General features: G+C 56.3%; 99 protein-coding genes, 3 tRNA genes, 2 rRNA genes and 1 pseudogene (2 of these 105 running past the window's edge). 52 read left to right on the top strand and 53 right to left on the bottom strand.

What is annotated here, in order from left to right; all coding sequences use genetic code 11:
- The 9 genes and pseudogenes from FOM92_RS13865 to FOM92_RS13905 all read left to right on the top strand — a co-directional run.
- Positions 1-2306 (top strand): 23S ribosomal RNA (locus FOM92_RS13865) (it extends 486 nt beyond the left edge of the window).
- 135 nt (positions 2307-2441) lie between these two features.
- Positions 2442-2556 (top strand): 5S ribosomal RNA (rrf, locus tag FOM92_RS13870).
- A gap of 135 nt (positions 2557-2691) precedes the next feature.
- Positions 2692-2768, top strand: a tRNA-Met gene (locus FOM92_RS13875).
- 244 nt (positions 2769-3012) lie between these two features.
- Entirely contained in the window at positions 3013-3606 is a 594-nt protein-coding gene (locus FOM92_RS13880; RefSeq protein WP_170226892.1) for a TetR/AcrR family transcriptional regulator, read from the top strand.
- Entirely contained in the window at positions 3603-5876 is a 2274-nt protein-coding gene (locus tag FOM92_RS13885; protein WP_143777415.1) for a molybdopterin-dependent oxidoreductase, read from the top strand. Before FOM92_RS13880 ends, FOM92_RS13885 begins: the two co-directional genes overlap by 4 nt.
- 11 nt (positions 5877-5887) lie before the next feature.
- Positions 5888-6676: a crotonase/enoyl-CoA hydratase family protein gene (locus FOM92_RS13890; protein WP_143777416.1), complete on the top strand. Its 789-nt coding sequence runs from the start codon at positions 5888-5890 to the stop codon at positions 6674-6676.
- Between the two features lie 24 nt (positions 6677-6700).
- On the top strand, positions 6701-7975 hold the full coding sequence (locus FOM92_RS13895) for a haloalkane dehalogenase (RefSeq protein WP_143777417.1): 1275 nt from the start codon (positions 6701-6703) through the stop codon (positions 7973-7975).
- A gap of 195 nt (positions 7976-8170) precedes the next feature.
- Positions 8171-8257 (top strand) — tRNA-Leu (locus FOM92_RS13900).
- 143 nt (positions 8258-8400) lie between these two features.
- A pseudogene (locus FOM92_RS13905) lies at positions 8401-8960 on the top strand (tyrosine-type recombinase/integrase); the annotation flags it as partial.
- Between the two features lie 200 nt (positions 8961-9160).
- Here FOM92_RS13905 and FOM92_RS13910 read toward each other — a convergent pair.
- On the bottom strand, positions 9161-10105 hold the full coding sequence (locus tag FOM92_RS13910) for a carbon-nitrogen hydrolase family protein (RefSeq protein WP_143777418.1): 945 nt from the start codon (positions 10103-10105) through the stop codon (positions 9161-9163).
- A gap of 58 nt (positions 10106-10163) precedes the next feature.
- Positions 10164-11084, bottom strand: a complete 921-nt coding sequence (locus tag FOM92_RS13915; protein WP_143777419.1) for a CPBP family intramembrane glutamic endopeptidase — start codon at positions 11082-11084, stop codon at positions 10164-10166.
- Between the two features lie 168 nt (positions 11085-11252).
- On the opposite strand from FOM92_RS13915, the gene FOM92_RS13920 reads away from it, so the two are divergent.
- From FOM92_RS13920 to FOM92_RS13930, 3 genes are read left to right on the top strand one after another with little or no spacing between them, the layout of a single operon-like run.
- Complete coding sequence (locus tag FOM92_RS13920; RefSeq protein WP_143777420.1) at positions 11253-11699, top strand: YiiD C-terminal domain-containing protein; 447 nt, start codon at positions 11253-11255, stop codon at positions 11697-11699.
- Positions 11677-12294 carry a TetR-like C-terminal domain-containing protein gene (locus FOM92_RS13925; protein ID WP_170226893.1) on the top strand — a complete coding sequence of 206 codons (618 nt, stop codon included), beginning with the start codon at positions 11677-11679 and terminating at the stop codon, positions 12292-12294. Before FOM92_RS13920 ends, FOM92_RS13925 begins: the two co-directional genes overlap by 23 nt.
- On the top strand, positions 12287-12676 hold the full coding sequence (locus tag FOM92_RS13930; protein WP_246087308.1) for a PaaI family thioesterase: 390 nt from the start codon (positions 12287-12289) through the stop codon (positions 12674-12676). The genes FOM92_RS13925 and FOM92_RS13930 overlap by 8 nt, the downstream gene beginning before the upstream one ends.
- 72 nt (positions 12677-12748) lie before the next feature.
- Here FOM92_RS13930 and FOM92_RS13935 read toward each other — a convergent pair whose 3' ends face one another.
- Positions 12749-13210 carry a YHS domain-containing (seleno)protein gene (locus tag FOM92_RS13935; protein WP_143777422.1) on the bottom strand — a complete coding sequence of 154 codons (462 nt, stop codon included), beginning with the start codon at positions 13208-13210 and terminating at the stop codon, positions 12749-12751.
- A 184-nt stretch (positions 13211-13394) separates the two neighbouring features.
- Between FOM92_RS13935 and FOM92_RS13940 the strand changes: the two genes are divergently transcribed.
- Genes FOM92_RS13940 through FOM92_RS13955 form a run of 4 tightly spaced genes read left to right on the top strand, consistent with a single transcriptional unit; the run spans position 13395 to position 16776 of the window.
- On the top strand, positions 13395-13871 hold the full coding sequence (locus FOM92_RS13940) for a hypothetical protein (protein ID WP_143777423.1): 477 nt from the start codon (positions 13395-13397) through the stop codon (positions 13869-13871).
- A 1-nt stretch (position 13872) separates the two neighbouring features.
- Positions 13873-14442 carry a DedA family protein gene (locus tag FOM92_RS13945; protein WP_143777424.1) on the top strand — a complete coding sequence of 190 codons (570 nt, stop codon included), beginning with the start codon at positions 13873-13875 and terminating at the stop codon, positions 14440-14442.
- 14 nt (positions 14443-14456) lie between these two features.
- On the top strand, positions 14457-15680 hold the full coding sequence (locus FOM92_RS13950; RefSeq protein WP_143777425.1) for a tetratricopeptide repeat protein: 1224 nt from the start codon (positions 14457-14459) through the stop codon (positions 15678-15680).
- The gene (locus FOM92_RS13955) at positions 15655-16776 is read left to right on the top strand and encodes an ATP-grasp domain-containing protein (protein ID WP_143777426.1); all 1122 of its coding nucleotides are present in this window, start codon (positions 15655-15657) and stop codon (positions 16774-16776) included. Before FOM92_RS13950 ends, FOM92_RS13955 begins: the two co-directional genes overlap by 26 nt.
- A gap of 131 nt (positions 16777-16907) precedes the next feature.
- On the opposite strand, the gene FOM92_RS13960 is transcribed toward FOM92_RS13955, so the two are convergent.
- From FOM92_RS13960 to FOM92_RS13975, 4 genes are read right to left on the bottom strand one after another with little or no spacing between them, the layout of a single operon-like run.
- Complete coding sequence (locus FOM92_RS13960) at positions 16908-17405, bottom strand: phasin family protein (protein ID WP_143777427.1); 498 nt, start codon at positions 17403-17405, stop codon at positions 16908-16910.
- Between the two features lie 44 nt (positions 17406-17449).
- Positions 17450-18589: a patatin-like phospholipase family protein gene (locus FOM92_RS13965; RefSeq protein WP_143777428.1), complete on the bottom strand. Its 1140-nt coding sequence runs from the start codon at positions 18587-18589 to the stop codon at positions 17450-17452.
- A gap of 18 nt (positions 18590-18607) precedes the next feature.
- A complete protein-coding gene (locus FOM92_RS13970; protein ID WP_143777429.1) occupies positions 18608-19918 on the bottom strand; it encodes an NAD(P)/FAD-dependent oxidoreductase in 1311 nt (436 codons plus the stop codon).
- Entirely contained in the window at positions 19915-20724 is an 810-nt protein-coding gene (locus FOM92_RS13975) for a 3-hydroxybutyrate dehydrogenase (RefSeq protein WP_143777430.1), read from the bottom strand. Before FOM92_RS13975 ends, FOM92_RS13970 begins: the two co-directional genes overlap by 4 nt.
- 205 nt (positions 20725-20929) lie before the next feature.
- Between FOM92_RS13975 and FOM92_RS13980 the strand changes: the two genes are divergently transcribed.
- Together FOM92_RS13980 and FOM92_RS13985 are read left to right on the top strand one after the other, a co-directional pair.
- Positions 20930-21394, top strand: a complete 465-nt coding sequence (locus tag FOM92_RS13980) for a cupin domain-containing protein (RefSeq protein WP_143777431.1) — start codon at positions 20930-20932, stop codon at positions 21392-21394.
- Positions 21395-21509: 115 nt separating this feature from the next.
- The gene (locus FOM92_RS13985) at positions 21510-22283 is read left to right on the top strand and encodes a GNAT family N-acetyltransferase (protein WP_143777432.1); all 774 of its coding nucleotides are present in this window, start codon (positions 21510-21512) and stop codon (positions 22281-22283) included.
- Here FOM92_RS13985 and FOM92_RS13990 read toward each other — a convergent pair.
- Genes FOM92_RS13990 through FOM92_RS14000 form a run of 3 tightly spaced genes read right to left on the bottom strand, consistent with a single transcriptional unit; the run spans position 22253 to position 24427 of the window.
- Positions 22253-22996 carry a lysophospholipid acyltransferase family protein gene (locus FOM92_RS13990; protein ID WP_143777433.1) on the bottom strand — a complete coding sequence of 248 codons (744 nt, stop codon included), beginning with the start codon at positions 22994-22996 and terminating at the stop codon, positions 22253-22255. The genes FOM92_RS13985 and FOM92_RS13990 overlap by 31 nt on opposite strands.
- 10 nt (positions 22997-23006) lie before the next feature.
- Positions 23007-23957 (bottom strand): YeeE/YedE thiosulfate transporter family protein, encoded by a 951-nt coding sequence (locus FOM92_RS13995; protein WP_143777434.1) that lies wholly within the window; start codon positions 23955-23957, stop codon positions 23007-23009.
- Positions 23954-24427, bottom strand: coding sequence for a DUF302 domain-containing protein (locus tag FOM92_RS14000; protein WP_143777435.1), 474 nt, complete (start codon positions 24425-24427; stop codon positions 23954-23956). Before FOM92_RS14000 ends, FOM92_RS13995 begins: the two co-directional genes overlap by 4 nt.
- 205 nt (positions 24428-24632) lie before the next feature.
- On the opposite strand from FOM92_RS14000, the gene FOM92_RS14005 reads away from it, so the two are divergent.
- The gene (locus FOM92_RS14005; protein ID WP_143777436.1) at positions 24633-25334 is read left to right on the top strand and encodes a peroxiredoxin-like family protein; all 702 of its coding nucleotides are present in this window, start codon (positions 24633-24635) and stop codon (positions 25332-25334) included.
- Here FOM92_RS14005 and FOM92_RS14010 read toward each other — a convergent pair.
- Positions 25320-26225 (bottom strand): LysR family transcriptional regulator, encoded by a 906-nt coding sequence (locus FOM92_RS14010; RefSeq protein WP_143777437.1) that lies wholly within the window; start codon positions 26223-26225, stop codon positions 25320-25322. The genes FOM92_RS14005 and FOM92_RS14010 overlap by 15 nt on opposite strands.
- Before the next feature lie 184 nt (positions 26226-26409).
- Here FOM92_RS14010 and FOM92_RS14015 point away from each other — a divergent pair, with 184 nt between their 5' ends.
- Positions 26410-27321, top strand: coding sequence for a LysR family transcriptional regulator (locus FOM92_RS14015; protein ID WP_143777438.1), 912 nt, complete (start codon positions 26410-26412; stop codon positions 27319-27321).
- A gap of 157 nt (positions 27322-27478) precedes the next feature.
- Here FOM92_RS14015 and FOM92_RS14020 read toward each other — a convergent pair whose 3' ends face one another.
- The gene (locus FOM92_RS14020) at positions 27479-27973 is read right to left on the bottom strand and encodes a hypothetical protein (protein WP_143777439.1); all 495 of its coding nucleotides are present in this window, start codon (positions 27971-27973) and stop codon (positions 27479-27481) included.
- Between the two features lie 149 nt (positions 27974-28122).
- The gene (locus tag FOM92_RS14025) at positions 28123-29046 is read right to left on the bottom strand and encodes a helix-turn-helix domain-containing protein (RefSeq protein ID WP_143777440.1); all 924 of its coding nucleotides are present in this window, start codon (positions 29044-29046) and stop codon (positions 28123-28125) included.
- Between the two features lie 15 nt (positions 29047-29061).
- On the opposite strand from FOM92_RS14025, the gene FOM92_RS14030 reads away from it, so the two are divergent.
- The 4 genes from FOM92_RS14030 to FOM92_RS14045 are packed head-to-tail and all read left to right on the top strand — an operon-like array spanning position 29062 to position 34068.
- Positions 29062-30462, top strand: coding sequence for an MFS transporter (locus tag FOM92_RS14030; RefSeq protein WP_143777441.1), 1401 nt, complete (start codon positions 29062-29064; stop codon positions 30460-30462).
- Positions 30459-31268, top strand: coding sequence for a phytanoyl-CoA dioxygenase family protein (locus tag FOM92_RS14035; RefSeq protein WP_143777442.1), 810 nt, complete (start codon positions 30459-30461; stop codon positions 31266-31268). Before FOM92_RS14030 ends, FOM92_RS14035 begins: the two co-directional genes overlap by 4 nt.
- Entirely contained in the window at positions 31265-33427 is a 2163-nt protein-coding gene (locus FOM92_RS14040; protein WP_170226895.1) for a GH92 family glycosyl hydrolase, read from the top strand. Before FOM92_RS14035 ends, FOM92_RS14040 begins: the two co-directional genes overlap by 4 nt.
- Before the next feature lie 2 nt (positions 33428-33429).
- Positions 33430-34068 (top strand): Pr6Pr family membrane protein, encoded by a 639-nt coding sequence (locus tag FOM92_RS14045; RefSeq protein WP_143777444.1) that lies wholly within the window; start codon positions 33430-33432, stop codon positions 34066-34068.
- Between the two features lie 21 nt (positions 34069-34089).
- Here the strand turns inward: FOM92_RS14045 and FOM92_RS14050 are convergent, their stop codons facing one another.
- Positions 34090-34467: a transcriptional repressor gene (locus FOM92_RS14050; protein WP_143777445.1), complete on the bottom strand. Its 378-nt coding sequence runs from the start codon at positions 34465-34467 to the stop codon at positions 34090-34092.
- Positions 34467-34847, bottom strand: a complete 381-nt coding sequence (locus FOM92_RS14055) for a MerC domain-containing protein (RefSeq protein WP_170226896.1) — start codon at positions 34845-34847, stop codon at positions 34467-34469. Before FOM92_RS14055 ends, FOM92_RS14050 begins: the two co-directional genes overlap by 1 nt.
- A gap of 89 nt (positions 34848-34936) precedes the next feature.
- On the opposite strand from FOM92_RS14055, the gene FOM92_RS14060 reads away from it, so the two are divergent.
- The 3 genes from FOM92_RS14060 (at position 34937) to FOM92_RS14070 (ending at position 38774) form a co-directional block, all read left to right on the top strand.
- A complete protein-coding gene (locus FOM92_RS14060; protein ID WP_143777447.1) occupies positions 34937-36163 on the top strand; it encodes a GTP-binding protein in 1227 nt (408 codons plus the stop codon).
- Positions 36163-36759 carry a DUF1826 domain-containing protein gene (locus FOM92_RS14065; RefSeq protein WP_170226897.1) on the top strand — a complete coding sequence of 199 codons (597 nt, stop codon included), beginning with the start codon at positions 36163-36165 and terminating at the stop codon, positions 36757-36759. The genes FOM92_RS14060 and FOM92_RS14065 overlap by 1 nt, the downstream gene beginning before the upstream one ends.
- 104 nt (positions 36760-36863) lie before the next feature.
- Positions 36864-38774 carry a porin family protein gene (locus tag FOM92_RS14070; RefSeq protein WP_170226898.1) on the top strand — a complete coding sequence of 637 codons (1911 nt, stop codon included), beginning with the start codon at positions 36864-36866 and terminating at the stop codon, positions 38772-38774.
- 16 nt (positions 38775-38790) lie between these two features.
- On the opposite strand, the gene FOM92_RS14075 is transcribed toward FOM92_RS14070, so the two are convergent.
- Complete coding sequence (locus FOM92_RS14075) at positions 38791-39477, bottom strand: PilZ domain-containing protein (protein WP_143777450.1); 687 nt, start codon at positions 39475-39477, stop codon at positions 38791-38793.
- A gap of 201 nt (positions 39478-39678) precedes the next feature.
- Between FOM92_RS14075 and FOM92_RS14080 the strand changes: the two genes are divergently transcribed.
- The 4 genes from FOM92_RS14080 (at position 39679) to FOM92_RS14100 (ending at position 52211) form a co-directional block, all read left to right on the top strand.
- The gene (locus tag FOM92_RS14080; protein WP_246087309.1) at positions 39679-42903 is read left to right on the top strand and encodes an amidohydrolase family protein; all 3225 of its coding nucleotides are present in this window, start codon (positions 39679-39681) and stop codon (positions 42901-42903) included.
- A gap of 691 nt (positions 42904-43594) precedes the next feature.
- Positions 43595-48088 carry a beta strand repeat-containing protein gene (locus FOM92_RS14085; RefSeq protein WP_170226899.1) on the top strand — a complete coding sequence of 1498 codons (4494 nt, stop codon included), beginning with the start codon at positions 43595-43597 and terminating at the stop codon, positions 48086-48088.
- A gap of 208 nt (positions 48089-48296) precedes the next feature.
- On the top strand, positions 48297-51275 hold the full coding sequence (locus FOM92_RS14095; RefSeq protein ID WP_170226900.1) for a YadA-like family protein: 2979 nt from the start codon (positions 48297-48299) through the stop codon (positions 51273-51275).
- Positions 51276-51569: 294 nt separating this feature from the next.
- Entirely contained in the window at positions 51570-52211 is a 642-nt protein-coding gene (locus FOM92_RS14100; protein WP_143777453.1) for a hypothetical protein, read from the top strand.
- 15 nt (positions 52212-52226) lie between these two features.
- Here FOM92_RS14100 and FOM92_RS14105 read toward each other — a convergent pair whose 3' ends face one another.
- On the bottom strand, positions 52227-53690 hold the full coding sequence (locus FOM92_RS14105; RefSeq protein WP_143777454.1) for a phospholipase D-like domain-containing protein: 1464 nt from the start codon (positions 53688-53690) through the stop codon (positions 52227-52229).
- Positions 53691-53782: 92 nt separating this feature from the next.
- On the opposite strand from FOM92_RS14105, the gene FOM92_RS14110 reads away from it, so the two are divergent.
- The 3 genes from FOM92_RS14110 to FOM92_RS14120 are packed head-to-tail and all read left to right on the top strand — an operon-like array spanning position 53783 to position 59302.
- Positions 53783-54562, top strand: coding sequence for an ImuA family protein (locus tag FOM92_RS14110; protein WP_143777455.1), 780 nt, complete (start codon positions 53783-53785; stop codon positions 54560-54562).
- Entirely contained in the window at positions 54462-56000 is a 1539-nt protein-coding gene (locus FOM92_RS14115) for a Y-family DNA polymerase (protein ID WP_143777456.1), read from the top strand. Before FOM92_RS14110 ends, FOM92_RS14115 begins: the two co-directional genes overlap by 101 nt.
- Positions 55997-59302, top strand: a complete 3306-nt coding sequence (locus FOM92_RS14120) for an error-prone DNA polymerase (protein ID WP_143777457.1) — start codon at positions 55997-55999, stop codon at positions 59300-59302. The genes FOM92_RS14115 and FOM92_RS14120 overlap by 4 nt, the downstream gene beginning before the upstream one ends.
- 47 nt (positions 59303-59349) lie before the next feature.
- Here FOM92_RS14120 and gloB read toward each other — a convergent pair whose 3' ends face one another.
- Together gloB and FOM92_RS14130 are read right to left on the bottom strand one after the other, a co-directional pair.
- Entirely contained in the window at positions 59350-60075 is a 726-nt protein-coding gene (gene gloB, locus FOM92_RS14125; protein WP_143777458.1) for a hydroxyacylglutathione hydrolase, read from the bottom strand.
- A complete protein-coding gene (locus tag FOM92_RS14130; protein WP_143777459.1) occupies positions 60075-60515 on the bottom strand; it encodes a VOC family protein in 441 nt (146 codons plus the stop codon). The genes gloB and FOM92_RS14130 overlap by 1 nt, the downstream gene beginning before the upstream one ends.
- 147 nt (positions 60516-60662) lie before the next feature.
- On the opposite strand from FOM92_RS14130, the gene FOM92_RS14135 reads away from it, so the two are divergent.
- Complete coding sequence (locus FOM92_RS14135) at positions 60663-61421, top strand: SIMPL domain-containing protein (protein WP_143777460.1); 759 nt, start codon at positions 60663-60665, stop codon at positions 61419-61421.
- On the opposite strand, the gene FOM92_RS14140 is transcribed toward FOM92_RS14135, so the two are convergent.
- From FOM92_RS14140 to ruvA, 13 genes are all read right to left on the bottom strand, one after another.
- Positions 61409-62191, bottom strand: a complete 783-nt coding sequence (locus tag FOM92_RS14140; RefSeq protein ID WP_143777461.1) for a tetratricopeptide repeat protein — start codon at positions 62189-62191, stop codon at positions 61409-61411. The two genes, FOM92_RS14135 and FOM92_RS14140, sit on opposite strands and share 13 nt — an antisense overlap.
- A 37-nt stretch (positions 62192-62228) precedes the next feature.
- Positions 62229-62978, bottom strand: coding sequence for an alpha/beta hydrolase (locus FOM92_RS14145; RefSeq protein ID WP_143777462.1), 750 nt, complete (start codon positions 62976-62978; stop codon positions 62229-62231).
- Entirely contained in the window at positions 62966-63220 is a 255-nt protein-coding gene (locus FOM92_RS14150) for a DUF6356 family protein (protein ID WP_143777463.1), read from the bottom strand. Before FOM92_RS14150 ends, FOM92_RS14145 begins: the two co-directional genes overlap by 13 nt.
- A gap of 38 nt (positions 63221-63258) precedes the next feature.
- Entirely contained in the window at positions 63259-64347 is a 1089-nt protein-coding gene (locus FOM92_RS14155) for a M48 family metallopeptidase (protein WP_143777464.1), read from the bottom strand.
- A gap of 3 nt (positions 64348-64350) precedes the next feature.
- Positions 64351-65439: a YjgN family protein gene (locus FOM92_RS14160; protein ID WP_143777465.1), complete on the bottom strand. Its 1089-nt coding sequence runs from the start codon at positions 65437-65439 to the stop codon at positions 64351-64353.
- A gap of 113 nt (positions 65440-65552) precedes the next feature.
- Positions 65553-66083: a peptidoglycan-associated lipoprotein Pal gene (pal, locus tag FOM92_RS14165; protein ID WP_143777466.1), complete on the bottom strand. Its 531-nt coding sequence runs from the start codon at positions 66081-66083 to the stop codon at positions 65553-65555.
- Between the two features lie 50 nt (positions 66084-66133).
- Complete coding sequence (tolB, locus tag FOM92_RS14170) at positions 66134-67510, bottom strand: Tol-Pal system beta propeller repeat protein TolB (protein ID WP_246087310.1); 1377 nt, start codon at positions 67508-67510, stop codon at positions 66134-66136.
- A gap of 18 nt (positions 67511-67528) precedes the next feature.
- The gene (locus FOM92_RS14175; protein ID WP_143777467.1) at positions 67529-68356 is read right to left on the bottom strand and encodes a hypothetical protein; all 828 of its coding nucleotides are present in this window, start codon (positions 68354-68356) and stop codon (positions 67529-67531) included.
- 11 nt (positions 68357-68367) lie between these two features.
- Positions 68368-68823, bottom strand: a complete 456-nt coding sequence (gene tolR / locus FOM92_RS14180) for a protein TolR (protein WP_143777468.1) — start codon at positions 68821-68823, stop codon at positions 68368-68370.
- Positions 68823-69518 carry a protein TolQ gene (gene tolQ / locus FOM92_RS14185; protein WP_143777469.1) on the bottom strand — a complete coding sequence of 232 codons (696 nt, stop codon included), beginning with the start codon at positions 69516-69518 and terminating at the stop codon, positions 68823-68825. Before tolQ ends, tolR begins: the two co-directional genes overlap by 1 nt.
- Positions 69519-69526: 8 nt before the next feature.
- Positions 69527-69979: a YbgC/FadM family acyl-CoA thioesterase gene (locus FOM92_RS14190; RefSeq protein ID WP_143777470.1), complete on the bottom strand. Its 453-nt coding sequence runs from the start codon at positions 69977-69979 to the stop codon at positions 69527-69529.
- A gap of 91 nt (positions 69980-70070) precedes the next feature.
- Entirely contained in the window at positions 70071-71096 is a 1026-nt protein-coding gene (ruvB, locus tag FOM92_RS14195; RefSeq protein ID WP_143777471.1) for a Holliday junction branch migration DNA helicase RuvB, read from the bottom strand.
- Complete coding sequence (gene ruvA, locus FOM92_RS14200; RefSeq protein WP_143777472.1) at positions 71093-71701, bottom strand: Holliday junction branch migration protein RuvA; 609 nt, start codon at positions 71699-71701, stop codon at positions 71093-71095. The genes ruvB and ruvA overlap by 4 nt, the downstream gene beginning before the upstream one ends.
- A gap of 135 nt (positions 71702-71836) precedes the next feature.
- On the opposite strand from ruvA, the gene FOM92_RS14205 reads away from it, so the two are divergent.
- On the top strand, positions 71837-72658 hold the full coding sequence (locus FOM92_RS14205; protein ID WP_143777473.1) for a hypothetical protein: 822 nt from the start codon (positions 71837-71839) through the stop codon (positions 72656-72658).
- 4 nt (positions 72659-72662) lie between these two features.
- Here FOM92_RS14205 and ruvC read toward each other — a convergent pair whose 3' ends face one another.
- From ruvC to FOM92_RS14230, 5 genes are all read right to left on the bottom strand, one after another.
- Positions 72663-73133: a crossover junction endodeoxyribonuclease RuvC gene (gene ruvC, locus FOM92_RS14210; protein WP_143777474.1), complete on the bottom strand. Its 471-nt coding sequence runs from the start codon at positions 73131-73133 to the stop codon at positions 72663-72665.
- Positions 73130-73873 (bottom strand): YebC/PmpR family DNA-binding transcriptional regulator, encoded by a 744-nt coding sequence (locus FOM92_RS14215; RefSeq protein ID WP_143777475.1) that lies wholly within the window; start codon positions 73871-73873, stop codon positions 73130-73132. Before FOM92_RS14215 ends, ruvC begins: the two co-directional genes overlap by 4 nt.
- Before the next feature lie 77 nt (positions 73874-73950).
- Complete coding sequence (locus FOM92_RS14220) at positions 73951-74271, bottom strand: heavy metal-binding domain-containing protein (protein WP_143777476.1); 321 nt, start codon at positions 74269-74271, stop codon at positions 73951-73953.
- 29 nt (positions 74272-74300) lie between these two features.
- The gene (locus FOM92_RS14225) at positions 74301-74543 is read right to left on the bottom strand and encodes a DUF2312 domain-containing protein (protein WP_143777477.1); all 243 of its coding nucleotides are present in this window, start codon (positions 74541-74543) and stop codon (positions 74301-74303) included.
- A 66-nt stretch (positions 74544-74609) separates the two neighbouring features.
- A complete protein-coding gene (locus tag FOM92_RS14230) occupies positions 74610-74903 on the bottom strand; it encodes a DUF1244 domain-containing protein (RefSeq protein WP_143777478.1) in 294 nt (97 codons plus the stop codon).
- A 96-nt stretch (positions 74904-74999) separates the two neighbouring features.
- Here FOM92_RS14230 and pyk point away from each other — a divergent pair, with 96 nt between their 5' ends.
- Positions 75000-76451, top strand: a complete 1452-nt coding sequence (gene pyk / locus FOM92_RS14235; protein WP_143777479.1) for a pyruvate kinase — start codon at positions 75000-75002, stop codon at positions 76449-76451.
- Between the two features lie 5 nt (positions 76452-76456).
- On the opposite strand, the gene queA is transcribed toward pyk, so the two are convergent.
- Together queA and FOM92_RS14245 are read right to left on the bottom strand one after the other, a co-directional pair.
- Positions 76457-77488 (bottom strand): tRNA preQ1(34) S-adenosylmethionine ribosyltransferase-isomerase QueA, encoded by a 1032-nt coding sequence (gene queA / locus FOM92_RS14240; protein ID WP_143777480.1) that lies wholly within the window; start codon positions 77486-77488, stop codon positions 76457-76459.
- 18 nt (positions 77489-77506) lie between these two features.
- Entirely contained in the window at positions 77507-78160 is a 654-nt protein-coding gene (locus tag FOM92_RS14245) for a peptidylprolyl isomerase (RefSeq protein WP_143777481.1), read from the bottom strand.
- Positions 78161-78485: 325 nt separating this feature from the next.
- Here FOM92_RS14245 and FOM92_RS14250 point away from each other — a divergent pair, with 325 nt between their 5' ends.
- The 3 genes from FOM92_RS14250 (at position 78486) to FOM92_RS14260 (ending at position 86925) form a co-directional block, all read left to right on the top strand.
- Positions 78486-81638, top strand: a complete 3153-nt coding sequence (locus FOM92_RS14250; RefSeq protein ID WP_211347411.1) for a TonB-dependent receptor domain-containing protein — start codon at positions 78486-78488, stop codon at positions 81636-81638.
- A 321-nt stretch (positions 81639-81959) separates the two neighbouring features.
- Positions 81960-85235, top strand: a complete 3276-nt coding sequence (locus FOM92_RS14255; protein WP_143777881.1) for a TonB-dependent receptor domain-containing protein — start codon at positions 81960-81962, stop codon at positions 85233-85235.
- A 37-nt stretch (positions 85236-85272) separates the two neighbouring features.
- Entirely contained in the window at positions 85273-86925 is a 1653-nt protein-coding gene (locus tag FOM92_RS14260) for a tetratricopeptide repeat-containing sulfotransferase family protein (protein ID WP_143777483.1), read from the top strand.
- Here FOM92_RS14260 and FOM92_RS14265 read toward each other — a convergent pair.
- Positions 86922-87938 carry a hypothetical protein gene (locus tag FOM92_RS14265; RefSeq protein WP_143777484.1) on the bottom strand — a complete coding sequence of 339 codons (1017 nt, stop codon included), beginning with the start codon at positions 87936-87938 and terminating at the stop codon, positions 86922-86924. The two genes, FOM92_RS14260 and FOM92_RS14265, sit on opposite strands and share 4 nt — an antisense overlap.
- Here FOM92_RS14265 and FOM92_RS14270 point away from each other — a divergent pair.
- From FOM92_RS14270 to FOM92_RS14280, 3 genes are all read left to right on the top strand, one after another.
- Positions 87937-89172: an aspartyl/asparaginyl beta-hydroxylase domain-containing protein gene (locus FOM92_RS14270; RefSeq protein WP_246087311.1), complete on the top strand. Its 1236-nt coding sequence runs from the start codon at positions 87937-87939 to the stop codon at positions 89170-89172. The genes FOM92_RS14265 and FOM92_RS14270 overlap by 2 nt on opposite strands.
- Before the next feature lie 95 nt (positions 89173-89267).
- Positions 89268-89549 carry a hypothetical protein gene (locus FOM92_RS14275; RefSeq protein WP_143777485.1) on the top strand — a complete coding sequence of 94 codons (282 nt, stop codon included), beginning with the start codon at positions 89268-89270 and terminating at the stop codon, positions 89547-89549.
- A gap of 2 nt (positions 89550-89551) precedes the next feature.
- A complete protein-coding gene (locus FOM92_RS14280) occupies positions 89552-89863 on the top strand; it encodes a hypothetical protein (RefSeq protein WP_143777486.1) in 312 nt (103 codons plus the stop codon).
- A gap of 20 nt (positions 89864-89883) precedes the next feature.
- On the opposite strand, the gene clpB is transcribed toward FOM92_RS14280, so the two are convergent.
- Together clpB and FOM92_RS14290 are read right to left on the bottom strand one after the other, a co-directional pair.
- Positions 89884-92460, bottom strand: a complete 2577-nt coding sequence (gene clpB / locus FOM92_RS14285; RefSeq protein ID WP_143777487.1) for an ATP-dependent chaperone ClpB — start codon at positions 92458-92460, stop codon at positions 89884-89886.
- Between the two features lie 103 nt (positions 92461-92563).
- Positions 92564-94132 (bottom strand): leucyl aminopeptidase, encoded by a 1569-nt coding sequence (locus FOM92_RS14290; RefSeq protein ID WP_143777488.1) that lies wholly within the window; start codon positions 94130-94132, stop codon positions 92564-92566.
- 93 nt (positions 94133-94225) lie between these two features.
- Here FOM92_RS14290 and FOM92_RS14295 point away from each other — a divergent pair, with 93 nt between their 5' ends.
- The 6 genes from FOM92_RS14295 to FOM92_RS14320 all read left to right on the top strand — a co-directional run bounded on the left by FOM92_RS14295 (position 94226) and on the right by FOM92_RS14320 (position 101308).
- Positions 94226-96337: a penicillin acylase family protein gene (locus FOM92_RS14295; protein WP_143777489.1), complete on the top strand. Its 2112-nt coding sequence runs from the start codon at positions 94226-94228 to the stop codon at positions 96335-96337.
- Between the two features lie 92 nt (positions 96338-96429).
- Positions 96430-99309, top strand: a complete 2880-nt coding sequence (locus tag FOM92_RS14300; RefSeq protein ID WP_143777490.1) for a M16 family metallopeptidase — start codon at positions 96430-96432, stop codon at positions 99307-99309.
- An 11-nt stretch (positions 99310-99320) separates the two neighbouring features.
- Positions 99321-99620: a hypothetical protein gene (locus FOM92_RS14305; RefSeq protein WP_143777491.1), complete on the top strand. Its 300-nt coding sequence runs from the start codon at positions 99321-99323 to the stop codon at positions 99618-99620.
- Between the two features lie 146 nt (positions 99621-99766).
- Positions 99767-100327, top strand: a complete 561-nt coding sequence (locus tag FOM92_RS14310; protein ID WP_143777492.1) for a TspO/MBR family protein — start codon at positions 99767-99769, stop codon at positions 100325-100327.
- 41 nt (positions 100328-100368) lie between these two features.
- Positions 100369-100686, top strand: coding sequence for an accessory factor UbiK family protein (locus FOM92_RS14315; RefSeq protein WP_143777493.1), 318 nt, complete (start codon positions 100369-100371; stop codon positions 100684-100686).
- Positions 100687-100795: 109 nt separating this feature from the next.
- On the top strand, positions 100796-101308 hold the full coding sequence (locus tag FOM92_RS14320; protein WP_143777494.1) for a type III secretion system chaperone family protein: 513 nt from the start codon (positions 100796-100798) through the stop codon (positions 101306-101308).
- Between the two features lie 15 nt (positions 101309-101323).
- Here FOM92_RS14320 and FOM92_RS14325 read toward each other — a convergent pair whose 3' ends face one another.
- Genes FOM92_RS14325 through argH form a run of 8 tightly spaced genes read right to left on the bottom strand, consistent with a single transcriptional unit; the run spans position 101324 to position 108419 of the window.
- Positions 101324-101743 carry a PaaI family thioesterase gene (locus tag FOM92_RS14325; protein ID WP_143777495.1) on the bottom strand — a complete coding sequence of 140 codons (420 nt, stop codon included), beginning with the start codon at positions 101741-101743 and terminating at the stop codon, positions 101324-101326.
- Positions 101740-102213 carry a PaaI family thioesterase gene (locus FOM92_RS14330; protein WP_143777496.1) on the bottom strand — a complete coding sequence of 158 codons (474 nt, stop codon included), beginning with the start codon at positions 102211-102213 and terminating at the stop codon, positions 101740-101742. The genes FOM92_RS14325 and FOM92_RS14330 overlap by 4 nt, the downstream gene beginning before the upstream one ends.
- On the bottom strand, positions 102213-103820 hold the full coding sequence (locus FOM92_RS14335; protein ID WP_143777497.1) for an amidase: 1608 nt from the start codon (positions 103818-103820) through the stop codon (positions 102213-102215). The genes FOM92_RS14330 and FOM92_RS14335 overlap by 1 nt, the downstream gene beginning before the upstream one ends.
- Complete coding sequence (proC, locus tag FOM92_RS14340; RefSeq protein WP_246087312.1) at positions 103817-104626, bottom strand: pyrroline-5-carboxylate reductase; 810 nt, start codon at positions 104624-104626, stop codon at positions 103817-103819. Before proC ends, FOM92_RS14335 begins: the two co-directional genes overlap by 4 nt.
- A 35-nt stretch (positions 104627-104661) precedes the next feature.
- The gene (locus tag FOM92_RS14345) at positions 104662-105441 is read right to left on the bottom strand and encodes a precorrin-2 dehydrogenase/sirohydrochlorin ferrochelatase family protein (protein ID WP_143777498.1); all 780 of its coding nucleotides are present in this window, start codon (positions 105439-105441) and stop codon (positions 104662-104664) included.
- 12 nt (positions 105442-105453) lie between these two features.
- On the bottom strand, positions 105454-106716 hold the full coding sequence (gene lysA / locus FOM92_RS14350) for a diaminopimelate decarboxylase (RefSeq protein ID WP_143777499.1): 1263 nt from the start codon (positions 106714-106716) through the stop codon (positions 105454-105456).
- A gap of 12 nt (positions 106717-106728) precedes the next feature.
- Positions 106729-107034, bottom strand: a complete 306-nt coding sequence (locus FOM92_RS14355) for a hypothetical protein (protein ID WP_211347413.1) — start codon at positions 107032-107034, stop codon at positions 106729-106731.
- Positions 107031-108419 (bottom strand): argininosuccinate lyase, encoded by a 1389-nt coding sequence (gene argH, locus FOM92_RS14360; RefSeq protein WP_246087313.1) that lies wholly within the window; start codon positions 108417-108419, stop codon positions 107031-107033. Before argH ends, FOM92_RS14355 begins: the two co-directional genes overlap by 4 nt.
- Between argH and FOM92_RS14365 the strand changes: the two genes are divergently transcribed.
- Positions 108418-109014 (top strand): TlpA family protein disulfide reductase, encoded by a 597-nt coding sequence (locus tag FOM92_RS14365; RefSeq protein WP_246087314.1) that lies wholly within the window; start codon positions 108418-108420, stop codon positions 109012-109014. The two genes, argH and FOM92_RS14365, sit on opposite strands and share 2 nt — an antisense overlap.
- 301 nt (positions 109015-109315) lie before the next feature.
- Here the strand turns inward: FOM92_RS14365 and FOM92_RS14370 are convergent.
- Both FOM92_RS14370 and FOM92_RS14375 read right to left on the bottom strand, forming a co-directional pair.
- Positions 109316-109391, bottom strand: a tRNA-Val gene (locus tag FOM92_RS14370).
- A 50-nt stretch (positions 109392-109441) separates the two neighbouring features.
- Positions 109442-110323 carry a helix-turn-helix domain-containing protein gene (locus tag FOM92_RS14375; RefSeq protein ID WP_143777500.1) on the bottom strand — a complete coding sequence of 294 codons (882 nt, stop codon included), beginning with the start codon at positions 110321-110323 and terminating at the stop codon, positions 109442-109444.
- 256 nt (positions 110324-110579) lie between these two features.
- Between FOM92_RS14375 and FOM92_RS14380 the strand changes: the two genes are divergently transcribed.
- The gene (locus FOM92_RS14380) at positions 110580-112712 is read left to right on the top strand and encodes a M3 family metallopeptidase (RefSeq protein WP_246087315.1); all 2133 of its coding nucleotides are present in this window, start codon (positions 110580-110582) and stop codon (positions 112710-112712) included.
- Positions 112713-113046: 334 nt separating this feature from the next.
- Here the strand turns inward: FOM92_RS14380 and FOM92_RS14385 are convergent, their stop codons facing one another.
- A complete protein-coding gene (locus FOM92_RS14385; RefSeq protein WP_143777501.1) occupies positions 113047-114294 on the bottom strand; it encodes a YceI family protein in 1248 nt (415 codons plus the stop codon).
- Positions 114295-114473: 179 nt separating this feature from the next.
- On the opposite strand from FOM92_RS14385, the gene FOM92_RS14390 reads away from it, so the two are divergent.
- Positions 114474-115343 carry the start of a hypothetical protein gene (locus tag FOM92_RS14390; protein WP_143777502.1) on the top strand. Its footprint extends 1119 nt past the window's final position, so 870 of the gene's 1989 nt are visible here — the first part of the coding sequence; its start codon is at positions 114474-114476; its stop codon lies beyond the right edge, outside the window.

Genomic DNA, 115343 nt, shown 5'->3' on the forward strand with positions numbered 1-115343 from the left:
TAGTACCGTGAGGGAAAGGTGAAAAGCACCCCGATGAGGGGAGTGAAACAGTACCTGAAACCGAATGCTTACAATCAGTTGGAGCCTCTTTATGGGGTGACAGCGTACCTCTTGTATAATGGGTCTGTGACTTAATGTATCATGCAAGCTTAAGCCGTTAGGTGTAGGCGTAGCGAAAGCGAGTCTGAATAGGGCGACTGAGTATGATGCATTAGACCCGAAACCCGGCGATCTATGCATGACCAGGTTGAAGGTGCGGTAACACGCACTGGAGGACCGAACCGTTCAATGTTGAAAAATTGTCGGATGAGTTGTGTTTAGGGGTGAAAGGCCAATCAAGCCGGGAAATAGCTGGTTCTCCGCGAAAACTATTGAGGTAGTGCCTCGGATGTTTTCCGATGGGGGTAGAGCACTGGATGGATGCGGGGGTCGCGAGATCTACCAATTCTAACCAAACTCCGAATACCATCGAGTTAGTCCGGGAGACAGACGGCGGGTGCTAAGGTCCGTCGTCAAAAGGGAAACAGCCCTAACCTACAGCTAAGGTCCCCAAATCATATCTAAGTGGTGAAGCATGTGGGATTTCCAAAACAACCAGGAGGTTGGCTTAGAAGCAGCCATCCTTTAAAGAAAGCGTAACAGCTCACTGGTCTAAATAAGAGATCCTGCGGCGAAAATGTAACGGGGCTAAAGATATGTACCGAAGCTTAGGGTGTGCGCTTTTGCGTACGCGGTAGCGGAGCGTTCCGTAGGCCGATGAAGCGATCTGGTAATGGGTCGTGGAGGTATCGGAAGTGCGAATGCAGACATGAGTAGCGATAGGAGGGTGAGACACCCTCCCGCCGAAAGACCAAGGGTTCCTGCTTAAAGCTAATCTGAGCAGGGTAAGCCGGCCCCTAAGACGAGCCCGAAGGGGGTAGTCGATGGGAACCACGTTAATATTCGTGGGCCTGGTGGTGTGTGACGGATCTCGTGAGTTGTCAGTTCTTATTGGATTGAACTGGCTTCGAAGAGGTTCCAGGAAATAGCCCCACCGTATAGACCGTACCCGAAACCGACACAGGTGGTCAGGTAGAGTATACCAAGGCGTTTGAGAGAAGTATCCTGAAGGAACTCGGCAAATTGCCTCCGTACCTTCGGAAGAAGGAGGCCCTCACATTGCGCAAGCAGTATGAGGGGGCACAGGCCAGGGGGTAGCGACTGTTTAGCAAAAACACAGGACTCTGCTAAGTCGGCTTCAAGACGACGTATAGGGTCTGACGCCTGCCCGGTGCTGGAAGGTTAAGAGGAGGAGTGCAAGCTCCGAATTGAAGCCCCAGTAAACGGCGGCCGTAACTATAACGGTCCTAAGGTAGCGAAATTCCTTGTCGGGTAAGTTCCGACCTGCACGAATGGCGTAACGACTTCCCCACTGTCTCCAGGATATGCTCAGCGAAATTGAATTCTCCGTGAAGATGCGGAGTACCCGCGGTTAGACGGAAAGACCCCGTGCACCTTTACTGCAGCTTCAGAGTGGCATTAGGAAAGAACTGTGTAGAATAGGTGGGAGGCTTTGAAACTTGGGCGCCAGTTCGAGTGGAGCCAAAATGTGAAATACCACCCTGTTGTTTTCTGATGTCTAACCCAGGACCGTTATCCGGTTCGGGGACCCTCTGTGGCGGGTAGTTTGACTGGGGCGGTCGCCTCCTAAAGAGTAACGGAGGCGCGCGATGGTAGGCTCAGGACGGTTGGAAACCGTCTGTTAGAGTGCAATGGCATAAGCCTGCCTGACTGCGAGACTGACGAGTCGAGCAGAGACGAAAGTCGGTCATAGTGATCCGGTGGTCCCTCGTGGAAGGGCCATCGCTCAACGGATAAAAGGTACGCCGGGGATAACAGGCTGATGATTCCCAAGAGCTCATATCGACGGAATCGTTTGGCACCTCGATGTCGGCTCATCACATCCTGGGGCTGGAGCAGGTCCCAAGGGTTTGGCTGTTCGCCAATTAAAGTGGTACGTGAGCTGGGTTCAGAACGTCGCGAGACAGTTTGGTCCCTATCTGCCGTGGGCGTCGAAATTTGAGAGGAGTTGACCCTAGTACGAGAGGACCGGGTTGAACATACCTCTGGTGTACCTGTCGTGGCGCCAGCCGCGCAGCAGGGTAGCTATGTATGGACGGGATAACCGCTGAAAGCATCTAAGCGGGAAGCCTCCCTCGAGATTAGATTTCATCGAGTCGTAGTAGACCACTACGTTGATAGGTTGGGTGTGGAAGCGCAGTAATGCGTGAAGCTAACCAATCCTAATTACTCTTTTCGCGCTTGAAGTCCCACCATCAATGACAGTGCTGATTGCTTCAGCATGATGATGGCGGATGATTAAGTCACACCAGATATCTTATTCCCTGCACGGGCATCGATTTTAACCCAATATCACTTGTTTGTGAGCGCCTGCTTCATTGCTTGGTGGCCATAGCGTTTGTGACCCACCCGATCCCATCCCGAACTCGGCCGTGAAACCAAACTGCGCCGATGGTACTACCGCTTAAGCGTTGGAAGAGTAGGGCGTCGCCAGGCATTGCAGCCGGCGCTCGCGAAAAAGTGCATTGGATAAACCCATTCATAATTCAAAAGGCGGATCGCTGTCGACATTCGATGGTGTCCGCCTTTTTTTGTTTTGATCGCATGCTGCGGCATCGATCATGTTGGTGGCGCGGGATGGAGCAGCCCGGTAGCTCGTCAGGCTCATAACCTGAAGGTCGTAGGTTCAAATCCTACTCCCGCAACCAACTTTTCCTAATAAAACAAAGTTTTACGAGCCTCGCTGTTACCAGCGGGGCTTTTGTCGTTTTGGGCTATTGAGACGCAATGTCCTGGGTTGTGGATGCCATAACCACCTTCTCACAGCCAATTCATATGCCGGATTTTGGACGAAACGCATGGTCCTGATCAAAAGCCCCCACGATCCGCGGCCTCCCATTTCATTTGACATGATAAATATCATATGAAATCTTTGTTGTACAGGAGGCGGGTGTGAATCGATCAGAACAAAAGGCAGCAACACGGACGAAAATTCTCGATCTGGCCGCGGCGCGGCTGCGGACCGAAGGGCTTGCGGGCAATGCGGTGCACCGTCTCATGCGCGATGCCGGGCTGACCCATGGGGGCTTCTATGTCCATTTTCCAAGCAAGGAAGCTCTGGATGTCGCTGCGCTCGAATGGGCGATGGAAAATGTCGGTAATACGGCGAAGCACCTTCCCGGCAGTCTGTCGCGGGCTGAACGGCGCAAGTTGTTGGCGGCGCGCTATCTGGCGCGATCCCATCGTGATCATCCCGAAACGGGCTGCCCGCTTTCGGCGCTGGTAAGCGAAGTGCCACATGGCGGCACGGCCTTTCAAAACGCCTATGCAGCCTGTGTTGCGCAGTCCTTGCTCGATCGGCAGGCGGATTATGGCGGTACTCCGCCGGGGGAAGACATTGCCCTGCTTGCACTTGCGATTGGCGGGCTGGCACTTGCCCGTGCGTTACCGGATCCGACTACGTCAGATGCCGTTCTGCAGGCATGCCGCGACGCGAGTGCCATATTGGCGGATGCGTTTGAAGAACAGCGAGGAGAGGAACAATGAGTGCCGAATGGAAACCGACCGCATGCATGATCTGCTCGATGAATTGCGGGATCGAAGTCCAGACCGAAGGAACGCGGATTACCCGTGTCCGTCCTGACCAGAACCACCCGGTGACTAAAGGCTATGTTTGCGAAAAGGCGCAGCGGATGGACGCCTACCAGCAAGGCCGAGACCGGCTGTCGTCACCGATGCGCCGACGGGCCGATGGCACCTATGAGACTGTCGACTGGGCCACCGCAATCCGCGAAGTGGCCGCACGGCTGGCGGCAGTACGCAACGAATATGGCGGGGAAAGCATATTTTACTATGGCGGCGGCGGGCAGGGAAATCACTTACCCGGTGTCTATGCCCAGGCGACACTTTCGGCATTGGGCGTGCGCTATCGGTCGAATGCCCTTGCGCAGGAAAAAACGGGCGAAGCCTGGGTCCAGGCCCGGATGTTCGGCTGCGGTATGCATCATGATTTTGAACATGCCGAAGTGGCGCTGCTGATCGGCAAAAACCCCTGGCAATCGAACGGCTTTCCGCGCGCCCGGCTCGTGCTTCGTGAAATTGCCGCGGACCCGGACCGTTCGATGATCGTCATTGACCCGCGCAAAAGCGAAACCGCCGCCATGGCCGATTATCATCTGGCGATCCGTCCGGGGACCGACGCATGGTGTCTTGGCGCGCTCGCGGCGATTCTGGTTCAGGAGCAATTATACAATAGCGCCTGGATGGCCGAGCATGTTGCCAATGCCGAGCCCGTGCTCGATGTCCTGCAACGCATACCGGTACGGGAATTCGCGCAGGTTTGTGATGTGGGCGAGGACCTTCTCCGGGCTGCGGCGCGTCGGATGGCCCGCGCCCGGACCATGGCCTCGATGGAAGATCTCGGCATGCAGATGGGCGTGCATTCGACCCTTGGCTCATATCTCCACCGTTTGCTGATCGGTCTGACCGGAAGCTTTGGCCGTTCCGGAACCAGCTACGCCTTTGTTCCCTTCCGTCCGCTGGGAAGCGGCGGAGGTGCCGGTGCGGGTGCGCGGGCCAAGTCGCATGGCGACCGCAACTGGCGACGCTCGCCGGTCACGGGATTTCCGGTGATTATGGGGCTGATCCCCTGCAACGCCATTACAGAAGAAATTCTGACGGACCATCCCCACCGTTTCCGCGCGATGATTGTCGAAAGTTCGAACCCTGTACATTCCCTCGCGGATTCAAACCGTATGCGCGAAGCGATGCGGGCGCTGGACTTCAGCGTCGTGATCGATGTCGCGATGACCGAGACGGCCAGCGAAGCGGACTATGTGCTGCCTGCCTGCAGCCAGTTTGAAAAAGCAGAGGCTAGCTTTTTCAACTTCGAACCAAAGGACAATGCATTCCAGTTACGCCATCCCCTTTTCCCGCCGCGCGACGGCACATGGGAAGAAGGCGAAATACATAGCCGGTTGTGTGAAGCCTTGGGGGCCATCGACGCGGCAGACGTTACGGCTTTAAAATCTGCCGCCGGTAATCTGGATGCATTTGCCATGGCCTTTGCCCAGGCGACATCCGCAAAGCCTGAGTTGATGTCGGTTGAGCCTGTCCTCTTGTACCGGGCGCTGGGCGATGTCCTGCCTGCGGGCATGGGAAATGCAGCCGCGCTTTGGGGCATCGCGCAGTTGTTTGTCCGCAATTTTCCGGAGGAGGCTGCGGCAGCCGGCTATAGCGGACCGTTGGCCGGCAACCGCCTGTTCGAGGCAATACTCGCCTCGCCCTCGGGGATTGTCTTTTCACATATGGAGGCAGGCGGTTGGCATTTGTTGCGGCAGCCCGGCAACCGCATCAATCTCCACATACCTGATCTGCTGGAGCAGCTGCTTTCGCTCGATCCGGCGGGGCCGCCTGTGGACCCGGAATTTCCGCTGATCCTTTCGGCCGGCGAACGGCGTACCGAAACCAGCAATACCAGCATTCGTGACGCGACCTGGCTCCGCAAGGGATCGTTGGAAAGCACATTGCGGATCAGTCCGGTCGATGCCGAGCGTCTGGGCATTGCCGACGGCGATATGGTTGACATTGTTACCTCGCGTGACCGGGCGCGGACTGTCGTCGAGCTGCATGAAGGATGCCGCCCCGGACATGTATCGCTTCCCAACGGCCAGGGACTTGATGTGCGGCAGGCAGACGGTTCGATCAAACGTCTGGGCGTCGCGCTTAACAATCTGACGGATTACCGCTGGCGCGATCCCATCGTTGGAACGCCCTGGCACAAATATGTACCCGCCCGCCTGGAACGCGTAGCCTGAAGGAGATTGTCATGGATTCAACAGCCACCGCCGGACGTGTCCACTCTGAACGGGTTGACCGGATTCTTCGGATCACCATCGACAATCCGGCGAAAAAGAACAGCTTTTCGCCTGAAATGATGCAGCAGCTGTCCGCGGCATTGACCCTTCTGGATGAAGATCCTGATCTCTGGGCCGGGGTGCTCTGCGCAAATGGAGATGACTTTACCGCAGGCCTCGACATGCCCAAATTTTTTGGACCGGGTGCGAACGCGCGTCCCGTACCGGAGGGGGCGGTCGATCCCTTCGGCCTGTCACGACAATGCCGTAAACCTATCGTCACGGCGGTCCAGGGAATTTGCTTTACGGTAGGGATCGAGATGGCGCTGGCGGGGGATATTGTCGTCGCTGCCCAGAATACACGATTCTGCCAGATGGAGGCCAAGCGGGGCATCGCACCTTTGGGAGGGGCGCATTTCCGCTATCTGACCCGCGCAGGTTGGGGCAATGCGATGTACCATCTTCTCACCTGTGATGAATTTGACGCGGACGAAGCCTATCGCATCGGCCTGATCCAGGAAGTTGTGCCGATCGGCAGCCAAATAGAGCGCGCAATGGAACTTGCCCGGACAATTGTGGCCAATGCTCCCCTCGGTATCCAGATGACAAAAGAAGCCGGCCGAACATTTATCGAAACAGGGGAGTCGGCCGCAATCGCGTGTATCCCCGCCATCCGTGCCAGGGTTCTGGGGACAGAGGATGCCGCCGAAGGCATCCGATCCTTTATAGAGCGCCGACCTGCACAGTTTCAGGGCAGATAGTTGGAACGGAAAGAGGATATAACCGTGCAGCCAACCGATATTGTGCGATCCTTTCTAAAGGCGATGGAGATACTGGATTATCCAGCAGCGACGGCGCTGGTGGCGCCCGATTGCGTCTATACCAACCCGCCGCCGATCGGCACCGTGACCGGACCTGAGGGTATCCGCGCAGTGCTGGAACCCTTTTTCGCGCCCACGATCCGGAACGAGTTTCTGATCCTGCGCGCAGCCCAGGCGGGACCTGTGGTCTTTTGCGAGCGGATCGATCGGCACCAGCTCGCCGACAAATGGGTGGAGCTTCCTGTGACCGGTGTGTTCGAAGTCCGCAACGGCCTCATCACCTATTGGCGGGATTATTTCGATGCTGCGACGATCCTGTCGCAATGGCCGCAAAGGTTACCCATCATGGAAGCACTGCGCACAGACGATGGCCGCTTTGTGGGATTGCCCGGCTATTCCTTTACACCCCATTATATCGACACCCTCGCCGGTTACGAAGGCCTGCGGGTGCATTATCTTGACGAAGGTCCAAAGGACGCCGCCGTTTCTTTCCTGTGTCTTCATGGCCAGCCGGCATGGTCCTATCTGTACCGCAAGATGATACCGGTCTTTGCAGGGGCCGGTCATCGGGTCATAGCGCCTGACTTGCTGGGATTCGGGCGATCGGACAAGCCGGTCGATGAATCGATTTATTCCTTCGCCTTTCACCGCGGCATGCTCTGCGCCCTGATCGAGGCGCTGGATCTTCGGAATATTGTACTGGTTTGTCAGGATTGGGGCGGCATTCTGGGGCTGACAATTCCGCCCGATATGCCGGATCGTTTCACGCGGCTGCTGGTGATGAACACGGCCATTCCGGTGGGCGAACCGGTAAGTGAAGGTTTTGTCCGTTGGCGCGACTTCAATCGCAGCCGTCCGGATATGGATATCGCGGCGCTCTTCCAACGCAGCCAGCCCGACCTTTCGGCAGAAGAGGCCGCAGCCTATGCCGCACCATTTCCTGATGCGCGGTACAAGGCGGGTGTGCGGCGCTTCCCCGAACTGGTGATGACCGATCCCGACATGGACGGGATCGCCGAGACCAAGCGCGCACGCACCTGGTGGGGAAGCGAATGGAACGGGCCAACATTCATGGCCGTCGGCATGACCGACCCTGTCCTGGGGCCGGACGTTATGGCATCGCTGCGCCAGCAGATAAAAGGATGTCCACCACCGCTTGAGGTTCCCGATGCCGGTCATTTCGTGCAGGAGAAAGGGGACAGAATAGCCCTCGCAGCCCTCGCAGCCTTTGGCCTGTGAACCTTATTGACCCCATTCCCCAGGCTTTCCGCATAGGCGGCGGTTTGTAAATACAGCCGGAAAGGATGGGACGGACGGGTCCTTTTCTGCAGCTTATGGCGTGCACGACAGAATTTGACCGGAAATAGTTCACCAAAACAACGCGGCGGCATTGACAAGGCGCGCGCAATACGGCATCGGCGCGGCCTACCCCGTGCCCAGATGGCGGAATTGGTAGACGCACCAGCTTCAGGTGCTGGCGCTCGCAAGGGCGTGGAGGTTCGAGTCCTCTTCTGGGCACCAGACGCCCTTTCGCGGTTGTTCGCGAAAGTTTGCAAAACCCGCAGAAAACTGCTAAAAATTGGGCCTAGGCCACCGCCTTTGTTCGCCCTTATTCGTCGCCATTCGCGACGTTTTCGGGCCAAGTTGGGGGCCATTTGGAAGCTGTCGGTCAGCTATTATGGGCTATCGACCGTTTCGAGGGTTACCCGCTGACTAAGCTTGCTCCGCAATTGACGCCTCATGTCTTTGTGAGGCCCGGCGAATTGAGGCATTCTGAATGGAATGAGTTCAACTTAGATGTTGGGATATGGACCATACCGGCCGGAAAATGAAAATGCGCCAGCCCCACCTTGTTCCGCTATCGAGGCAGTCGCTAGAGATACTCGATCGAGCCCGCCCGCTAACCTGCAATCAAAAATATGTATTTTCATCATTGCACACTGGCTTGCGGCCTATGTCTGAAAACACCATCAATGCTGCGTTGCGGCGTATGGGCTATTCAGGATCTGAAATGACAGCCCATGGCTTTCGAGCGATGGCAAGTACGCTACTCAACGAGTCAGGCCGGTGGAGCGTTGATGCCATTGAGCGGGCATTGGCGCATGATAACTCAAGTTCAGTGCGCGGTACATATCATCGAGGCACACACTGGGCTGAACGGGTTGAAATGGCCCAGTGGTGGTCGGACTATTTGGATGAGCTAAAAGCTGGCTCAGCCAACTGAATGCTTAGCTATCCGACCACTTAGCAGTCGGTTACAATATGCTCGAGCTTGAGGAAATCGCCAAACTTGCCCACGTCCGGGATTTAAGTGTGGCGAAGCCCAATGACCAAGAAATAGATCCGGGCTTACTTGGCAATCTGCGTACGGTTGAGCAACATTAGTCTCTTAGTGATATATGTTGTCGGCGGTCTTCCTTGCGTTCACTCATCAAAAATCACACCCACACTTTTCTGGGTATTGACGCGAAGCTCGAAAATATCCGGGCGACTATAGTGCCCATCGGTATCAAGAGCAGCAAGGCCTGCACCGATTTCGGCCAGATCAATGTCCGCAAAAATGGTTTCCTCAACCGATCCCGCCTGCGCCAAAATACGCCCATCGGGGGCAATGATAAGGCTGTAGCCATGAATGCGCTGGCCATCGGGGATTGTCCGTAGCAAAGCTTCTCCGTCCGCGTTGCCCCCAACGCTCTGCAAGCCATTAATCAGATCGTCGCGCCACTGCACGAGCCCCGTTGCCAGAACAAAACATCGTCCTTCAAAGGCATAATGACGGGAGGCTATGGCGTGACTTTCGCGAACGGTCGGCCAACAGGCTACATGGACTGCCTCATTTTGTGCGTGCATTGCCGCACGTGCCATCGGCATCCAATGTTCCCAGCAAATCAAGCTGCCCAAATTGCCCCACTCCGACCTATGCACGGCGAGTGTTGAGCCATCGCCTCGCCCCCAAATCAATCGCTCACCGTGTGTAGGCACCAGTTTGTAATGGTTAAGAGGTGGCGCATTGGGCCTGATCAGTAACTGGTTGTTGTAGAGGCTGGAACGACGTCGCTCGTGCAGACCTATAGAAATCAGCGCACCACTTTTATCAGCAAGTGCTTGCAAATTGGCAAGCCTTGAGTCGCCTTCGACGATGGCATGTTCGAGCAATATCCGGTGTAGGGCCGTTGTACCCGGATGGTCCCAAAGTGCCGCCCCCGGTGCTTCGTCAAGCCATATCGGATAGCCACCCACAAATGTTTCGCCAAAAGCGACAATTTCGGCACCTGCCGCTATGGCCTCCCTCGCAAGGTCGAAAGCCTTGGCAACGCCATCGCCGACTGCAAATGGAATGGGGGCCGCCTGGACAATTGCTACTTTCATATATTTCGCCGCCTCAAAATATGAGTTTGGAAATTTGCACCCCATGTCCGGGCAAAGTTTAGCGCCACAATATTATCATCTCAGCGGTGTTCGGCAGAGCATCAACAGCGCCATGTAGAAGAGCGATCAGAAGCAGGCTGCGAGTTCTTTCCCACAAAACTCCAAAGAAAATCGACAGAGGAGAAAGTGTCGCAATGGTGAATGCTGCTACCTGTACCGGATCCGTCGACCAGCCATCCGTATCCGCACTACCGCGCAAATAGAGACCGGGCCAATGGGATAGCGCGAACAGCACCGACACGAGTAACACAGCAGCGAGTGGCGAGTCCAACCAAGCGGAAAGCCTTGACTGCAGACAAGCTCGAAACAGAAATTCTTCGCACAGCCCGGCTTCAACGGACATCCATATCCAAGATGCAAGGATCCAGAGAAATGCGGTCGGCCAAATAACACCGGTGGCCGCAATTGCATTCAGGGAAGGGCTGACGACAGCCAGCAATCCAAAAAGAATTGCGGCAAGGACAACGAAAGTTGTCCAATAACTTCGTTCACGTCCGATGCCTCTTAACAGGGGTTTAAGTTGACCCTGAAACCCCACAATGATCAGGGCAGGCAAACCAACATGGATGACAAGCTTGTAGCATATGATAAGCAATTCTCGGACGACACCCTCCGGCGCGAATGCGCGTACCACTCCCAATCCTACACCCACTAGAATCACAGCATAAACAGCCAGATATACCAACAATGTCAGAGATTCATTTTTGGGACGCACTACTTCGATAGCCTGTAGTTTCAGGCCACGGGTGAGCGCCCAAGCCAGCGCAGACAATCCAATGCCAAATAAGATCAGCGCAACAACCGGAAAGACCCAATCGGCACCGGCAAAAGCGAGGTAACCTACACTTGCGCACCAGAGTGCGAGATAGGCGGTAATCACGCGACGAGCGCTGGGCCCTGTTACATCTGCCAAGATCATTCTGTTTCTCGACCAATGGATAACACATGTACTTTAGCCCAAGGGTTATAGATTGTATGCCTGAATGTTATTGGCGTTTCAGATCAAGTCGATCTCTCTTCCAAGAAATCCATCACATTTGACAAGAATGCCCGGTCAATTTATACAGTGGATAAATAGGAGGCTTTAATGTTCGATTTTGTCGTCGCCCATCTTCAAACCAGTGTGCCATTTGCAAGCTATGTGGGAGTGGAAATTGTAACGCTTGACGACCAGGGTGCAGTTGCACGTCTTCCCGAAAAAGCGGAATGCCTGAATCATATCGGTTCGGTACATGCCGGTGCGTTGTTCACGCTCGCCGAAGCCGCGTCAGGCGCCGCTATGGCAGGGGCACTGGCACCGGTTCTCATGGAAATCCGCCCAACCGTTGCAGATTCGACAATTACCTATCTTCAGGTTGCACGCGGCGCTCTTGAGGCGAAGGCCAGAATGGGGATTACGGCGAGCGAAATACGACAGGAAATCTCGCAAAACGGCCGCGCACGTTTTCCGGTTCAGGTTTCGATCTTCGACACAGAAAAGCGCGAGGTCGCGAACATGGATGTCCATTGGCATGTCAAAAAAACAACAGCGTGAAAGCTTTCATCACGGCAATGTAGCACGAGAGGCTGTCACCGAAGGTTTGGCCTTGGTCGAAAAGACAGCGGACGGACATTATTCGTTGCGCGAGCTGGCTGCGAAGCTTGGCGTTGCTCACCGTGCCATTACAGCGCAATTTGGCGATAAGGCTGGTCTTGATGCCGATATTGCGGCGTGCGGTTTTCAAAAGCTGTGCAAACAGTTGGAGGTGGTCGAAAACCGGGATGCCTTTCTTGTTTCTTTTGTATCGTTCGCATTGGATAATCCCGGCCTTTACCGCTTGATGATGCAGCAGGGATATTCTGCCTTTGAGAAAAGCCCGATGTTGCGCACAGCCGCAGACCGCGTGATCGCAATATCCGTGCGTATTCTGGCCGAAAATGAGCCCAGCGCCACGATCCAACGCAGAGCGGTAATGCGGTTGTGGATGTTGTCCCACGGCGCAATAGCGCTGCAACAGGCGGGCGTTCTCATGCCGCGCAGCAATGACGACTTTATCCGTGAATTTCTCGCAATTGTTAATCTTGAAAGTGCTCCGCCAGGCACAGCGCAGGAAATTTGGAAAGAAATTGGAGAAACAGACCATGACTAAAAACATCGCGGACGTGATGCCATTTTCGAAATTGATGGGCGTTAAAGTCACAAGCGCAGGTAAAGACAAAATCGAGGCAGAGATCGAAGTGCGTGCCGATCTATGCACTACAGGCGGGATAATGCATGGTGGCGCGATCATGGCATTTGCCGATGCTGTTGGCGCAATAGGAGCATCTCTAAATTTGCCGGATGGAGCCAAAGGCACCACAACCATCGAAAGCAAAAGCAATTTTCTGGGTGCCGCTCCCGAAGGAGAAGTGGTTGAATCGGTGACGGTACCGATCAAGGTCGGCAAGCGTCTATCGGTCTGGCAGACCGTAATTAAGCGCAAAAACGGACAGCAGGTTGCAATGGTGACTCAGACGCAGCTTGTTTTGTAGCCGGGAAGGGTGGCGCACGCGTTGCGGTCGCCAAGGGTCAAGCGTTGACCACTTGGCGGCACATGCAACACTTTATTTGGCGAGAATTTTGGGCCAGTTAATGTTCGCGGATCGAATATGGCCCGGTATATCTTTTCCCCAGCGCTCTCCAACTTCGCGGTTGTAATTCAGGTAAAGCTTGCCGTTCACAATTTTCCACACGGTCGGATCGCCGGATGCCGTGTAACCCTGACTGATAGCCCAGGCGCAATAGCCGCCATATTGCGGCGCATAAGCGGCAGGGTTGGCTTTGAACTTGGCAAGATTGGCAGCGCTCGCAAATCGAAATTCGGCACCCTTGTACATTGTCTTGTACGACGAACTTCCTTTGACGGGACGACCGCTCAGGAAATAGGCCACAGGGTCATAACCTGACACTGCGATGTTGTTAAAGGTACCAGTATATACGGGTTCGGTCTTCGCAAAACTTTGCGTCGGCACCATGAGCAATGCACATCCGAACAGGGCCGCAGCGAAGGCATGATATTTGGCCATATGATATCCCTTTTGATGATATGAAATTCGACGCTTGTTCGGTGCCCCGCAGACGTCGGTTACAAACAGTCCCCAGCGGCGGCCGAAAATCCACAACATGCATGAAAACGATAACCAAAGGTGATTTCACCCCGATGCCGGAATTTGGCAATTTCGCTCCATTAAAGCGACTGAGGGGAAAGCCATGCTACGCCGATATCTACCAATAATCTTTACGCTCTACATTGCGTTCGTTTTCATCCAGTCGTTGTTCTTCAAATTCACCAACTCGCCGGAAACACAGTATATTTTCGGGACGCTGGATGTCTGGGGCAGCTCTCTGGGATGGCCCGGGCTTTTCGCACCGACGGGTATCTTTTCGCAATATGTCGTCGGAACTTCGGAACTCATCGCTTCGGTAATCTTGCTGGCCGCGCTTTCGGACCGCTTTGGAAAATTCCGGCCTCTTGGTGCGGCAATGGCGATGGGTGTGATCTCGGGAGCTATTTTCTTCCATCTTTTTACTCCTCTCGGCGTTTCGGTATTGAATGCCGACGGAACACATGATGGCGGTGAGTTGTTCGCGCTGGCTTGCGGCGTCTGGCTCGCATCGGCAGGCTTGCTGTGGATGAGCCGCGAAGCGATCGGCGAAATTATTCGTCTGGTTCGCCGGGAACGCTGAGATGCTCGCCGATCTCCTCCTGTCATTCAGCCAGCAACCACTGATACTGGGATTGTTTCTCTTCGCGGCCACATTTGTAGCCGAAGATGTAGCCACTGTGGCAGCAGGCATATTGGTATCTCAAAGCGGGGCTGATCCCGTTGCCGCATTGTCCGGTGTCATCCTTGGCACGGCCGTGGGCGACCTCGCGCTATATGCCTTTGGCCGTTGGGGTGGAAACACGAAACCGGGTCGCAATTTGCGTGCACGCGCCGATGTCAAGCGCGCGGAAAGCTGGCTGTCGGGACGCGTTCTGACATTGGTTTTTGCGGCGCGATTCCTCCCCGGTTCGCGCTTGCCGGTATATACCGCAAGTGGACTTATAGCGGCGCCTTTTATCCCGGTCGCTGCAATCATTGCGGTAACAACACCGTTCTGGACCGGAACACTGTTCGCCGTAGCACACTATGCCGGCGAGGCCGGTGCACAGCAGCTCGTCGCCATTGCGTTGCCGGTAACAGCGGCACTGTTGGTCGTCGGCGCAGCGATCAAGTGGATCAAAACAAAAATTTTTAGACCGGAATTCTCATAGGAGAGGAGAAGGCAATGAACGAGGAATATACCTATTTGCCCATAACGACATGTTCGCCGACCGCTGCCCTTGCTATCCACGCATTTGCCGAGGAACTACTCAGTCATGGTGCGGGTGCGCGGGTCATATTCGACGCGGTTGCCGCCGATCCTGAATGCGCCCTGGCGCAGGCATATGCTGCCGCGATCTACCTTACGCAAATGACCCGTGAAGGCCAGGTTCAGGCGGCGCCGCATATTGTTACGGCTCTATCCAATATCGCCTTCTGCAGCAGGAGGGAGATCGACACCATCAATGCTATTGCAGCCTGGGGACAGGGCGACGAACGTACGGCAATTACCAAATTGCGCAATGTCGTCGAGGGATCGCCGCATGATGTTGTCGCCGCAAAGCTGTGCCAGATACTCGAACTCAATGACGCTGATTATGTTGGCATGTTACGAACGTCCGGCATGGCGGCAGCGGTGGAAGGCCGTTGCGGCTACGCACTTGGCTTGCATGCATTTGCGTTGGAGCAGTCCGGACACAGCGAAGTGGCGCTTCGCTTCGCACGTCGGGCATTGGAATTAAATGCGGATCGGGACCCGTGGGCCCAACATGCGTTGGCGCACGCGCTATTATCCATGGACCAGATGATAGAGGCAAGGGCATTTCTGCACAGCGTATCCCATGGCTGGGATCGCTGTTCGTCGTTCATGCTGACCCACAATTGGTGGCATCTCGCGCTGATAGAATTGGAACTCGGCAATAAAACAGCGGCGTTGCAGATATTTGATGAAAAAGTCTGGGGCGTCCGCAAGGGACATGCACAGGACCAGATAAATGCCATCTCTCTCCTGTTTCGGCTGGAGATGCAGGGCTTCCATTCCGCGCAGCGCTGGGCCGATATTGCCGATCATGTTGAAGGCCGGGAGACAGAAGGAATAAACCGGTTCCTTGATTTGCACTATCTGATCGCTTTGACGCAAAGCAAGCGGACCGACGCTGCCGACAGGCTGGTGGCGCATCTTCAGAGCAATCGGGTCGCGGGTGCACTTGCCCGGGGGATCCTTGCCTACGCATATGGCGAATATCGTGAAGCTGCCGCTGCTTTTGCGCCAGCATTCCATCATCTCGACGAATTGGGCGGTAGCAATATCCAGCGGGAGCTTTTCGAGCAGATTTTCGCCGACAGTGTACGTAAATCGACCTGTAACATCACTCGGGCAGTCCATGAACAGCATCGTGTCGCAGCCTGATTTTAACGATCCTGTCCAGGCTATGCCACCTTTTGGTGACGGCCCCCCATTGTCGCATTTTGAATTCTGGCCAGCATGGAAATTCTATGCTCCCGTTTGGTGCTGGATTGGCTGTCAGATGATCCGATACCGGAGTCTGAGAGCACCTCTTGCAGCTAATCCAGGATTTCCTGCAGGCGGTTTGGTTGGCGAACGGAAAAGCGAGTTATTTGCAAAGTTGCGCGGTCCTGAGCGCAAATTGTTGCCTGACTATATCGTTATACGTCGCCTTGATCGCGACATGGACACACAATGGCCTGCGATCATGACAATGATCGAGACAGCGGGCCTTGATTATCCCCTGGTCGCGAAGCCCGATATAGGTTGCCGTGGTGCAGGTGTTAGGCCTGTCCGTTCGGCCGAAGAGTTGCGCCGTTATATTGAGGCCTTTCCAAAAGGCGAAAAGCTGATCGTCCAGCATATGGTTGACGAAGCGGGGGAGGCCGGGGTGTTCTACGTTCGCGAACCCGGCGCAAAAATGGGTGAAATCCTCTCGCTCACGCTCAAATATTTCCCGGAAGTGACTGGTGACGGACATTCGACATTGCGCCAACTGATAATGGCCGATCCCCGCGCCGGGGCAATCCAACATCTATATACAAGTCGCTTTGGCGATGAACTCGACAGGGTCATCCCGATGGGCGAAACGAAACGACTTATTTTCTCGGGTAGCCATTCCAAAGGTGCGATTTTCCGCAATGGAAACATCTACATCACCGAGGCCATGCGTGCGCGGTTCGATGCCATTGCAGATGCGATTGACGGGTTCCACTTTGGTCGTTTCGATGTTCGCTTTGCAGACTTTAAAGCCTTCCAGCGCGGTGAGGATTTTGCGATTATCGAATTTAATGGCGCCGGTGCGGAAATGACCCATATCTGGGATAGCCGGATGTCGCTATTCGACGCATGGGCTACTTTGTTCCGTCAATATTCTCTACTTTTCAAACTGGGCGCGGCCAATCGGCGACGCGGGGTCCGACCTGAAAGCTGGCGTAACTTCTTTCGGCTCTGGCAGCGCGAGAAATCATTGGTCAAGCGCTATCCCCACACGGGATGATCGTTGCTGCATACAGGCCAGCCTTCAAAACTGTTCTGAAATCCTGAATCCAGAATGTGACATTTCGAAACAAGGCCACCGGGGCATTTGCGTTCGATATAGCAAAGCCCCGGTGACATTTGTGTTTGCGATCACTCTTTCAAAAGATCCTTGATCTGCGCAGCCGTAATGGCCTGCTTTTGAAGTGGTTCAAATATCGCGGCCATTGTTTCGAACATGGTTTGCGAAAGCTTTGAATATTCCGCGATGGAGTTTGAAAACTCGGTTCGCGCAAATTCACTTTGCAGCTGGATCAGTTCCGGTGCCGTGCGGGCGAGTGCCATAGTCCGGCCGGCCGTTGTGGTCCGTTCAAATGCTTGCTTTGAATAGTCGGCCACTTCCTGGGCGATTGTCTGCATGCCGCCGGCGGCGGCACGGGATGACTCCAGCAATGCATCGACATTGCCGCGGGTCATTTCGGTAACAACACCAATTGTCTTGATATTTTGTTCCAGTGCTTCGCGCGACCTAGTTGCGATTTGTTCGAAGCTGGCCTTCGCCATCTTGATTGCTTGCTCGGTCTGTGCGGTCATCAGTGCTGCAGGACTCGAGGCTGCAGAACCATTTTTCTCTTTGGTCACATTACTCATCGAAACATCCTTTCCTCAGTTCGATCTTTGCAATTCATTTCGGTTCAATAGGCCGAGGCGACATCCATCATTTCGCCTGCCATCGCCTCGTGAAGTATGAAGCCTTCAAGCGGATCGGATTTGGCCCGCCATGGTGCCTTTGCGAGCATGTCGTTCGTGTGGGCATAGCCAGCCTCCCAGCGTTCCCGAATGCCGCCTGGGCTAAAATCGACATCTTTGGTGTGGTCTTCATTGTCGAGCTGGGGAGCCAATAGGCGGACAACGTGCATAGTTGTCGAACAGCCATAGCTTCGCATTGTAGCCAGTTCTTCCTTGGAAACGGCGTCTGGCGGTACCAGTTGAGCCAGTTGCTGGATGATGTGACGCAGCTTGTGCAGCTGCCGTTGCCTTTTGATATGTGTGTTCCCGCGGCTCGAATATTGGATATCCTTTTGGCGGTTCGTCACGTCCCAGATCGATTGTGGTTCCGCGCCGTGCGGATTCCACAGGTGGACCGCAAAAACGATGGCGTTGCTTCTCGGGTTGTCGTCGAAAACGGCTTCAACAGGCGTATTGGACACAATGCCGCCATCCCAATAAAGTTCGCCATCAATTCGGACCGCAGGAAAAGCAGGAGGTAAGGCCCCAGATGCCATGACATGTCGCAAATCGAGAGGCATGTCTCTGGAATCAAAATAGTGCATTTCGCTGGTCTGGACATTGGCCGCGCCGACCGTCAGCCGGGTTGCGCCGCTGTTGATAAGGTCAAAATCAACAAGTTCGGACAGATTCTCACGCAACGGATCTACAGAATAATAGCCTGCATGTTCTGCCCCTAAAGGTATGCGTTGACCCATGAAGGCCAATGGGTTCGGTTTGAAAAATCCGGGGATTCCAGACAAAACCGCACTCATCGTACGCCATGGAGCAAACATCCCGGCCAGGGGCCCGTCAAAAAACTGTCCATGCTCGACACGGCGCCAAAACTCCTGCAACTTTTCCATTCGCAGGTCCGGTTGATTGCCGGCAATTATGGCGGCATTAATCGCACCAATTGACGTGCCGATTACCCAGTCAGGCTCGATTCCGGCTTCCCGAAGTGCCTGATAGACGCCTACCTGATAGGCGCCCAATGCACCTCCACCTTGAAATACCAGGACAGTCTGGCCGAATGCCGAGAGTTCCTTTTTTAGATTCTGGGTCATGAAATATTCCTTCGATCTTCAGATATTGAGCTGACGCAGTGCGGGGCCCGGTGTGAGAGTGGACGGCAGATCGGGTGCGACGTCACCGGTGATCAGGCGCGCGCCACGGGCGAAAGTGAGGTAATTCCAAAGCCAATTCGCGCCGACGACGAAGCGGTTACGAAATCCCGATAAAAACCAGATATGTGCCACGCACCAAAGCAGCCAGGCAGGGTGGCCCGACATTTTGAACCGGCCAAAATCCGCTACCGCGCGGTTCCGTCCTATGGTCGCCAAGCTGCCATAATTTCGATAACGAAACGCCTTGGGATTCCGTCCGGCTAAGGCAAGATTGATGGATTGGGCGACATGGGCACCCTGCTGCTTTGCAACGGGAGCGACGCCCGGAAGAGTGCCTCCGCTGCCGTTCGCGCAGGCGGCGGTATCGCCAATTACAAATATATTTGTGAACCCGGCGGGATTAAGTCCTGGCCCTACCGGTACGCGTCCTGCGCGATCGGGTGCAATCCCCAGCCACTCTGCAGCCCGCGATGCTTTAACGCCCGCGGCCCAGACAGCTGTATCGGTGGGGATATATTCATCACCTACTGTAACGCCATGCTCGTCGACGGAGTTGACCGGTTTCCCCAGACGCACTTCAACACCCAACTGTTCGATAGCGGCTTTTGCCTTGATGGACAGTTCTTCGGGGAAAGTAGCCAGCAATCTCTGCCCGCCTTCGATCAGGATGACTTTGGAACAATAAGGGGTGATGCTCCGGAAGTCCCTTGAAACCGACTGACGTGCCAGCTCGGCAATGGCGCCTGCCATTTCAACGCCCGTGGGGCCGCCGCCTATAACGACAAATGTAAGCAATGCATGACGTTTGTCCTTATCGGTTTCAATTTCCGCCTTTTCCAAAGCCAGCAATATCTTGCGGCGTACGGCTGTGGCGTCTTCAACGGTTTTTATACCAGGGGCGTATGGCGCCCATTCGTCGCGTCCAAAATAGCTGTGCCGTGCCCCCGTCGCCAACACCAGCCAATCGTAAGAAACAGGTTCGTGATCGCCCAGAATGACATGCTGTTGCACGGTATCAACGCCATAGACCCGATCCAGTATCACCTTTGTATTGGCATTGTGCCTGACAATTGCGCGTATCGGAGCCGCAATGTCGGCGGGAGACAATCCAGCCGTGGCAACCTGATACAGCAGGGGTTGGAAGAGATGGTGGTTGCGCTTGTCGATTAAAGTTATATCGACCGGTGAATTGCGCAAGCCATGCGCCGCTGCCAAGCCTCCAAAGCCAGCGCCGACGATAACGACGTGCGGACGCTTGCCTGATGTCATTGGCCCGTCCACCCGCCGTCGACCGGCAACGCAACACCTGTGATCGAGCGAGCCGCATCGCTGCACAGGAAGACCGAGGCGGCTCCCAGCTCCTCAACTGTTACAAACCGTTTAGTTGGCTGTGCCGCAAGAAGTACGTTGTTTATGACGTCATCCCGGCTGATGCCGCGGGCTTTTGCTGTGTCTTCGATCTGCCCCTCGACCAATGGGGTCCAAACGTAGCCGGGGCAGATTGCGTTACAAGTGATGCCGAACTGGGCACCTTCAAGCCCGACCGTTTTGGTAAGACCAAGCACGCCATGTTTTGCAGCGACATAGGCGCTCTTATAGGGCGAGGCGATAAGCCCATGTACGGATGCAAGATTGATGATGCGTCCCCAGCCTGCTGCCTTCATCGGCCCAAAGGCGGCTCTAATGGTATGAAAGCTGGCGGACAGGTTGAGCGCCTGGATAGCGTTCCATTTGTCGACGGGAAAATCCTCGATCGGGCTGACATGTTGTATGCCGGCATTGTTTACCAGAATATCGATCCGGCCAAATTGATTGAGCGTGTCGGTGACAAGCGACGCCGCATCTGCACCGTCGAGAAGATTGGCGCCATTATACACGACCTTCACACCTGTGGTGTCGGCAAGTTCGTTACGGGTTGTCTCGATCTGGCCGAGATCACCTAAACCGTTCAGAACAATATCCGCGCCAGCCTCGGCGAGCGCGCGGGCAATTCCCAGACCGATACCGCTCGTCGAACCCGTGATGATTGCCACTCTTCCAGAAAGAGGTGATGCAGCTGCAGTCGCCAGGTTCATAACATTCTCCTTTGTTTGATGGTCGAGAATGTGGGGCAATGTTTGATCGAACAAAAATGCCATTTGGGCATCGAAACTATGCCGACAATCGAATGGTTGCTGCCCCTGCGACAGATTATTCAGAACTCACGCCGCCGATACCCGTTCGCAGGATTATCTGACGCCGGTTCGGGGGCGACCTGTTTCATCGCAAAAGGAATTATATATGAAAACGACATTGGCACTTTTGACGGCGCTCGCCGTTGCAGGTACAGCCGCGCCGGCTTTTGCAGGCACATGCCCCGCCGGACAAGAAGGATCGAATCCGCTTGCGGGTGCGGCAACGATGCCTGCCAAAGTAACGGACGAAGTATTGAGCACGGTGGATCTTGGTCCGGAAATCAACGTCAACGGCCGCAGTCTGCGTCTGCGTAAGCTTGTTCTGCAGCCGGGCGGAGTGGTTCCGATGCACAGCCACGCCGATCGCCCGGCTTTGATCATGACGGCTAGCGGCACGGTCACCGAATATAGCTCAAAGTGCCTGGTGCCGATTGTGCACCATGCGGGCGACGTTTCGACCGAAACCAACAATGTCACGCATTGGTGGAAAAACACCGGCAAGACTGTCGCAATTCTGTACTCTTCAGACGTCCACAATGACGGAAAAGACACGCGTAACGCAATGCAATGACCCGATTGCAAACCTCCCACCCCCTAAATGCAATCGGTGGTTACCCTGAGCGCCCCGGCTCAGGGTAACCTTAATCCCATCCGGTCTGATACCATCAAGCAAGGCAGGTCCCGTTATGCACAAGATCGTGAATAGTCTTGCCGTACCAAGAAATCTGTCGGTACGGCTCGCCAATTGCCCTGCCGACATTGCGGCAGCCCAGCGGTTACGGTGGGAGGTGTTTTACCGGGAACGTGGAGCAATATCTTCGGGAAATGTCCAAATGGATTGTGACCCATATGATCCTGTCTGTGATCATTTGCTGGTCGAAGACAATGCGCTGGGCACCCCCAAAGTAGTCGGGACATATCGGCTACTGCGTCAAAGCATCGCCGCCATGCGTGAGGGCTTCTATAGCGCGGGGGAATATGACCTTTCGCCGCTTTCACATAGCCCGGGCGAGCAGCTTGAACTTGGACGGTCATGCGTAGCATCGGAATATCGCGATGCCGGAACAATACAGCTCTTGTGGCGTGGTATTGCGACATATCTTCGCCAACATCAAATCTCGACCATGTTTGGATGTGCGAGCTTTCACGGCATCGATCCCGACGCCCATGCCGATACACTTTCCTATTTGTGGCATAATCATCTGGCTCCACAATCCTTGCGCGCCCGCGCGCTAGAGGAAAGATATGTCGACATGGCACGCTTGCCTTTGGGCGGTTACGATCCACGCCAGGCGATGCGCAAATTGCCGCCTCTGCTGAAAGCCTATCTGCGTGTAGGCGCGCAGGTCGGCGACGGTGCTGTAATCGACCACCAGTTTAACACGGTTGACGTGTTCATTGTCATGCCTGTGACCGAAATATCGGAACGCTATACCAGTCGTTTTGGCGCGGCTGCGTGAGCAGCCCGCATTTGGTCTCGCACGAGGCTCGCCAACTCTTTTCTATCGATTTTGGCTGCAACAGGGGGCAGAAACTCGACCTGTGCTAAGGTGGATGACTTTGCCAACCGAATTGCCCCGGACAGCAAATCATCATCGTCAATCCATGCAACCTCACGCTGGCGATGCGGTGACAGGGCCGTCCCTTCTGCTGACAGGTAACGGATAACCACCGCTTGGACTACGGATGCAGAATCCGCCGCGGCAAACAGGGTCGTGCGAAAGGGCAAAATGCCGGTTCCATCCGAAGTGGTTCCCTCTGGACAGAGTATAACTGATCGTCCTGAAGCTAATCTTTTCCGAATTTCGGAAACTTGTGCTTGGCTTTTGAATTGTTCAGTCCGGGAAACAAAGACTGGATTGAAACGGCGTGCCAACGCGCCGATCACGGGCCAGTCCTTCATGTCGGATTTGGCAACAAAATCGGCGTCCAAAAGGGCCAGCATCACAGGTATGTCCGCCCAACTGACATGGTTCATCACAAAAAGCGTTCCAGGCTTCGTTGATGGCGTCCCCCGATTGACTGTATGAATTCCGAAGCCTTTCGACAGACCTGCGAAAAAGGCTTGTTCGTGCCGCCGTCGGCGCTGAGGAGGCGCGAATAGCCATATCGGTATGCGGAGCATCAGAAATGAGAGCGTCGTAAATGCTCTTGTCCGACCGAAGGGACGCATCTTCCGCCCCTCAATCAAATTTCTGTTGAAGCTTAAAGGCCACCCAGATCACAAAGCACATGATCATTATCGAAGCCCAAGCATATGGCCACAGCAGGGGCATTCCCACGAGAATGAGCCCGTCATTGCTTCCAGGTACAAGAAGGCTGCCCCAACCCATCAGCATTCCACCTGCAATACAGCGCGCGATCGTGCGGGAACTTTGTCTGTGCCATGCCAGATGGCCGCCAGCCCAGCCTCCTGCTATTGCACCTGCTAGAAGGGACGCGAACAAAGCACCTTGCCAGATCAGACTGTCGAACATGCCCCGCGAAATGTGGAGCAGAAGATCCATATAGCTCCAGGCGCCCACCGAAATGAGCATGATGACAAATGTGATGCCAATCAGGATTGTCGCTTCATGTGGAGCCCAAAGCTGTGTCCAATTCCCGCCCTCTGCTTGCCGCGACCTAATAATCCGGAATATGCGCCAAAGCGCGTAGAGGCCGAATGCCGGCGCCAGCCAATATGGCAACGTCGACCCCGCCGGAAGCGTGTCGGTTATGACAGGCATTTCACCCTTAAATAAAAGGGGGGTCGTAATGATACCGATATAGAAACCCAAAGGGGTCAAGGCATATGCCCATTGACCTGTACCGAGCCGCGCAATCGCACCAAAAACGCACGCCTGATTTACAAAAGCACCAAGGCCAAGCAACGTAGCCCCGATGACCGTCCAGTGACTGAAAGCAAATCCGCCGGGAATTTCTGGAAGAAAGCCAAGCACCTGTGCTGTCAACAACCCGCCTGCGACCCAGAGCGAAGTTTCTGCCAGCGCCATTGTCTTGGTTGCGGTTCCATTATGAACAATTTCACCGACCGCGGCAACGGTACAGGTTGCGCCGCGCTGAATGGCAAAACCCATTAGCGCGGCGCAAAAAGCCGCCAGCAAAAAGGTAAAACTGGCAACCGCAACCATCATTTTGTTGTACTGGATGCAATCGAGGCTGCAACTTCGCTAGCCATTTTGAATTGGGCATCACGGTTTTTGATGCTGTAGCGTTGTGCGATGAAACCAAAGTCGGTCCAGGCAACGCTGACGCTACCGTCAGCTTCTTGCACGACAAGCATCCGAACCGGCCAATCTAGACCCGAATAGGGATTAGAGGACAAGAACTGGACGCCTAGAGGCGGATTTCCAAACAGGATCAATTTGGACGAACGGATCGTGATATTCGCACCGGCACCCAATTGCGACTGGTCGATTTCGGTGAAGAATTTGATGCCTTTGCTTGCAATATCGGCCTTCAATCGCTCGACGGTTTCGTCCACACTATAAACACTTTTAACGGTCAAAACACCTTGCGCGGCGGTTGCAGGCGCCGCAGGTTCAGCTTGAATGGCCGGCGCAATAAGGGTTGCAGCGCAAAGCGCGATAAGCAATTTTTTCATGTTCATGTCCTTCGATTGAATAGAATATGCAGCGAGCGGTTGCTCATGGCACTCTTTTGCCACCGCATTGTGCCCACATGAAATTGCAATCGGGCATGACAGTTATAACCGGAGAGCATTTCTACCACCGATTGGCCTTGTATATTTCGCTTTTTTGTTGCGGCGTTTAGGCATAAAAAGCCGTGGGCATTCGAGGAAAACAGCCATGAACCAACCAATTGTGACGGCATTAGAGCAGGCTGTCCAACATGTCCGGGATCGCGATGTCCCACTGGCCGAACGGCTAAACTATATCGCGTCACAGGTCCGGACATTGAGCCCGGAATTTGCCAACGCAGTCGACACTTTCGTGGACCGACTGGAACGCAGCGGTGCAGGCGACCAAGCGCCTGCCGTAGGCGATGTCATGCCATCCTTTATTCTGCCCGATGACCAAGGGCGTCTGGTCAGTTTGGAACAGTTGCTGGAGGTGGCGCCCGTCGTTGTCGCTTTTCACCGCGGGCATTGGTGCCCCTATTGCCGACTGAACGCTGCCGGACTTGCGCAGATTGAAAATGATATCAAGCCGGTCCAGATCGTTGCGATTTCGGCTGAAACCCAAAGCTACACCCGTGAATTGAAAGCCGAGTCACGTGCGAATTTTCCATTCTTAACGGACGTCAGTAACGGATATGCCTTGTCTCTCAATCTGGCAATTTGGGTCGACGATGCAATGTCTGAATTGATCGCCAGTGTCGGTTGGGATATTCCGAAATATCAAGGCAGCGATGGCTGGATTTTGCCTATCCCATCCGTTTTCGTTGTGGGACAGGATGGCCTGATAAAGGCGCGCCATGTCGATCCGGACTATCGGCGGCGGTTGGAATTGAATGACTTACGTATCGCGGCGCGCTCAGTCCTCGCGTAGTCCGACGTCCCTGTTCCAATCTTTACACCGCAGCAAGTTCAGAAATGCGGCTGCTTCGCGCGGGCGTGGTCGGCCTGCCACTGTGTAAACCGCGACAGTACGCTGCAGATCCAGAGAGGGTAAGTTTAAAGGAAGGCCTGATGTAGTGCGCAGCGCATGTTTCGGCGCAACAGCTATTCCAAAACCAGCGGAGACAAGTGCCTCCAAATCCTGACTTGAATCGACTTCATGTGCGCTATTCAAATTGACGCCCGCATTATTGAGGCGTTCGCGTTCGTAATCGGTAAGATCCAGTCCACTGAACAAAAGAAACTGTTCCTCGCGGATAAGTTCGACATCCAGTTCGACATCGTTACGCATTGCCAAAGCATGGCCATTGCCAACCATCAGCCCAAAGGATTCGGAAAACATTGGCCATGCCTCAAGCCTGTCCCAGGTTTCTCCCAGAGGTCCGCCCATGGCAATATCGACCTCTCCGGACTTGAGCATCCCAGCGATTTCAGACGCGTTTCCACGCTTGAGCTTAATCTGAATACCCGGAAAGGCAGGATACATTTCCTGCAGCGGCCCCATAATCAAAGCTGAATCAAGCGAGCGCGCCACAGCTATGGACAATGACGAGACCTCTCCTCTGCTGACCGCTTTTGCGAGCGTTTTTGCTGCGATAGCAGCATCATGGCACTGCCGGAGCATAGGCAGCATTTTGTTGCCAAGATCGGTCAGGTGGGTGTGCCGCCCTTCGCGCCTGATTAGATCGCCTCCAAGCTCAAATTCCAACAATTTGATAGCGCGCGTTAATGCGGGTTGCGTCACGCAGCATTCTTCTGCGGCCCTCGTGAAATTGAGGGTCTTTGCAACCGAAATGAAATAGCGGACCTGTTGCATTTCCATGATTAGGTCTCCACAATCGTTTACCACGATAATGTAAAATGTAGCGCAGTCAATCCGGCCAACATGACTTTCATTAAGTCGCGAAATGAATAAATAGGTTGCAGAATTGCAGGATTGGTGCTCCAAAATGCGGCAATGTTACCTGACAATCGGGCAATCCACTCCGGCGTAGAGGTGGCTTGGCGTGAATGAGATTTCTATCTGGATGCGTAGTTTTGTCGCTGTGGCAAATGCCGGAAGCTTCTCAGCCGCAGCAAATCAGATTGGCGTGACGCAGTCTACCATTTCAAAACAGATCGTCGGACTGGAACGACATTTGGGAACGCAGCTGTTTCGCAGAACGACGCGTTCCCTTGCCCTCACCGCAGACGGAATGCTCTTCCTAGAGGGCGCATTGCGTGCGCTTGCCGCAATTGACGAAGCGGAATCTCTTGTTGGGTTGGTTACAAATATTCAGGGCACGGTCCGAATGACGTGCCCTTTAAGCTTGGCCGAAAGCCGTATCATCAAAATGATCGGGCGATTTTTAGAACGTCATCCGAAAATGGAGATCGATCTGCAATTGTCTGACCACGCGCTCAATTTGGTTTCGGATAATTTGGATCTGGCCATCAGGGTCGGACAACTGGGCGACAGTCGACTGACCGCACGGAAAATCGGGATGGCCCGGCGCGTGATTGTGGCTTCACCCGATTATCTCGACAAAATGGGTCGCCCTACAAAGCCAGCGGATTTGCGTCGGCATAACTGCATTTCCTATACGCTTTTGAGCACCGGCAGCCGATGGCAATTTGTGGGTGGCGAAGCCGCCGTTGTTTCTGGCAATTTCCGGGCTGACAGCCCCCACGGTTTACGCGCAGCCACATTGGCCGGAATTGGCATCGCCGCTAATGCCCATTGGCTTTTCGAACAAGAACTAGCCTCGGGTGCACTTGAAATTGTACTGCCAAATTTCGAGCTATTGCCCATGCCAATACATGCGGTGCTGCCATCCGGTCGCTTCGTCAACGCGAGAACGAGGGCTTTACTCGATCATCTTGTCGATGAATTTGTTCGAGATCCCTTGCTTTCGACGAGGACAAGTGTTCCCACTTAGTGACGTCAGGTGTTGAGCGAAATGTATTTTCAAACATTCAGGGCGCTCAACGGAAGATCGCTGTCAAACGTAATATCGAAGGATTTTCTGAAAATTGTTCTTTCAAGGAAGTACGATTTCACTGAACGAACGGCCGATTTCGCTAAACTCCCTCTCTTTATAACTCGTCGCGTGCGCCACTGAGTTCGAGTTCTTTGTCGTCGGCAAGGGACGCGATGATCATCATTACTGCGTGTAATTGGGTCGAAGTCAGCGTGTCGGGAAGTTTGGCGACCAGATACAGATTGGCGCCTTCTATTTCCCATGAACCGAGTTTGTTGATCCGGCTGTTGCGCATCAGGTCGAGCGCCTTGCTGCCGTCTATCTTGTCGCGCGCAACGATGCCGGCTGGCGAAAAGATTTTGCGGATGACCACGCCATTTGCCGTTTCTGTCGCGCCGGAGACGAAGATCATCTGGGTGCGCTTTTCGCGCGCGAAATCGATGGTGACCTTGTAATCGCCATCCTTGTCGATTTCATATTTCATACCGATTTGTTCGAGCCGCTTTTCGACCGTGGCATCCTTTGCATGAACGGCGGCAGATGTGGTGAAAAGCGCAGCGGCAGTGATCAGCAATGCCGACAGCCTGTATGATGCATATGTCCGGTTCATCTGACCCCCTCGCTTTCGTCCCTGTGGAATGCGCGCTGCGGAATGTGCGCCATTGCACCGCGTCTGTCCATATGGCCTGATAATTCCAGTGGCCGGCGCTACGTTCGCCTTCGGGCGTTTATCCCGATGGCTCTGACCCTCATACAAATCTACTTTTGTGTGCGATGCTTTGTGGGGGTGACGCCAAAGGCGGACCGGAAGCAATAAGTGAAATAGGCAGGCGAGCAGAATCCCAGAGCATAGCAGACCTGCGACACCGACATGTTGCTGGTCGCAAGGATCCGTGCCGCCTGCAGCACTTTCATCCTTGTCTGGTAAGCGCTGAACCCCGTGCCGAACAGGCTTTTGAAGCGCCGGGAAAAATAGGGTGCCGACATGCCGCAGAGCGAAGCGGCATCGGCCAGCCGCAGGCTTTTGCTCTGTTCGCGGTTCAACTGGTCCAGCAGCGGACGGAAGCGGGACAGGGCGGATCCTGTATCCTGGGCCGTTGGCCATGTTCTTGCAGTGGCCTGGCGAATGGCGAGTATGAGCGTTTCAAGTTGCAGGGCCACTGCCCGTTGGTCCGGCTCTGTGGCGAGGGACTGGCCAAGCCAGTCCATCAGCATTTCAATCCGGTCGAACTGTTTGGGATCAAGAAGCGTAGCCATCGGGGCCGGCGGTATGGACGCCGATTCAGAGTCAAGCGCATAGGGATCGAACTGGACGAGCGTCCATGCCCGTTCCCCTTCGTCAAAGGCGAAATCATGGACGGCCATGGGTGGCACGAAAACAAGCGATCCGGGCGAAAAAGACACCGGTTCATTTTCACTGATGAACGCGCCCGTGCCCGCCTTGACCAGCACAAGTTCGGCAGGGCCGTGGAAATGCGAAAACCGGCGGGGCACAGCCGTGGCGGCATCCTGGGCGACATGCTCCACACGCGCAACTATTCCAGGCAAGAGCGGAACGGCTTCGGATATGGGCAGCAGCATGACAAGATTTTTATAGATTATCGCCGATTTGCTGACAATATCGGCCCATGCATTATTATTTTTGACAGTTAGACTGACCCGGTGCCGCCCGCAAAGCGGCATGGGGAGGGATCAGCCATGTCACCATATCGTGCCAGCGCGGGCTACAGGCTGTTGCTGTCGACGCCTTCTGCCGGGCTTGGCATTGCATTGACGACACAGATCACCGCCCTGTCTTGGTTGCTGGAAAGCCGGTATGATCTTGCCATAGACGATATCGCGCTTGTGTGGGCCGCAGGTCCTTTGGCGGGGATATTGGGGCAAGTAGCGGCCGGGCATACGAGCGACCGGAGCTGGATCTGGGGTGGAAGGCGCCGCGCCTATCTTTTGATGAGCGGCGTATTCTCATCGCTTGCCTTGCTGGCTTTGCCGGAGCTTGGCACGGTTGCCGCCGCATTGGGCGGCCTGTCCATCGTTCTGGTTGCTACCTGTGTTGCCTTGCTGCTGGACGTTGCCATCAATGTCGGTCTCAATCCGGCGCGCGCCTTGATTGCCGATATCGTTCCGGCCGGCCCGGAACGTTCGCTGACATTTGCCTATATGCAAACGCTATCGGGAGCGACCGGCGTGGCGATTACAATTGTTGGTGCCTGGCTCGGCAATATGTGGATGATAATGATTGCCGCCTTTCTGGCGCTGCCATTGACATCAATACCCGCTTTTCTGGTCCGCGAACCGAGCGAAATTGCAGCGCCCGCCCTTGCCGAGAAACTCAATCCGAAACTGCTGTTGGCCATGCTGCTTCCGATCGCGCCTGCTGCGTTGTTCGCGGTGATTTGCTCGGCGGCCAAGATCGCGGGAATTACAATTGCAGTCATACCACTTGCCCTCGCCACGGCGGTTGCAACGGCTGTTCTTGCCATCCCCATTTTCCGGACCAAGCGGACGGATCAGGTGGCACTGGCCCGGCGGATCCTGTTCGCACAGGGGCTGAGCTGGATCGGCATTTTCGCGATGTTTGTTTTCCTCGCCCCGGTTGTCGCCGAGCGGTTGCCCCATCTGGATCAGGAAAAGGTCGGGCGCGATATCGCGATATCGCTCGGTCTGTTCAATCTGGTCGCGGCGATTGCACCTCTTGCGATATTGATGCCACTCGTTGCGCGGTTCAGGCGGGCATATGTTCACGCCGCAGGGATGTTGCTGATGGGTTTGGCCTTTGGCGCCATCGGGCTTCTGGTGCAGACGGAGCTGCAGCTATGGCTGTGCATGGCCGTTGCCGGCATTGGCTGGGGGTCGCTGGTCAGTCTGCCCTATGTCATTTTTTGCGATCGCATCGATGCGCGGCAATTGGGGCTGCTGTTGGGCATTTTCAACCTTGCCGTCGTCATCCCCCAACTGGTGGTCAGCCTTGGCCTCGGTGCCATCGCACCGTCACTTCCCGCACGCGGTGACCTGTTTGTGATTGCCGCAATTGCCCTGTTTGCCGCCGCGCTGGCCTGGGCAATGGTTCCACCCCTTGCAAAATCGGATCACCAATGATGTCGCAGATCGATACCCCTTTGCACCTCGATGATGCCGTTATTTCGGATTACCGTGAAAATGGTTTTGTCCGCTTGCCTTCCGTGTTGCCGCCGGAGGATCTTGCGCATTTCGGTTCGGAAATTACGCGGTTAACCCTCGCGCTCAATACCCAGAACAAACCGATGGAAGAACGCGACACCTATGACCGCGCCTTTCTTCAGATCATGAATTTGTGGCGGCAATCCGATGTGGTGAAACAATTTGTATTTGGAAAGCGCCTTGCCGGTATTGCCGCTGCGCTGATGAGGGTTGAACGGGTCCGGCTCTATCATGACCAGTCCCTGTACAAGGAACCATCCGGCGGATTTACTCCGGCCCATGCGGACCAATATTATTGGCCCATGGCGTCGGACCGGACGATCACGGTCTGGATACCCTTACAGCCCGTTCCACTCGAAATGGGGCCGCTGGCCTTTTACAGGGGCAGCCACAAGGCCGAGTTCGGGCGTGATCTGCCGATTTCCGACGAGAGCGAAATTCAGATCACCGCGGCGATGGAGGCGCAGGGCTTTGCCATTGACGAGCAGCCCTATGCATTGGGCGATGTCAGTTTTCATGCCGGCTGGACATTCCACCGGGCCAGCCCCAACACAACCGACAGGCCCCGATCGGTCATGACCATGATCTATATGGACGCCGACATGAAACTGGCCGAGCCGGTTAACCACATGCAGGCCGCCGACCGCGACCAATGGTGCCCCGGCGCACAGATTGGCGCGGTGATCGACACGCCGCTCAACCCCGTGATTGCGACAACGGCATGATGTGGCTGCGTCTGTGGGCCGCGATGGTCATCGCCCTGGCACTGCCGCTGCATGCGGGCCCTGCGCCTCGCCCGGCGGAACCTGTCGACCATGTCGATCCCTTCATCGGAACCGATGGCACCGGACATACATTTCCCGGGCCCAGCCGTCCGTTCGCGATGGTTCAGCCGGGGCCCGACAATGCAGATTCCGGCTGGGCCTTTACGTCCGGCTACCAATATCGCGCGCCCCAGATTATCGGATTTTCCCAAAACAGGGCCAGCGGTACCGGAATTCCCGAACTGGGGGATGTCCTCCTCCAGCCTAGCCAGACCCGCCGCGACGACTTTGCCAGCCGCTATGCGAAAGACAGCGAGAGGGCGACGCCCGGATATTATGCGGTCACACTGGCCGATAATGGCGTGCGGGTGGAACTGACATCCAGCCTGAGGACAACCTTTCACCGCTACAGCTTTGACAAAGTCGGACGCGTTTGGGTGCTCGCCGACCTGCAACATGGCCTGACCTTCATGACGGACCGGCAACCGGTTCTGTCGAACGATGTGCGGATGACAAAATACGGATTTGAAGGGGTTCAGCAGCGCACAAACTGGACCCGGCGCACCGTCGCCTTTTCGGTGGCATTCGATCACCCGGTGGCCGAGGTCATTGCCATGCCGCCCCGTGCAACGGACGCCGCGCCGCGTTTTCTACTCGCTTTCGACCTGAAGGGCGGCCGCGTCCTGCAGGCCAAGATCGGATTGTCGACGGCCGACATTGCGGGCGCCCGTCTAAACCGCAAGGAAATAGGGGGTTGGAATTTTGCGCAGGTCGCAGCGGATTCAAAGGCGGAATGGAACCGGTTGCTGGGGCGTGTCCGCATAGAAGGGCCGCAGCAGCAGCAACGGATATTTACCACCGCGCTCTATCATGCCTTTCTGCATCCCTCTGTCATCTCCGACCGCGACGGACGCTGGCGCGGGCCGGACGGGAAAATTCGCAAGGCGGCAAAGGGGCTGCGTTATTCGACATTTTCGCTGTGGGACAGTTTTCGTGCGGCGCAGCCTCTGTACACCCTGCTGGTGCCGGAACGGGTCGATGATTTTGCCAACAGCCTGCTCGACTATGCCGACGCAACCGGGCGGCTTCCGATCTGGCCGATTTGGGGCGGGGAAACCGGAACGATGATTGGTGAGCCCGCGCTGCCGGTGCTGGCGGATATCTGGGCCAAGGGTTTTCGCGGTTTCGACGGGAAACGGGCGCTTGCGACCATGGTGGCGACCGCCAGCGAGGATGCCGCGCTGTCCCAATGGAGCATTTACGACCGTTATGGATATTACCCGTATGACAAGGTTGAAGGCGAAGCCGTCTCGAGCACGCTGGAGGCCGGAATTGGAGTTGACGCCGTGGCGCGGATGGCCCAACTTCTGGGCGATAATGCGACTGCACAACGGTTCAGAATGCGCGCGCAAGGATGGCGCAAACTGATTGATCCCGAAACCCGGCTGGCGCGCGGACGGGATAGTGAAGGGAACTGGCGCACTCCCTTTGATCCTCTGAAACCAACCTCTCCGCTCAACAATCCCGGCGACTATACCGAGGCGAATGCCTGGCAGTATAGCTGGACACCGGCGCTGTTCGATCCGCAGGGCCTTGGCGAGGCAATGGGTGGCGCGGCGCATTTCCGGCAGATGCTCGACCGCTTCTTCTTCGAGCTCAAACCCAGCTCCGGTGCCGAATATCTGGGGCAGGAGGCGATGATCGGGCAATATGCCCATGGCAATGAGCCCAGCCATCACATTGCCTGGCTCTATGCCTTTACCGACAGTCCGGAAACCGGACATAGACTGGTCCACCGCATTGCCCACGACTTTTACAAGGATAGTCCGGACGGCATAATCGGTAACGAGGATGCGGGGCAGATGAGCGCCTGGTACATATTCGCCACGCTCGGATTCTACCCTGTGCAGCCGGCCAGCGCCCAATATGTGGCGGGCATACCATTGGCCGGGCGCGCACATATCAGGGTGCCGGGGCGTCCGGCACTCGATATCATCCGCGAAGGTAGCGGTGACCGGCTGGGTAGCGTGGTGCTGGATGGTGCGCCGCTGACGCCCACCGCCATTGCGCACCGCCGTCTTGTGCGCGGCGGAAAACTGACATTTACGACGAAGAGGTAACAATGGCAGCCAGGGAATTATGGGGACGGATAAGCGCGGCAATCATCGCTTTTGCGGTATTATGGGCACTTTGGCCCCCGCTCGGCGGCGCTTTGGAAAGGGGCGCAAGCCTTCCGTTCGCTATCTGGAGCCTGCTGCGCATGTTCACCATTACCACCAATTTGCTGGTCGGTGTGGTGTTCGCCCGGATCGCCTTGCGCGGCACGCACAGCGTGTCGCCGATTGTCATCGGCGGCACCATGCTCGCCATTGTTCTGGTTGGTGTGGTGTTCAATCTATTGCTTGGCAATCTGCCACACCAAAGCATCTGGTATGCAATTGGCGACAATATCCATCATGTGGCCGCCCCTTTGGCGGTGCCCTTATGGTGGCTTCTTTTCTCCCGCCATGGTGCACTCACATGGTCAGCACCCTTTATATGGGCGCTCTATCCCCTCGCTTACAGCGCCTATACCGTCATCCGCGCCCAGTTCATGCCGCAGGGTACAGGCATATATAGCCGCTATCCCTATTTCTTCATGGACGCCGACCTGCTTGGCTGGCCCATGGCACTTGCCAATATGGCAGGCATCGCCATCGGCTTTATCCTGTTTGGCATGTTGGCAGTGGCGGTGGACAGGTGGCTCGCAAAGCGGATGTGAGGCGCATCGCGATGTTGTCGTTCACCCATCATGCCCTGCGCAATTTTGGCATAGCCCCACAAGTTCGACATATCTCTGCGCAGGGTGGAACCGGAATGCCCGTGCCTTTTTGTCCAGGTACTGATGGATAGCATCGGCTTCAACAGGCTGCATTGCCTTGCAGTTTCGGCAGGTACACCACAGCAATGAACAGGGTGTCCGGGCGATGAAGGCATAGCTTCGTTCGGTCACGATGGACTGGATCTCGCCGCGCCTGATCATCGGTTCCAGCACCCGGTAAATACTGTTTGCATGGCACTTCCGGCCCTGCATCCGGGACACTTGCCGCGCGATGTCATAGGCGCCCAAGGGCGTGTCGCTCGTCGCCAAAATCCGTATCACGACATCCCGCAACGGCATCAGTTTGGAACCTTTCGCGCTGCGAGGCGGGCGTTCCAGACATGTGCGCCTGCAAGGCAGATCGCTCCCGCTACGGTAATGACGAGTTCAATGCGGCTATTCGCAATGAACAGGGCACCAAAGCCAAGCAGGCCCAAACCTGTGGCGGCCCCAAGCATGGGCAGTCGCCGTCGGTGATGCTTATGCCCGGATCGTAACGCGAGGATGCTTATGGGAATTGCAGCCGAAAGCATCCAGATATGGAAGGCCTCGGGCAAAACAAGGCCCAGACTTGCGGCGGGCAACAGCAGCAGCAACATGGGCGTCGCAAGGCAGTGCACAAGGCACAGTGACGACAGGCCGATCGCGGCACGATCCAATATCCGGCCGAAACCCGACACGCATTTTACCCCTTGATTGAACGACGGGCACAAGGCTAGTGCCCTTACGTGAGATGATACATCATAACATGATTCGCAAGGGCTGTTCTATGCAAACCGTCGAAAAACTTCCTGTCACCGTCCTTTCCGGATTTCTGGGTGCGGGCAAAACCACTTTGCTGAACCGGATTCTGGCCAATCGCGAGGGGCGCAAGGTGGCGGTGATCGTCAACGACATGTCCGAAGTAAATATCGATGCCGAACTGGTGCGCGGAGGGGAAGCGGCCTTGTCCCGGTCCGAGGAAACCCTGGTCGAAATGACCAATGGCTGCATCTGCTGCACATTGCGGGACGATCTGCTGAAAGAAGTGCGTGGCCTCGCGAGCGAAGGCCGGTTTGATTATCTGGTCATCGAAAGCACCGGAATTTCCGAACCCCTTCCCGTCGCGTCGACCTTTTCCTTCCGTGACGAAGAAGGCGCGTGCCTTGGCGATGTTGCAAGGCTGGATACGATGGTGACCGTTGTCGATGCTATCAATTTGCTGAACGACTATTCGAGCCAGGATTTTCTCGCCGACCGAGGAGAGTCGTTAGGCGAGGACGACAATCGCAGCCTTGTAAATCTGTTGGTTGAACAGATTGAGTTCGCCGATGTTATCATCATCAACAAGGCCAGCGCGGTCACCCCCGACCAGTTGAAAACGGTGAAGCAACTGGTGGCCTCCCTCAATGCCGGCGCGAAAATCGTGACGGCCGATTATGGCGACGTCGACCTGAAGCATATTCTCGACACCGGCCTGTTCGACGAGGAAAAGGCACAGGAGCATCCTTTGTGGTACAAGGAGCTGTATGGCTTTGCCGACCATGTTCCTGAAACCCAGGAATATGGTATCGAAAGCTTTGTCTACCGGGCACGAAAGCCCTTCGATCCTGCGAAGTTTCACGAATTTCTGACGACCGACGGTCTTGACAATGTGGTCCGGGCCAAAGGGCTTTTCTGGCTTGCAACCCGACCCTGGTGGGTTGGCGATCTGGCGGTTGCAGGCAGCCAGACGGTCACGGCACGGCTGGGGCGATGGTGGGCTGCGGTGCCCAAGAACCAATGGCCGCACGACGGCAGTTTTGAAGAACATGTCGCGCCGAACTGGGATACCGTCTGGGGCGACCGGCGCCAGTCGCTGGTGTTTATCGGCATCGGAATGGACGAGGCAAAAATTCGCGCGCGACTTGATGCCTGTCTTGTAACCGAAGACCGTTTTGCCCCCGAAAGATGGAGCAAACTCCCCGATCCGTTTCCGAATTGGGGACCCAACACCCACGCCCTGGAGGCCGCATAATGACCGTTGCCATCCAGACACGCGCCGTCGTCGCCGGCAATGCAGATGTGCTCCATGCCCTATGCGACGAGTCGGTTTCCATCGCCGTCTGGAACCGTGATTCCCCGGTAAATGATATGGCGCTTGATGGACTGCGCAACCTTCGTTTCACCGCTTCGATCGCCAGTCTTGCCGGACAACTGGATCGCGAACTTGCCTCCGCCGGATATCATGCGGGGGCCTGCCATGACCTTCTGGCCACCGATATTGTGGCGCTGGCCCGCCGGTTTGGCAGGGTGATGCATCTGGATGAAATCGAGATCCGGCTGGAACATGTCACCACCGATGCCTGCAAGAAATTCCATGGCGACTATGTCACGGCGCGATTGATCTGCACCTATATCGGCCCCGGCACACAATGGCTGGATGGCCCCGATGCCGAAGAGTGCGGTTGCGGCGAGCCGCATGATATCCAGCAGATGCGCCCCGGTGATGTGGCCATGTTCAAGGGGCGGATCTGGTCGGAAAACCACCCTGCCATCCACCGTTCGCCTCCCATTGAAGCCCTTGGGCTGGAACGGCTCGTCCTCGTCATCAACCCCCCAATGCCGCGCTAGGGTGCGGAGGAAGGGTGGGCCCTTCAACGGGATCGCAAGGTTCGAATATCGGTATGAGACCCGTTTTTCGAACGCTTATGGGAATATGGTCGGGAGGCAACAGCATGAACAAAGTGACTTTTCTACCGCTGCTGCTGCTGGCGTCTCCGGTCTTTGCCCAGCGCGCTGATGAAAATGCGGTCACGCAGGCCGAGGACGCTTTTGGGACGAGCATCGGCAATGAAGATGTCGGCATTTACAACAGCTTCGACGTGCGCGGATTTTCACCGACACGTGCGGGGAACATCCGCATCGAAGGGCTTTATTATGATCAGGTGTGGGCGCTTACCTCCCGTCTGCGCCGGTCGACCACCATCCGGATCGGCATTTCCGCACAGGGCTTCCCCTTCCCTGCGCCGACCGGGGTGGTCGATTATGCCTTGCGCAAGCCGGGCAACGAATATGGTCTTTCGGTTGTTGCCGGCGGCGACAGTTATGGTGCGATAACCCTGGAAGCCGATGCGGTTGTGCCGCTTCAAACCGACAAGCTGAGCCTTGGCGCCGGTATCGGTCTTTACAAGAACGAATTTTTCAATGGCACAAACAGTCTCCAGCATGTCGAAGGTGTGTCGTTACGCTGGACGCCCAATCCGGATATCGAAATCATACCATTCTGGTCGCGGTCCGATATTTACGACGACGAAATCGGCCCGGTCCTCGTGCCGGCGGGATCCTATCTGCCACCTCGGGTCAAGCGCCGCCAATATCTGGGGCCGCAATGGGCGGAATATGAAGGTGTAGCGAGCACTTATGGCGGAATTGGCCGGTTTGATCTGTCGCCGGACTGGCAGCTGCGGGGCGGGGTCTTCCAGTCCTATTTCTCCAATCGCACCGATCATTTCGCCTTCATCACCGATCTGACCCCTGACGGGCAGGGTAATTATCTGGTCTTCGCAGACCCGCCAAACCGTTTGGCATCGACCAGCGGCGAATTGCGCTTGTCCCGAAAATTTTCCGAAGGCGCGCGTTTTCATCAAATCCATCTTTCGCTTCGCGCGCGGGACCGCGAAAGCCGATATGATGGCACCGATGTGATCGATCTTGGGCCAACCCGGATCAATATGATCGTAAATGCCCCTGAACCTATCCGCAATTTCGGTCCCCAGACCCGCGATACGGTCAGGCAGCAGACGTTGGGGATTGCGTATGAGGGGCGCTGGAAAAATGTGGGCGAGCTCAGCATTGGTATCCAGAAGACGCGCTATCGCAAACGCACCGACCAACCCGGGCTGACCCCTGCGGTAGCACGTGACAACCCCTGGCTATTCAACATTGCCGCTGCCGCCTATGTAACAGACAGCCTGGCAATCTATGGCGGGTACACGCGCGGGTTGGAAGAAAGTGGCGTGGCACCACCGAATGCCAGCAATCGCAACGACGCCTTGCCGGCAATTATAACCAGTCAGCGCGATATCGGTCTGCGCTGGTCCCTATCACCGAAGGTCAAGCTGATCGCGGGACTGTTCGATGTGCGCAAACCCTATTTCAATCTGGATGCCGCCAACCGGTTCGACCTGCTGGGTGATACCAAGAACCAGGGCATTGAAATGTCGCTGTCGGGTGCGCTCACCCCAAAGCTGGACATCGTGGCCGGCGCGGTCCTTTCCCGGCCCCGCGTGACGGGTGAAGGCGTGGCGCTGGGCCGGCTGGGCAAATTGCCTGTCGGACAAACCGCGCGGCGCGTCGATCTCAACCTTGATTGGCGGCCGCCCCTGTTTGACGGTCTGTCGGTCGATGTGAATGTCAGCCATTCGGGCCGGATCATCGCGACCCGTGACAATCTTGTCTCTATCCCGTCGCGGACATTGATCGACCTTGGCGGCCGCTATGCGTTCAAAATCGGTGACGCACTGGCCAGCCTGCGGGTGTCGGCGAGCAACGTGCTCAACAGCTATGGTTTCGACCTGCAGGGCGCAGGTGCCTATGACCTGATTGACGGCAGGCGGGTTGGCGTGAGGCTGGCGGTGGATTTCTGACCACCTGGACCCCCGCTCAATGCGCCGGGTAATGTACCCCCGATAGCGGCGCGATGCGGGCGGGTTCGGGCGTTTCGAATTCGGCCGGAAGGGCATAATCGAGCAGCCATTCCTGCAATTCGGTATATTTGAGCGGGTGGCGGAATTTGATGCCGGCGCGGTTGCCGTCTGCCCAGGCGACGGTCGCGTGGTGGGAGGATATGCCGTCGGCGATCAGCTTGACCACATGGCCGCTGCGCAATTTGGTGCGGGGCGGCAGGTCGCAAAGCCCCGCGCCCGACAGGCCGATATCGAACATCGAGCAGGAAAAGCAGCCGCCATCGGTCACCAGCACAACATTGGCTGCACATTGGTAACGCGGCGGTCGGGGCTTGCGACGGTCGATCCGGCTTTCCGAACGCATCAGAAAGCGCGCAACGTCGATCGCGGCATCGAACTGGATACCGGCATTGCCGTCCTTGGCCCACATCACCCGTCCGGTCATTTTCAGATCGGACCGCAGCTCCAGCGCCAATGGCGCCCCCTGTTTGAGGTCCATGTTCGTTTCAACCCGGGCCCCCATGGTCGAAATATTGCGGATCCGGCAAATCGTCTGGGTATCGGCGCAGGATAGTTTGGCGATCAGCATGACGGCGATATGCCGTGCACTCGCGCGGCGTTCCACGACCTGGATGTCGGGTTCGGCTGCTTCGGCGTCTAGCATATATTGGCTCCATCATCGTGCGCTCACCCCCAAATGGGGCAGCGGCATCTATGGTTAACGGCACGGTCCCTGTTTTCTTTAATCATGTTGCCCAACGTCGTTCGCCGAAGCCCGCATCCCGATTATCGAAGCGGCAATGCAGCCTTGCCGACGGGCGCTAGGCATGACAGCATAGGGAAAATAGTGTCAGGGGATCCAATCATGAACCATATGTTGAAAACGGCCTTGCTGCTGGGCGCCGCCTCTGTTTCAGGCCTCGCTTTTGCGCAGACTCCGCCTGCCGAGGAAAAGCCCGTGAAATGGGATGTCGCCGCCCCTCCCGGCCTGACGGTGCGACAGGTGCAGATTGACACCAATGAAGGGTCCTGGATGAACCTCGACGTCAGCCCGGACGGCAAGACGCTCGCCTTCGATCTGCTCGGCGATATCTACACCCTGCCGGTCAGCGGTGGTACGCCCACCCGCATTGCCGAGGGCCTGCCTTTTGAAACCCAGCCCCGTTTTTCGCCCGATGGCCGCCGTATCGCCTTTACCTCGGACCGGGGCGGCGGCGACAATATCTGGATCATGAACACAGACGGCAGCGACAAGCGCCAATTGACCAAGGAAGATTTCCGCCTGCTCAACCAGCCAAGCTGGAGCCCGGACGGCCGCTTCATCGTCGCCAAAAAGCATTTTACCACCGGCCGCTCGCTCGGCACGGGCGAGGTCTGGCTTTACCATGTGTCGGGCGGTGCCGGGGTGCAGTTGGTCAAAAAACCCAATGAGCAGCACCAGAAGGAACTGGGCGAGCCCATCTATGCGCCCGATGGCAAGAGCATCTATTTCACCCGCAACATCACGCCGGGGCCGATTTTCCAATATGCGCAGGATTCGAACGGACGGATTTTCGATATTGAACGATATGAGCTGGAAACCGGCAAGACCGAAACCGCGGTCGAGGGGCTGGGCGGATCGGTGCGTCCGACGCCGTCGCCCGATGGCACGAAAATCGCCTTTGTCCGCCGCGAACGCACCAAATCGAAACTCTATGTGAAGGATTTCACAACGGGGGAAGAGCGCAAGATTTACGATGCGCTCGATCAGGATGTGCAAGAAACCTGGGCCGTGACCGGCGTCTATCCCAATATGGACTGGTCCCCCGACAGCAAGAGCATCTATTTCTGGGCCGGTGGCAAGATCCGCAAGGTGGATTGGCCGAGTGGCACAGCGAGTGAAATACCCTTCCGCATTGCCGACACCCGCGATGTCATTGATCCGCCGCGCCCGCCGATCGAGGTCGCCCCGGCAAGTTTCAACACCAGCATGCCGCGTGGTGTCATGACGTCGCCCGATGGCCGCACCATTATGTTCGAAACCATGGGCAAGCTTTGGGTAAAGCCCGCAGCGGGCGGCGCGCCCAAGCGCCTGACGACCGCTACCGATGAAATGGAAAGTTATCCCAGCTGGTCGCGCGACGGCAAAAGCATCGCCTATGTCGCCTGGACCGACAAGGGGCTGGGTGAAATCCGCACCATCGCCGCATCGGGCGGTGCGTCGCGCAAAGTCACGGCGCAACAGGGCCATTATGCCCGCCCGCGTTTCTCCCCCGATGGCAAGACCATTGTTTTTGAAAAGCAGCAAGGCGGCGGTCTGACCTCGCCCGCCCGTTCCGATCAGCGCGGCATCTACCGCATCGCGACCGCCGGCGGTGCGGCGGTGCGTGTGCAGGATGGCGGCACCGCCCCGCATTATGGCAGCAGCAACGATCGCATTTTCTACACCGAATCCGGCGCCAACAAGCGCCTGCTGGTCAGCGTCAATCTGGAGGGTGAGGCCAAGCGCACCCATGCGAGCGGCGAGCTGACCACATTGTATGAAGTGTCGCCCGACGGCACCAATTTCGCCTTCCGCCAGAATTACGAGGCTTTTGTCATGCCGCTGATGCCCGGCACGCAAGAGGTCGGCGCCAGCCCCTCGGGCGGGCCATTGCCCGTCACGCGGGTCAGCAATGGCGGCGCGGACTATATGCACTGGAGCAATGGCGGCGCGACGCTGAACTGGGCGATGGGTCCGGTGGTCTATGCGGCACAGACCAGTGCCTTTTTCCCGTCGGCCCCGCTTGCCAAGGATGCGAAGCCTGCAAAGTTCGAACCGCCCAAAACCGGCATTTCGCTGTCCATGCCCGTCAAGGCCGACCGCCCCACCGGTCTGGTCGCCTTTACCGGCGCACGCATTGTGACGATGGCCGACAAGAGCGGGGGCATCATCGACAATGGCGTCGTGCTGGTCGAAAATGACCGCATCAAGGCCGTCGGCAGGGCAGGCGACATCGCCATTCCGGCCGGTGCCAAAACCGTTGATGTCGCGGGCAAGACAATCATTCCCGGGCTGGTCGATGCCCACGCGCATGGTCCCCATGGCACCGACGAAATGACGCCGCAGCAAAATTGGGTGAACATGCTCAACCTCGCCTTTGGTGTGACGACGCGGCACGACCCGTCGAGCAGCGCGGCGACCGTCTTTCCCGCGCTGGAAATGCAGCGGGCGGGGCTGATCATCGGGCCGCGGTCTTTCTCCACCGGCGAAATCGTCTACGGGGCGAAGGCCGCCGATGTCTATGCCGAGATCAACAGTCTCGACGATGCGCTGGCCCATGTCCGCCGCTTGAAGGCGCAAGGGGCGCATAGCGTCAAAAACTACAACCAGCCCCGCCGTGAACAGCGGCAGCAGGTCGTGGCCGCCGCGTTGCAGGAAAATATGCGCTCGGTGGCCGAGGGCGGCTCGCTCTTCGGAATGGACATGAACCTTGTCGCCGACGGCAATACGACGCTTGAACATAATGTACCGCTGGACGTGTTTTACGACGATGTGGTGCAATTCTATTCGAAGACGAAGGTCGGTTATACCCCGACGCTGGTCGTGACCTATGGCGGTCCGGCGGGTGACCCTTATTGGCGGTCGCACACCGACGTGTTCCGCCATCCGTTGATGGCCAGGCATTATCCGCCGGCAGAGCTTGCCGCCAACAATGCACGGCGTGAACTCGCGCCCGAAGAGGATTATGTCGACGACAACAATGCACGCGAGGCGCACAAGCTGGCCAAGGCCGGCGTGCCCGTTTCGATCGGCGCCCACGGGCAGGAGGCCGGCATCGCCGCGCATTGGGAGATTTGGTCGTTTGTGCGCGGCGGCATGTCCCCGGTCGAGGCACTGGCCGCAGGCACGATCGAGGCGGCGCGTTCGCTTGGCTATGACCGGGATGTAGGATCGCTCGAGACGGGCAAGCTTGCCGACCTTGTTATCCTTGACGGCGACCCCACCGCCGACATCCGCAACAGTGAAAAGGTCGCCAAGGTCATGATCGGCGGCCGACTCTACGACGCTGCGACCCTGAACGAGGAAGTCACCGGCACCCGCAAACGCCTGCCCTATTATTGGGAATGAGCAGGCAGGGGACCCAGTGAAGTTGAACGGGGACGGTCCCTTCGGGGACAGTCCCCAACCGGGCGCAATTCCGACTGCGACGCCGGAATATTGGGTGCGCGCGAAGACGCGAAGGCGCGAAGCGGGAGGGGAGAAAAAGGCAAGAAGCGATGCAACTTTGAAAAGCATCGTCACCTTTATAAAGTACCGTCACCCTGAACTTGTTTCAGGGTCTTAGTTTTCAACGTAGCCGTAATAAGGCCCTGGCACGTAGTCACCGGAGGTGGAACAAGCTCAGGGTGACGCTGTGGTCGGCTTCAGGGTGACCTTTGGCTTTGAAAAGCAGGCCCCCTCTCCCATTGGGAGAGGATACGAAGCCTAGGCCGAAGGCCTAGGCGCAGTTGGCGAGGGGTTCGGACGTGAGGATTACGCACTCGAATCACCCTATGTCACGACGCCCCCAATAGGCACAAATCCCCTGATTGCGGGCCAAAGCCGCCCGCAACACCGGCAGCCGGCCCAGCCGAAATCCCCTGAAATCCAACATTAAAAGTCAGCACACTGCACCTACATTTTCGCATAGTGAAACAATGTTTACAAACATAGTAACACTATTTATGCTCAGGCGGAATCTGGAATGGGCAACCAATCACCGCACCCCTCGTGCGCGCCCTTTCGTGCAGATCGAACGCGACACGATGGAGAATTGAAAATGTTGATGAAGAAAAAAGCCCTTCTGGCCACCGCACTGACCAGTGCAAGTCTGGCTGCCCTTGCTGTGCCGACATCGGCGTGGGCGCAGGCCACGCCGAACACAACGGCCGATTGTGCGGAGGCAATTGAAAGCACGGGTACCAATACGGCCGCTACGCAAGTTGACGCCAATGGCGACCCAATCCTTGATCCGGTAACAGGCGATCCGCTGCTGGTTGCGACGGACGGTGTCATTCCGAGTTCAACTCAATGTGGCGTCAACTCTCAGGCATCGGGTAATGGCGCGACTGCGGTTGGAAGTTTTGCGATTGCCGAAAAGGAACTGTCGACCGCTATTGGTTTTAACTCATTTGCTGGTGAAGCAAATGCGGTTGCTGTTGGGTCTGATACTTTTGTTGAGGCAACGGGTGGGACGGCCATAGGTGCTGGGGCCACGGTAAATGCGGGTGCTGACGATGCGGTAGCGATTGGTAGTGGTTCGGTCGCGATTGACCCCCTTACCGTATCATTCGGTCGCGAAGAAGATTTGACCGATCCTCTCAATCCGATACCTCAGGTTACGCGGCGATTGACCAATGTTGCGGCGGGTCAGACCGCTACCGATGCGGTGAACGTCGGTCAGTTGATACAAGGATTGAATGCGGTTTCTGCAGGAGTCAATCCGCTGATCGACATTGATACTACCACCCTGCCCAACGCTGCGTCAGCGAGTTTGGGTTCGGACGCAATCGCCTTTGGATCGGGTTCAACGGCGTCTGGATCGAAATCAATTGCGTTTGGCTTTGATACCGATGCGATAGGTAGCAATAGCGTTGTAATCGGGACTGAAGGTTTCACTGGCACAAGCGCAGCGAACTCGGTCGCTCTCGGCAGAGGATCGGTTGCGCTCGATGCAAATGTTGTTTCTGTCGGTTCAGGTAATGCCGCCGATGCTGCTACATTTCAGTTCCGCAAAATCGTCAACGTCGCCAACGGCACCGCCGCAAATGACGCGGTGAACAAGGGGCAGTTGGATGAAAGCTTTACCACTGCGAATACCAATCTTCTTGGCGTTATCGACAGTAAACTGACCGCTACAAACGCAACACTTACCGGCGTGATTGACGGCCGATTTAGCACCACAAACACCGCATTTTCCGATGCTGTAGAAGCTGTCGTGGGGACTTTAGGCGTCGGCGGGGCGGGGAATGCCTTTGTAGATGTAAATCCAAACGCTGGTGCTGCGGATGCGGACGCCTCGGTTGCGGGCAGCGTCGCAATTGGCGGCGCTGCGAAGGCAACGGCGGCCAACACGGTGGCCTTGGGTGAAGGGTCGGTAGCTGATGTTGCTGATACCGTTTCGGTCGGTAACGCGACGTTGAAGCGCAAGATCGTCAATGTTGCGAACGGATCTGCTGACTCTGACGCTGCAAACATCGGTCAATTAAATGCCGCGACCGCCGTCAACAAATTTGTCGGTGTAAATGCGACCAATTTCACCGCCAGCAGCCTTGTGGGCACCGACGCTGTGGCCTTGGGTGCCGGAACCAACGCGGCTGGATTGCGCTCGGTTGCTATTGGTAGCGGGTCAGTTACGGCAGCGGGTGACACGGATGTGGTATCCTTCGGACGTGCTGCCGATGCGACTGCCGGGATCACGGCCATTACCCGCCGCCTGACCAATGTCGCGGCGGGTACCGCGGCGACGGACGCGGTGAACAAGGGGCAGTTGGATGGCAGCTTTGTTGCGTCCAACACTGCGCTTACTGGTGTGATTGACGGCCGGTTGAATTCCTCGAATACGACGCTTGTGGGCGTCATTGATGGTCGCCTGACCTCGGCAAATACGGCACTTGTTGATTTGATCAGAAGCACCGCAGGTGGTGCTGGTGGGGTTGCTGGATTGGCTGTCGACATTAATGGCTTTACCGCACCCGTGGCTGGCCGTGACAGTGCTGTCGCGATCGGTGGCGACGCGAAGGCAACAGGTAGTTCAGGTATCGCTATTGGTCTTTTTTCTGAAGCTAGCGCGATTGCGACGTTAGCTGTGGGCGCGGATTCTGGTGCGTCTGGCCTCCAATCCATTGCATTCGGAACGTCGTCTCGTTCGACCGGCTCTGAATCAATTGCAATCGGAAGAGAAGCGCGTGCGTCAAATGCAAATTCGATTGCGCTAGGCGCGCATTCAGTCGCTCAAGAGGATAATGTTGTTTCAGTGGGGTCAGGTAAAGCTGCTGATGCCGCTACCTTCCAAACCCGTAAAATCGTCAATGTCAAAGCGGGTACAGCCGCCACCGACGCCACCAATTTGGGTCAGGTGAACGCCCTGATTGCCGATGCTACCAAAAACCTTTCCGCTGGCGGAAGCCTCTTTGTGGCCGTTAATACTCAGGGTGCCGCAGCAAGTGCGACTGGAGCTACGAGTGTCGCCATAGGGGGCGGTGCACGCGCCACTGCGGAACGCAGTGTAGCTATAGGTGAAAATGCGGTCGGCAATGGTAGTGGGGCAACGGCATTGGGCCAAGAATCTAACGCCAACGCAGATCGCACTATTGCAATCGGTGCGGGCTCCGGTGCATTTAACTCCAGTTCAATCGCTATTGGAACGGCGGCCAGGGCACTTAATGGCGGTCTGGTGTTGGGAGATGCTGCTAACGCTGGTTTTACCGGGTCAATTGCCATTGGCACGGAATCGGCAACGACTGAGGCAGACACGGTGTCGTTCGGTAACGCGTCCAAAAAACGTCGCGTCACGAACATTGCCGACGCAAAGGACGCCAATGATGCCGTCACCTTGGGTCAGGTGAACACCCTGATCGCAAATGCCGGTGTTGGCGGCGGTGCGGGCGGCGGCGTAGTCGTTCCCGGCAGCGTCTTTGTGGCGGTTAAGGAAGTCCCGGGTGCGGCTCCAGCCAACGCAGCGGTTGCCGGTACGGTTGCTCTTGGCGGTGCGTCCAATGCCAACTCGGCAGGTGCGGTGGCGATTGGTGAAGGATCCAAGGCGTTGGCAGCCAATTCTTCGGCCTTGGGTGCGGGTGCAACCGTGCAACTGGCCGCCGATAACAGCGTCGCGCTTGGTGCCGGGTCCATTGCAACCGAAGCCAATACAGTGTCCATCGGTAATGGTGTAAACAATGATCCGCTAAAAACGCGCAGGCTTGTCAATCTTAGCGACGGCGTTGCGGGAACTGATGCGGTAAACGTTAACCAGCTGAACGCCGTTAAAAACCTTCTTACTGCGGGCGGTGTCGGCAATGGCTTCCTAGCGATCGATTCAGCGGCAAATGCCAACGCCGCAAACGCGGCCGGCGCCGGTTCATTGGCGCTTGGCGGTAATTCGCAAGCCCTTGCTGCAAATGCGGTGGCGGTGGGTAATGGCGCAATTGCAAAGGACGGTGCAGCCGTTTCTATCGGTCTTGGCAACACGGCATCAGGAAACGGCGCGGTCGCTATCGGTGACCCCAACACGGCAACTGGACAGGGTGCGGTTGCACTGGGCTTCACCAATACCGCAACTGGCCTTGCGGCTGTTGCTTTGGGTTCGGAGAGCCAAGCCGTTGGTGATAGCGCCTTTGCGCAAGGTAACAAGGCGAAGGCTCTGGGCTTTTCGGCCCTGGCATTGGGTGATAGTGCAATCGCAGAGCTCCAAAACCCAACGCAAAACTCACCGGAAACCTTCGCGGCGGCCAATATCGCAATTGGCCGTGGTGCCAAGGCTACGGCGCAGACCACTATCGCTATCGGTAATGGTGCGGTTGCGGATGCGGAGGACGCAACCGTGCTCGGCGACAAATCCCGCGCGGCATTCCACGCCACCGCAATCGGCGGCGAAGTTGTGGCAAGTGCAGCAGGTGCGCAAGCCTTTGGCTGGCAGACCAACGCCACAGGCGTCCGCTCGACTGCTGTCGGCTTCCGCGCCAATGCGTTGGCGGATGGCGCCATGGCTGTGGGTGCGAATGCTAGGGTTGCGGACGGCCATACCAACAGCACGGCCATCGGTATCGGCGCAACCACATCGCGGGCTGATCAGCTTGTCCTTGGACGCGCTGCCGGTGTTGCCAATGGCGTACCGTTCCGCGGAACATCGGTAACGATTGCCGACATCGCGGCCAGCACCGCAGCACAATCAGGTCCCACCGATGTCATGACTGTTGATGCATTCGGCACCATCGGACGTGATCCGTCGATCCGGAATACATTGTCGAACTTGGGCGGCCAGATTTCCAATCTGCAAAAAGGTCAGGAAGAGTTGTTCGATCTGGTCAGCTTCAATCGCAAGGAAGCGCGGCGCGGTATCGCGGCGGCATCGGCGATGACCGCGGCACCCATGCCATCGGAACCGGGCCGCACATCATTCGTTGCCGGCACCGCATTCTACCGGGGTGAGGGTGCGTTCAGCATGTCGTTCAACCACCGTCTGGACCTCGACATTCCGGTCGCATTTGGTGGCGGCTTCGCCCATTCCGGTGGCAAAGACACCGTGGTTCGCGCCCATGTCGCGACGGAGTTCTAAGGAAAGCTCGTAAACGCGCCGGGGCAGCTTAAATCGCTGCCCCGGTATTCAAGTATCTTGAAAACAACAAATTTTATAAATAGCAATGCAATGTTTACAAACATAGCAATACTATTTATAACTAGGCCGATTCTGGAATGGGCAACAATCACCGCACCCCGGTGCGCGCCTGCATTGCAAATTGAATATGACATATGGAGAATTTATAATGTTGATGAAGAAAAAAGCCCTTTTGGCTACCGCGCTCGTTAGCGCGGGTTTTAGCGCGTGGATCATGCCTGAAACGGCATGGGCATCACCTGTAAAAAACACCACCCCTGAATGCCAGGTCGGCGCGGACACCGTTGCAGGAACGCTGACTGACTCCACTGTTTGTGGTGTCGACGCGGAAGCCGGAGCCATACGCGCAACGGCTGTAGGTGACGATGCTTCGGCTCTGGGACTGAGTTCAACGGCGGTTGGACAAAATTCTAGTGCAGAGGCCGATACATCAGTTGCCATTGGCGCCAATTCCAATGCTCGAGGTATAAGTAGCACGGTGATTGGTAACAATGCTGCCGCAAACTTTGATTTTAGCATGGCCATCGGGAGGAGCGCAAACGCGGATGAAATCAGCGCTATCGCAATCGGTTTTCAGGCCGGTGCAAATAAGTCCAATGCTCTTGCGGTGGGTACGAAAGCCAAAGCACAGGGAGATTTCTCTGTGACGTTGGGTGCAGAAGCAGAGGTTGGAGGTGGCAATAGCCATTCGGTTGCGCTCGGCTTTGGTTCGTTGGTTCCCGGTGGAGCTGGTTTGGATAATGTCGTATCGATAGGGTCGGGCAATAGCTCGGACAGCTTTGCCACGCGCCGCATCATCAATGTTACGGCCGGTGTCGGCGACAATGACGCGGTAAATGTCGGCCAGTTGAAGGGTAGCTTTGCTGCTACCAACACAGATCTCGTAGGTGTCATTGATGGTCGGATTAACCTTTTGGGCGTTGGTGGATCGGGCAACGCTTTTGTCGATGTGAATCCGGTTGTTGTTGGCGGCGTTCCGTCTGCGGCAGCAGATGCTTCTGTCGAGGGCAGCGTCGCGATCGGCGGTGCCGCAACAGCTTCGGCGGCCAATGCGGTTGCCTTGGGTGAAGGTTCTGTAGCTGATGCAGTTGATACCGTTTCGGTTGGTAACGCCACTTTGAAGCGCAAGATTGTCAATCTCGCAGATGGTACAGCGAATTCAGATGCGGCGACTGTAGGCCAGTTGAACGGTAGTTTTGCCAATACCAACACGGCGCTGGTTAACGTCATTAATGGTCAGTTTACTGCTTCGAATGCAACCCTGGTAGGCGTCATTGATGGTCGTCTGACGTCCGCGAATACGGCACTTGTGGATCTGATCCGGACCACTGCCGGCGGTGCAGGCGGCGTTGCTGTTCCCGGCAGTGTTTTTGTTGCGGTCAAGGAAGTTGCCGGTGCGGCGGCTGCAAACGCTGCGGCTGCAGGTTCACTCGCCCTCGGCGGCAACTCCAAGGCCTTGGACGCGGGGACTGTGGCGGTCGGTGAAGGCGCCAACGCGGCCTTGGCCGGCGCTACCGCAATAGGCTCGCAAGCTTCAGCCGAGTTAACAAACAGCACCGCCATTGGTGCTGGAGCAAAGGTAACTGCGACGGCCGAAAATAGTGTCGCCCTTGGCGCTGGTTCAATTGCTACCGAAGCGAACATGGTTTCCATCGGCTCGGGCAAGGCAGGGGATGCCTTTGCAACGCGTCGGCTTACCAATGTCACAGCAGGGGTCGCAGACACCGATGCTGTCAATGCTGGCCAGTTGAATGCCGTTAAAAATGACCTCAAATTGGCAACAGATGACATTGGCATTCTGAAAAACGATGTTTTGGCACTCAAAAATGTTGCCAGCACTGGCGCTTCTGTTGGCGGATTCCTCGCGGTAAAACCCGCCACCGGCGCTGCTGCCGCGGTTGCGGATAAAGATGGCGCCATCGCGCTAGGCGGTAATGCGGTTGCTGCTACCGAAAATGCGGTTGCAATCGGAACGGGTGCAACGGCAAAGGATGGTGCGGCTGTTTCGATTGGCCTTGGTAACACGGCATCGGGCAATGGTGCGGTTGCTATCGGTGATCCCAACACGGCGACTGGTCAGGGTGCCGTTGCACTGGGCTTCACCAATACCGCAACCGGCCTTGCGGCTGTTGCTTTGGGTTCCCAAAGCGAAGCGACGGGATCGAGCGCATTTGCGCAAGGTAGCAGAACCAGTGCACTAGGCTTTTCGGCTATCGCTTTGGGCGACGGCGCACGCGCCGCTTTGGACAAGCCAACAACACCGCCTAACACGCCGCCAGAAGACTTTGCTTCTTCGAATATTGCCATCGGTCGGGCAGCGCAGGCAATCGCTCAGACGACGATTGCCATTGGTAATGGTGCCATTGCGGATGCGGAAGATGCAACGGTTGTAGGCGATAAGTCGTTTGCAGCGTTTCATGCAACTGCCATTGGTGGTGAAGTTCGTGCAGAAGGCCGTGGTTCGCAAGCCTTCGGCTGGCAGACTAACGCCCGAGGCACTGCATCTACAGCACTTGGATTCCGTGCCAATGCTAATGCTGACGGGTCGATGGCTGTCGGTGCAAACACCCTTGTGGATATTGCGCACGTTAACAGCACAGCAATCGGTACAGGCGCGAAGACTTCGCGCGCAGACCAGTTGGTTTTGGGCCGTGCCGCTGGAGTTTCAGGAAATGGTACGCCGTTCAAAGGCACCTCGGTCACCATCGCCGATATCGCCGCCAGCACGGCTGCACAATCGGGTCCGACCGATGTCATGACTGTCGACGCATCCGGCACTATCGGACGCGATCCGTCGATCCGTGCTTCGATTGCTTCGTTGAACACTTTGACGGCGAAGCATACCGCCGACATCGCAACGCTGTTCGATCTGAATGATGAAAACCGTCGTCAGATTGGCAAGGCGAATGAAGGTGTGGCAATGGGCCTGGCAATGGAAACGCCGGCACTTCCCGCAGATGCCAAGTTCGGCCTTTCGGGCGGTGTAGGTTATTATAACAACGCATCGGCCGCCTCGATGGCAGCGACCGCTCGCGTATCTGAAAAGGCGACGATCTCGGCCGGCCTCGGCGTTGGCTTCGAAACTGGCGAAGTCGGTGCACGCGGCGGCTTCCAAGTCGTTTGGTAATCTGAATATTCGGCCCGGGGAATGGTTCCGGGCCGAATATAGGCAATAGCAGCTCGCGCAATGTCCCACTTCGGAAAAGGGCTTATTTACTAAGTCGGAGCGGGAATGCCGGGAGCTTTGAAGCCGGAGCCGGGGATCGAGGCTCCGGCTTCTTCATGCTTAGATCGCAAAAGAGTTGCCAAATCTACAGTAACATTGTATCACTATTTAAGAGCGTGCCGAGCGGATGATTCTTTCTACTTGCTTCTGGCCGTTACGAATTCGGGTTGTGTAACCCTGCGGAGCGAAACTGAAGTGACCCAATTTACAAGCGACGAATGCCGGAAACATCGCCGGAGAACGGCCTTTGCATCGGTTGCCTATCGGGTAGCTTTGCTGACCCTGATCTACACAGTTTCATTATTTAGCTTCGCATCGCTTGGTCTGGCGCAGACATCTGCCCCGCAAGCGTACCCGCAGACGGTGGCGCCGCAAAATCCACTTTCGACAGTTCCCGTTCCTGGGGAGCTGGAGTTGGCAAAGTTGATATGGGGTACAATCGCAGCGGTGGATAATGCGAACCAATCGGGCAATTATTCGGTGTTGCGGGACCTTTCGGCAACCGGCTTTCAAATCAACAATAATCCGGCGCGTTTGGCAGAGATATTTTCGACCCTACGCGCCAGCAATATCGATCTGTCCAACGCTCTGCTGGTGGCTCCATCCTATACCGCCCCTCCGCAAATGGTGCAGCCCGACGTTCTCTATCTCAGGGGCTATTTCGGCATTCGTCCCACATCGGTCGAATTCGAACTATATTATCAGTGGATGGCCGGCAAATGGCGTCTCTACGGCGTGTCGATCGTTCCTTTGCAAGTTGCTGGCGTCGCCCCGCCACAACAGGCCCGCCCCGCACCTGCGCCTGTTACTGCGCCGGAAAAGAAACGAAACCGCTGATCTTTGCACAGCAAACTAGCCCGGGGATCGTAACCTTTTGACGCGGGAAAACAGACCGGGGCTGGAAAAAGGTTCGAACATTTGGTCGGCACTTTCGGGGTCCAGCGCCGCATTTTCAGCGATCACTTTTTCCGCATCGGTAAGCTCCGGGATATTGAGCCGCACAAGACGCCGACCATTGCCTTTGGCCGTATCGATAATGTGCCGCATGGTCTTGCCCTGTTCGAGAAGCTGAAGCACCTTTTCTTCTGACAAACCACAATGCTCTGCCAACAAAGATGCGCGCATCGACCGGATTGTCGGGCCGGCGCTTGCATTGCCGGGGCGGGTGGTGTCGATGAAAATATCGCATTCGCTATCCAGGCCCAACGAACGGTTATTCATATTGGCAGACCCAATCCGTAATATCTCGTCATCGACAATCATCAGCTTTGCATGAACATAGATAGGCTCACCCTGCTTGGTGTGCGGAACATAGATACAAAACCGGTCTTTCGGGTCGTGCTTCCCTATGGCGCGCAACAATTGCGCGCGAGCGCCGTCCATGGCTTTTTGCTCCAGCCACCCGTCAGCGGTTTCCGGGTTGACGAGGACAATTTCGGGCGGGTCCGGCTCCACCATGCGCTTGGCAATTGCGTCTGCAATCTTTGGCGAGGCAAAATACTGGTTTTCCGCATAGATGAACTTCTTCGCTCGGGCGATCTGTTCAAGAAACAGTTGCTGGATCTCCCGGATTTCGGTGGCCCCTTTATATTCTGCGCGGGTGCGGGCAATTCCTACTTCAACAAATTGATATTCTGCCTCAAGAAATTCGGGCCATGGCGAGGCAGCATTAGCGGGGCAAGGCTCCATGGGGTCGCCACCTGCGACTTCCCATCGCGCCCGGCTGAGGACGGCGAGTGCAGCAGCCGCATCGCCCTCAACCAGCATCGTTGTATCATGCCAAGGACCATAAAGCTTCCCGTTCGGACGCTTGCGCCGTGGGTCGCTGTCAATATGCTCAGGCGTGTCCCAGCGGTCTGCGGTCATGTCGATGCCGCCGCATGCGGCCATCTTGTCATCAATGACGACGATTTTTTGGTGATGGCTGCAACCAACAGGATGGGCACTGTCGAGTTTAAACTGGATTTGCTTGTGCATCGCCCATTTGGCGACATCCACCATGGCCGATCCGCGCGTGACCAGTTTCAGTGCTCCAAAATTCCATTTGAGCAGCTTGATTTCCAGTCCCGGAGTCCGATCGGCCAGCCACAATATGAAATCACCAAGCCGTTTGGGCGGGTCGCCTTTTTTTCGACGGCTACGGCTCAAATCGATTCGAGTATCGAAGTCCCAGCCAATCAGCATGATGCGGTGCTTGGCATTCATCATGGCGGCTTGGATTATTTCATAATAGGGTGCTGCGTCGACAACAGCATGCGCCCGCGTCGCTTTCGCATGGCACCAGATGCTCGGACTTTCGGACATGTCGGGGGTCATGTGGTCTCCTGTCCCTTTCTATATCAGCGGCATTTGATTTGACGACAAAAAGCTGACTCCACATTCACGAAAAAGGTGATATGGAACAAAACATGAACATAATGACGATTCATCCTTCACCCTCATCCGGCAGGACGGGGCTGCAGTACCAATCGGAGAAGACGCAAAGACTTCTGCCGATTGGTGCGCCTTTGGTGGACCAGCGGCTGCAAGGGGGAATCGCACAGGATGGTTTGCATGAATTTTTCGCGGCCGATCATAGCGATGCAACTGCCGCTGCGGCCTTTGCCATGCTTATGGCGTTACGCCTGCCTGAGACAGCAACGCATATTCTGTGGGTTTCGGGAGATAAGGAAAGGCAGGCTTCGGGACGGCTTTATGCAGCAGGTCTTGCGCAAATGGGCGCAGATCCCGCCCGTCTGTTAATGGTTCAGGCGCCGGACGTACGCGACGCCTTGCGCGCTGCTGCTGATGGAATCCGTTCAAAGGCAGCAGGCGCCGTCATATTGGAGGCGCAAGGTCATGCCCGGTTGATCGACCTGACATCAACACGGCGCTTGGTCCTGGCCGCACGTGAGGCCGGAGTCCTGGCGCTGCTGGTGCGAGGCGATGCGGTTCCCATGCCCAGCGCGGCTATCACCCGCTGGCAAGTCCGGTCTGCACCATCGCTACCCCTACCCGGCAACGTGCCCGGCTTTGCAACATTCGACATCAATTTGCTGCGCCACCGCGGTGGCATTGCGCCTTTTGCGGCAAGAGTGACCTGGGATCATGGAGACAAAATCTTTCACGACGCGCCGTTATCTGGCGGTCTTTCTGCCAGTTCTGCCGGCGGAACGACTGATCCGGAGTTGCGGAGACAAAGCGCCTGACGTTCCTTTTGCGCTGATTGAAAAGCAGCGCGGGGCCATGCGGCTTGTCGCCTGTGATACGGCTGCACTTGGCCTGGGCATGACGCCCGGTATGGCGCTTGCCGATGCGCGGGCACGTGTCCCCGATTTAGCGGTATTTGACCATGATCCGCAGGCGGATAGACAGTTGCTTGAATGGCTTGCAGATGGATGTGAGCGGTATACCCCCAGTTGTGCATTGGATCCGCCGCAAGGTCTGATTTTGGATATTAGCGGTTGCGCACATATATTCGGCGGCACCGAGGCGGCGCTTGCACGGGATTTGAAAATGCGGATGCGGCACCATGGCCTAACCGCGCGTGTCGCTTTGGGTGCGACACCGGATAGTGCGCGGGCCAAGGCCAGATTTGGTGTGCGAACCATAAACGCATTGCCAGTACGGGCGCTGGATTGCGACGCAAAGGTGCATAACGCTTTAGAGCGGGCGGGACTGAAAACTATCGGAGACCTCGCAGGGCGTCCGCGCGCCGCCTTTGCGGCGCGCTTCGGTAAAGATTGTGGACGCAGACTGGCGCGCTTGTTGGAGGAGGAGGATCCCCGCATTACGCCGCGCCGGGCCGTCCCGGTCATCCGAGTGACGCTCAATTTTGCAGAACCAGTGGCGCGCACGCAGGATGTAATGGCGGCGATCACCCATCTGGCACAGCAAGGCGCCATCCTGTTGCAGGAACGTGGGGAAGGTGGCCGGCGGTTCGAAATATCCCTGTTCCGAAGTGACGGTCATGTTGCGCGGCTTGCTGTGGATACCGGCACCCCGACGCGTGATGCAGCTTTGCTCGACCGGTTGTTTGGAGAGCGGATTGACACATTGTCCGATCCGCTCGACCCGGGATTTGGGTATGACATGATCCACATGACCGTCCCGCGCAGCGAATCTTTGGTTCCTGTGCAGGCAGGTCTTGAATCCAAGGTGGATATAAAGGCGGAAAAAGCTGCGCTCACCGACCGGTTGAGCGTGCGTCTTGGGCCGGAGCGTATCCGTCATTTTCACACGGGCAACAGTCACATTCCCGAACGCGCAGCTTTTGAACGGCCTGCGCAGGCCGGACTGCCATCGACGTCATGGGCCACACCCCAGATGCAGGAACCGCAAATGAGGCCTTTTCGTCTTTTTGACCCGCCGCAGCCTGTTGAGGTGACGGCGCTTCTGCCTGACGGACCGCCACGCCAGTTTCGTTGGCGGCGGCATGTTCATCTCGTCCATTCTGTAGAGGGGCCTGAACGTATCGTCGCTGAATGGTGGCGACGTCCGGCGGGGCATGAACCAGGAAAAGGTGGACCGACCCGCGACTATTACCGGGTGGAGGATAGTGAAGGCCGCCGTTTCTGGCTGTTCCGGCACGGGCTATATGGAGAAACAGGCGATCCGCGCTGGTATCTGCACGGGCTGTTCGCATGAACTATGCAGAGTTGGTCGCGGCGACCCATTATTCCTTTTTGCGCGGCGCTTCTTCTCCGGCGGATATGGTGTTGCAGGCAGCTGCACTTGGTATGAATGCGCTAGGTATAGCCGACCGCAACAGTGTGGCAGGTGTCGTGCGCGCATGGAGTGCGGCAAAAGCTGCGCGCGCCCAATCGCTATTGCCTCAGGGGTTCCGGCTTGTAACTGGTGCCAGGCTGGTTTTTGCCGACGGGACGCCGGATATTGTTGCCTATCCACGCACGCGCCTGGGATGGGGGCGGCTTACCCGGCTTTTGACGACCGGGAACATGCGGTCGAAAAAGGGGGGCTGCATCCTGTATTTCGATGATCTGGCTGCCCATGCGCAGGATATACTTTTCATTCTGCTGCCTGTCTCCACGGCGCAGCAAAGCACACCGCAGGACAGGCCCGTTCATTACGACCATCATGATGGTAGCGAAGGGTTACGCCTGGTCGAGCCAACACCGCAGGGGATCGAAAATGTTTTATCGCGCTTGAAAAAATGCGCGCCCGACCGGGTCTGGCTGGGCGTGTCCATGCATCTGCGGGGAAGCGACAGGCGGCAGTTTGAACAATCGCGCCTTTTGTCCGAGCGCTTGGGGGTGCCTTTGCTCGCCACTAATGATGTGCTTTATGCAGAAAACCGAAACCGGCCGTTGCATGATATTCTGACCGCAATATCCATCGGGATCCCTGTGGCACAGGCAGGTGTCCAATTGCACAGCAATGCGGAGCGGTATCTCAAATCGCCCGACCAAATGGCCGATCTATTCGCACATTGTCCAGAAGCCATTGCCGAAACGTCCCGCCTGTTGCGGCAAATCTCATTTGATCTGGCGGAGTTGGGTTACGAATATCCGCATGAGCCTGTGCCGGAAGGCTGGGATGCTCAAGGCTGGCTGGAGCATCTGGTCATGACAGAGGCGCAGCGTCGCCATCCCGATGGATTGCCGCCCAAATTGGTGAAGATGCTGAAGGAGGAATTCCAGCTTGTTCGGCAGAAGAATTATGCGCCTTATTTTCTAACGGTCCACGACATCGTTCAATTTGCCCGCACGCAAGACCCCCCAATTCTGTGCCAGGGCAGGGGCTCTGCAGCCAATTCGGTGATCTGTTATTTGTTGGGGATCACTTCGGTCGATCCTGTTGCCAACAATCTGCTCTTCTCGCGCTTTTTGTCGGAAGAACGGGACGAGCCGCCCGACATAGATGTGGATTTCGAACATGAGCGCCGCGAAGAGGTCATGCAATATATCTATCAGCGCTACAAACGTCACCGCGCAGCCATTGCTGCCACCGTGATCCATTATCGACCGCGCAGTGCGGTACGCGAGGTTGGCAAGGCACTGGGATTGACTGAAGATGTGACGGCGCGTCTGGCGGGTACAATATGGGGTAGTTTCGGGCGGGAACTGCCCGAAGAGCGGCTGGTGGAGGCGGGATTTGATCCGGCCAATCCGCAAATTGCCCAACTGCATGCGCTGGTCGGCCAGCTACTCGATTTTCCCCGGCATCTTTCGCAACATGTCGGCGGTTTTGTCCTCACCGAAAATCGTCTGGATGAAACTGTTCCCATACATAATGGCGCCATGGAGGATCGTACTTTCATCGAATGGGACAAGGACGACATCGCTGCACTCAACCTTTTAAAGGTCGATATATTGGCGCTTGGGATGCTGACCTGTATCCGCAAAAGTCTCGACCTCATTCGGGAAAATGGATTGGGTGACTATCGCCTAGACAATATCCCTGCCGAGGATCCGGCGGTTTACCAAATGCTGCAAAAGGGAGACAGTATCGGCACCTTTCAGGTGGAAAGTCGCGCGCAGATCAACATGCTGCCCCGGTTGAAGCCTAAGGAGTTTTATGACCTGGTTATTCAGGTTGCAATTGTCCGCCCCGGACCAATTGAGGGGGATATGGTTCACCCCTATCTGCGCCGCCGCAACAAGGAAGAGCCTGTGGATTTCCCGGCACCTGCCCCGCCACATGACCCCCGGGAACTGTACGACATTCTTCATCGCACCTGTGGCGTGCCGCTGTTTCAGGAACAGGCCATGAAACTGGCCATGGTTGCTGCGGCTTTCACCCCCGACGAAGCCAATGGATTGCGCCGTGCAATGGCGACCTTCCGCAATGTCGGCACAATGCCGGATTATCGCGACAAGATGATAGAGGGCATGGTGCGTCGTGGATATGAGCGCGATTTTGCCGAACGTTGCTACAAGCAGATCGAAGGGTTTGGCAGTTATGGCTTTCCGGAAAGCCACGCGCAGGCCTTTGCCCATCTGGTCTATATTTCGTCCTGGCTGAAATGCCATCACCCCGCCATTTTCACAGCCGCTCTGCTCAATTCGCAGCCCATGGGTTTCTACGCACCCGCACAATTAGTGCAGGACGCGCGGGCGCATGGGGTGGAGGTTCGGCCGATCGACGTTAACTTCAGCCAATGGGACAACAGCATCGAAGGCGGTAGCTTGCGGCTAGGACTGAGGCAGATCGACAGTTTTCGACAGGATTGGGCAAGAGCGATTGTTGCGGCACGGCCCTTTGCCTCTATGGAGGAGCTCGCGCATAAGGCAGCCTTGCCGTCGCATGGTTTGCATTTGTTGGCCGATGCCGATGCGCTGCGTTCCTTAGGGCTCGACCGGCGTGCCGCCGGATGGGAGGCGCGGCGGACACCGTCGGACCAGCTACCCCTTTTTGCCGCAGCGGATGCGCGGGAACTGGCGCAAGAGAAGGACGCACGCTTGCCCGAAATGCCGATGTGCGAGCATGTCGCTGCGGATTATCAGATGACGAGGTTGTCGCTAAAAGGTCATCCAATGCAGTTCCTGCGCTCGGTATTCGCGCGCGAGGGAATATTAAGCTGTGCCGACACTGACAAGGCGCGGCACGGTTCTCGGGTGAAGACTGCCGGGGTCGTGTTGACACGGCAGCGGCCCGGAAAGGGCAATGCCATTTTCATTACAATCGAAGACGAGACGGGCATTATCAACGCCCTGCTATGGGCACGTTTGTTCGAGCGGCAGAGGCGCGCTGTCATGGGCGCACGCCTCATGGTGATTGAAGGGGAAGTGCAACGGAGCAAGGAGGGCGTTGTACATCTGATGGCGACAACGATCACGGACCGGACGCATGAACTGGATCGCCTTTCCGAAGAACATGACCCCACTGTCCCGCTCAGCCGCTCGGATGAATTTACCCGGCCAGTTGCGCCCCGCCACGGGCACCCACGCGATGTCCGCATCCTGCCGAGATCACGGGATTTTCATTAGGCCGTTGACTTTTTTTCCATTCAGCGTTGCAAAACATGGCCTCTGAATTACGCGGCGTCCTTCGCCGCGCGCCGCGCAGCGAGTTCGGCGACTGACCTTGCGCGCATGAAAGGATTGGTTGCCTTTTCGAGTGCGATGGTCGTCGGCACAGTTGGTTCTCCCCGATCGCGCAAGACGACAACTTCTTCCATACGCTGTGCCAAAGCCGTGTTGTCCGGCTCCACGGTGAGAGCGAACCGGCCATTGCTCAAAGTATATTCATGAGCGCAATAGATATCGGTTTCGTCGCCGAGCGCTTCCAATGCACGCATATTGTTAAACATCTGCTCCGCTGTACCTTCAAACAAGCGTCCGCAACCCATCGCAAAAAGAGTGTCGCCAACAAATGCGGCCTTCTCATCGGCAAAATGAAAGGCGATATGGCCTGCCGTATGCGCAGGTACATGAATAACATGCGCCGTCACCTCGCCCAGGCGCACAGCATCGCCGCCCTTTACCTGCACATCCAATGTCGGAATACGTTCCGCTTCGGCAGCGGGTCCTGTGATTGTACAACCGGTGACCTCTTTGATCTCGGCATTGCCGCCGGTGTGGTCGGGGTGCCAGTGGGTGTTCCAGATCTGCGAAATCTTCCAGCCGAGCTCTTCCGCTTTTTCCAGAACCGGTGGCGCAACGGCAGGGTCGACAACCATGGTTTCGCCGCTCATCGGTTCGTGCACTAGCCAGACATAGTTATCGGACAATACCGGAACGCGAACAATCTCCAATGCCATCACCAGCTCCCGACATTTGGCATGCTTGCCCATGGCTCTGCAGGTTCCAAATGGCCTTCCTGCAAAAGTTCAATCGAAATGCCATCCGGTGTGCGAACAAAGGCCATATGGCCATCGCGCGGCGGACGGTTGATGGTGACGCCTGCATCCATCAATCGCTGACAGGTCGCGTAGATATCATCGACCCGATAGGCCAAATGACCAAAGTTCCGTCCGCCGTTATAATCTTCTGCGGGGCTACCATCGGCAGGTGGCCAGTTATAGGTCAACTCGACCTCCGCAATACCGTCCTGGCCGGGGGCGGCGAGGAAGATGAGCGTGAAGCGTCCTGCTTCGCTGTCAAAGCGTCGTACTTCCTCCAGTCCGATCAATTTAAAAAAGGCGACAGTCGCTTCAGGGTCGGTAACACGGATCATTGTGTGAAGATATTTCGTCGCCATGATAACTCCATTCATCTCTATTAAGGCACGGTTCATCGCCATTGCGATAGCAGACAGTGCAGCGGGTCGACGCAACAGATGGACCTTGACAGTATCCGGCGCAAGGGGCGCACAGGACCGCAGGGCAGAATTTTCTAGGATCAGATCATGGATAGTGAAAATGACGATGTAAAAGGATCGGGCTGGCTCGGCAGGCTGACCGCCAATCAGGGTAAGGCATGGCTAGCGGGCACGGCGCTTTTGGCAACGGGTCTGGTCGCCGGTGGCTATCTGATGGGCGATGGACTGGTGCGGATGAAGCAGTCCGACCGTGCGGTAACTGTCCGCGGGCTTGCTGAGCGTGATGTCACCGCTGACCTTGCCACATGGACAATCGCTTATTCGGCAAAGGCGGGCGATTTGCAATCAGCGCAGGCAAAAGTCGACGGCGACACAAAGGCAATCCGCAGCTTCTTCAACAGCCTCGGCTTTGATGCCGATGCCCTGCAGCCAACGGGCGCAAATGTCTCTCAATATAATGAAAATGGCATTCCTACCTACACGGTAAAGCAGCGACTGTCTTTGCGTACAACCGACATCAAAAAGGCCGAAGCTGCGGTAAAGCGGCAATTTGATCTGGTCAAAAGTGGTGTCGAGCTAGAGGAGGGTTCCGGCATGGCCTACACCTTCACAAAGCTGAATGACATCAAACCGGAAATGATTGCCCAGGCTACAAAAGATGCGCGCAAGTCAGCCGAGCAGTTCGCAAAGGACAGTGGAACCGGCGTCGGCAGCATCAAATCGGCCACCCAAGGATATTTCGAGGTTACCGCCCGCGATGGCGACAGCGCCGGTGGCTGGGGTGTTTCCGATTCCCCTTATAAAAAGGTCCGGGTTGTCACGACCGTCGAATATTATCTCGACTGACCATCCTTTGGCGGTGCTGTGGATGACCCCAGCGCCGCTAATTGGGCCCTTGCACTGTCGGCTTGGCGGCTTTTGGGTGCGATTGCAATTACCTGCTCCCACTGCTTCCGGGCACTGGTTTCGTCACCTGCCGCAATCGCGATATTACCCACTTCCAGCGCAACGGCCGGGTCGCGCGGGCTAAGGGGGGCCGCTGTCTGGATAAACGCCAAAGCGTCGGGCAACTTATTTTCCCGCCGCGCCAACGTTGCGGAAAGGAGCCAAGCGATACCGTTTTCAGGTGCCAGACCCCGAGCAGCGGTTAGAGCCGCTTCGGCTTCTCGATTCCGGTTTAATCCGACTAGCGTCCGTGCCCGGTCAATTTCAATATCTGCCCTCTCAGACGGAGACAACGGCGCGGTCGCCCGAGCTTTGTCTAATGCATTCAGTGCGACATCTAGTTCGCCAATCGCAATTGCAGCATTTCCTGCCTGCGCCCAGAAACGTGCGGCACGACCGTCCTTTTTTGCTTCTGCGCCTAGCGCCGCTTCGGACAGAAGCGGTATAGCAAGATCGAACTTAAAATCAGTTGCAAGCGCATATCCATGACAGGCGCGCGCCAAGTAACCGCCGTCCTTCCGTGTCCATTCACTCGCCTGTGCCACACCGGACGGAGCATCGATCTCCGCCTGTTTGATGCACTCGCTAAATTGCACTTCATCAATCGTCGGAAGAGACCCGTCGGATGCGGGAACGGCGGATTGAAAAAGGAAAAGAGGTAGCAGTATCATTGATATTCCAAGATGCCAGCACGGGCAAATTTATGCGTCAGAGTTTTGCAACCACATCGATCAGCAGGGCGATATCCTGATCGCGCGAAAGACGGTGGTCGCCATCCTTTACCAAAAGCGTCTGCACATCGGCTGAACAAAGACCCGCCGCGAGCTTAAGCGAAATTTCCCACGGAACATCGGGATCCTGCTGTCCATGGATAAGCCGCACAGGGCAGTGGATCGCGATGTTATCTGTCAGTCGGAGATTATCTTGTCCGGACCTCCAAAAATCGTGAGTAATGACCATAGGCTCATAACCATAATCACTCGGACGTTCGATACGTCCGCTCTCGATCACAGCAGCCTTATCGGCGGCGTCAAAATCCCAATCGGTAAAATCGGGTGCGGCCGCAATACCTACAAGTGCACGGACTTGGTCACCAAGTGCTTCCGCTACCAAAAGCATTAGCCATCCGCCCATGGACGACCCGATGAGAATGATAGGCCCTGTGACGACTGCAGCGATGACCGCGCAAACATCGTCCCGCCAGACACCAAGGGTTCCCGATTCAAATTCCCCGCCACTCTCACCGCAACCGGAATAGTCCAATCGCAATATGGCGCGACCCTGAGCTTGTGCCCATGTGGCAAGCGCCTGTGCTTTGCCGCCCTGCATATCGGACATGTAGCCGGGTAAAAATACGATTGTCGGCCCCTCGCCATTTAGATGGCGATAGGCAAGGCGGGTGCCGTCCGGACGGTCTAGGAACTGGGCAGGCGGTTCGACCAGTGTCAAATCACCCAATCAACGGTCAAAGTCTGCGCAACGTCCTGCCCCTTCGCCCGGCGCTGTTCGACCATGATCGTGTTGAGACGTTTGACCGTATCGCTCCCGGACGTGATGCACATGCCCGGAATAACGGCGTGAACAAGAGCCTTCATACCACCCCAGATCATCGCGAAACCGAAGCGACTTGCAACGCCGAAATGCTCCAGATAATTTTCATCTACGCTTTTTGGGTGATCAATGAACAGGCGGCGAAACATGGTCGGGACGGTCTCCTTTCACATGCCATAGCGCAGCGTCATTCAAAATCAAAGCCGAAGCCGGATTTCGCTTTGCGGTCTTGCGTGCACATGGTCTTAAGTTCGGTCCACTCGGTGGCGGTCAAGGCAGGCTTATAATTCTTGCCTTTGACTATGCTCTTTTCAAAGGCTTTCTTACGTTCGCGCGACAAAGGATGGCTCGACATATAACCGGCGATTCCCTGTCCATTGTCTCCACTCCTTGCGCTGCCGTCCAATTCCGACAATCGTTCAAAAAAGGAGGCTGTGCCAACAGGTGAGATATCTGCCTTGCCGAGCGCTTTCATTGAATGTGCGTCGGCTTCAGCTTCGGATTCTCGACTGTAACTCATCGCCAGCATATTGTTTACAAGCGCGCCGCTGTTTCCGTCCACGCCGCCAAGCACAACCGCAAGGCCCATCTGCCGCAACAGCGCCTGCATCACATGCTTTTCGCGCACATGCCCGATTTCGTGGGCCAAGACTCCGGCAACTTCATCGGGCGACCGGGCTTGTTTCACCAGACCGTCGAACAAAATCACCTTGCCACCGGGCAAGGCCACGGCATTGATCATGTCGATCTTGGCAACCTCGACCTGTAAATCTTGCGGGTTGGAATCGAGCGAACTGACCAGCTTTTTCAGGGCAGCGTCCCCTGCGGGCGTACTGCAGAAGCGTCCACCAAAATCACCTACAAGCGCATCGCCCAGTTTCTTGTCCACGCTGGATGGAATGAGCGGCGCCAGCCATTGGGGACTGAGCAGGACGACCGCAATTGCGGCAGCACTGGCCAGCGTGAAGGCAATGGTCGCCTTGCCAAGGCCCAGCCGGTCAACCCACCCGCCATATTTGCGGTGCGCAGGTAGCAGTTCGGACAATTCGGTTGGAACTGGGCCCGACAACATAAGCCGCCAGCCGTCAACATCGGCAAGGCCGTAAACATCGACATTCTCTTTGCGGGTTACATATTCGACATCGGAGAAGGAAAAAGGACCATGTCGCCTTTCGTTTTCGAGCAGGAAGAATTGCCGCCCTATGGTCTGGATTTCCACCTTCCGGCGCACGGCGCTTCGCCCGTCATAATGCCAGACATTGAAAAACGTATCCATCGGTCAGATCGCACCGACATCAAAAGCATCGAGCAAACCTTCGCCATGTTTCGAAACAACTGTTTCGGACTGGGTGAGCTCATCGATGTTGATCTCGCCATAGGCTTCCATGTGGTCGACAAAGAATTTCCAATTGCGATAGGGCATGAAGATATAGCCGATGCCCAGCGTGCAGATGATGATCGCCATGTTGGCGAGAAAGAAAAGGATCCAATCCGGCGCACGGGCGCGAAAGTCGAATTCCAGTTGATGGAGACGCAGGCCACCCACAGCGAGACGGAAATATTTGCTGTAAAATGCAAGGGCCGCCAGTGGCAGGATGATGTAGAGGCTTAAAATGGCGAGGACGATAATAATGCCTCCCACGGCCATACCGGCGCCACCTACTGCGCCAAGTTGGTCACCCGACGCCGCAGCAACGATGGCCATCGTAAAAATGCCTGCAACCAGCAAAAATGGCACCAAATAGAAAAGAAGATACCGCTTCATAAGCGGCTTCCAGTCCGCATTGGCTTCAAAGCGGTGCGGGCCAAAGCTCATCGCGTTCCAGCGTTCGTTCCACAAGGATATCATTGACCAGGGTACCAACAGGAAAATCGGCAACCAACCAACGAAGCTTTTCCACATATAGGAAATTCCGTAGCCAAATCCCGGATCGTCACTTCCCCCGCGAATACCGCGCCAATATGTGCGGCTCAACCGGTAGCGAAGTGCGCGGAAATAAGCGACGCCGCTCAGATAAAATAGCATTAGAAACATCACGAGCGTAATCACGCCGGCGATCAGTGTCTCCCCACGAAAAATCAGTCCCTGGGAAATGAGCTGGATGACGATCAGCGGAAGACCGAGCAGCAAGAAGACCATGATGAAGCCGATAAACAGCTCCATACCTTTGCCGGTCCATTCCAGGCGTTCGTCAATGAAGTCGGTTTGCGCCCACAGATATTCGCGTTCGCGCGTCGTTGCCCAAAAACGGTAAATGCCCAGAGTGACAATAGTCAGCAAAAGGTTGGGAAATGCAATTTTGGCGAATTCCTGCCAGCTTCCATGGAAACGGAACGCGCTGTGGCGCTGTGTCAGGTCTTCACTCATAAATATATCGCCCCCAAATATCCGGCAAAACATGCGCGGAAGGGCTTGGACTTGTCAAGAAAAGCAATGCCGAAGGGGCGACGCGCTTCGACAAAAGCGCGTCACCCACTCGCTTATTGAACGGTTACCGTCACGGCACGGCGGTTTTGGGCCCAGCTTTGTTCGTCGGATCCTAGCGCTTGCGGACGTTCTTTGCCGTAGCTGACCGTCTGGATCCGGCTGGCATCAACGCCAACGGAAATCAGATAATTCTTCGCAGAATTTGCCCGACGCTCTCCCAATGCAAGGTTGTAATCGCGGGTACCGCGCTCGTCCGCATGACCTTCGACGGTAATGCGGGTGTTAGGATAGCGGGCAAGCCATTGAGCCTGCCGTTGCAGGGTAGCTTGGTCTTCGGTGTCCACATTGAACCGGTCGGTGTCGAAGAAAATGCGATCGCCGAACTGGCCAACCGTTTGCAGGAAATCTTCCTGGCTTCCCGGAACAATCGCACCTGTCGTTGGCGTTGTATCGGTAGGTTGCGTTCCATAATCCGTGCCGTCGGCCGCGGGTGGCAGAACATCCACTTTCTTTTTGCCGCAACCCGCGACGAGCGCGGTGGAAGCCAGCAATATTGCCGCCATCTTGACTGTGTTGCTTTTCATCAGCTTACTCCTTTTTCTCAGCCCCGCTTGTTATCCAGATAGTAACGCCCTTAAGGCAAAACAGGTCCCCACGCCGGATCGGAACCGTCGACTGGTGTCGGCAACTTGCGTTCGTTCGAACCGGTCAAGTCTACCTGCCATATGCTGGTTTTGCCACTTCCTTTCTCCGTGCGGAAAAACTGGATGACACGGCCATTGGGAGCCCAAGTGGGCGCCTCATCCTGCCAGCTATCGGTCAGGAGGCGTTCTCCAGAACCGTCCGGACGCATCGTGCCGACGCGAAAATCTCCCGCGATACGTGTGTAAGCAATCAAGTCGGCGCGCGGGCTCCATTCGGGTGTGGCATAACGGCCCTGACCAAAGCTGATCCGGCGCTGGTTTGTGCCGTCGGCGTTCATAACGTAAATCTGCTGGCTGCCGGAACGATCGCTTTCAAACACGATCTGACGGCCGTCGGGCGAAAAGCTTCCGCCAACATCGATGCCGGGGGAACTGGTCAGCTTTATCGGCGTGCCGTTGCCCGATGCGGAGATTTTATAAATGTCGGTGTTACCCGATACTGCCATGGAATACAGGATTGTCTGGCCATCGGGTGACCAACGTGGCGCGAAAGTCGGATTTCGTGACTGGGTAATCAACCTCTGCCTTCCGGCATCGATATCATAAACATAGATGCGCGGGTTACCGTCGACATAGGACAGATACAGGATGGATTTGTAGTTGGGCGAGAAGCGCGGGGTCAGCGCGGTCGATTGGCCATTGGTGATGAAACGGTGGTTGGCACCGTCTGAATCCATGATGGCGAGGCGCTTGACCCGTTTGCCCTTGGGTCCTGTTTCGGCAATGTAAGCGATACGGCTGTCAAAGAAGGGCAGTTCGCCGGTGAGTTTCGAATAGATCGCATCCGCACATTTATGCGCGGCCCTGCGCCATTCACGCGGCGGCACATTAAAGCCCAAGCGGGTCGTTTCGTTGCCAAAGCCAACATCATAGAGGTAGCAGCCTACGGTCAGATTGCCGTCGCCGCCCACGCGGACGAAGCCCTGCACCAGTTGTTCGACCGGACGGGCTTTCCAATAATCAAATTGCGGTGCGGTGACTTCGGGCAGGGTAATTACGCGCAGGCCATTGGGCCCTTGCGTTTCAAACACACCTGAGGCGCGCAGGTCGGACGAAATCACTTCTGCAATCTGCCGCCCAAGAGCGGTACTGTTGCCTGCAGGGGTGTCGGCTGGTGAAGGCGCAACGAGGGCAGGGACAGCGATAGATCGGGTTTTAGCCGTATCAAATTCGACGAGTTCCGGCTCATCAGTTGCCAGAGTAGGAACTGCCGCAGGGGCCTGCGCCTGAGCAACCACAGGCATGAGGAAAAGCGCAAAAAATGCGGCTAGTTTCAGGTGCAGATTTTTGGGCATCATTGTTGTCATTCCTTTGTTGCCTTGTCCTTACCCTGTTGCACGAAGCCGAAGTGCGTGGGTCTTCCATATATCATGATATTCCGGGTCCAGCCCCTCAAAGGGAGATGCCGCACGAACTGCCTGCAAAATACAATCTTTGAGCGGGGCTGCCTGAGGCTGGTTGCTGTCGTTGACGCCGACCTGCTTGTCAAAACGCACCGAGGTCAGGCGGCCGGATGGCTCAAGATTGAGTGTAACGAAGGTTTCGATCTTGTTGATCTCAACTCCCGAAGGCGCACAAGCGCGGACGCGGCTGCGGATCTGGCTTGCAAGCGAGACACTGACAGACCGCCGAACCTCGGATGCCGTCTTGGCTGCCGGGGTTCCAACTGCCTTGCCTGCGCCGGGCGCCTTGCCGATCGCGTTGATGCTGTCTTCGAAGCTTTTGCTCAGCCCGCCGGGCTTTGCAGGGGTTGTGCCTTTACCGCTTTTTGCAGGGGCGGTGTTTGTCTTTGCAGGGGGCTGCTTTACGGCCACTTTCTTGGTGGCCGCCTTTGCCGGAGGCGGCGTTTCGCGGGGCAAGGGTTTGGGTACAGGCTTGGCCTGTGGCTTTTCGACCGGCCGCTCGATCTGCATCGCAGGGCTCAGGGGTGGCTCTGCCGGTTCGGCCTCAGCGGGGGCGGGGGGTGCGGATTCTTCCTGGATTGCGTCCGGGGCAGTCGAGACTTCGGCAATCTCACCGACCAGCGAGACCGAGATGGCTTCGGGCTTGGCAATAGGTTCGGCGGACATCATCAGCCCAAGCGCCATCGCGCCCAGCAGTACGACATGGCCACCAACGGCAGCGCCTAATCCCAGTTTCTCCGCCCGGTCCATCGCTTCACTACCTAGTTTTCACCAGATGAACCTGTGGTGACCAGACTGACACTGTTCAGCCCTGCACGGTTCAACTCACCCATCACCCGCATCATCTGGCCGTAGCTGATCGACGTATCGCCACGTAGCATGATCTGTCGTGGCGTTTTGGCATCCTGTGCCGCCGCAATCTCTTCCAGCCTTGCCGGCAGGTCGTCCGGGCTGACTTCGGTGCCGTCGATGAACGTCACGCCATCTTTGTCGATAGCGATCTCAATCGGTTCCTCCTTCTGGTCCAAGGCATTTGCACGGCTTTCAGGAAGCTCGACCGGCACGCCAGTGACCAACAGGGGAGCCGTGACCATGAAGATAATCAGCAGCACCAGCATGACATCGACCAGCGGAGTAACGTTGATCTCCGCCATCGGCGCGCGTCGTCCACCCCTGCCGCGTCTGCGTCCACCGCCCGAGGAAAGGTTCATCGCCATCAGTTGCCGTCCCGTTCCAATTCACGGCTCAAAGTCCCGTGGAAACCGTCGGCAAAGCGGCCCATGCGCGCTTCATACTGATTCAACCTGTGCGAAAAGCGGTTGTAGGCGATGACCGCCGGTATTGCGGCAAAAAGGCCGATTGCGGTCGCAAACAATGCCTCGGCAATTCCAGGGGCGACGACGGCTAGCGAGCTATTCTGTTCGGCGGCGATGGCTGCAAAGCTGCGCATAATGCCCCAGACCGTGCCAAATAGACCAACAAAGGGCGCGACGGATCCTGTTGTCGCCAGAAAATTCAAGCGGTTGGCAAGCTTGTCGGTCTCCGCCGCAATTGTGGCGTCCATCGCTGTTGCCAGCCGTTCGCGCGTTCCGGCGCGGTCAATATTCCGGCCATTGGTTGAACGCCGCCATTCCGCGACCCCGGCGGTAAAGACACGCGCCAGGGGCAGGTCGCTTTTATTATGGCCGTTGTAAAAGCCGTCAATGTCGCTGCTCGCCCAAAAATCGCGCTCAAACTTTTCCGTTTGGTTGTTGATGCGGCCCATCTTCAACGTGAAACTGATGATGATCGTCCAGGCCCAAATACTGGAGAGCGCCAATCCGATAATAACGGCCTTGACCACCCAATCGGCGTCCATGAACAGGGTGATGGGCGAAAAATTTACGGCCTGTGCTGCTAAAACCAGATTCATGGGCGTCCTTATACTTCTTTTCGGTTCAAGATCGGCTGGAACGCTGCCACCCAATCGGCGGGTTGGCGGCGCGGTTTGCCGTCGGGGGATACGAAAGCGGCTGTGACGGTCGCTTCTACCAATATTTCACTACCGCGCGTGACTGTTTGATGAATGTCGCAACTGGCGGCGCGAACCGCCTCTACGGTGCTGACTACAACAAGCGCGTCGTCAAAATGTGCCGGACGGCGATATTTAAGTTGCATTTCGGTCACGGCATAGGCGCCTGCGCCTTCTTCATGCACGCGCCTCTGGTCGATGCCGACGCACGCCAACATGTCCGAGCGCGCCCTTTCCATGAAGTGCAGGTAGCGCGCATGATAGACTACGCCCGAAAAATCGGTGTCCTCAAAATACACGCGGACCGCAAAATAATGCCGCGTGCCGTCAAAATGGCCTTGATAGGGTTGGGGCGGGGACATCGGCCAATGGCTTACCGCAAGGATTCACAGACCGAAAGGGGGTTTGGCTTGCAAATCCTCAACTTATCGCCCGAAAGAGTCGGTCTGCCCCCTATTTATCAAACAACCCATCCTGCAAACCGGCAGGCGGGTTGAGACCCAGATGCTTCCATCCCGGGGCATTGAGGGCACGGCCACGTGCGGTTCGGGCAATGAGGCCGAGTTGCAACAGATAGGGTTCCACAACATCCTCAATTGTATCGCGCGGTTCGGACAAGCCTGCGGCCAGCGCCTCGACACCGACTGGTCCGCCCCGGTATATATCGGCAATCATATGCAGATACCGCCGGTCCATTGTATCCAGTCCGAGGGCATCGACCTCCAACCGGTTCAGCGCGGCATCCGCAATTTTTGCGGTAACTACCGGTTCACCCGCAACATTTGCGAAGTCGCGTACACGGCGCAGTAAACGGCCGGCGATGCGGGGGGTCCCGCGTGCGCGCTTGGCAATCTCATTTGCGCCGTCGGGCGCAATGCCCAGATCAAGCAATCGGGCGGCACGGGTAACAACCAGTTCCAGTTCGGCATGGGTATAAAAGTTTAGCCGCACGGGTATACCGAAGCGGTCACGCAAAGGTGTCGTTAGTAATCCCTGACGTGTTGTTGCACCAACAAGGGTGAAGGCGGGCAAATCGATCCGCACCGACCGCGCCGATGGCCCTTCGCCGATCATGATATCAAGGGCGCGGTCTTCCATTGCGGGATAGAGAATTTCCTCAACCACCGGACTCAGCCGGTGGATCTCGTCGATGAACAGGACATCGCCATCTTCCAAATTGGTCAGCAGCGCGGCCAGATCGCCGGATTTAGCAATGACCGGACCTGACGTGGCGCGGAATCCCACGCCCATTTCCTTGGCCACAATCTGCGCCAATGTAGTCTTGCCCAAGCCCGGTGGTCCGAAAAACAGGACATGGTCAAGGGGTTGCCCGCGACCTTTCGCTGCCTCGATAAATACCCGCAAATTATCCCGTGCCGCCGCTTGCCCCACAAATTCGGCAAGCGTCTTCGGACGCAGCGCAGCATCCATATCTTCGGGGCGCTTGTCAGGCGTGGTCAGGCGATCATCTGGGTTCATCGTGCAGCCTTTTTCAGCGCCAATCGGACCAGAGCATCGAGCGACGCATCGGCCCCCAGTTCCTCAACCGCCGAAGCTACGGCAGTGCTCGCCTCGGCCGGTTTGAAACCCAGATTTGCAAGGGCCGACAAGGCATCGCCTGCATGGCCGCCGCTCGCCGTCCCGCTGGACATCAGTTTTGCACCGCCGCCAATGCCCGCAAGTGCGCCGACCTTATCCTTTAATTCATTGACGATCCGGCTGGCGAGTTTGGGACCAACGCCATTGGCACGCGCGACCATCGCGGCGTCGCCGCTGCCGATTGCAAGCGCGAGATCCTGAGGTTCGATGGCGGATAAAATGGCAAGGCCTACTTTCCCGCCTACGCCTTGTACGCCTGTCAAAAGGCGAAACCAGTCGCGTTCTTCGCGGGTTGCAAAGCCGATGAGGCGCATATCGTTTTCGCTAACCTGCATTTCGGTGAATACCGTAGCGAAGTCGTCGGCCTTTCCAAGCGCGGCCAATGTCCGCGCGCTGGCCTGTACCAGATAGCCAACGCCATTTACGTCAATGACAAGATGGTCCACGCCCGTTTCGTCAATCCGGCCATACAGCTTTGCGATCATGTCCGCCCCTTCATGCTGGACGGTTAGCGTGCCCATGACTCGAGGGCAAGAAAAAGGAGAACAAGAGGCGAACTTTACACGGCCTTTCCTTAGGCACCAAAGGAAGCTATCCGGAAGAGGGAAGCTGGGGGTCTTATGCGGATATTATTTACCACGGGAATTTTACTGGCGGCGTTGATCATGCCGCATCAGGGTCAAGCGCAAACGGCCGATCCGGAAGATGCCAAGCCTTGCAACGAGGCTGAAGTCATGATGTTGCTGGGTACGAATAGCAAGGCAACCGACTATTTGCTCGCCTGCGCTCAAGTTCCGAACCAGACGCCGTTCAAAATCGCAAAATCCCGGTTTCGCCGGTTCCAGCTTTTGCAAGACATGGAACAAATGGCACTGGCCGAAGCGGAACTTGTTGCACTGACAACGCCACCACTTTCCGAAGCCGAAGTATTTTCGGGTACGCCCAGTGGTGCGATAATTTTTGGCGGCAAACAGTCCATTGGAGCGACCCAGGTAGCATTGCTAGGGGCACGCGCCAGTTATCGGGTGTTTGATAAAGATCTTACTGCGGGCGTTCCCCTGGCCGACAGGGCGATTGCTCTTGCAGGGCATGATCCGGCTTTTGTGTTCGATGTTGCTTCCGCTTATGCGGCCAAGGCCAAGGCCGCTTATCTGCAGCAAAACACAACCGAAATTGTCACAAACAGTGTTCGTGCCTATTTGCGCGGGATAGAAGATCCGTGGATAAACGATGTAATCAAGCAGTTGCCGCTTGAAACCCAGGCTGCGCTGCAAACGCAGCGTGCTTCATTGCGCGAAGGTGCAGGGGCCTATGCCTTTGCCATCAGCCCGCAGGCGCAAACACCCGACAAGATCGAAACGGCCAAGCGCGTCGTTGCGGAAGGCGCGGTAGCCGTGAAAGCACTAGAGGATTTTGAGCACAACCAGTTGGGCTTGCCCTAGTTTTTCAACCCCGGATATGATGGGCGTGGGTAATCGCGACGGCCAGTGCATCGGCGGCATCCGGACCGGCCAGTTTGAGGCCCGGTAGCAAAATGCGCAGCATCGCCTGTATCTGTTCCTTATCGGCCTTGCCCGTGCCGACGACCGATTTCTTAACGAGTCGCGCGGCATATTCGGTAACAATTACTCGCGCCTTCGCCGCCCCGAGCAGGACGACACCGCGAGCCTGACCCAGCTTCAACGTGGATTGCGGGTTCTTGTTTACGAACACTTCTTCGACGGCGACCGCATCGGGACGGAAGCTGTTAATTACGGCGTTCAACTTTGCATCCAGCAGGAGCAGGCGGTTTGCCAGCGGCAACTTGGAATCCGTTTCGATTTCGCCATTGTCTATATGGGAAAGGCGATTGCCTTCCTTGCGAATGACGCCCCAGCCGGTTGTGCCCAAGCCGGGGTCAAGTCCGAGGATAATCATCCAAGCTTCGCCATGACCTCGTCGGACATGTCGTAATTGCCCCAGACCGTCTGCACGTCATCATCGTCTTCTAACGCATCGATCATTTTCAGCAGGGTTGCGGCGTTAGCTTCGTCAACTTCCACGAGGATTTGCGGTTTCCAGGCAAGCTTCGCGCTTTCAGCTTCGCCAAGGGTTGCCTCAAGTGCCTTCGACACTTCGTGCAAGCTGTCCATTGCGGTCCAGATGCTGTGTTCGTCTTCACCCGACTCCACATCTTCGGCACCAGCTTCCAAAGCGGCTTCAAACACATGGTCGGCATCACCAACGCTGGCGGGATAGGTGATGAGGCCCATACGGTCGAAGCCGTGGCTCACCGCACCTGATGCGCCAAGATTGCCGCCATTCTTGCTGAATGCCGTTCGGACATTGGTTGCTGTCCGGTTGCGGTTGTCGGTCAGCGCTTCGACAATGACCGCTACGCCGCCGGGGCCATAGCCTTCATAGCGCACTTCTTCATAATCTTCACCGCCGGCTGCACTCGCCTTGTCAATCGCACGCTGGATATTATCCTTGGGCATGGACTGGGCCTTGGCTGCGTTGACCGCCAGCCGCAGGCGCGGGTTCATGTCGGGATCGGGCATCCCCATCTTGGCCGCCACGGTAATTTCGCGGCTCAGCTTGGAAAACATGGCTGAGCGTTTTTTGTCTTGCGCGCCCTTGCGATGCTGAATGTTTTTGAATTTACTATGGCCTGCCATGGCTCTTTTCTTTGAAGCTAAAGTGAACTGAAGGCGCGCCCTTACATCAGGGACGGGGTCGAGGGCAAGCCGAGGCCTTAACCCAGCTTCACCGCGGTGCCCGATGCGGTGACCATCAGCATCGACCCTTCTTTGCCCAGCACTTCATAATCGAGGTCAATTCCGATTACAGCATCCGCACCCAGATTGCGGGCCTCGTCCGCCAATTCGGCCAGAGCGGTCTGGCGGGCGTCGCGCAGGGAGCTTTCATAAGCGCCCGAGCGGCCGCCGACGATGTCGCGGATACCTGCGAACAAATCCTTGAAAATATTGGCGCCCACAATGACTTCGCCCGTTACGACGCCAAGATATTGGCGGACGGGTTGGCCTTCGATGGTGGAGGTAGTGGTCATCAGCATAAGGAAATTCCTTTTTTGGGGGTGGCCCCTTATGCCAGACCCAACGCCGACTTGTAAGTGTCAAGAACGGCTTCCATCTCTTGCCGGTCATCATTGCTCATTTTGCGCAAGCGGACGATCTGGCGCATGATCTTGGGGTCATAGCCCTGGCTCTTTGCTTCGCTGTAAACGTCGCGAATATCGTCGGCGATGCCCTTTTTCTCTTCTTCCAGCCGCTCGATACGCTCGATAAAAAGACGCAGTTGATCGGCGGCGACATTGCCATCGGACATGATGTTCTCCTGTTAGTTGGGTGGGCACCGATGGTTGTCGGCGGCCCGAATCAGATTGCCCACCGCTTAATGCGACGCGGCATTCTTCGCTATGCTTTCCTGCATACGTTGCAGCTTTTCCGGTGTCGCCTCGCTTTGATATCGGGCTTTCCATTCGCTTGCCGGCATGCCGTGGATCAGTTCGCGGGCTTCGTCCTTGGTCAAGGTGCCATCGGCCTCCATAACCCAATCCGCCAAGCAGTTGCGGCAGAAACCGGCCAGGCCCATAAGGTCGATATTCTCGGCGTCATGCCGGTGCTGCAAATGCGCTACGAGTCGGCGGAATGCGGCAGCAGCGGCCTGGTCGGTCAGTTCTTTCATCCGTGAATACCTATTCTTGTTACGTGAAGGCCTTTCGCCCTGATTCCCTTGTGCTATAGCCGCTCACGAAACGATTTCCAGTAACGGAGCGGATGCTTGACTCAATATACGAAACCACGTGCCCGCAAGGTGCGTATTCTCGCCACGCTTGGTCCGGCCAGCGATACGCCCGAGATGATAGAGCAGTTGTTTCTTGCCGGCGCCGACGCTTTCCGCATCAATATGAGTCACGGCGAGCAAGCCGACAAAGCGAAACTGATCGAACATATCCGCGGACTTGAAAAGAAATATGCAAGGCCGACAACGATCCTTGTTGACTTGCAGGGGCCGAAATTACGCATCGACAAATTTGCCGGGGGCAAGGTTGAGCTTAAAACCGGCGCAAAATTCATATTGGATGCCGATAAGAAACCCGGAGACGCCAGTCGCGTCTATTTGCCACATCCCGAAATTTTCGCTGCTCTTGAACCCCAGACCCGGCTGCTGCTGGACGATGGCAAAATGGTGCTGCGTGTATTGACCGTAAGCCCGCAGCGGATCGAAACACAAGTCGAAGTGGGTGGCATGCTGTCTGACCGCAAAGGACTGAACGTTCCCGATGTAGTCGTACCGGTTGCCGCGCTGACCGAAAAGGATCGGTCGGACCTTGCTTTTGCCGTGTCACAGCATGTCGACTGGATTGCGATGTCCTTTGTGCAGCGTCCCGAAGATGTGGCCGAAGGCAAGAAACTGATTGGCGGAAAAGCATCATTGCTGGCGAAGATCGAAAAGCCGGCGGCGATCGGACGGCTGGAAGAGATTTTGGAACTCGCCGATGCGGTCATGGTGGCGCGCGGCGATTTGGGGGTCGAATTGCCCCCCGAACAAGTGCCGCCCTTGCAGAAGAGGATTGTCAGCACCGCCCGGCGCATGGGCAAGCCTGTAGTTGTCGCGACGCAGATGCTGGAATCGATGATTACTTCGCCATCGCCTACACGCGCTGAGGTATCGGACGTCGCGACAGCGATCTACGACGGTGCAGATGCAATTATGCTATCGGCCGAAACTGCTGCTGGTGCCTGGCCGATTGAAGCGGTGTCGATTATGGACCGGATTGCAATGCAGGTCGAAAGCGACCCGGATTACCATGCCCGTGTCCAGTTCACCAAGATCCGTGCCGATGCGACAACTGCCGACGCCCTCGCCGCGTCGGCGGCGCAGATCGTGCAGACCATCGACACAAGTGCCATCATCTGCTTCACGTCGTCCGGATCGACGGCACGGCGGATCGCGCGCGAACGGCCTATGGTGCCGGTGCTGGTGCTAACGTCGCATATTGCAACCGCGCGGCGGCTGGGCCTGCTTTGGGGCGCGCATAGTGTAAGAACCAAAGATATCGGAAGCTTTGAGGAAATGGTCGCCAAGGGCCGCCGCATGGCGCTGCGCCACCATTTAGGGACAGCAGGTGCCCGGATCATCATCATGGCGGGCGTTCCCTTTGGTACGCCGGGTTCGACTAATGTGCTGCACATCGTCCGCCTGACCGGGGACGAGCTAAAAGGTCACTGATAAATCTAAGCCGGGATCAGCAGGCTGCTGTCTCCATAGCTATAGAACCGGTAATCGTTAGCGATGGCATGTGCATAAGCCGCCTGCATCGTCTCGCGACCCATCAGCGCACTTACCAGCATGAACAGCGTCGATTTCGGCAGGTGGAAGTTGGTCATCAGGCCCTGGATAGCCTTGAACCGGTAACCCGGCGTGATGAATATGTCCGTATCGCCAGAAAAGGGACGGATGGTTCCTTCTTCATCCGCCGCACTTTCAATCAACCGGAGCGATGTCGTCCCCACCGCGATCAGCCGTCCGCCATTTTCGCGGACACTGTTCAGGCGATAGGCCGTGTTGCTATCGATCTGACCCCATTCATGGTGCATACGGTGCTCGGTCGTGTCGTCCACTTTGACCGGAAGAAAAGTCCCCGCACCGACATGTAAGGTCAGTGTTGCTGTTTCTATCCCTGCTGCTTCAATCCCGGCCATCAGTTCCGGAGTAAAATGGAGCGACGCTGTAGGGGCTGCGACCGCACCATCCTTGTCGGCAAACATGGTTTGGTAATCCTGTGCGTCGCGTTCATCGGGAGGGCGCTTGCCTGCAATATAGGGCGGCAGCGGCATAGTGCCTGCACGTTCGAGCAGGATTTCTACCCGCTCGTTTCCTTCAAAATAGAGGGTGAAGCTTCCGTCCTCATGCCGCTCTTCGGCGACAGCGAGAACCCCGCGCCCGAAATCGACGGTTTCCCCGACGCGCAGCCTTTTGGCATTGCGAACAAAGGCCTGCCACCGGCGCAGGTCTACACGTTTATGCAGCGTGGCCCCAACTTTGGCATCGCCACGCGTGCCTTCCAGCTGCGCCGGGATTACGCGGGTATCATTGAAAATGAGACAATCGCCCTTCCGAAGTAGGTTCGGCAGATCGCGGACGCTATGATCGGAAAGACCTTCCTTGCCGCAGACATGCAACATGCGCGCGGAATCACGCGGTGACACCGGGCGGAGGGCTATCCGATCGGCAGGTAAAACGAAATCAAACAGGTCGACACGCATCGCAGGCAGGCCAGATAATCAGGATCCCGGTAGCGGATCAACCATGATCTGGGGTGTCGCCGGCAATTTGGGCGGTACATTGTCTGCGGCGATTGATGCCTGCAGAATCGTGCTTGGCGTCGCCGGAGGTTCGCCGCGCTCAATCGCATCTACAAACTGCATTCCGGACATGACCCGCCCGAACACTGTATATTTATTGTCCAGGCTGAAGCGTGGTTGGAAGCAGATGAAAAACTGGCTGTTGGCAGAATCAGGGTCGTTCGCCCGTGCCATCGACACGGTGCCGCGCAAATGGGGCATTTTGTTGAACTCTGCCTTCAGGTCGGGAAGCTGTGAGCCCCCTTGGCCCGTGCCTGTCGGGTCACCGGTTTGGGCCATGAATCCGTCGATCACGCGGTGAAACACGATTCCATTGTAAAACCCTTGACGCGCAAGTGTCTTGATCCGCTCGACATGCGCAGGCGCAATTTCAGGATAAAGCTGGATCGTTACCCTGCCGCCTGTCGAAAGGTCGAGATGCAGGATATTTTCAGGCAGGGCAGATGCCGGAGGTACCGGAACCGCAGGGACTGCCGCTGGCGCTTCCTGTGCCCAAAGCTTGCCGGGTATAAAAAGAGTAAAAGCAAGAAGAAGAGCGGTTATGGCACGGGCAATCGAGGGACAAGCAGGCATAAAGATGTGATCACTCCAAAATGAGGTTGTGCCGCTATTAACGAAACCCGCTGTCGCTGTCATGAATGAAATGCATTTCAAATGCTTCAGGCCGGCGTGAAGCAGCCCCGGCAAACTGTTGCATAAATGTTACATGCACCGATATTTCATGCTGCACGCCAGCAATTTCTTTGCGTGAAAAGTAGATTTAGGTCAAAGCGAGCCCAATCTGGAAGCATTCCGCTTGCCTTGCCGCGTGCCCGACGTGCGCAAAAAGAGCAGATTTTCCGGAGCATTAACAAGTTTTGCAGGCGCGTCCGAGGCGTCTGCGTGACCCAAATAGCTTATGGAGGGCTATACCGTGAAAACTACACGTATACACAAATTGAAATATGCCGCAGCGCCGCTTGCGATCGGCCTGGCGTTGATCTCGACGCCGTCATTCGCGCAAGATGCAGCTGACGAAGATGAGCCAGCTGGTGAAATCGTTGTTACCGGTTCGCTGATTCAGAACCCCAACCTTGTACAGTCGACTCCGGTCAACGCGACGACCGCAGACGAAATCGATCTTCTGCAGTCGAACGTTGCTGAAGAAGTCCTGCGCGAGCTGCCTGGCGTCGTCCCCAGCATCGGTTCGGCCGTGAACAACGGTAACGGCGGTGCGTCCTATGTCGACCTTCGCGGTCTGGGTTCGATCCGTAACATCGTTCTGCTTGACGGCAACCGCATTGCACCTTCGGGTCTTGCAGGTCGCGTCGACTTGAACAACATCCCACTCGCTCTGGTTGAGCGCGTAGACGCACTGACCGGTGCTGCTGTGACCACCTACGGTGCCGACGCTATTACGGGTGTTGTCAACTTTGTGACCCGCAAGGATTTTGCAGGCGTTGAAATTTCGGCCGGTACGCAGTTGACCGAAAAGGGCGATGGACACACCGTCCGTATCGACGCGACGGTTGGCGGAAACTTCGACGATGGTCGTGGGAATGCCGTCCTGTCGATCGGTTACCAGCAGGCTGACCCCATCTATCAGGGCGCCCGCGATTTCTCGCAGGTCCAGATCAGCAGCTTCACCGGTGGAGCTGGTGGTTCGGGTACTTCCATTCCTTCGCGCTTTTCGGGCACGCGTCCGCTTGTCGGCGGTACACCTAGCACGTTGCAGGCCCTGCTTGTTTCTGGCTACTCGACGACTGCAAACCCCAACTACAACCCAGCCAACCCGACCGACTTGGTGCTTGGTATAAACACCCCATTTCTCCCGATCTTGGCTGATGCAGGTGGTCTTGCAAACGGAGGCGTTCGCCAGGTTAACGCTGCTGGTCAAGCTGTACCAACATTCCAGACCTTTAACTTTAACCCGTTCAACGTGTTCCAGACGCCGTTCAAGCGTTTCAACATCTTTGCCCAGGGCAATTATGAAATCTCGGATGCCGTTGAAATCTACACACGTGGTATGTTCTCGAAGAACACCGTTGATACCATCATCGCACCTTCGGGTTCTTTCGGTGGCACGGTAACAATAAACCTGAACAACCCCTATTTGCCTGCAGCGCTGCGTAACCAGTTCTGCGCATTCAATACGGCTCCAGTTGTTTCTGGTGTTAACGCCGCAGGCGTCGCAACGTCAGGTCAAACGACTTACACACCGCGCTTTACGACTGCTCAATGTGATGCTGCAGCAACTGCGACCGGTCGTTCCGATCCAGCCTATCGTGAAGTCACGGTTACGCTGAACCGTCGTACTTCAGAAGTCGGTCCGCGTATCTCCAACTATCAGACCACGATTTTCGATTATCGTATCGGTGCTCGTGGCGGTATCACGGACAGCATCGACTGGGACATCAGCGGTGCCTATGGTGAATCGGAAAACATCCAGACCATCAAGAACTACACTCTTCAGTCGCGTTTCCGTGAGGCAGCACTGGCAAATAACACAACCACCTGCCAGAGCGGCAATGCGGCTTGTGTGCCCGTTAACTTGTTCGGACCTGAAGGTTCGATCACGCCTGCGATGGCAGCGTTCTTGACCGCAGACTCCACCACCATTGTTCGGACAACGCTGGCTCAAGCCCGCGGCACGATCTCGGGTGATGCAGGTTTTGCTTCGCCTTGGGCTGCTGAACAGGTTGGCTTCGCTGTTGGCGCTGAATACCGCAAATATGGTGCAAGCCAGGCATCGGATCTGTTGTCGCAGACCCCCGGTGAATTGGGCGGTGCCGGCGGTGCTGCTCCAAATATCGATGGCGGCTATGACGTCTATGAAGCGTTCGGCGAGATCATCGCTCCGATCGTGGAAGACAAGCCATTGTTCCACAGCCTGACCTTGGAAGCTGGTCTTCGTTATTCGTCGTACAATGTTACCGGCGCTGCGCAGCAGAACAAGACCACCACTTGGAAAGCTGGCGGTAGCTGGGAGCCTGTAGAATCGCTAAAGATTCGTGGTAACTACAGCCGTGCTGTTCGCGCTCCGAACATTGGTGAACTGTTCACGCCGCAAACCGTTGGTCTGACCAACCTTGGCGTTGACCCTTGCGCCGGTGCAGCACCGAATGCCAATGCTAACCTTCGTGCTATTTGTTTGGCACAGGGCGCTCCTGCAGGTTCGATCGGTTCGATCACAAATCCAACCGCAGGCCAGGCGAACATCACTGTAGGTGGTAACCTGAACTTGGCACCTGAAAAGGCAGATACCTGGACACTTGGATTCGTGTTCCAGCCTGACTTTATTCCAGGCTTCAACGTTTCGCTTGATTACTACAATATCAAGATTAGCAACGTTATCGGAACTGCATTGCCAGCGGATATCATTAACGCTTGCTTCGGAACAGTTACCGCAGCAAGCGCATCGACCGCAGCTTGCACCAACATCCGTCGTAACCCCATCACTGGCGGTTTGGACGGTGACCCTGCGACAACCGGTGGTCTGTTCGGTCCCACGAACAACCTTGGCAAGCTTGCAACCGATGGTTTCGACCTTCTTGCAAACTGGAAGGGTGACATCGGCTTTGCAGACCTGTCGTTGGCATTTGTTGGAAACTGGACACGTTCGTCCAAGTTCAACGCCAACCCGGCTGATCCGACATCGTTGAACCGCGAATGCGTTGGTTACTTCTCGGTCAACTGCTCGTTCACCGGTTCGATCCAGCCTGAATTCCAAACGTCGACCCGTGCGACCTTTGGCGTTGGTGACGTCGACCTGTCGTTCTTGTGGCGCTGGATCGATGCAGTGGAATATGAGCCTGCCGAAGTTGCAGCAGGTAACGGAATTCTTCCGCAATTCCGCAACATCCCTGCCGAACATTATTTCGACCTGACCGCACGTTGGAACGCGAGCGACAACTTCTCGTTCACCTTCACCGTGCAGAACCTGTTGGACAACAAGCCGTTCGTCGTGGGTAACACCGCCGGTTCGACTTCGTTCAACAGCGGTAACGTCTTCCCGTCGACTTACGACGCGCTGGGCCGCCGCTTTGGTGTTGCAGCCAAGTTGACCTTCTAATCCGGTCAACAACCAAGTTTGAAAGGGGGCGGGCAGAAATGTCCGCCCCTTTTTTGTGCTGATTTTGGGGCTGACATCGCATCTTGCGCGCAAGAGCCACTGTTGCAGAAATGCTACAGGCTTTGAAATATCCTAACCCAAACAAGCAATTCCTTTGTGTGGAAAATGGAATTGGGTCAAAGTGACACCGTTCCGGAGGCGTAACCTACGCCTTGCCGCGTGCCCGATGCGTGCAGATTAAGCAGAAGTTCCGGGGCATCAACAAGCTTTGCAATTGTAACTCGCAGACGCGTGATGCGCGTTTGCGCGACCCAAAAGCTTATGAAGGGACATATCGTGAAAAAGACACGCACCTACAAATTAAGATATGCAGCAGCTCCGCTTGCTATCGGTCTGGCATTGCTCTCCACACCATCTAACGCACAAGAAGCTAACGCTGAAGACGACAGCGCGGGCGAAATTGTCGTCACCGGTTCGCTGATACAGAACCCTAACCTTGTCCAGTCAACTCCGGTCAACGCAACGACCGCAGACGAAATTGATCTTTTGCAATCAAATGTTGCTGAAGAAGTACTGCGCGAACTTCCAGGCGTCGTTCCCAGCATCGGTTCGGCCGTGAATAACGGTAACGGCGGCGCATCCTATGTCGACCTTCGCGGACTCGGTTCAGTGCGAAACATTGTGTTGCTCGACGGCCAACGGATTGTGCCCGCCGATCTTCAAGGCCGCGTTGACCTGAACAACGTTCCCCTTGCCTTGGTCGAGCGTGTCGATGCGCTTACCGGCGCTGCCGTGACCACTTATGGCGCGGACGCCATCACGGGTGTTGTCAACTTCATCACCCGCAAGGACTTTGCAGGCGTCGAAGTTACAGGTGGTGCGCAAATCACCGAAAAGGGGGATGGTCAGACATTCCGCTTAGATGCGACGGTTGGCGGCAATTTCGACGATGGTCGCGGTAACGCGGTGCTGTCGATCGGATATCAGCAAGCCGATCCCATTTTCCAGGGCGATCGTGATTTTTCTTTTGAACAGATTAGCAGCTTTTCGGGCGGCGCATCAGGTTCAGGGACTTCAATCCCTTCGCGCTTTTCCGGTACCCGACCGCTTGTAGGTGGCGCACCAAGCACGCTACAGGAGTTACTTGTTGCTGGCTACTCAACGACAGTAAACCCGAACCACGATCCGTCCAAGCCGATTGATTTGGTTCTTGGAGTAAACACCCCGTTTCTGCCTATTTTGCGCGATGCGGGTGGTGTTGCGAACGGGGGCGTTCGCCAAGTTAATGCAGCAGGTCAAGCGGTTCCAACATTCCAGACCTTTAACTTTAACCCGTTCAACGTTTTTCAGACTCCTTTTGAACGCTTCAATATTTTTGCCCAAGCCAATTATGAAATCTCGGATGCAGTTGAAATCTACACCCGTGGCATGTTCTCAAAGAATACCGTTGATACGATCATTGCACCGTCAGGCTCTTTCGGCGGAACAGTGAAGATAAATCTAAACAATCCCTTCTTGCCAGCAGCGCTGCGTAATCAGTTTTGCGCGTTTAACGTAGCGCCATCTGTCAGCGGCCTCGACGCAAATGGCGCATCGCAGGCCGGGCAAACGGGATATATTCCTCTCTTTACGCCAGCCCAATGCGCTGCTGCTGCAACTGCTACAGGACGGAGCGATCCGAATTATCGTGAAGTCGAAGTGACGCTGAACCGACGCACGTCGGAAGTAGGACCCCGTATCTCAAACTACCAAACGACCATTTTTGATTATCGTCTCGGTCTGCGCGGTGCAATTTCGGATAGCATAGACTGGGATATTAGCGGAGCCTATGGCGAGTCTGAAAATGTGCAGGCGATCAAGAACTTTACGTTACAGTCGCGCTTCCGCCAAGCCGCGTTGGCTGATAACGCGACATCTTGTCAGAATGCTTCGAATGGTTGTGTTCCAGTCAATCTTTTCGGTCCGGAAGGCTCCATTACACCTGAAATGGCAGCGTTTTTAACTGCGGATTCTACAACGATCGTTCGCACGACCCTTGCACAAGTCCGTGGTACGGTGAGTGGTGAAACTGGTCTCGTCCTTCCTTGGGCAGCAGAATCTGTCGGCTTTGCGGTTGGCGGTGAATATCGCGAATATGGTGCTACGCAGGCATCGGATCTTCTCGCTCAGACTCCTGGCGAACTAGGCGGTGCGGGCGGCGCTGCACCCAATATCGATGGCGGTTATAATGTCTATGAGGCTTTTGGTGAAATCATTGCGCCAATCGTGGAAGACAAACCTCTATTTCATAGCCTGACTGTTGAAGCCGGGCTTCGCTATTCTTCATATAAGGTTGCCGGTGCGGTATCGCAGAACCAGACAACCACATGGAAAGCGGGCGCGAGTTGGGAGCCTGTCGAATCGCTGAAGTTCCGTGGAAACTACAGCCGCGCTGTTCGAGCGCCTAATATCGGGGAATTGTTCACGCCGCAAACGGTCGGTTTGACTAACCTTGGTGTGGATCCTTGTGCGGGTAGTGCGCCAACGACCAACGCCAATCTGCGTGCGATCTGTCTGGCCCAAGGTGCACCTGTTGGAACGATTGGTTCAATCACTAACCCAACCGCGGCACAGGCAAATATAACGGTTGGGGGAAATCTCAATCTCAAGCCTGAAAAAGCCGACACATTTACGCTAGGCCTTGTATTTCAACCGGACTTCGTTCCCGGGTTCAATATCTCGCTCGATTATTACAACATCAAGATAGACAGCGTTATTGGCACGGCAACACCGGGGGATATTATCGCGGCCTGTTTCGGCAATGTTTCCGCCACCAGCGCCACGAGTGCCGCGTGCACCAATATACGTCGGAACCCAATAACGGGCGGTTTGGATGGTGATCCGGCTACCACCGGCGGTTTGTTTGGCCTGACCAACAATTTGGGCAAATTGGCGACCGACGGATTTGACCTTCTGGCAAACTGGAAAGGCAACATTGGATTTGCCGACCTCTCGTTGAGTTTTGTCGGGAACTGGACTCGCTCGTCCAAGTTCAACTCGAATCCTCTGGATCCTAACTCACTTAACCGGGAATGTGTGGGCTTTTACTCGGTCAACTGCTCATTTACCGGTTCGATACAGCCTGAATTCCAAACATCTACCCGCGCGACTTTCGGCATTGGTGATGTTGATCTGTCATTTTTGTGGCGTTGGATTGATGCCGTCCAATATGAGCCTGCCCAACTTGAAGCAGAACGCAAAGCTGCAGATGCAGCAAATCGTAACGGCGCAGGTGTGTTATTGCCCGTCGATTTATCGCGGATTGGAAGACCAGGCTTCCAGGGCTGCCCTAACTTTGAAACGACCGATGACGGTGGCTGCTTGGTCGAAGAAGGATTCCGCCGGATCGGTTCGGAACATTATTTCGACCTGACGGCACGCTGGAATGCAAGCGACAATATGTCGTTCACTTTCACAATCCAGAATCTGCTGGACAACAAACCTAAGGTCGTAGGCAACACAATCGGATCGACGTCGTTCAACAGCGGTAACGTCTTCCCGTCGACCTATGATGCCTTGGGTCGCCGTTTCGGGATTGCGGCGAAGCTGACATTCTAATTCAATCAGCACGTAAACAAAATAGGGGTGGGCAGCGATGCCCGCCCCTACCTTTGCCGGACATCTACTTGACAATCCGACCCGTGATGCGCCTAGTCCTCCGGTGATTAGCTCAGAACTCGAGGCCGCTGCTGCACTTTCCCAAACGGCTCTGGCCCGCGGAACAGGTGATGCATATGACCATGCAATTGTTGCATTGGTGCATTCGGCGCGGGGTGAATTTGATAAGGCGGACGCCTTGTTCCAACGCGCCCTTGCATTGGAACCAGGTAATCCATCGACGCTTACCAGTCTTGCTATCCACTACCGCAATCAGGACCGATACCGCGAAGCGGTGCTTGCCTGTGATGAAGCCATTCGCCTCTACCCCGAATATGCCGATGCCTGGCTGGAACGCGGTGCAATTCTGGCGGTCGGCGGATCCAGTGAAATTGCCCGGGAAAGCTTTGCGAGAGCGGCGCAACTGGCTCCGCAAAATCCCGCAGCGCATGCCGGCCTTGCTTCGCTGGCAGCGCGAGAAGGGGACGCTGATCAGGCGCGCGAGCACGCCAATCGTGCATTGGCAATCGACCCCACCCATGCGGTTGCCACCAATGCCCTGGCGGGTGCAGAATTACGTTCCGGTGCGCCGGAAAAAGCCCGGCAATTGTTAGAACAACTGCTCCCTCGGTTGAGTTACCCAAGTCTGGAACGAAGTTTTGCGCATTCGCAAATGGGCGATGTGTGCCATCGGCAATCGGATCATGATGGAGCGTTCCGGCATTTCTCCGCGTCCAACGCCGATTTCGCAGCTATCCACGAGCATCGAAGTTCAGGTAATTTGGACAATCGGGCATTTGTCGAAGCACTGCTTACCGGTCTTGATTCACTTCCCAAAGATGCATGGCTGAAAACGCATGATGACCAGCCCTCCCATGCGGCCCGACGTCATATATTTCTTATCGGCTACCCGCGGTCTGGCACAACATTGGTTGAAAATATTCTAGCTTCGATACCTGGCGTTGCAGCGCTTGAAGAGCGTCCGACACTTTACGACGCCGATATCGAATTCATTGCGGGCAACGCCATACAAATCGCAGAAGGTCTGAAGCGCTTTTCCGAACTGGATGCTGATGAGTTGGCGCGTTACCGAAAGGCTTATTGGGACAAAGTTGTTGCCTCTGCTGTTCCAGCCGCTTCGCCCTGTTTTGTCGACATGGATCCACTGAAAGCAACGCGATTGCTCTTCATCGCGCGGCTGTTTCCGGAGGCGCGCATTCTGGTCATGCGGCGTGATCCGCGCGATGTGGTCTGGAGTTGTTTCCGCACCAATTTTGCCATGAGTAGCGGAACGCTTGAATATACCAGTCTTGAAAGGACGGCGCTGCATTATGATGCGCTCATGCGCCTTACCGAATTGGCGGTGCAACGCCTCCCACTGCGTGTTCATTATGTCCAATATCACAAATTGGTGCAGGATTTTGATGCTGAAACACAAAGAATGTGCGCATTTGCCGGACTTAAATGGACCGAGGCGGTGCGGGAATTTGATCGCACCGCAACCCGCCGCGGGGTGAGCACGGCCAGTGTGGCGCAAGTCAATCGCGGTCTATATGATGGAACGCGGCAATGGGAACCCTATGCCCGTTATCTGGAGCCCGTAATGCCCATTTTGCAGCCGTGGCTCGTTAAATTTGGATATGAAAACTAAACCAACGGGTAGGGCAGATTAAGGTCAATCCCTGCAGTGCCTGCAACCTGCTCTGCCCATTTTAATATGGTATCGATTTCGTCCCCATATGCCACACGCGCGGCGGCATGCTCGGCTTGGCGATCTTCGGTGTTAAACGACCCGCCGAATTTACTGTGTGTTCCGAATGCACGGTGGTTTGCGATATCGGCTTCATCCACCTGCATACCAAAATGGCGTGCCGCGGCTGATAGGGCCGAATAGGGATCTGCGGTTAATCGTTCACTATCCAGCGTCGCTATGCGGGTTGGTCCGTATTGATCCGCGAGCTGCCGGAACAGGCGGTGTTGCGCAAGCCAGCCAACGGCGGCCACTTGCAAATCGGACTGCCGGAAATAATCGGCAGGTTCAAAGCCCATGTCGACCAAGCCGTCCTTCAATAACCCTTCCAGCAACTCGCGACACCACAGGCGGCACCAAAGGCCTTTGCGGGCAACGGAAACAAGGAAGACCGGAAGGGGCGCATAAAGCAAAACGGCATTGCTCGCCGGACGCATTGCAAGGGTCACGGGCATCAAAGCGTTGAACACATTGGATGGTTTGACGATGATTGTGCGATCGCTGCCGATTGGGCGGGCCAGCATATGCAGGGCATGATCCAAACGTTCGGCGACGGCGGAAGGAGGCGCTCCACGTCGGCGATAACCAACAATATCGTTGAGAAGGACAGGCTCCTTCAAACCCATGGACAACCCGGGAAGGTTAAATCCCTTGGCCAAAAGCGTAGACGCACAAAATGCCGAATGGACGATGAAGTGCAGACTATTGCTTTTGGATACAACCTGCATTGCATCATGTCGTGGGATCACAACCGGATTGGGTTCTGTGCCTAAATAGTCATCCGTCAGAAATGTCGCTGAGTCCTGCACTTCGCGCGTCAGATGGCGCAGTTGATAGGCGTCGGCTTCAGCATCAAAACGATGTGCGAGCCATTCGCCATTGGCCAATATCGGTTCTAACGCGTTGATTGCCATGATGCTCGGGACCTTGCCGTTTGTCCCTGTAAATGGCAAGTGGACAACGATGGACCAGAAAACACCGCCGGCCGAAGCGGCCCGACTGAATAGCGCAGGGATGCAGGCTCTGCGTGCGCAAAGCTTTGCGGAGGCGGAGCGCCTTTTTGTGGAGGCGGTGAGCCACGACTCGGCTGCGAGTGCCTTATGGCGCAATGTTGCGGCTGCCCGGCGGGCGCAAGGCAATGATGCCGGCGAACTACAGGCATTGGAAGCTGCGATAGGCGTTGACCGGTTGGACTTTTTGGCTTGGTTGCGCAAAGCGGAGCTGCATCAGCGGCGATCTGAGGACGCCAAAGCCTTGGAGGCATGGCAGGCCGCGCTGCAACTGGCTGCGCAAATGGGGGAAGTGCCGCCGGCAGTGGACAATGCCCTGTCGGTCGGCCGCACATTTGTCGCAAATTCGATGGCGCGGATTGCATCGGCGGTGGAAGCCGAATTGCAGCCGGTTCAACATGCCATGGACGAAACCGAGAAGCGCAGAAGCGGCGCTTTTGTGGATCTCGCACTGGGAAGGCGGCGTACTTTTTTCAACCAATGTGAAGGGCTCTACTATCCCTTTCTGCCAGCAGACGAGTTTTTTGACCGGCGTCATTTCACATGGATGCCGGACATAGAGGCCGCAACCGCAGATATACGGGAAGAGTTATTATCCTTGCTCGCCGATCCGGGGGATGCCCTGCGTCCCTATGTGCGTATGGATAGCGGGATCCCGGACAACAAATGGTCTTCGCTGGACCATTCGCTGGATTGGGGTGCCTGCTTTTTATGGGAATATGGCAAGCCGAATCTGCCGGTGCTTGATCGCTGTCCAAAAACCGCAGCCGCTTTGGCGGCGCTGCCCTCTGCACATATTCCGGGAAGATCGCCCAGCGCTTTTTTCTCGTTACTCAAACCGCATACGCATATTCCTGCGCATACCGGTGTTACCAATACACGGGCAATCATCCACTTGCCTTTGATCGTGCCTGAGGGTTGCGGATTTCGGGTAGGTGACGAAACGCGGGAATGGCGCGAGGGCGAGGCCTTTGCCTTTGACGACACGATCGAGCATGAAGCCTGGAACAACAGCGACGATCTGCGTGCAGTGCTCATTTTTGATGTCTGGAACCCGCATTTGACGGTTGCAGAACAGGAACTGATTATCCGCTATTACACCGCTGCGGACGCGACAGGCCTAAATCCAGCGAATTGATACCGATTGCATTCGACGAACGACGCCTTCCTGCGATTGCGACCGCATTATTTGCATGATACACCTGTAGAATAATTACACCCAAGGAATCTCTCATGCGTCACATTTTCTTTGCTCTTGCTTTTACCACGTCACTGTCGGTGTCGCCGGTTTTTGCCAACAATGAAGCTGCCAAAAACACGACCACGGCGACTGATCCGGACCAGGTTATTCGCTGTCGTAAAGTTGAAGTGACGGGTTCGCTGGTCAAGAAGGGCAAGGTTTGCAAGACGATTGCCGAGTGGAAGCAAATCCAGTCCAATGGCAACCGTACCGCACGCGCTATCGCGGAAAGCGGCAATGTCTGTGCAGGCGGGGCCTGCGGTAACGGCAATTAAATATGGCTGAGGGGGCTACGCTTCGCGTTGCCTTAATCGTCTGGATAGCGGCATTTTCTGTCGCTTCAGCACCTGTCGCTGCGCAAGTTGCGCCGCCGCCAGTCTCTGTTCCTGAAGATCCGGACCAGCAGATTAAATGCAAGAAATTTGCGGCCGTCGGTTCGATAATCCGCAAAATCAAGGTCTGCAAAACCCTTGCGGAATGGCGGCGCGCGCAACAGGCGGGAAATGACGCTGCGCGTGCAATTGTCGGCGAGAATGTCTGTTCGGGCGGCGAATGCCGGGGATATGAACCTCCGGATGCGCCGCCCTGATAGAATGTCGCCAGCGCGAATTAGACCGTCAGCACCAGCGCTCCGTCGCCTTCATCCACCGTCACGGTTGCACCGTCCGGAATGTCGCCGCGTAACAGCTTGTCCGCAAGCGGGTCTTGCAAATAACGCTGGATTGCGCGCTTTAACGGGCGCGCGCCATAGACGGGATCATATCCGACCCGTCCCAACCAGGCTTTGGCTTTCCCGGTCAAGGCCAGTTCGATTTTCCGATCCTTCAACAGCTTCTGCACCCGTTTGACCTGTATATCGACAATCGGCGCCATATGTTCGGCGGCGAGACGATGGAACAGGATGATTTCGTCCAACCGGTTTAGAAACTCCGGCCGGAAGTGGCTCCGGACAATTTCCATAACCTGGGGCTCAACATCTTTCACATCCTGGCCGTCCTCAAGACCTGCCAGATACTGGCTGCCCAGATTTGAAGTCAGAATGATGAGCGTGTTCGAAAAATCAACAGTGCGTCCTTGTCCATCGGTCAGCCGGCCATCGTCGAGCACCTGCAACAGGATGTTGAATACATCGCCATGGGCTTTTTCGACCTCGTCAAACAGCACCACCTGATAAGGCCGACGCCGTACGGCCTCGGTCAAAACGCCGCCTTCTTCATAACCGACATAGCCGGGAGGCGCGCCAACCAGGCGCGACACACTGTGCTTTTCCATGAATTCTGACATGTCGATGCGAACCATCGCATTGTCGTCATCAAATAAAAATCCGGCAAGGGCCTTGGTCAATTCTGTCTTGCCCACACCCGTCGGCCCCAGGAACAGGAAGGATCCCAAGGGACGGTTCGGGTCCTGCAAGCCGGCACGACTGCGGCGCACCGCTTTCGATACAGCTTCGACCGCGTCCTTCTGACCGATCACCCGGCTTCCGATTATCTCTTCCATCTTGAGCAGCTTGTCTCGCTCGCCTTCCAACATTTTGTCGACAGGAATACCCGTCCAACGGCTGACGACGCTGGCAATATCCTGCGAGGTGACTTCTTCGCGCAGCATGGCATTTCCTGCGGCTGCCTCTGCCTCTTCAAGCTGCTTTTCAAGGCCCGGAATGGTGCCATATTGCAGTTCGCCCGCTTTGGCGAGATCCCCGCCACGCTGCGCCTGCTCCAGCTCGATGCGCGCGGCATCAAGCTGCTCCTTGATTTTGGCTTCGGCTGAAATCTTCTCTTTTTCCGCTTGCCAGCGTTGCGTTAATCCGGTGGATTGCTGCTCCAGATTGGCTAGCTCGTTTTCAAGCGCTGCCAGCCGGTCTTTCGATGCGTCGTCGCTTTCCTTTTTCAGCGCCTCGCGCTCGATCTGCAACTGCATGATCCGGCGATCGAGATTTTCGATTTCTTCGGGCTTGGATTCCACCTCCATCCGCAAACGGGATGCAGCCTCATCCATCAGGTCGATTGCCTTGTCGGGCAAAAAGCGATCGGAAATATAGCGGTGCGACAGGGTCGCAGCACTGACAAGAGCGCCATCGGTAATTCTTACGCCATGGTGCAGTTCATATTTTTCCTTGAGCCCGCGCAGTATCGAGATCGTGTCTTCAACCGTCGGTTCGCCGACAAACACCGGTTGAAACCGGCGCTGCAGCGCAGGGTCTTTTTCGACATGCTTTTGGTATTCATCAAGAGTGGTGGCGCCAATGCAATGCAGTTCGCCCCGCGCCAGGGCGGGTTTGATCAGATTGGCGGCATCCATTGCACCTTCGCCTTTGCCTGCCCCGACCAGAGTGTGCATTTCGTCGATGAACAGAATGATGTCGCCTTCTGCCTGCTTCACCTCGTCCAGCACACCTTTCAGCCGCTCCTCAAATTCGCCGCGATATTTTGCGCCGGCGATCAGCGAGCCCATATCGAGCGAGAGCAGTTTGCGGTGTTTCAGACTGTCGGGAACATCGCCATTGGCAATGCGCAGGGCCAGTCCTTCGGCGATGGCCGTTTTGCCAACGCCGGGTTCGCCGATCAGAACAGGATTGTTCTTGGTACGGCGGGCCAAGATCTGGATCGTGCGACGGATTTCTTCGTCGCGGCCGATTACAGGATCGAGCTTGCCTGCACGGGCAACCTCGGTCAGGTCGCGTGCGAATTTCTTGAGCGCGTCATAGCGGTCTTCCGCCCCGGCGGTGTCGGCTGTGCGACCACCGCGCAATTCATTGATGGCACCGTTCAGACCTTCGGCATTTACGCCTGCAGCTGCAAGCGCCTTGCCCGCCGTGGTCGTAGTCGCGAGCGTCAGTGCGAGCAGAAGGCGTTCAACGGTTACAAAACTGTCGCCAGCCTTCTGCGCAATCTGTTCGGCAGAATCCAGCACGCGAACGGCATCATTATCCAGACCCGGCGTCTGTTGTGCGCCCCCGCCCGACACAGCAGGCACTTTTGCCAAAGCCGCATCTGTTTCACGCAGCGCCGTGGCGGCGTCACCGCCCGCCGCCTTGATGAGGCCGGACGCCATGCCCTGCTCATCCTCCAGAAGCGCCTTGAGCAAATGCTCCGGACTGATCCGCTGGTGGCTCATGCGGATGGCTACAGTTTGTGCGCTCTGCAGGAAGCCTTTGGCGCGGTCGGTAAATTTTTCGAGATTCATGCCCTCAATCCATCTTTGTCAGTTGCTTCCCCACTACTGATTTAGGAAGCGCTCACCAAAGATGTAATGTTGCATTTTTGCCACACAAGATGCGCGGGCGATTTTATTCCGATCGCCAGTTGCGCGCCATTTCGTCGAGCAGACGCACGCCCCAACCCGATGCACCCTTGGGATTAACGGGCCCGCCCTTGTCGGACCAGTTCACACCAGCAATATCCAGATGCGCCCAAGGCGTTTCCTTGTTCACAAAAAAGCCTATGAAGGTGGCACCCAATCCCGCACCGGGACCACCGCCTTCGACAACATTTTTGATGTCGGCAATCTCGGATTTCATGTCCTCGACATAATTTTTATGCAGCGGCATCCGCCAGATTTCTTCGCCTGTGGCGCTTCCGGCTTTGCTCAAGCTTGCAGCCAGCTTTTCGTCCCGGCTGAACAGGCCCGCATATTCGTCGCTGAGGGCGCCAACAATTGCGCCGGTTAAGGTAGCCATGTTGACCAATCCGGCAGGTTTCCGCGTGGTCAGAACATATTCATTCGCGTCAGCAAGCACCAGACGACCTTCGGCATCGGTGTTCAAAATCTCGATTGTCTTGCCGCTCATCGTACGAACGACGTCACCCGGACGCGTGGCATTCCCGTCGGGCATATTTTCTGCCAACGCGGCAACGCCGATAACGTTGACCGGGGCTTTTGATTTCGCAAGCGAAAGCACAGCCCCCATGATGTTGGCGGCGCCGGACATGTCGGCCTTCATCGCCCACATCCCTGCGCCGGGCTTCAGCGAGACCCCGCCGGAATCAAAAGTGATGCCCTTGCCCACGAGAGCCAATGGCGCTTGCGTGCCTGCGCCATTATATTCGACAAGCAGCAGTCGCGACGGGCGGCGTGAGCCTTGGCCAACGCCGACAAGCGAGCCCATTCCCAGCTTGCGCATGGCGGCTTCATCCAGCACTTCAAACTTTACATTGGCCGTTGTTCCAAACGCAGTGCGCACACGATCAACAAAGGTTTCCGGATAGATGACATTTGCAGGTTCGGTGGCCAGATCCCGTGCCAGGGCAACGCCTTCGGCCAGATGGGCATGGCGCGACTTCCAAAGGGCTTCAGCGGCAGCCGGTTCAGCGCTGATCACCGTGACGGGTTGGGAAGGTGGCGCTTTTTTGTCGACCGTTTTGTACCGGTCGAAACGGTATTGGCCCAAGGCAAAGCCAAGTGCCGCCGCCGCTGCCTCGTCTTGCGTCAGATTTCCTGCAAGGGCGACAGGCTGCGCCTCGTCCTTTAACTCCTGTGCAGCTTTACCTGCCGCATCACGCACATTATTTGCGCGGTCGCCTTCCTCGCCCGTGCCTGTCAGCACTATTCGGGCGTAGCCGCCGATGCCCCGTAACGAGAGCGTGCTTCCTGCCTTGCCTTCATATTTCGCCGCCGCGATGGCCGCGTCGATCATCTTCGCCGTTGCGACATCGACCGTATTTGCCGGTAAGGACGCATTGCGCATCGGAATAACCAGAACGCCGTTCGTCGGAACTGTTCCTGAAAACCCGATCGGACGGCCCGCCGAGTTGGCAACTGTTGCAGGCGCAATTCCGGAACCCGCACCCACATTCTGGGCGAGGGCAGGCGAAACAATCGCAGTGGCAAGGGCGAGGGCGATAAGGGGGCGGCGCATGGGGGGACTTTCCTTTCCTTCAAACTTGGTTATGCCTCCCTCTATTAAGCGAACGGACCGATGATACAAGGTCACATCGCACGGGAGAGTGGAATGCGGAAATTTTTGTGGGCGCTGCTGGCGCTGGTAGGGGTAATTGCGGTTGCAGGTCTGGTCTGGGAACCGCTGGTTGCAACAGAATATACCGCCCCTGCGTCTCGCAAATATGATGTTGAAATCGCACGTGATTCGTTCGGCGTCCCGCATGTTAACGGCAAAACAGATGCCGACGCCGCCTATGGTCTTGCCTATGCCCATGCAGAGGATGACTTTGCAACCATTGAAGAGGTCGTCGCCATGACACGGGGGCGCTATGGCGCTATCGCTGGCTCGGATGGTGCCAAAGTTGATTTTGTTTTCCATCTGCTGGGCGCCCGTGAAACGGCCGATCGCCGTTATCTCGAATTATCACCGCAGGTACGCGCCGTAGCCGAAGCCTATGCCGCAGGCCTGAACCATTATGCCGACAAACATCCGCAAGAAGTACGTCTTTCGAAACTGTTTCCGGTAACCGGTAAGGATATTGTCACAGGATTTGTTCTGCGGGCGCCCTTTTTCTATGGTCTCGACAGCACCATCGGCGCGCTGGCGGAAGGGAAACCTCAGCCCAAGGAAAGCGCGGCGCGAATGACCCCGATAGGACGGGATCCGGAAATGAACGGCTCCAACGCCTTTGCCATTGCGCCGAAACGTATGGCGGACGGCAAGACGTGGCTGATTTCCAATTCGCACCAACCCTATGAGGGCCAGGTTGCATGGTATGAAGCTGTCACGCATTCGGGCGAAGGGCTCGACATGGCGGGTGCATTGTTCCCGGGGTCGCCTTTTGTGTTGCTCGGTCATAACCGCAATCTTGGCTGGACCAACACGGTGAACCGGCCCGATCTGATCGACGTGTACAAGCTGGTGCTGAACGAAGCAGGGGACAAATACCGCTTTGATGGCAAGTGGCTGGTTCTTGAAACGAAGCGGGTCTGGTTGCCGGTAAAATTTGGTCCCTTTACCCTGCCGGTACCGCAGACAATTTACCGGTCGGTCCATGGACCGGTCATCAAGAACAAGCGTGGGGCATTCGCTATCCGCTATGCCGGTATCGACAATGTGAAATTGGTTGAGCAATATTATCGCAACACCAAGGCGAAGAATTGGGACGAATGGGCCAAGTCGATGGCAATCGGCGGAATTCCTGCAACCAATTTCATCTATGCCGACAAGTCCGGCCGCGTTGCATATATCTACAACGCATTATTTCCCGACCGGAAACCCGGTTTCGATTACACGCGGGAACTGCCTGGCGATACATCGGCGGCATTGTGGAATGGGCCCGTCGGGTTCGACCGTTATCCCAAGATCGTGGATCCGGCTTCGGGCTTTGTCCAGAATGCCAACAATAACCCGTTCCTGGCAGCAGGACCGGGGTCGGAAATGAAGCCGTCCGACTATTCACCCTATCTCGGCATCGAATTGGGGATGACGAACCGCGGACTGCGGGCGACCGAATTACTTGCCGCCGACAGTTCGATAACCCCCGAAGAGCTGTTGGCCATCAAGATGGACAAGGCATATAGCAAGAAAAGCTGGGTCGGTGCTTGGATGGAATCTTTTGCCGCATTGGATGTGAAAGACGATCCCGACCTGCTGGAAGCGCAAAAGCTTTTGGCGACATGGGACTGGACAAGCGATGGAAACGGCGCGGCAGACGCGCTTGCAGAGCGGGTTATCCGGTTGGGCGCACGGCGGAACTGGCGCGGTGAAACCATGCCCGATCCGCGTAAAACCCTTCGTGAAGCGGTTGACGAATTCAAGGATCGTTATGGGCGTATGGACCCGCCACTGGCAGAGGTCCAGCGTTTGCGGCGTGGCAAGGTAGACATGCCCATGTTAGGTGGCACCGATACATTGCGTGCCACAACCATGTGGGATGCCGAGCAGGCGGACAAGAAAATGCGTGTCCGGCACGGTGACAGCTTCATCATGCTCATCCGCTGGGACAAGGCTGGTACGGTTAATTCCGAGTCCATCCAGCCTTATGGTGCAGCAACCACAAGACCGGAATCGCTTCACTATACCGATCAGATGAAGCTTTTCGTGGCGGGGAAATATAAGCCTGTGCATTTTGAATGGGCCGACGCGGTCAAGGCATCGAAACGCCGTTATCGCCCCTAAATGCCGTTTGTCGAAATATTGGGCCGGTAACATTGTGTTTGGCCGCGCCGACGCTATCTTTCGGCACAATTTTAAAGCCTTGGGAGCATATAATGGTTCGTAACGTCACACTCGCGCTCATGTTGTCCGGAAGTGCACTTGTTTCAGCTGCACCCGCATTGGCACAGGAGCCCGCCCCTGTTTCCAAACTGGTCGAGGCGGTGAATATTCCGCATGAGAAATTCACCCTTCCCAACGGTTTGACCGTGCTGGTGCATGAAGATCGCAAGGCGCCTGTTGTCGCCGTGTCTATCTGGTACGGCGTGGGTTCGAAGAACGAGCCGAAGGGTAAGACAGGTTATGCCCATTTGTTCGAACATATCATGTTCAACGGCAGCGAAAACGCACCCGGTGATTATTTCGAATATACCAAGAAGATTGGCGCGACTGATCTGAATGGAACGACCTGGCTGGATCGGACCAACTATTTCCAGACAGTTCCAACGACCGCGCTGGAATCGGCCCTGTTTCTGGAAAGCGACCGGATGGGCTATCTGCTGAATGGCCTGACCAAAGAAAAGCTAGATAACCAGATCGGCGTTGTTTCCAATGAAAAGCGGCAGGGGGATAACCAGCCTTTTGGACTTGTCGATTATAAGCGTTCCGAAACACTATTCCCGGTCGGCCACCCTTATCATCACGACACCATTGGCAGCCTCGAAGATCTGGCGGCCGCGTCGCTGGATGACATGAAGCTGTGGTTCACAGACCATTATGGCCCGAACAATGCGGTGCTTGTTCTTGCAGGCGACATCAATGCGGCGCAGGCAAAGCCGCTGGTTGAGAAATGGTTCGGCAGCATCAAGCGTGGCAAAGATGTTCCCCCGGTGAATGCCCCGATCCCTACTCTTGAAAAGCCCATCAAGATTACGATGAAGGACAAGATTCCCTCAACACGCATTTACCGCAACTGGGTTGTCCCGGGTCTCGCCGATCCGGACGCGAATGCTCTTTATGTCGCAATGTCGGCATTGGGCGGCCTCTCAAGCTCGCGGCTGGACAATATTCTGGTCCGGCAGGAACAGAGTGCGGTTTCCGTCGCTGCTTATATGCTGCCATTTGTACATGGCAGTCTCGTGAACGTTCAGGTTGATGTGAAGCCTGGCGGAGATGCCGATGCGGTTGCCAAGCGGCTGGACGAGATCCTGGCCGAATTCATTGCGAAAGGCCCGACCGCCGAAGAGGTGCAGCGTGTTGCGACCAGCACCATTGCCCAACAGATTGATGGGCTCGAACAAGTTGGCGGTTTCGGCGGCAAGGCGGTAGCTCTCGCCGAAGGCCAGCTTTATGTTGGCGATTCCAATTTCTACAAAAAAGAATTGCAGCGTCTGGCCGCGACGAAGCCGGAAACCGTGAAGGCGGCCATGCAAAAATGGCTTACCCGTCCGGTCCTCGAAATTCGTGTCGAACCCGGTGAGCGCGAGGCTTATCAGGAAGTTGCAGCCGGGTCGGGCATGCGCACCGGCACTTTGACGGCACCTGCATTTTATGCGCCTCCGGGAAGTGATGATCTCGCAGGGACAGTGGGCACCAGTTTCCAGGACCGGAGTAAATTTCCCGAGCCAACCGGAACGCCCGCACTCGATTTCCCGACAGTAGAAGAAACAACGCTAAAGAACGGCATCAAGGTCTTTTTCGCCCGCCGTGCCGCTGTGCCCACCGTGCGCGTCGCGGTGAGCTTTAACGCGGGATATTCGGCCGATCCGGTCGACAAGCGCGGAATCGCGTCGATGATGTCGACTATGCTGCTGGAAGGGACTAAAACGCTGACCTCCACGCAGATCGCGGAAACGGAGGAAAAGCTCGGCGCGGATGTAAATGTCAATTCATCGCTTGATCGCACCGTTGCCAGCCTGCGGGCGGTTAAGCCCAATCTGGCACCGTCGCTCGACCTGTTGGCGGATGTGATCAAAAATCCGGCCTTTGACGAAAAGGAGCTCGAGCGTGTCCGGGTGCAGCAGCAGACACGCATCAAGGCGGAGAACAATCAGCCGCAGGGGATAGCTATCCGCACCCTGCCGCCCCTGATCTATGGCAAGGGACATCCTTATGGTGGCCCGCAAACCGGTAGCGGCTATCCCGATACCGTTGCCAAAATCACCAAGGCGGACGTGTCGGCATTCCATCAAAGTTGGATCCACCCCGCAAAGGCGGAGATTTTTGTGGTGGGCGATACCAGCCTGAAGGAAATCAAGCCGCTTCTGGAAAAACGTTTTGGCGATTGGACGCCGGCAGCATCGGCTGCACCGGCGAAAAACTTCACCGCGGCGGTCCCAGCGGCACAGGCGAAAATCCTTCTCGTCGACCGTCCCAATTCGCCGCAATCCCTGGTGATGGCCGGCAAGGTACTGGATGCCAAAGGGTCGGATGACCTTTTGACATTGCGCGCTGCCAACGAAATTTTCGGCGGCGATTTCCTGTCCCGCATCAACATGGATCTGCGCGAAACAAAGGGCTGGTCATATGGAGTCCGTTCACAAGTCAACGGCGCAGAAGATCGGGTGCCGTTCTACATGTTCGCGCCGGTGCAAACCAACCAGACCGGCCCGTCGATCAAGGTGTTGATGGATCAGCTAAAGGATTTCAACGGGCCCAAGCCTGTGACGCCTGACGAACTGGACAAAACCATCAAGGGTAATGTCCTCGAACTACCGGGCAGCTACGAACAGTCCGCGGCTGTCCTTGGCCAGATGCAGGCGGATCGGTTGAACAAGCGTCCGTTCGACTATGCCGAGACAATCGCCGCCAAATACACTGCTCTGACGGCAGAGGCGTTGAACAACGAAATGCGTGCCAAGATCGATCCGGCGAAAATCACCTGGTTGGTGGTAGGCGATGCGGCAAAAGTGAAGCCACAACTTGAAGCACTCGGTTTGCCAATTGAAATGGTCGGCGAAGCTGCTAACACAAGTGCAAGCAACAACGCTAAATAAGGAGCAGGATTATGGCATCAGTTGATGGCGATTGGGACGTAACAATCAAAAGCCCGATGGGCGACCAGAAAGCTGTTTTGACCGTCAACAGCGATGGCGGCAGCTTTTCGGGCAAAATGGCCGGTGGCCTTGGTTCGATGGATATTCCGAGCGGCACCGTTGACGGGAATACGATCAGCTGGTCAATGGACATGACTGTCCCGATGCCCATGAAGCTTGACTGCACCGCAACAGTAGATGGCGATGCCATTTCCGGTGAGGTGAAGGCTGGTGCATTCGGTTCGATGGGCCTGACCGGAACACGCAAGTAAATAGTGCGCGGCAGACGCCGCGCTTCATATTGGAACAACAGGCCGTCTTCCCCCAAGGGCAGGCGGCCTTGTTCTATTTGTCCGGGATGCTAAGGAATTGGTCGAACGGTGTTCGCCCGAATCGCCGGATAAGTCTGGAGACTCCCATGAACCAGCTTGCATCTGCTTCGCAGTTGCGCATGTCGCTTTTGCGCTGGGCGCTATTTGTGATCCCGGTCATCATGTTTCTTGGATTTCTTTCAGGCACGATATCCGGATCGACCGGTGAAAACAGCTGGTACCAGACCTTGATAAAGCCCGATATCCAGCCGCCAAGCTGGGTTTTCGGTGTGGTCTGGCCCACGCTCTATTTTCTTATGGGGCTCGCTTTCGCAATGGTGCTGCACGCGCGCGGTGCCCGGGGCAGAGGTATCGCGATCGGCCTGTTCCTTGTGCAATTTCTGATCAATCTGACATGGTCACCGGTGTTTTTTGGCCAGCACAAAGTGACGACTGCTTTTTACATCATTCTGGCAATGCTGGTTGTTGCTATCGCGACAACGGTCGCATTCGGACGTGTGCGCAAGGCCGCGGCCTGGCTGATGGTCCCCTATCTGGTCTGGATCAGCTTTGCGGCAATTCTGAATTATAAGATCGATCAGTTGAATCCCGATGCAGAAAGCCTTTACGTTCCGGCCGCGAGTTCCCAAATAGGGTCACGACGCTAATACCCACCCCCGGGGACATTGGCGGAAATGGAGTGAACGAGATGCAAAGCGAAAAGCGTATTTTTGACGATCTGGCAAAGGTTCTGAACGGCGTCGCCGGAACGGTTGCCGGAATGGGCCGGGAGGCCGAAGCCAGCATGCGCGAACGCGCACGCGAATGGGCCGGTGGCCTGGACCTTGTGTCCCGTGAAGAATTTGATGCGGTTAAAGCGCTGGCCGCCAACGCCCGCAGTGAAGCAGAGGCCTTGGGTAAACGCGTTGCTGCTTTGGAAGCTCTTTTGGGCGCTAAGGCTGCTCCAGCAGCAAAGTCGGCACCAAAAGCCAAGGCTACGCCGAAGAAGCCTGCAGCCAAAAAGTAAAAACTTTTCCACAACCGGCCCACAGACTTGTGCGGATACTCGGCGCAAGCCCCTTGCGCGCGAGTCTGCGGCAAGGCAGAATCACAGTATAATGATGGGCGCGTAAAGCATGCACGATGCAGACGAACAATATGAGCAGTTTGAACGGGATGAATCCGCTCCTGTAGACATGCTCGCCGCGTTGTTCGAGGCGCGCGGCTGGTCCTACGAACTGGATGGCGAAGACGAAATCACTGCCGAATATAAAGGCAGTTGGACCAGCTATCAGATCCGCGCCATCTGGCGGGAAGAGGATAATGCCCTGCAGCTTATCCTGTTACCCGATGTTACCGTGCCAAGCGACAAGCGAGACGCCATTTACAAGGCGCTTGGTCTAATCAACGAACAATTGTGGCTCGGGCATTTTGATATGTGGTCGGCCAACGGCATATTGCTTTTCCGGCATGGCAGTTTGATGCCATCCAACGGGTTGCTGGGCGTCGATCATGCCCAAACGATCATCGACGTCGCCATTGATGAATGTGAACGTTTTTACCCTGTGTTTCAGTTCATCATCTGGGGCGATAAAACCCCGGAAGAAGCAATAACAAGCGCACTGATCGAAACCCACGGCGAGGCGTAAGGCGCTTCTACCCCATCAGTTTTCAGCAACCTTCGGCTTGCGTATCAGATAATGCATCGTGCCGATCGCAATCGGCTTGCTACGATCGTCCTGCCACGCACGGGCCTCGACATTGGCCATTGTGCGGCCCAGACGGATCACTTCACCTATGGCATAGGTCATCTGTGGCGCGCCGCCGCGCATGAAATCGATCGTCACATTGACCTGCTTGATCCCGCTGTCGCTTCCATTGGCACGCAGGGCTTGATGGATGGCGGCAACGGCGGCCATTTCGAGCAACCCTGAAATAGCGCCACCATGAAGAAAGCCGGGTCGGCCCTGCACCTTGTCGGAAAAAGGCATGGAAATAACAGGAATACCGTCAATGCTGTCGGAGACCTCCATATCCAGCGCCAGAGCATAAGGCGGCAGACCGCGTCCTTTAGTGTCTGTCATGCTATGCGGTCCCCGACCCGGATGAATGTGCCGCTGGCATGCGCCAATGGGTCATCAATATCCCCATTGTGGGCAAAGCCCCGGACAAACCCGATTGATTGCGTCAGATGGTAACAAATTCCCCGGCCATAAACCCGTGCACCGGCCGGTGAAGGTCGAAGATAATCCAGACGCAAATCCATTGTTACCTGGGGTCGAAATTCCCCCAGCTTTGTCCAGATCGACATGCTGGTGGCATTATCCATAAGACTGATAACTGCCGCAGAAGCCAATATCCCTGTTTCCGTATCTGCGACCAGATCCGCGCGCCAGTCGATCGCCAGTTCGACCCAGTCCTCGCCATGACCGACATATTCCATATCCAGAAAGCCGCCATGGCCAAACTTCCCCATCAGCTTGTTGACCAAAGCCGGGTCGAAAGCGGTATTGGATGGAATGAGGCTGCCCAATTGCGGTTTGTCGGAGGCCATTATCTGGCCTCCACGCTTGGTTTATAGGTGGGCGTCGCCCGCTTTTTGGAGAGCTGTTCATAGGCGTAGCCCGCCTTCAATATCTGGTGGTCGTGCCACTGGCCACCGATGAAGCTCAGCCCCACCGGCAATCCTCCCGAAAGGCCCATAGGGACTGTCAGATGCGGAAAACCGGCAATGGCCGGCATTTGGCTTGCGCTAGGTCCGGAAGAAGCATCGCCTTTGCCCAAAGTCGATATCCATGCCGGTCCATTGGTCTGCGCGACAATTACATCCAGTTTGTGCGTGCTGAGCAAACCGTTGATCACCCCCGCCGCCAGACTGCGGGAGGTGGCGAGCGCTTCCTTATAGGCAGGATCGTCAAGGCTCGCTTCTTTATCGGCAAGTTCAAACGTGTCTTGCCCAAAATAGGCCATTTCCTTGTCCGCATTTGCCTTGTTAAATGCGATGATGTCGGCAAGCGTTTTATGGGGCACGCCATTTTCCGGCAGTCCTTGCAGGTAATCGGCAAGATCGGATTTCAATTCGGCAAGAAGGACTTTGAATTCCGCCATTCCCATTTTGCGCCTGTCCAGATTCGGCATTTCCAGAACGACAACCTCAGCCCCGCCTTTTTTAAGTGTTGCAATTGCATCGTCAAAAAGTGCGGCATCAACATTGGGTGCGCGCAGTACGCCGATACGCATCCCCTTTAGGCCGTCATCCGACAATCCGGCTGCATAATTTCCCCGCCATTTGTCGGCATCGGCAGTGGCAGGGTCTTCTGGGTCGGTGCCGGCCATGGCAGTCAGCAAAATTGCTGCGTCGCGCACGCTACGTGTCATTGGGCCTGCTGTGTCCTGACTATGGCTGATAGGAACGACATAGCGACGGGAAACCAGGCCAACGGTCGGCTTGAACCCGACAACGCCATTGACGCCTGCGGGGCAGGTTATCGAGCCGTCTGTTTCCGTACCGATGGTGGCCGCGGCCAGGCCGGCCGCCATTGCCGCACCGCTGCCGCTCGACGAACCGCAGCTATTGCGATCAAGCGCATGCGGGTTTTTGGTCAGGCCGCCAACCGCGCTCCACCCACTGGTCGAGTTGTCGGAACGAATATTCGCCCATTCGCTCAAATTTGTTTTGCCCAATATAACGGCACCGGCTTCGCGCAACCGTGCGATAAGCTGTGCGTCACGGCCGGTGATATTGTTCGCGAGCGCAAGCGAGCCCGCGGTCGTAGGGATAGGGCCCGCCACTTCGATATTGTCTTTTACCAGAACCGGCAGTCCGTGCATCGGACCACGATATTTCCCGGCTTTCAATTCCGCATCCATCGCCCGCGCCTGATCCAGTGCGTCCGGGAAGGTCGCGATGACGGCGTTCAGCATCGGTCCGCTATCGTCGACGGCAGCGATCCTGGCCAGATAAGCGGACGTGATTGCTTCGCTGTTCAGTGCGCCATCGTCGATTCCATCCGCGAGTTGGAAAAGGTCAAAATTCTCGATGGGTCCCGCCTTGGCAAGATTTGCCTTGGCTGTTTCCGTCGACGGTGGCGGTGCCACGGTGGCCGAAAGGGGCACGGAAACCAGCGCGAGGCTAACCCATAGTGCGCTTTTAAACGTCATGTCTTTTCCTCTTTAGCCAATTCTCTACCTCTGTCCCGCGCGGCCTTCAGTGTTTCTTCGACCAGTTTCGAAAGACCGTCTTCGGCATCCAGCACCGCAAGTCCCGCTGCGGTGGTGCCGCCCGGACTGGTAACACGCTGGGCGAGTGTTGACGGGCTCGCGCTTGATTCCGCGGCGAGACGTGCCGCGCCTTCCACAGTAGCCAAAGCCAACCGTGCCGATGTATCTTCGGGCAACCCTGCTGCCACGCCGCCTTTTGCCATCGCATCGATGAAACGGTACACAAAGGCAGGTCCTGAGCCTGCCAGGGCGGTAACGGCGTCCATCTGGCTTTCATCTTCGATCCAGACCGGTGTTCCAAGAGGCAGCACAAAGGCATTTAGTGCCTCGCGTTCGGCAACGGACAGATTGGGGGAAAATAGCCCGAGCGGCGAAAGACCCAGTTCGGCGGACAGATTTGGCATCAAACGCACTATGCGTATATCGGGAAAAAGCGCCGCGAGCGTGGGCGTCATAGTGCCGGCCAAAATCGAAATCACGAGCGCGCCCGGCGCAATCCGTTGTCGAATGTCAGGCGCAAGACTGTCCAGCATTTGGGGCTTTATACCGATCAGAACGGTATCAAAAACTTCGTCCAGTGCGTTCGTTGATGAAACATGGCGGACGCCCTTGGGCAAATCCTGTGCGGCCGGATCGATTACCGTAAAGAGCGATGGGGAGCGGCCTGCCGCAATCCATCCGCGCAGCATGGCGCCACCCATATTGCCGCAGCCAATTATCAGCATATGAGACGATATTTCGGGCACATTATCCATCCTGCAACTTACGTAAGGTTCATGCCCTATCCAGAGGTCGACGGCAACCTTAGGTAAAGTACTAATCCCTCCGGCGCGGGCGTGGGGGGTGTGCCCTCGACCCGTACCGCATCTGCGCGGGCGCGGTTGAGGATGGTGCCGGGAATATGCGGGTCATGAAAAATATAATCGGCCTCGCCCAGCAACCTTGCCGTCAGCAAGGTCAAATCATCCGCGTTACCCGACAGCAAGGGAATTTCGACCAGGCGGGAGGGCAGGGCGTCTTCACTCTGGTCCAGCCAGGCATCAACGGCGGAAGGCCCGTGGCTTTGAAACGGATCCAGCGAACCGCCCGCCGCAAAGGCCTGGTCAAGAGAACGGCGCCGGTCTGCGGCTTGCGGCCATTTGTTCCGGATGGCGTCCCGCGCATGCGCAACCGCCTGTGCCAGCTTGCCCACATTTTCGGGAAGCAGTGTTTCAATCCGTTGCCGAATTGCCTTCGCCATTCCGGCCGATGCGCCGCCTGTTCCTACCGCAATCAGGACAGGCTGGCGGTCGACAACGGCCGGTGTCGTAAAATCGCAATGTTCGGGACGATCGACGACATTGACCAAAAGCCCTCTGGCTTTCAGATCGGCAGCGCTGGCAAGGGCTGCTTCTTCGTCTTCGATGGCAACAAATGCCAGCATGGCGTCCGCATTGCCCGCATCAACACAGATGCCGCCCGCACGTTCTATCAGCCGCCTTTTCGCGTCGGCCGCATCACCTTCGCCAACCAATATGACTTTCCGGCCCCGCACATTCACAAAAATGGGTAGCTGGTCCACCAACAGATCCTTTTATTTCAGCCAATCCGGTACATGTTCGGCAGCCAAAATGGTTTCGGGCGCAATGCGTTCCGCAACGATGGCGAATTTGTCGCCATCGACCAGCACTTCGGGAACCAGGCCCCGGCTGTTATAGGTGCTGGCCATGGTGGCCCCATAGGCCCCGGCGGTCCGGAAAATCGCCAGATCGTTGGCGGCAACAACATCAATGTCGCGCGCCATGGCAAAGGTATCCCCGGTTTCGCAGACAGGGCCCACAATATTCGCGGCCATTTTTTGCCCTGTCGGTTCCACAGCCTCAAAATCATGCCAAGCATCATAAAGCGCCGGCCGCGCGAGGTCGTTCATGGCCGCATCCACGATGGCAAACGGCAAATTCCCCGAACCCGGCTTCACCCGGATTACACGGGTCAGCAGGATACCTGCATTTCCGGCGATGACCCGCCCCGGTTCGAACATCAGCCGCACATCCCAACCGCGCGTCACGCGGGCCACCATGGCGCCATAGTCAGCCGGCTCGGGGGGATTGTCCCCGTCCTTATATCGCACACCCAGACCACCGCCCAGATCGACATGGGTTATGCGATGGCCGTTGGCGCGCAAATCCTGCACCAGCGTCCCAATTTTCCCAAAGGCCGTTTCCAAAGGATCCAGACTGGTAAGCTGGCTGCCGATATGCAGGGCGATCCCGCGCATGTTGAGGCCAGGTAATGCGTCCAGCCGCCCGTAAATTTCGGGAGCACGGTGGATGCCCACGCCGAATTTATTGTCTGCCTTACCAGTCGATATCTTGCCATGCGTGCCGGCATCAACGTCGGGATTGATGCGCAGCACCGCGTTTGCGGGCAGGTTCAGCGTATTGGCGAGGGTCGCAAGTTCGCGCCCCTCTTCCTCCGATTCAATGTTGAACTGGCCAATCCCGGCTTTCAATGCGCGGACAATTTCCTCCGCGGTTTTGCCGACACCTGAGAATACAATGTCCTCAGCGGCCATACCCGCCGCGAGTGCGCGATCCATTTCGCCGCCCGATACCACATCCGCGCCATAACCCTGCCGCGCGAGAACCTTGAGGACCGCAAGATTTGGATTGGCTTTCACGGCAAAGGCAAGATGCGGATTGTCGAGGCCCGACAGGGCATCGCGAAAAACCTGCGCATGCCGTTCCAACGTGGCGCGGGAATAGACATATACCGGCGTTCCGACCTGGTCTGCGATGGTAGGCAGAGGTACGTCTTCGGCGTGCAACACGCCATTCACAAGATCAAAATGGTTCATGGGAGAATGGACTTAATTCTGCTTTGGATTTGGACTGGTACCGGGGTCTTCCGGATTGAACGGTTTGGGCTCCTCGCCCGGTGGAACGTCAAAGGGATCATCCTCGCGACGTTCGGATCGTTTGAGCAATTCGTCGGTCCGGCCGGGGCGCGCCTGGACATTTGGCGTCGACAGCGCCTGCGCGGATTGTTCGGTCTTTTGGCCATAGGCTTTGACCGGCAGGGAGTTTCCGGCGCGCGGTTCAAGATCGCCAACCTTGCCACATCCGGCCAGACCGAGGCCAAGGGCAAGGATCAACAGCTTGTGTTTCGATGTCATGGCTCAAGCTCCTTTCGCGCTGCGGCGATGGCTTCCCTTACCCGAAGCGGGGCCGTACCGCCAGCGCTCGTCCGGCTTGCAACGGATCCTTCGACCGATAAATCGGGCAATGTGCATCCTGCCAGAGGCGGATGAACGGCGGCAAGGTCGTCCACGCTAATCGCTTCCAGGCTAATGCCCCGCGCTTCGCACGCCTTTACTACATTACCGGTCACATGATGGGCCTCGCGGAACGGCATGCCATGTTCGCGCACAAGCCAGTCGGCAAGATCGGTCGCGGTGGAAAAGCCCGAAGATGCAACCTCGCGCATGCGTTCCGTCTTGAACGCCACATTGCCAACCATGCCCGTCATCGCCGCAATGGATAGCGCGAGCAGGTCATAGGCTTCGAACACGGGCGGTTTGTCGTCCTGCATGTCCTTGGAATAGGCAAGCGGAAGCCCCTTCATCGTCACCATCAGGCTGGTCATGCAGCCCATGATCCGGCCGGCATGACCGCGCACAAGCTCCGCAGCGTCAGGGTTGCGCTTTTGCGGCATGATCGAACTGCCCGTCGACCATGCGTCGGGAAGGGCGATGAAGCCAAATGGTTGCGAAGCCCACAATATCATCTCTTCGGCAAGGCGCGACAGGTGCAGTGCTGTCTGTGTCGCGCAGGTCAAAAACTCCAGAGCGAAATCGCGATCCGAAACTGCATCAAGGCTGTTCGCCATCGGTCGGTCAAAACCGAGCGACTGTGCCGTCGCGGTGCGGTCGATGGGGAATGATGTCCCCGCCAGCGCGGCGGCACCCAAAGGCGACTGGTTTAAACGGTTGGCGCAATCGGAAAAACGGCTTCGATCACGCTTTGCCATTTCAAAATAGGCCATCAGATGATGGCCGAGCGTTACAGGCTGTGCCACCTGCAAATGGGTGAAACCGGGCATGATGCTTTCGGCATGTTCGTCCGCACGAGTGACGAGCGCAAGCTGAAATGCCTTCAGACCCGCATCAATCCGTCCAATGGCTGTACGCACCCAAAGACGGAAATCGGTCGCAACCTGATCGTTGCGGGACCGGGCGGTGTGCAAACGCGCCGCTGGCTCTCCGACCAGTTCGCGCAGCCGCGTTTCGGTGACCATATGAATGTCTTCAAGCGTCCAGTCTTCAGGGACGCCATTTGCCGCATATTCCGCATGGATGTCGGAAAGTCCCTGCTGAATCGCAGCCTCGTCTGCGGCGGAAATAATTCCCTGTGCGGCAAGCATCTGTGCATGCGCCTTGCTTCCGGCGATGTCTTCCTGCCAAAGGCGCTTGTCGAATGGAATCGAGGCATTTATCTCACGCATGATATCCCCGGGCCCTTCGCCAAAACGGCCGCCCCACATGCTATTGGAATCTGACATGCGCTTGTTAATCGCCCTAGTCCTTCTCGTTCTGGCCGGGTGCGATACGGGAACTACGCCAAAGGGGCAAGTGCAAGCCGATTCTGCGACCGATAATGCGAAAAAAGCCGGTAAGGCAGAAATCGGACTGGAGAGCGCCAACGGCATGCGCGCGACATTGAGCTATGCCGCCGCCGGCCAAAAGGCCCCGACGGCTGTTTTCACCGATGCCAAGGGGGGTGATGTAACCCTGGCGGATTTTGCCGGACGTCCGGTGCTTGTGAATTTCTGGGCGACTTGGTGTGCGCCCTGCAAGGCGGAAATGCCCACGCTTGATGCCTTGGCAGCCTTGGAAAAGGGACGTGTCGCTGTTATTGCGGTGTCGCAGGATCTCGAAGGGCGGGCGCCGGTAGATGCCTTTTTTGCAAAGGCCGCGATCAAGAATTTGGAAGCCTACACCGACAGCGACAATGCGCTGCTTGCTGCATTCAACAACCAGCTCGCGCTGCCGACCACCATATTATATGATTCCAAAGGCCGCGAAGTCTGGCGCGTGATCGGCGGTGTCGAATGGGATGATGCCGAAATGGCGAAACTGCTGCGCGAAGCAGTCTGATTACATCAGGACGCGGCGGACCCGGATTTTGTCTTTTTTCCGAATCGGCACGGATTCCGTCAAAGAACGGACGACGGAATGGCGATGTTTGGGATCGGTGCAGTTGGCTGCATCATGTTGCTCATTTTGCTCATTTTCACGTGCATAGGCAGAATCAGGCACAAACAGTACCGCGCACATGATCAAGGCTGCTCCCAATGTCGAAATATGACCCCTCATACGGGGAAATTGCACTTTGAAAGCTGTCTGCACGATGAACAACACGAGCTTTCTCCTTATTTTTCAGCCAAATTCTGAAAAATGGTGGGCGCTAACGGGCTCGAACCGCTGACCCTCTCGGTGTAAACGAGATGCTCTACCAACTGAGCTAAGCGCCCCCGTGGGGAAGCGCGCCTTTGCCAAAGCGCTGCGCCTTTGGCAAGAGCATTCAGATAATTTGTACGAGACGATCGGCGATAGAGGCAAAATAATCCTCGATTCTGGCGCTTGTTTCGTCGGAAAGCAGGATGAATACGCGCCGAGCATCATCCGGATCCTGCTGCCGGATCAGCATTCCGCTTTCGGTCATCGCAGATATCCAGCGAAGGGCAGTTGTGGGTGGAACAGCAGCGGCGATACAAAGGCTCGATACCGAGACCATTTGTTTCTCTATCTGTGCAGCCTTCAGATCAAGAAGTATGTCCCATGCCGGATCTGCGAACAGGCCATTGTCGAAAAAGCGTTCCCGTTGCCGCCGAAGCCTTATGATTTCGCGCAATTTCTCCGAAGTCAGCGCAGAAGAATGGGATGCCACTTTTGTCGGAAAGGGTTGAAATCCACCTATGGGTGCAGGTCGGAATGACACGGGCTTGTCGGCAAGAATTTGGGTTGTGTCACGCTCCGCGATTCGCGCTAATGTCCGCGCAAATTCGGCCAGTTCATCGCTAATGCGGTGCAGCGAGCTGAATTCCACTAAACGGTCTTTGTCATGCAGTCGGTTCATTCCGCGCCGTCCCAATGCCCCTGCCAAAATCGGCACCGCTTCCACATCTTCGGCATCGACCAGAAAATGGCATCGCGCTTGGGGCAATAGGGCATAGACAGCCTCCAATTCCTCAAACGATGTCCACACCACAGCGACGCTAAGATTCCGATCGAGATATCGCACTAATTCGGACAAGAAATCCGGGAGCGTCTCCGTTTCCGAGCAAAGGTCTGCCAGAACATAGTCCGACTGACAGTCCGGGTTCCACGGTTCCGCTTTCAACCCCGCCACATGGGCCAGCATGGAAAGGGACTCCTGACGCTGTGTTGAAGTGGTATGGATCATGGCCGTTAAGTGCTGCGACAGGGGCGGGAAACCAGTGTCCAAATTTCGTCTCCCTATTCGTTTCATCGCATAGCTTACGATAAAAAATCCATTAAATTCAATATTTAAATAGGAATGACAATTTGCTCCGATATGGAGGTGTCTGTCCGTATGCAACGGGCATTTGCATGACCGGAGTGCAAAGGCTACTCCTCCACATCTGCGCAGGATTTGGTGCGATACCGCCCTGCACTTTGTCTTTTAAGGAGTGACATGCGTGAAAATCGGAAAAATGCTGGCAAGCGCTGCGGTGCTTTCAATCTCAGGGATCGCCATGACTACGGTTGCTGAAGCGAAAGAAATGAAGGCTGCACGGGCGGCCGAACCTGCGTTGCTGCAGGAATGGACAGGCCCTTATGGCGGCGTCCCGCCTTGGGATAAGGTGAAGGTGTCGCAGTTTCCCGCCGCGTTTGAAGCGGCAATGGCCGATTATAAGGCTGAGTTCGAGGCGATTTTAGAAGCGCCGGGACCCATCACGTTCGACAATACAATTACCGCCAACGAACTGTCCGGCGAGAAAATGGGACGGCTGTTTTCCATTTGGGGCGTACATTCGTCCAACCTGTCCAATCCGGAAGTGCGCAAGATCCAAGCGGAGTGGGAACCAAAGGTCAGCGCCTTTTTCTCGGAACTGACGCTTGATGCACGTTATTTCCAGCGCGTCAAATTTCTCTATGACCAGCGGGCATCGCTTAATCTGGACGCGAAGCAATTGCGTCTGCTGGAACGAACATATGATAGCCTTGTGCGCAATGGCGCATTGCTGAACGCCGCGAAAAAGGCCCAGGTCATCGGCATCGAAACCGAGCTATCGAAGAAATTCTCCGCTTTTTCCGAAAAAGTTCTGGCGGATGAAGAGAGCTTTATCCTGATCGACAAGGAAGCCGATCTGGCCGGATTGCCTGATACCTTTGTCGCCGCCCTCAGTGCCGCTGCCAAGGCAAAGGGCAAATCCGGCTGGGCGGTTGTAAACACACGATCGGCGGTTCAGCCGTTCCTGGAAAATTCAACGCGTCGCGACCTGCGCGAGAAAGTGTGGCGTGCCTTTACCAAGCGCGGCGATAATGGCGGGGCGAACGATACCAACGCGACCATCGCGGAAATATTGAAGCTGCGTCAGGAACGTGCGGAAATTTTGGGTTTCCCGACCCACGCACATTACCGCATGGCAGATACCATGGCCAAGGATCCGGAACGGGCAATGGATCTTATGATGAAAGTGTGGCCGGCCGCGGTCGCGCGCGTCAAGGAAGAAGTCGCGGATATGCAGGCGATCGCCAATGCGGACGGCATCACCATTGAGCCATGGGATTACCGCTTCTACGCTGAAAAAGTGCGCAAGGCGAAATATGACCTCGATCAGGAAGCGATCAAACCCTATTTCCAGCTCGACAATATGGTAGCGGCCATGTTCGACGCCGCAGGCAAACTCTACGGCATGAGCTTCACGGAAAACACCGGGACGGTTCCGGTATTCGAACCACAGGTGCGGACGTTTGAAGTCAAACGTAACGGCAAGGTAATTGGCCTGTTCTATCTCGACAATTTTGCCCGGGCCGGCAAGCGGTCGGGGGCATGGATGACCACCTACCGCAGCCAGCACAAGCTGGGCGGTAAAAATGATATTGTGCTGGCGTCCAACAACAATAATTTCGTGCCGGGTGCCGATGGCGTACCGACATTGATCAGTATCGACGATGCATCGACGCTGTTTCATGAATTCGGGCACGCCATTCATTATCTCAATTCGGACATAACCTGGCCCGGTCTTGGCGGAACGCCGCGCGACTTTGTGGAATATCCAAGCCAGGTGAACGAGAATTGGCTTTTGACGCCCTATATCCTCAATACCTACGCCAAACATTATAAGACCGGTGAGCCTATTCCGGCCGCACTGGTGGAAAAGATCAAGGCAAGCGATACATTCAACCAGGGCTTTGCCACGGTAGAATATCTGTCGAGCGCAATTCTCGATATGAAATTGCACAACCGGGCAACCCCTGTAACCGACCCGGCAGCCTTTGAACGCGACACATTGGCGGAAATAGGCATGCCAAAGGAAATGGTCATGCGGCATCGCCTGCCCCAGTTTAACCATCTGTTCGCGGACGATGGCTATTCGGCGGGCTATTACAGCTACCTGTGGTCCGAGACGATGGATGCGGATACATGGGCTGCCTTTACCGAAAAGGGCGATGTCTGGGACAAGGAAACGGCAGAACGGTTCCGGTCGATGTTGCTGGCAACCGGCAATGAAACTGACCGGATCGAGGCCTACCGCGCATTTCGCGGTCGTGACCCGGATGTGAAATACATCATGAAGAAGCGTGGGTTCCCCACGGGCGAATGACATTGGTGGGCGCCCCGGTGCAGACCGGGGCGCCATTCAATCTCTAACGGATTCAGAAAAAGAAAAGCTCTCCTCACTGTGGGAAGAGGAGAGCGTGTATGCCCGTCGATGGGGTCGCAATTCACCGCCAGGCATTGTTAAAATCGGAATGGCTCTCCGGAAGGAGCGTGCCCCCACACCCGATTCTTTTCTGTGTCAATAGGGAATAACAACGTCGTCATGTTAGTCAAGAATTAACAAGCCTTTCGTCTGTCCAAAACGGAGCGGAATCAACGATAATTCCGCAACTGTGGGAAAGCTGCAACAGTCTGCCAAATCAGGTAAAATCGATGATTCAGGGAGCGGACTGCGCTGAAAAATCGAATGCTATCGCCACGGCGTCGGCAATTTCGCCGGTTGCCGACCATTCGCCACTGCCGACGCCGAACTGGGTCCGGCGAAGTTTGGAGGTACCCGTCACCTTCGCTGTCGCGCCATCGATTTTCAGTTTGAAGTTGAGCGTTACGGGATGGGTTTCGCCATGCAGCTTCAATGTCCCGCGTGCGCGATAATTGTCACCCCGGACTAGCTGGATATCGGAAGATGAAAAGACGGCTTTCGGGTGTGCGGCAACATTCAGGAAGCTTTCGCCCAGTAGCATTTCGTCACGCTGGCTGTCGGCCGTGCTGGCCGATCCCAAATCGACGGTCACTTGCACGTTCGAATTGCCCAGATCATCCGGGCTGAACCGAATGCTGCTGCTCCATCTGCCAAAGGTGCCGTTGATCGGCGTCCCGTTCCAATCTGCTGTAAATGCCAGTCTTCCGCCCTTGGACACGCGCCAGTTTTTGACAGGTTCAGCAGCTTCCGGCTCTTTAACCTCTTCCGGTGTCTCTTCGGCTTCGGGCTGCGCGCGCGCCGTTGACGCTGCTTCCGGAGCCGGCGATGGCGCTATCGATTGGGCTGCCGGCTTCGCATCGGCAAGGCTGAGTGTCGTTCCCGATGCATAGGCGACGCCCAGTCCGGCAACCACCGTCACCGTCGCAATGGCAGCGGTCGATTTGCGCTCCAGCTTCAAGGGAAGCATACGCTGCAACAGATCCTCATCCTTGAAGAACTGATGCCGCAAGGCGCCTGCAACATGAAGCAGCAGCAGCACTATTGCGAGCCACGCCAGCTGCGCGTGGAGAGTTTCGGCTGACGCATGTGCCGAGGGGCCGATCGGCAAATGCGGAAGCGGCAGATAGCCGAACAGAATCGTTGGCACCTTCACCTTCGCGCTTGAAACCAGCAGCCAGCCTGTCAGGGGCCCGCCGATCAGGACAAGGTAGAAGCCCCCATGCACGATACTGGCGATCAGCCGGGACCAGGCTGTGTCCGCCATCGGCTGGGGGCGCGGGCGCGCAATCCGTATGGCAAGCCGCGCAAGGCTGAGTACCAATATGGCGATGCCCACCGATTTGTGCAGCTGGTAAAGCGCGAACATGTTCGGGCCACGTTCAAGCGTCTCAAATTGCCAGCCGAGGCCAATCTGGAACAACAGGGCGAGCGCAAGCCCCCAGTGCAGAACCATCGCTGTTTTGGAATAACGGGAAGTGGTCATATTCAGGGCATCCGGCATTATTCGGCTATCGGCCCGGAAAGGAGGGACGATATCGCACGGTCGCATACCGGCGCTAACAAATCCCATGTCGCGAGGCAAGCCTGCGCACGATGCTTGAACAAATGGCGATCCGGCTCTAGGTCTGGGGCAACGGGGATAGGGAAGGACGGTTTGGCCGCATGCAAGGGGACGATGTCGGCAGCTCTGTTTTGCGCCCACCGGTGGTGACGCTCGATATTGCAATCACCGGCCATCGCAGCCGCCATCCCGTTTTTGCAAAAAACAAAGCGGCGATTGCGCAAAGTCTCTCCGCACTGATGGATTTGCTGGACAGAATGGCAATCGAGGAATCCGGCTGCGGCGGGGAGGGGGAACGTCCGCACATCCGCTTGCATTCGTTGTTGGCCTATGGCGCAGATTTGATGGCGGTCGATGCGGTGCAGAATAAAGGCTGGCCGGTTGTTGCGCCCTTACCCTTTGGACGGGACCTTAATCTTGCCATCAATGCCCAGCCGGTGCTTGCGGACGATATCCAGATATTGCTGGATGGCGGCGTGGTAGCGGACCCGGAAATTGCTGAGCGCGCCGCCGAGATCAGGGGCATTGCCGCCAAAGCGCGGATTTTCGAACTGGCAGAGCAGGACCGGGAGGTCGAGGCGCTGTATCGAAAGCATTTGGCCGAACCTGAAAATCGAACGGCCGAGCAGGACTTCGTCGCCATCTGTTCCGACCGCGCAGCCATGGCCGCACGGGTGATGGTGGAACATTCCGATATTCTGATCGGCATCTGGGACGGCGTAACGCACGGTAATGTCGGGGGCACACGGCATACGATCGAAAGCGCGCTGGAACAGGGGATTGCCGTCATCTGGCTCGACGCAGGCAACCCCAATCAGTGGCATGTGCTGCGGGCGACTGAAGAACTGGCCGGACTGGGCAACCGCAAGGCCCCCTCGGACTCCGAAGCTTCGGTCCGGGAAATCATTCGCGAGGCGCTTTGTCCCATAGGCGACACATGGCAGAATGCGCGCGCAAACCGGGTATGGCGG

It is taken from the genome of Sphingorhabdus contaminans (assembly GCF_007280415.1).
In the GTDB taxonomy this organism is placed as follows: Bacteria; Pseudomonadota; Alphaproteobacteria; order Sphingomonadales; family Sphingomonadaceae; genus Sphingorhabdus_B; species Sphingorhabdus_B contaminans.

Bases quoted from the DNA above. Each gene is read 5' to 3' on its own strand.
- FOM92_RS13885 (WP_143777415.1), top strand. From the start codon at position 3,603: ATGAGTGCCGAATGGAAACCGACCGCATGCATGATCTGCTCGATGAAT.
- FOM92_RS13890 (WP_143777416.1), top strand. From the start codon at position 5,888: ATGGATTCAACAGCCACCGCCGGACGTGTCCACTCTGAACGGGTTGAC.
- FOM92_RS13910 (WP_143777418.1), bottom strand. From the start codon at position 10,105: ATGAAAGTAGCAATTGTCCAGGCGGCCCCCATTCCATTTGCAGTCGGC.
- FOM92_RS13915 (WP_143777419.1), bottom strand. From the start codon at position 11,084: ATGATCTTGGCAGATGTAACAGGGCCCAGCGCTCGTCGCGTGATTACC.
- FOM92_RS13920 (WP_143777420.1), top strand. From the start codon at position 11,253: ATGTTCGATTTTGTCGTCGCCCATCTTCAAACCAGTGTGCCATTTGCA.
- FOM92_RS13925 (WP_170226893.1), top strand. From the start codon at position 11,677: ATGTCAAAAAAACAACAGCGTGAAAGCTTTCATCACGGCAATGTAGCA.
- FOM92_RS13930 (WP_246087308.1), top strand. From the start codon at position 12,287: ATGACTAAAAACATCGCGGACGTGATGCCATTTTCGAAATTGATGGGC.
- FOM92_RS13935 (WP_143777422.1), bottom strand. From the start codon at position 13,210: ATGGCCAAATATCATGCCTTCGCTGCGGCCCTGTTCGGATGTGCATTG.
- FOM92_RS13940 (WP_143777423.1), top strand. From the start codon at position 13,395: ATGCTACGCCGATATCTACCAATAATCTTTACGCTCTACATTGCGTTC.
- FOM92_RS13945 (WP_143777424.1), top strand. From the start codon at position 13,873: ATGCTCGCCGATCTCCTCCTGTCATTCAGCCAGCAACCACTGATACTG.
- FOM92_RS13950 (WP_143777425.1), top strand. From the start codon at position 14,457: ATGAACGAGGAATATACCTATTTGCCCATAACGACATGTTCGCCGACC.
- FOM92_RS13955 (WP_143777426.1), top strand. From the start codon at position 15,655: ATGAACAGCATCGTGTCGCAGCCTGATTTTAACGATCCTGTCCAGGCT.
- FOM92_RS13960 (WP_143777427.1), bottom strand. From the start codon at position 17,405: ATGAGTAATGTGACCAAAGAGAAAAATGGTTCTGCAGCCTCGAGTCCT.
- FOM92_RS13965 (WP_143777428.1), bottom strand. From the start codon at position 18,589: ATGACCCAGAATCTAAAAAAGGAACTCTCGGCATTCGGCCAGACTGTC.
- FOM92_RS13970 (WP_143777429.1), bottom strand. From the start codon at position 19,918: ATGACATCAGGCAAGCGTCCGCACGTCGTTATCGTCGGCGCTGGCTTT.
- FOM92_RS13975 (WP_143777430.1), bottom strand. From the start codon at position 20,724: ATGAACCTGGCGACTGCAGCTGCATCACCTCTTTCTGGAAGAGTGGCA.
- FOM92_RS13980 (WP_143777431.1), top strand. From the start codon at position 20,930: ATGAAAACGACATTGGCACTTTTGACGGCGCTCGCCGTTGCAGGTACA.
- FOM92_RS13985 (WP_143777432.1), top strand. From the start codon at position 21,510: ATGCACAAGATCGTGAATAGTCTTGCCGTACCAAGAAATCTGTCGGTA.
- FOM92_RS13990 (WP_143777433.1), bottom strand. From the start codon at position 22,996: ATGCGTCCCTTCGGTCGGACAAGAGCATTTACGACGCTCTCATTTCTG.
- FOM92_RS13995 (WP_143777434.1), bottom strand. From the start codon at position 23,957: ATGATGGTTGCGGTTGCCAGTTTTACCTTTTTGCTGGCGGCTTTTTGC.
- FOM92_RS14000 (WP_143777435.1), bottom strand. From the start codon at position 24,427: ATGAAAAAATTGCTTATCGCGCTTTGCGCTGCAACCCTTATTGCGCCG.
- FOM92_RS14005 (WP_143777436.1), top strand. From the start codon at position 24,633: ATGAACCAACCAATTGTGACGGCATTAGAGCAGGCTGTCCAACATGTC.
- FOM92_RS14010 (WP_143777437.1), bottom strand. From the start codon at position 26,225: ATGGAAATGCAACAGGTCCGCTATTTCATTTCGGTTGCAAAGACCCTC.
- FOM92_RS14020 (WP_143777439.1), bottom strand. From the start codon at position 27,973: ATGAACCGGACATATGCATCATACAGGCTGTCGGCATTGCTGATCACT.
- FOM92_RS14025 (WP_143777440.1), bottom strand. From the start codon at position 29,046: ATGCCGCTTTGCGGGCGGCACCGGGTCAGTCTAACTGTCAAAAATAAT.
- FOM92_RS14030 (WP_143777441.1), top strand. From the start codon at position 29,062: ATGTCACCATATCGTGCCAGCGCGGGCTACAGGCTGTTGCTGTCGACG.
- FOM92_RS14035 (WP_143777442.1), top strand. From the start codon at position 30,459: ATGATGTCGCAGATCGATACCCCTTTGCACCTCGATGATGCCGTTATT.
- FOM92_RS14040 (WP_170226895.1), top strand. From the start codon at position 31,265: ATGATGTGGCTGCGTCTGTGGGCCGCGATGGTCATCGCCCTGGCACTG.
- FOM92_RS14045 (WP_143777444.1), top strand. From the start codon at position 33,430: ATGGCAGCCAGGGAATTATGGGGACGGATAAGCGCGGCAATCATCGCT.
- FOM92_RS14050 (WP_143777445.1), bottom strand. From the start codon at position 34,467: ATGCCGTTGCGGGATGTCGTGATACGGATTTTGGCGACGAGCGACACG.
- FOM92_RS14060 (WP_143777447.1), top strand. From the start codon at position 34,937: ATGCAAACCGTCGAAAAACTTCCTGTCACCGTCCTTTCCGGATTTCTG.
- FOM92_RS14065 (WP_170226897.1), top strand. From the start codon at position 36,163: ATGACCGTTGCCATCCAGACACGCGCCGTCGTCGCCGGCAATGCAGAT.
- FOM92_RS14070 (WP_170226898.1), top strand. From the start codon at position 36,864: ATGAACAAAGTGACTTTTCTACCGCTGCTGCTGCTGGCGTCTCCGGTC.
- FOM92_RS14075 (WP_143777450.1), bottom strand. From the start codon at position 39,477: ATGCTAGACGCCGAAGCAGCCGAACCCGACATCCAGGTCGTGGAACGC.
- FOM92_RS14080 (WP_246087309.1), top strand. From the start codon at position 39,679: ATGAACCATATGTTGAAAACGGCCTTGCTGCTGGGCGCCGCCTCTGTT.
- FOM92_RS14085 (WP_170226899.1), top strand. From the start codon at position 43,595: ATGTTGATGAAGAAAAAAGCCCTTCTGGCCACCGCACTGACCAGTGCA.
- FOM92_RS14095 (WP_170226900.1), top strand. From the start codon at position 48,297: ATGTTGATGAAGAAAAAAGCCCTTTTGGCTACCGCGCTCGTTAGCGCG.
- FOM92_RS14105 (WP_143777454.1), bottom strand. From the start codon at position 53,690: ATGACCCCCGACATGTCCGAAAGTCCGAGCATCTGGTGCCATGCGAAA.
- FOM92_RS14110 (WP_143777455.1), top strand. From the start codon at position 53,783: ATGAACATAATGACGATTCATCCTTCACCCTCATCCGGCAGGACGGGG.
- FOM92_RS14115 (WP_143777456.1), top strand. From the start codon at position 54,462: ATGGAGACAAAATCTTTCACGACGCGCCGTTATCTGGCGGTCTTTCTG.
- FOM92_RS14120 (WP_143777457.1), top strand. From the start codon at position 55,997: ATGAACTATGCAGAGTTGGTCGCGGCGACCCATTATTCCTTTTTGCGC.
- gloB (WP_143777458.1), bottom strand. From the start codon at position 60,075: ATGGCATTGGAGATTGTTCGCGTTCCGGTATTGTCCGATAACTATGTC.
- FOM92_RS14130 (WP_143777459.1), bottom strand. From the start codon at position 60,515: ATGGCGACGAAATATCTTCACACAATGATCCGTGTTACCGACCCTGAA.
- FOM92_RS14135 (WP_143777460.1), top strand. From the start codon at position 60,663: ATGGATAGTGAAAATGACGATGTAAAAGGATCGGGCTGGCTCGGCAGG.
- FOM92_RS14140 (WP_143777461.1), bottom strand. From the start codon at position 62,191: ATGATACTGCTACCTCTTTTCCTTTTTCAATCCGCCGTTCCCGCATCC.
- FOM92_RS14150 (WP_143777463.1), bottom strand. From the start codon at position 63,220: ATGTTTCGCCGCCTGTTCATTGATCACCCAAAAAGCGTAGATGAAAAT.
- FOM92_RS14155 (WP_143777464.1), bottom strand. From the start codon at position 64,347: ATGGATACGTTTTTCAATGTCTGGCATTATGACGGGCGAAGCGCCGTG.
- FOM92_RS14160 (WP_143777465.1), bottom strand. From the start codon at position 65,439: ATGAGTGAAGACCTGACACAGCGCCACAGCGCGTTCCGTTTCCATGGA.
- pal (WP_143777466.1), bottom strand. From the start codon at position 66,083: ATGAAAAGCAACACAGTCAAGATGGCGGCAATATTGCTGGCTTCCACC.
- tolB (WP_246087310.1), bottom strand. From the start codon at position 67,510: ATGACAACAATGATGCCCAAAAATCTGCACCTGAAACTAGCCGCATTT.
- FOM92_RS14175 (WP_143777467.1), bottom strand. From the start codon at position 68,356: ATGGACCGGGCGGAGAAACTGGGATTAGGCGCTGCCGTTGGTGGCCAT.
- tolR (WP_143777468.1), bottom strand. From the start codon at position 68,823: ATGGCGATGAACCTTTCCTCGGGCGGTGGACGCAGACGCGGCAGGGGT.
- tolQ (WP_143777469.1), bottom strand. From the start codon at position 69,518: ATGAATCTGGTTTTAGCAGCACAGGCCGTAAATTTTTCGCCCATCACC.
- FOM92_RS14190 (WP_143777470.1), bottom strand. From the start codon at position 69,979: ATGTCCCCGCCCCAACCCTATCAAGGCCATTTTGACGGCACGCGGCAT.
- ruvB (WP_143777471.1), bottom strand. From the start codon at position 71,096: ATGAACCCAGATGATCGCCTGACCACGCCTGACAAGCGCCCCGAAGAT.
- ruvA (WP_143777472.1), bottom strand. From the start codon at position 71,701: ATGATCGCAAAGCTGTATGGCCGGATTGACGAAACGGGCGTGGACCAT.
- FOM92_RS14205 (WP_143777473.1), top strand. From the start codon at position 71,837: ATGCGGATATTATTTACCACGGGAATTTTACTGGCGGCGTTGATCATG.
- ruvC (WP_143777474.1), bottom strand. From the start codon at position 73,133: ATGATTATCCTCGGACTTGACCCCGGCTTGGGCACAACCGGCTGGGGC.
- FOM92_RS14215 (WP_143777475.1), bottom strand. From the start codon at position 73,873: ATGGCAGGCCATAGTAAATTCAAAAACATTCAGCATCGCAAGGGCGCG.
- FOM92_RS14220 (WP_143777476.1), bottom strand. From the start codon at position 74,271: ATGCTGATGACCACTACCTCCACCATCGAAGGCCAACCCGTCCGCCAA.
- FOM92_RS14225 (WP_143777477.1), bottom strand. From the start codon at position 74,543: ATGTCCGATGGCAATGTCGCCGCCGATCAACTGCGTCTTTTTATCGAG.
- FOM92_RS14230 (WP_143777478.1), bottom strand. From the start codon at position 74,903: ATGAAAGAACTGACCGACCAGGCCGCTGCTGCCGCATTCCGCCGACTC.
- queA (WP_143777480.1), bottom strand. From the start codon at position 77,488: ATGCGTGTCGACCTGTTTGATTTCGTTTTACCTGCCGATCGGATAGCC.
- FOM92_RS14245 (WP_143777481.1), bottom strand. From the start codon at position 78,160: ATGCCTGCTTGTCCCTCGATTGCCCGTGCCATAACCGCTCTTCTTCTT.
- FOM92_RS14250 (WP_211347411.1), top strand. From the start codon at position 78,486: ATGGAGGGCTATACCGTGAAAACTACACGTATACACAAATTGAAATAT.
- FOM92_RS14255 (WP_143777881.1), top strand. From the start codon at position 81,960: ATGAAGGGACATATCGTGAAAAAGACACGCACCTACAAATTAAGATAT.
- FOM92_RS14260 (WP_143777483.1), top strand. From the start codon at position 85,273: ATGCCCGCCCCTACCTTTGCCGGACATCTACTTGACAATCCGACCCGT.
- FOM92_RS14270 (WP_246087311.1), top strand. From the start codon at position 87,937: ATGATGCTCGGGACCTTGCCGTTTGTCCCTGTAAATGGCAAGTGGACA.
- FOM92_RS14265 (WP_143777484.1), bottom strand. From the start codon at position 87,938: ATGGCAATCAACGCGTTAGAACCGATATTGGCCAATGGCGAATGGCTC.
- FOM92_RS14275 (WP_143777485.1), top strand. From the start codon at position 89,268: ATGCGTCACATTTTCTTTGCTCTTGCTTTTACCACGTCACTGTCGGTG.
- FOM92_RS14280 (WP_143777486.1), top strand. From the start codon at position 89,552: ATGGCTGAGGGGGCTACGCTTCGCGTTGCCTTAATCGTCTGGATAGCG.
- clpB (WP_143777487.1), bottom strand. From the start codon at position 92,460: ATGAATCTCGAAAAATTTACCGACCGCGCCAAAGGCTTCCTGCAGAGC.
- FOM92_RS14290 (WP_143777488.1), bottom strand. From the start codon at position 94,132: ATGCGCCGCCCCCTTATCGCCCTCGCCCTTGCCACTGCGATTGTTTCG.
- FOM92_RS14295 (WP_143777489.1), top strand. From the start codon at position 94,226: ATGCGGAAATTTTTGTGGGCGCTGCTGGCGCTGGTAGGGGTAATTGCG.
- FOM92_RS14300 (WP_143777490.1), top strand. From the start codon at position 96,430: ATGGTTCGTAACGTCACACTCGCGCTCATGTTGTCCGGAAGTGCACTT.
- FOM92_RS14305 (WP_143777491.1), top strand. From the start codon at position 99,321: ATGGCATCAGTTGATGGCGATTGGGACGTAACAATCAAAAGCCCGATG.
- FOM92_RS14310 (WP_143777492.1), top strand. From the start codon at position 99,767: ATGAACCAGCTTGCATCTGCTTCGCAGTTGCGCATGTCGCTTTTGCGC.
- FOM92_RS14315 (WP_143777493.1), top strand. From the start codon at position 100,369: ATGCAAAGCGAAAAGCGTATTTTTGACGATCTGGCAAAGGTTCTGAAC.
- FOM92_RS14320 (WP_143777494.1), top strand. From the start codon at position 100,796: ATGCACGATGCAGACGAACAATATGAGCAGTTTGAACGGGATGAATCC.
- FOM92_RS14325 (WP_143777495.1), bottom strand. From the start codon at position 101,743: ATGACAGACACTAAAGGACGCGGTCTGCCGCCTTATGCTCTGGCGCTG.
- FOM92_RS14330 (WP_143777496.1), bottom strand. From the start codon at position 102,213: ATGGCCTCCGACAAACCGCAATTGGGCAGCCTCATTCCATCCAATACC.
- FOM92_RS14335 (WP_143777497.1), bottom strand. From the start codon at position 103,820: ATGACGTTTAAAAGCGCACTATGGGTTAGCCTCGCGCTGGTTTCCGTG.
- lysA (WP_143777499.1), bottom strand. From the start codon at position 106,716: ATGAACCATTTTGATCTTGTGAATGGCGTGTTGCACGCCGAAGACGTA.
- FOM92_RS14355 (WP_211347413.1), bottom strand. From the start codon at position 107,034: ATGACATCGAAACACAAGCTGTTGATCCTTGCCCTTGGCCTCGGTCTG.
- FOM92_RS14365 (WP_246087314.1), top strand. From the start codon at position 108,418: ATGCGCTTGTTAATCGCCCTAGTCCTTCTCGTTCTGGCCGGGTGCGAT.
- argH (WP_246087313.1), bottom strand. From the start codon at position 108,419: ATGTCAGATTCCAATAGCATGTGGGGCGGCCGTTTTGGCGAAGGGCCC.
- FOM92_RS14375 (WP_143777500.1), bottom strand. From the start codon at position 110,323: ATGATCCATACCACTTCAACACAGCGTCAGGAGTCCCTTTCCATGCTG.
- FOM92_RS14385 (WP_143777501.1), bottom strand. From the start codon at position 114,294: ATGACCACTTCCCGTTATTCCAAAACAGCGATGGTTCTGCACTGGGGG.